The sequence below is a fragment of the Actinosynnema sp. NPDC037264 genome (assembly GCF_055603705.1).
On sequence record NZ_JBVJVK010000005.1, the window covers coordinates 204,003 to 318,114 of the forward strand.

At 72.6% G+C, this 114,112-nt stretch carries 96 protein-coding genes and 1 other RNA gene (2 of these 97 only partly in view); 59 read left to right on the forward strand and 38 right to left on the reverse strand.

The window, feature by feature from the left end:
• From ACZ7GX_RS08935 to ACZ7GX_RS08965, 7 genes are all read left to right on the forward strand, one after another.
• Positions 1–354, forward strand: the end of a protein-coding gene (locus ACZ7GX_RS08935) for an MFS transporter (protein ID WP_498774456.1). Its footprint begins 999 nt before the window's first position; 354 of the gene's 1,353 nt are visible here — the last part of the coding sequence; its start codon lies off the left edge, out of view; its stop codon occupies positions 352–354.
• Positions 355–473: 119 nt separating this feature from the next.
• Complete coding sequence (gene nirB, locus ACZ7GX_RS08940) at positions 474–2,978, forward strand: nitrite reductase large subunit NirB (RefSeq protein ID WP_498774458.1); 2,505 nt, start codon at positions 474–476, stop codon at positions 2,976–2,978.
• Positions 2,975–3,295 (forward strand): nitrite reductase small subunit NirD, encoded by a 321-nt coding sequence (gene nirD, locus ACZ7GX_RS08945; RefSeq protein WP_498774460.1) that lies wholly within the window; start codon positions 2,975–2,977, stop codon positions 3,293–3,295. The genes nirB and nirD overlap by 4 nt, the downstream gene beginning before the upstream one ends.
• Positions 3,292–4,407 (forward strand): uroporphyrinogen-III synthase, encoded by a 1,116-nt coding sequence (locus ACZ7GX_RS08950; protein ID WP_498774462.1) that lies wholly within the window; start codon positions 3,292–3,294, stop codon positions 4,405–4,407. Before nirD ends, ACZ7GX_RS08950 begins: the two co-directional genes overlap by 4 nt.
• Positions 4,404–5,069 carry a sirohydrochlorin chelatase gene (locus ACZ7GX_RS08955; protein ID WP_498774464.1) on the forward strand — a complete coding sequence of 222 codons (666 nt, stop codon included), beginning with the start codon at positions 4,404–4,406 and terminating at the stop codon, positions 5,067–5,069. Before ACZ7GX_RS08950 ends, ACZ7GX_RS08955 begins: the two co-directional genes overlap by 4 nt.
• 147 nt (positions 5,070–5,216) lie before the next feature.
• Positions 5,217–6,179 carry a pirin family protein gene (locus ACZ7GX_RS08960; protein ID WP_498774466.1) on the forward strand — a complete coding sequence of 321 codons (963 nt, stop codon included), beginning with the start codon at positions 5,217–5,219 and terminating at the stop codon, positions 6,177–6,179.
• Positions 6,176–6,565, forward strand: a complete 390-nt coding sequence (locus tag ACZ7GX_RS08965; RefSeq protein WP_498774468.1) for a tetratricopeptide repeat protein — start codon at positions 6,176–6,178, stop codon at positions 6,563–6,565. The genes ACZ7GX_RS08960 and ACZ7GX_RS08965 overlap by 4 nt, the downstream gene beginning before the upstream one ends.
• Here ACZ7GX_RS08965 and ACZ7GX_RS08970 read toward each other — a convergent pair.
• Positions 6,528–6,854 carry an MGMT family protein gene (locus ACZ7GX_RS08970; protein WP_498774470.1) on the reverse strand — a complete coding sequence of 109 codons (327 nt, stop codon included), beginning with the start codon at positions 6,852–6,854 and terminating at the stop codon, positions 6,528–6,530. The genes ACZ7GX_RS08965 and ACZ7GX_RS08970 overlap by 38 nt on opposite strands.
• Before the next feature lie 273 nt (positions 6,855–7,127).
• On the opposite strand from ACZ7GX_RS08970, the gene ACZ7GX_RS08975 reads away from it, so the two are divergent.
• Both ACZ7GX_RS08975 and ACZ7GX_RS08980 read left to right on the forward strand, forming a co-directional pair.
• A complete protein-coding gene (locus tag ACZ7GX_RS08975) occupies positions 7,128–10,301 on the forward strand; it encodes an ATP-dependent helicase (RefSeq protein ID WP_498774471.1) in 3,174 nt (1,057 codons plus the stop codon).
• A gap of 70 nt (positions 10,302–10,371) precedes the next feature.
• Positions 10,372–13,929, forward strand: a complete 3,558-nt coding sequence (locus ACZ7GX_RS08980; protein ID WP_498774473.1) for an ATP-dependent helicase — start codon at positions 10,372–10,374, stop codon at positions 13,927–13,929.
• Here ACZ7GX_RS08980 and ACZ7GX_RS08985 read toward each other — a convergent pair.
• Both ACZ7GX_RS08985 and ACZ7GX_RS08990 read right to left on the reverse strand, forming a co-directional pair.
• Entirely contained in the window at positions 13,926–14,462 is a 537-nt protein-coding gene (locus tag ACZ7GX_RS08985; RefSeq protein ID WP_498774475.1) for a hypothetical protein, read from the reverse strand. The genes ACZ7GX_RS08980 and ACZ7GX_RS08985 overlap by 4 nt on opposite strands.
• 79 nt (positions 14,463–14,541) lie before the next feature.
• The gene (locus tag ACZ7GX_RS08990; RefSeq protein ID WP_498774477.1) at positions 14,542–14,922 is read right to left on the reverse strand and encodes a DoxX family protein; all 381 of its coding nucleotides are present in this window, start codon (positions 14,920–14,922) and stop codon (positions 14,542–14,544) included.
• A 69-nt stretch (positions 14,923–14,991) separates the two neighbouring features.
• Between ACZ7GX_RS08990 and ACZ7GX_RS08995 the strand changes: the two genes are divergently transcribed.
• Both ACZ7GX_RS08995 and ACZ7GX_RS09000 read left to right on the forward strand, forming a co-directional pair.
• A complete protein-coding gene (locus ACZ7GX_RS08995; RefSeq protein ID WP_498774479.1) occupies positions 14,992–16,395 on the forward strand; it encodes a M20/M25/M40 family metallo-hydrolase in 1,404 nt (467 codons plus the stop codon).
• Positions 16,392–17,459 (forward strand): potassium channel family protein, encoded by a 1,068-nt coding sequence (locus tag ACZ7GX_RS09000; RefSeq protein ID WP_498774481.1) that lies wholly within the window; start codon positions 16,392–16,394, stop codon positions 17,457–17,459. Before ACZ7GX_RS08995 ends, ACZ7GX_RS09000 begins: the two co-directional genes overlap by 4 nt.
• Before the next feature lie 32 nt (positions 17,460–17,491).
• Here ACZ7GX_RS09000 and ACZ7GX_RS09005 read toward each other — a convergent pair whose 3' ends face one another.
• Positions 17,492–19,429, reverse strand: coding sequence for a sensor histidine kinase (locus tag ACZ7GX_RS09005; protein ID WP_498774483.1), 1,938 nt, complete (start codon positions 19,427–19,429; stop codon positions 17,492–17,494).
• A complete protein-coding gene (locus ACZ7GX_RS09010) occupies positions 19,426–20,103 on the reverse strand; it encodes a response regulator transcription factor (RefSeq protein ID WP_498774485.1) in 678 nt (225 codons plus the stop codon). The genes ACZ7GX_RS09005 and ACZ7GX_RS09010 overlap by 4 nt, the downstream gene beginning before the upstream one ends.
• 399 nt (positions 20,104–20,502) lie before the next feature.
• Here ACZ7GX_RS09010 and ACZ7GX_RS09015 point away from each other — a divergent pair, with 399 nt between their 5' ends.
• Both ACZ7GX_RS09015 and ACZ7GX_RS09020 read left to right on the forward strand, forming a co-directional pair.
• Positions 20,503–20,868 carry a hypothetical protein gene (locus ACZ7GX_RS09015; RefSeq protein ID WP_498774487.1) on the forward strand — a complete coding sequence of 122 codons (366 nt, stop codon included), beginning with the start codon at positions 20,503–20,505 and terminating at the stop codon, positions 20,866–20,868.
• 113 nt (positions 20,869–20,981) lie between these two features.
• Complete coding sequence (locus ACZ7GX_RS09020) at positions 20,982–21,419, forward strand: hypothetical protein (protein ID WP_498774489.1); 438 nt, start codon at positions 20,982–20,984, stop codon at positions 21,417–21,419.
• Here ACZ7GX_RS09020 and ACZ7GX_RS09025 read toward each other — a convergent pair.
• Positions 21,389–22,291: a neutral zinc metallopeptidase gene (locus ACZ7GX_RS09025; protein ID WP_498774491.1), complete on the reverse strand. Its 903-nt coding sequence runs from the start codon at positions 22,289–22,291 to the stop codon at positions 21,389–21,391. The genes ACZ7GX_RS09020 and ACZ7GX_RS09025 overlap by 31 nt on opposite strands.
• 15 nt (positions 22,292–22,306) lie before the next feature.
• Positions 22,307–23,494 carry a neutral zinc metallopeptidase gene (locus ACZ7GX_RS09030; protein WP_498774493.1) on the reverse strand — a complete coding sequence of 396 codons (1,188 nt, stop codon included), beginning with the start codon at positions 23,492–23,494 and terminating at the stop codon, positions 22,307–22,309.
• A 135-nt stretch (positions 23,495–23,629) separates the two neighbouring features.
• Between ACZ7GX_RS09030 and ACZ7GX_RS09035 the strand changes: the two genes are divergently transcribed.
• The 4 genes from ACZ7GX_RS09035 (at position 23,630) to nudC (ending at position 29,219) form a co-directional block, all read left to right on the forward strand.
• Entirely contained in the window at positions 23,630–25,270 is a 1,641-nt protein-coding gene (locus ACZ7GX_RS09035) for a DUF2207 domain-containing protein (RefSeq protein WP_498774495.1), read from the forward strand.
• Positions 25,271–25,600: 330 nt separating this feature from the next.
• A complete protein-coding gene (locus tag ACZ7GX_RS09040; RefSeq protein ID WP_498774497.1) occupies positions 25,601–26,887 on the forward strand; it encodes a M16 family metallopeptidase in 1,287 nt (428 codons plus the stop codon).
• Positions 26,884–28,272 (forward strand): M16 family metallopeptidase, encoded by a 1,389-nt coding sequence (locus tag ACZ7GX_RS09045; protein ID WP_498774499.1) that lies wholly within the window; start codon positions 26,884–26,886, stop codon positions 28,270–28,272. Before ACZ7GX_RS09040 ends, ACZ7GX_RS09045 begins: the two co-directional genes overlap by 4 nt.
• Positions 28,269–29,219, forward strand: coding sequence for an NAD(+) diphosphatase (gene nudC / locus ACZ7GX_RS09050; protein WP_498774501.1), 951 nt, complete (start codon positions 28,269–28,271; stop codon positions 29,217–29,219). The genes ACZ7GX_RS09045 and nudC overlap by 4 nt, the downstream gene beginning before the upstream one ends.
• A 265-nt stretch (positions 29,220–29,484) precedes the next feature.
• Here nudC and ACZ7GX_RS09055 read toward each other — a convergent pair whose 3' ends face one another.
• Complete coding sequence (locus ACZ7GX_RS09055; RefSeq protein WP_498774503.1) at positions 29,485–30,348, reverse strand: NmrA/HSCARG family protein; 864 nt, start codon at positions 30,346–30,348, stop codon at positions 29,485–29,487.
• A 58-nt stretch (positions 30,349–30,406) separates the two neighbouring features.
• Here ACZ7GX_RS09055 and ACZ7GX_RS09060 point away from each other — a divergent pair, with 58 nt between their 5' ends.
• Together ACZ7GX_RS09060 and ACZ7GX_RS09065 are read left to right on the forward strand one after the other, a co-directional pair.
• Entirely contained in the window at positions 30,407–30,880 is a 474-nt protein-coding gene (locus ACZ7GX_RS09060) for a MarR family winged helix-turn-helix transcriptional regulator (RefSeq protein WP_498774505.1), read from the forward strand.
• Positions 30,881–30,929: 49 nt separating this feature from the next.
• Entirely contained in the window at positions 30,930–32,132 is a 1,203-nt protein-coding gene (locus ACZ7GX_RS09065; RefSeq protein WP_498774507.1) for an ROK family transcriptional regulator, read from the forward strand.
• Positions 32,133–32,150: 18 nt separating this feature from the next.
• Here ACZ7GX_RS09065 and ACZ7GX_RS09070 read toward each other — a convergent pair whose 3' ends face one another.
• Positions 32,151–33,224, reverse strand: coding sequence for an alkene reductase (locus tag ACZ7GX_RS09070; RefSeq protein WP_498774509.1), 1,074 nt, complete (start codon positions 33,222–33,224; stop codon positions 32,151–32,153).
• 114 nt (positions 33,225–33,338) lie between these two features.
• Between ACZ7GX_RS09070 and ACZ7GX_RS09075 the strand changes: the two genes are divergently transcribed.
• Positions 33,339–33,710, forward strand: a complete 372-nt coding sequence (locus tag ACZ7GX_RS09075) for a MerR family transcriptional regulator (protein ID WP_498774511.1) — start codon at positions 33,339–33,341, stop codon at positions 33,708–33,710.
• A 4-nt stretch (positions 33,711–33,714) separates the two neighbouring features.
• Here the strand turns inward: ACZ7GX_RS09075 and ACZ7GX_RS09080 are convergent, their stop codons facing one another.
• Genes ACZ7GX_RS09080 through ACZ7GX_RS09090 form a run of 3 tightly spaced genes read right to left on the reverse strand, consistent with a single transcriptional unit; the run spans position 33,715 to position 40,708 of the window.
• On the reverse strand, positions 33,715–38,064 hold the full coding sequence (locus ACZ7GX_RS09080) for an SbcC/MukB-like Walker B domain-containing protein (RefSeq protein ID WP_498774513.1): 4,350 nt from the start codon (positions 38,062–38,064) through the stop codon (positions 33,715–33,717).
• A complete protein-coding gene (locus ACZ7GX_RS09085; RefSeq protein ID WP_498774515.1) occupies positions 38,061–39,227 on the reverse strand; it encodes a TIGR02678 family protein in 1,167 nt (388 codons plus the stop codon). The genes ACZ7GX_RS09080 and ACZ7GX_RS09085 overlap by 4 nt, the downstream gene beginning before the upstream one ends.
• Positions 39,227–40,708 (reverse strand): DUF2397 domain-containing protein, encoded by a 1,482-nt coding sequence (locus ACZ7GX_RS09090; RefSeq protein WP_498774517.1) that lies wholly within the window; start codon positions 40,706–40,708, stop codon positions 39,227–39,229. Before ACZ7GX_RS09090 ends, ACZ7GX_RS09085 begins: the two co-directional genes overlap by 1 nt.
• Before the next feature lie 51 nt (positions 40,709–40,759).
• Between ACZ7GX_RS09090 and ACZ7GX_RS09095 the strand changes: the two genes are divergently transcribed.
• Positions 40,760–41,728 carry a cobalamin biosynthesis protein gene (locus ACZ7GX_RS09095; protein ID WP_498774519.1) on the forward strand — a complete coding sequence of 323 codons (969 nt, stop codon included), beginning with the start codon at positions 40,760–40,762 and terminating at the stop codon, positions 41,726–41,728.
• Here ACZ7GX_RS09095 and ACZ7GX_RS09100 read toward each other — a convergent pair.
• The 4 genes from ACZ7GX_RS09100 to ACZ7GX_RS09115 are packed head-to-tail and all read right to left on the reverse strand — an operon-like array spanning position 41,670 to position 44,343.
• Entirely contained in the window at positions 41,670–42,473 is an 804-nt protein-coding gene (locus ACZ7GX_RS09100) for an SURF1 family cytochrome oxidase biogenesis protein (RefSeq protein WP_498774521.1), read from the reverse strand. The two genes, ACZ7GX_RS09095 and ACZ7GX_RS09100, sit on opposite strands and share 59 nt — an antisense overlap.
• 16 nt (positions 42,474–42,489) lie before the next feature.
• Positions 42,490–43,053: a DUF1349 domain-containing protein gene (locus tag ACZ7GX_RS09105; protein WP_498774523.1), complete on the reverse strand. Its 564-nt coding sequence runs from the start codon at positions 43,051–43,053 to the stop codon at positions 42,490–42,492.
• A gap of 4 nt (positions 43,054–43,057) precedes the next feature.
• On the reverse strand, positions 43,058–43,891 hold the full coding sequence (locus ACZ7GX_RS09110) for a fructosamine kinase family protein (protein WP_498774525.1): 834 nt from the start codon (positions 43,889–43,891) through the stop codon (positions 43,058–43,060).
• Positions 43,888–44,343, reverse strand: a complete 456-nt coding sequence (locus tag ACZ7GX_RS09115) for a low molecular weight protein-tyrosine-phosphatase (RefSeq protein WP_498774652.1) — start codon at positions 44,341–44,343, stop codon at positions 43,888–43,890. The genes ACZ7GX_RS09110 and ACZ7GX_RS09115 overlap by 4 nt, the downstream gene beginning before the upstream one ends.
• Before the next feature lie 64 nt (positions 44,344–44,407).
• On the opposite strand from ACZ7GX_RS09115, the gene ACZ7GX_RS09120 reads away from it, so the two are divergent.
• The 6 genes from ACZ7GX_RS09120 to ACZ7GX_RS09145 all read left to right on the forward strand — a co-directional run bounded on the left by ACZ7GX_RS09120 (position 44,408) and on the right by ACZ7GX_RS09145 (position 50,010).
• Positions 44,408–44,881: a hypothetical protein gene (locus ACZ7GX_RS09120; protein ID WP_498774527.1), complete on the forward strand. Its 474-nt coding sequence runs from the start codon at positions 44,408–44,410 to the stop codon at positions 44,879–44,881.
• A 362-nt stretch (positions 44,882–45,243) separates the two neighbouring features.
• Positions 45,244–46,248, forward strand: a complete 1,005-nt coding sequence (locus ACZ7GX_RS09125) for a polyprenyl synthetase family protein (RefSeq protein WP_498774529.1) — start codon at positions 45,244–45,246, stop codon at positions 46,246–46,248.
• 27 nt (positions 46,249–46,275) lie between these two features.
• The gene (gene cobC / locus ACZ7GX_RS09130) at positions 46,276–47,319 is read left to right on the forward strand and encodes an Rv2231c family histidinol phosphate aminotransferase CobC (RefSeq protein ID WP_498774531.1); all 1,044 of its coding nucleotides are present in this window, start codon (positions 46,276–46,278) and stop codon (positions 47,317–47,319) included.
• Positions 47,316–48,143: a Nif3-like dinuclear metal center hexameric protein gene (locus ACZ7GX_RS09135; RefSeq protein WP_498774533.1), complete on the forward strand. Its 828-nt coding sequence runs from the start codon at positions 47,316–47,318 to the stop codon at positions 48,141–48,143. The genes cobC and ACZ7GX_RS09135 overlap by 4 nt, the downstream gene beginning before the upstream one ends.
• Positions 48,140–48,877, forward strand: coding sequence for a zinc ribbon domain-containing protein (locus tag ACZ7GX_RS09140; protein WP_498774535.1), 738 nt, complete (start codon positions 48,140–48,142; stop codon positions 48,875–48,877). The genes ACZ7GX_RS09135 and ACZ7GX_RS09140 overlap by 4 nt, the downstream gene beginning before the upstream one ends.
• Positions 48,874–50,010 (forward strand): bifunctional RNase H/acid phosphatase, encoded by a 1,137-nt coding sequence (locus ACZ7GX_RS09145; RefSeq protein WP_498774537.1) that lies wholly within the window; start codon positions 48,874–48,876, stop codon positions 50,008–50,010. The genes ACZ7GX_RS09140 and ACZ7GX_RS09145 overlap by 4 nt, the downstream gene beginning before the upstream one ends.
• Here ACZ7GX_RS09145 and ACZ7GX_RS09150 read toward each other — a convergent pair.
• Complete coding sequence (locus ACZ7GX_RS09150) at positions 50,007–50,567, reverse strand: NAD(P)H-dependent oxidoreductase (RefSeq protein WP_498774539.1); 561 nt, start codon at positions 50,565–50,567, stop codon at positions 50,007–50,009. The two genes, ACZ7GX_RS09145 and ACZ7GX_RS09150, sit on opposite strands and share 4 nt — an antisense overlap.
• A 219-nt stretch (positions 50,568–50,786) precedes the next feature.
• On the opposite strand from ACZ7GX_RS09150, the gene rnpB reads away from it, so the two are divergent.
• Together rnpB and ACZ7GX_RS09160 are read left to right on the forward strand one after the other, a co-directional pair.
• Positions 50,787–51,187, forward strand: an RNA gene (gene rnpB, locus ACZ7GX_RS09155) — RNase P RNA component class A.
• 200 nt (positions 51,188–51,387) lie between these two features.
• Entirely contained in the window at positions 51,388–52,998 is a 1,611-nt protein-coding gene (locus ACZ7GX_RS09160) for a DUF6345 domain-containing protein (RefSeq protein ID WP_498774541.1), read from the forward strand.
• 79 nt (positions 52,999–53,077) lie between these two features.
• On the opposite strand, the gene ACZ7GX_RS09165 is transcribed toward ACZ7GX_RS09160, so the two are convergent.
• The gene (locus ACZ7GX_RS09165) at positions 53,078–53,302 is read right to left on the reverse strand and encodes a ParB family protein (protein ID WP_498774543.1); all 225 of its coding nucleotides are present in this window, start codon (positions 53,300–53,302) and stop codon (positions 53,078–53,080) included.
• A 503-nt stretch (positions 53,303–53,805) separates the two neighbouring features.
• On the opposite strand from ACZ7GX_RS09165, the gene ACZ7GX_RS09170 reads away from it, so the two are divergent.
• From ACZ7GX_RS09170 to ACZ7GX_RS09235, 14 genes are all read left to right on the forward strand, one after another.
• A complete protein-coding gene (locus tag ACZ7GX_RS09170; RefSeq protein ID WP_053721548.1) occupies positions 53,806–54,081 on the forward strand; it encodes a hypothetical protein in 276 nt (91 codons plus the stop codon).
• 3 nt (positions 54,082–54,084) lie between these two features.
• A complete protein-coding gene (locus ACZ7GX_RS09175) occupies positions 54,085–54,558 on the forward strand; it encodes a hypothetical protein (RefSeq protein WP_498774546.1) in 474 nt (157 codons plus the stop codon).
• Positions 54,559–54,583: 25 nt separating this feature from the next.
• Positions 54,584–57,400 carry an ATP-binding protein gene (locus ACZ7GX_RS09180; protein WP_498774548.1) on the forward strand — a complete coding sequence of 939 codons (2,817 nt, stop codon included), beginning with the start codon at positions 54,584–54,586 and terminating at the stop codon, positions 57,398–57,400.
• On the forward strand, positions 57,397–59,292 hold the full coding sequence (locus ACZ7GX_RS09185) for a hypothetical protein (protein WP_498774550.1): 1,896 nt from the start codon (positions 57,397–57,399) through the stop codon (positions 59,290–59,292). Before ACZ7GX_RS09180 ends, ACZ7GX_RS09185 begins: the two co-directional genes overlap by 4 nt.
• The gene (locus ACZ7GX_RS09190; RefSeq protein WP_498774552.1) at positions 59,292–59,900 is read left to right on the forward strand and encodes a hypothetical protein; all 609 of its coding nucleotides are present in this window, start codon (positions 59,292–59,294) and stop codon (positions 59,898–59,900) included. The genes ACZ7GX_RS09185 and ACZ7GX_RS09190 overlap by 1 nt, the downstream gene beginning before the upstream one ends.
• Positions 59,901–59,902: 2 nt before the next feature.
• On the forward strand, positions 59,903–60,904 hold the full coding sequence (locus ACZ7GX_RS09195; RefSeq protein WP_498774554.1) for a C40 family peptidase: 1,002 nt from the start codon (positions 59,903–59,905) through the stop codon (positions 60,902–60,904).
• A gap of 12 nt (positions 60,905–60,916) precedes the next feature.
• Entirely contained in the window at positions 60,917–61,447 is a 531-nt protein-coding gene (locus ACZ7GX_RS09200) for a hypothetical protein (protein WP_498774556.1), read from the forward strand.
• Positions 61,448–61,484: 37 nt separating this feature from the next.
• A complete protein-coding gene (locus ACZ7GX_RS09205; RefSeq protein WP_157621353.1) occupies positions 61,485–61,673 on the forward strand; it encodes a hypothetical protein in 189 nt (62 codons plus the stop codon).
• A gap of 21 nt (positions 61,674–61,694) precedes the next feature.
• Positions 61,695–63,104, forward strand: coding sequence for an RNB domain-containing ribonuclease (locus tag ACZ7GX_RS09210; protein ID WP_498774558.1), 1,410 nt, complete (start codon positions 61,695–61,697; stop codon positions 63,102–63,104).
• Between the two features lie 327 nt (positions 63,105–63,431).
• The gene (locus tag ACZ7GX_RS09215; RefSeq protein ID WP_498774560.1) at positions 63,432–65,024 is read left to right on the forward strand and encodes an FAD-binding oxidoreductase; all 1,593 of its coding nucleotides are present in this window, start codon (positions 63,432–63,434) and stop codon (positions 65,022–65,024) included.
• Positions 65,025–65,045: 21 nt separating this feature from the next.
• Positions 65,046–66,050 carry a glucose-6-phosphate dehydrogenase (coenzyme-F420) gene (gene fgd / locus ACZ7GX_RS09220; RefSeq protein ID WP_498774562.1) on the forward strand — a complete coding sequence of 335 codons (1,005 nt, stop codon included), beginning with the start codon at positions 65,046–65,048 and terminating at the stop codon, positions 66,048–66,050.
• A 150-nt stretch (positions 66,051–66,200) separates the two neighbouring features.
• Entirely contained in the window at positions 66,201–67,766 is a 1,566-nt protein-coding gene (locus tag ACZ7GX_RS09225) for a 4-hydroxyphenylacetate 3-hydroxylase family protein (RefSeq protein ID WP_498774564.1), read from the forward strand.
• Positions 67,767–67,850: 84 nt separating this feature from the next.
• Positions 67,851–69,851, forward strand: a complete 2,001-nt coding sequence (locus tag ACZ7GX_RS09230) for a carbamoyltransferase family protein (protein WP_498774566.1) — start codon at positions 67,851–67,853, stop codon at positions 69,849–69,851.
• A 2-nt stretch (positions 69,852–69,853) separates the two neighbouring features.
• Complete coding sequence (locus ACZ7GX_RS09235; protein WP_498774568.1) at positions 69,854–70,186, forward strand: hypothetical protein; 333 nt, start codon at positions 69,854–69,856, stop codon at positions 70,184–70,186.
• A gap of 57 nt (positions 70,187–70,243) precedes the next feature.
• Here ACZ7GX_RS09235 and ACZ7GX_RS09240 read toward each other — a convergent pair whose 3' ends face one another.
• The 3 genes from ACZ7GX_RS09240 to ACZ7GX_RS09250 all read right to left on the reverse strand — a co-directional run bounded on the left by ACZ7GX_RS09240 (position 70,244) and on the right by ACZ7GX_RS09250 (position 74,009).
• Positions 70,244–71,182 carry an LLM class F420-dependent oxidoreductase gene (locus ACZ7GX_RS09240; protein ID WP_498774570.1) on the reverse strand — a complete coding sequence of 313 codons (939 nt, stop codon included), beginning with the start codon at positions 71,180–71,182 and terminating at the stop codon, positions 70,244–70,246.
• A 127-nt stretch (positions 71,183–71,309) separates the two neighbouring features.
• Positions 71,310–72,296, reverse strand: coding sequence for a sigma-70 family RNA polymerase sigma factor (locus ACZ7GX_RS09245; protein WP_498774572.1), 987 nt, complete (start codon positions 72,294–72,296; stop codon positions 71,310–71,312).
• Positions 72,297–73,061: 765 nt separating this feature from the next.
• On the reverse strand, positions 73,062–74,009 hold the full coding sequence (locus ACZ7GX_RS09250) for an LLM class F420-dependent oxidoreductase (RefSeq protein ID WP_498774574.1): 948 nt from the start codon (positions 74,007–74,009) through the stop codon (positions 73,062–73,064).
• A gap of 317 nt (positions 74,010–74,326) precedes the next feature.
• Here ACZ7GX_RS09250 and ACZ7GX_RS09255 point away from each other — a divergent pair, with 317 nt between their 5' ends.
• The 5 genes from ACZ7GX_RS09255 to ACZ7GX_RS09275 all read left to right on the forward strand — a co-directional run bounded on the left by ACZ7GX_RS09255 (position 74,327) and on the right by ACZ7GX_RS09275 (position 79,270).
• Positions 74,327–75,967 (forward strand): amidase, encoded by a 1,641-nt coding sequence (locus ACZ7GX_RS09255; protein WP_498774576.1) that lies wholly within the window; start codon positions 74,327–74,329, stop codon positions 75,965–75,967.
• A gap of 160 nt (positions 75,968–76,127) precedes the next feature.
• Entirely contained in the window at positions 76,128–76,541 is a 414-nt protein-coding gene (locus tag ACZ7GX_RS09260; protein ID WP_498774578.1) for an SgcJ/EcaC family oxidoreductase, read from the forward strand.
• Positions 76,542–76,652: 111 nt separating this feature from the next.
• Positions 76,653–77,618 carry an LLM class flavin-dependent oxidoreductase gene (locus tag ACZ7GX_RS09265; protein ID WP_498774580.1) on the forward strand — a complete coding sequence of 322 codons (966 nt, stop codon included), beginning with the start codon at positions 76,653–76,655 and terminating at the stop codon, positions 77,616–77,618.
• A gap of 13 nt (positions 77,619–77,631) precedes the next feature.
• Positions 77,632–78,381 (forward strand): SDR family NAD(P)-dependent oxidoreductase, encoded by a 750-nt coding sequence (locus ACZ7GX_RS09270; protein ID WP_498774582.1) that lies wholly within the window; start codon positions 77,632–77,634, stop codon positions 78,379–78,381.
• Positions 78,382–78,400: 19 nt separating this feature from the next.
• Positions 78,401–79,270: an NAD(P)H-binding protein gene (locus tag ACZ7GX_RS09275; protein ID WP_498774584.1), complete on the forward strand. Its 870-nt coding sequence runs from the start codon at positions 78,401–78,403 to the stop codon at positions 79,268–79,270.
• A gap of 105 nt (positions 79,271–79,375) precedes the next feature.
• Here the strand turns inward: ACZ7GX_RS09275 and ACZ7GX_RS09280 are convergent, their stop codons facing one another.
• Together ACZ7GX_RS09280 and ACZ7GX_RS09285 are read right to left on the reverse strand one after the other, a co-directional pair.
• Complete coding sequence (locus ACZ7GX_RS09280) at positions 79,376–81,025, reverse strand: FAD-binding oxidoreductase (protein ID WP_498774586.1); 1,650 nt, start codon at positions 81,023–81,025, stop codon at positions 79,376–79,378.
• A 237-nt stretch (positions 81,026–81,262) separates the two neighbouring features.
• Positions 81,263–81,922 carry a peroxiredoxin-like family protein gene (locus ACZ7GX_RS09285; protein ID WP_498774588.1) on the reverse strand — a complete coding sequence of 220 codons (660 nt, stop codon included), beginning with the start codon at positions 81,920–81,922 and terminating at the stop codon, positions 81,263–81,265.
• Positions 81,923–82,136: 214 nt separating this feature from the next.
• Between ACZ7GX_RS09285 and ACZ7GX_RS09290 the strand changes: the two genes are divergently transcribed.
• The 4 genes from ACZ7GX_RS09290 to ACZ7GX_RS09305 all read left to right on the forward strand — a co-directional run bounded on the left by ACZ7GX_RS09290 (position 82,137) and on the right by ACZ7GX_RS09305 (position 86,807).
• Complete coding sequence (locus ACZ7GX_RS09290) at positions 82,137–84,710, forward strand: bifunctional FO biosynthesis protein CofGH (protein ID WP_498774590.1); 2,574 nt, start codon at positions 82,137–82,139, stop codon at positions 84,708–84,710.
• Positions 84,711–84,801: 91 nt separating this feature from the next.
• Positions 84,802–85,242, forward strand: coding sequence for an SgcJ/EcaC family oxidoreductase (locus tag ACZ7GX_RS09295; RefSeq protein ID WP_498774592.1), 441 nt, complete (start codon positions 84,802–84,804; stop codon positions 85,240–85,242).
• A 19-nt stretch (positions 85,243–85,261) separates the two neighbouring features.
• Positions 85,262–85,876: a 2-phospho-L-lactate guanylyltransferase gene (gene cofC, locus ACZ7GX_RS09300; RefSeq protein WP_498774594.1), complete on the forward strand. Its 615-nt coding sequence runs from the start codon at positions 85,262–85,264 to the stop codon at positions 85,874–85,876.
• Positions 85,877–86,051: 175 nt separating this feature from the next.
• Positions 86,052–86,807, forward strand: a complete 756-nt coding sequence (locus ACZ7GX_RS09305) for a helical backbone metal receptor (RefSeq protein ID WP_498774596.1) — start codon at positions 86,052–86,054, stop codon at positions 86,805–86,807.
• A gap of 18 nt (positions 86,808–86,825) precedes the next feature.
• Here ACZ7GX_RS09305 and ACZ7GX_RS09310 read toward each other — a convergent pair whose 3' ends face one another.
• The 5 genes from ACZ7GX_RS09310 to ACZ7GX_RS09330 form a co-directional block, all read right to left on the reverse strand.
• Positions 86,826–90,710 (reverse strand): nSTAND1 domain-containing NTPase, encoded by a 3,885-nt coding sequence (locus ACZ7GX_RS09310; RefSeq protein WP_498774598.1) that lies wholly within the window; start codon positions 90,708–90,710, stop codon positions 86,826–86,828.
• Positions 90,710–91,651, reverse strand: a complete 942-nt coding sequence (pip, locus tag ACZ7GX_RS09315; protein ID WP_498774600.1) for a prolyl aminopeptidase — start codon at positions 91,649–91,651, stop codon at positions 90,710–90,712. Before pip ends, ACZ7GX_RS09310 begins: the two co-directional genes overlap by 1 nt.
• Positions 91,652–91,686: 35 nt before the next feature.
• Entirely contained in the window at positions 91,687–91,905 is a 219-nt protein-coding gene (locus ACZ7GX_RS09320) for a hypothetical protein (RefSeq protein WP_498774602.1), read from the reverse strand.
• Between the two features lie 230 nt (positions 91,906–92,135).
• Entirely contained in the window at positions 92,136–92,990 is an 855-nt protein-coding gene (panB, locus tag ACZ7GX_RS09325) for a 3-methyl-2-oxobutanoate hydroxymethyltransferase (protein WP_498774604.1), read from the reverse strand.
• A 190-nt stretch (positions 92,991–93,180) separates the two neighbouring features.
• Positions 93,181–93,987 carry an alpha/beta fold hydrolase gene (locus ACZ7GX_RS09330; protein WP_498774654.1) on the reverse strand — a complete coding sequence of 269 codons (807 nt, stop codon included), beginning with the start codon at positions 93,985–93,987 and terminating at the stop codon, positions 93,181–93,183.
• A gap of 32 nt (positions 93,988–94,019) precedes the next feature.
• On the opposite strand from ACZ7GX_RS09330, the gene lysX reads away from it, so the two are divergent.
• Entirely contained in the window at positions 94,020–97,280 is a 3,261-nt protein-coding gene (gene lysX, locus ACZ7GX_RS09335) for a bifunctional lysylphosphatidylglycerol synthetase/lysine--tRNA ligase LysX (protein WP_498774606.1), read from the forward strand.
• Here the strand turns inward: lysX and ACZ7GX_RS09340 are convergent.
• On the reverse strand, positions 97,264–98,955 hold the full coding sequence (locus ACZ7GX_RS09340) for a right-handed parallel beta-helix repeat-containing protein (protein ID WP_498774608.1): 1,692 nt from the start codon (positions 98,953–98,955) through the stop codon (positions 97,264–97,266). The genes lysX and ACZ7GX_RS09340 overlap by 17 nt on opposite strands.
• Positions 98,956–99,012: 57 nt before the next feature.
• Here ACZ7GX_RS09340 and ACZ7GX_RS09345 point away from each other — a divergent pair, with 57 nt between their 5' ends.
• Entirely contained in the window at positions 99,013–99,825 is an 813-nt protein-coding gene (locus ACZ7GX_RS09345) for a TetR/AcrR family transcriptional regulator (RefSeq protein WP_498774656.1), read from the forward strand.
• Positions 99,826–99,863: 38 nt separating this feature from the next.
• Here ACZ7GX_RS09345 and ACZ7GX_RS09350 read toward each other — a convergent pair whose 3' ends face one another.
• Positions 99,864–100,613 (reverse strand): SDR family oxidoreductase, encoded by a 750-nt coding sequence (locus tag ACZ7GX_RS09350; RefSeq protein ID WP_498774610.1) that lies wholly within the window; start codon positions 100,611–100,613, stop codon positions 99,864–99,866.
• A gap of 120 nt (positions 100,614–100,733) precedes the next feature.
• Here ACZ7GX_RS09350 and ACZ7GX_RS09355 point away from each other — a divergent pair, with 120 nt between their 5' ends.
• Positions 100,734–101,579, forward strand: a complete 846-nt coding sequence (locus tag ACZ7GX_RS09355) for a helix-turn-helix transcriptional regulator (protein ID WP_498774612.1) — start codon at positions 100,734–100,736, stop codon at positions 101,577–101,579.
• Here ACZ7GX_RS09355 and ACZ7GX_RS09360 read toward each other — a convergent pair.
• Positions 101,518–101,694, reverse strand: a complete 177-nt coding sequence (locus ACZ7GX_RS09360; protein WP_498774614.1) for a DUF397 domain-containing protein — start codon at positions 101,692–101,694, stop codon at positions 101,518–101,520. The genes ACZ7GX_RS09355 and ACZ7GX_RS09360 overlap by 62 nt on opposite strands.
• Positions 101,691–102,521 carry a helix-turn-helix domain-containing protein gene (locus ACZ7GX_RS09365; protein WP_498774616.1) on the reverse strand — a complete coding sequence of 277 codons (831 nt, stop codon included), beginning with the start codon at positions 102,519–102,521 and terminating at the stop codon, positions 101,691–101,693. The genes ACZ7GX_RS09360 and ACZ7GX_RS09365 overlap by 4 nt, the downstream gene beginning before the upstream one ends.
• A 105-nt stretch (positions 102,522–102,626) precedes the next feature.
• Here ACZ7GX_RS09365 and ACZ7GX_RS09370 point away from each other — a divergent pair, with 105 nt between their 5' ends.
• Positions 102,627–102,839, forward strand: coding sequence for a hypothetical protein (locus ACZ7GX_RS09370; RefSeq protein ID WP_498774618.1), 213 nt, complete (start codon positions 102,627–102,629; stop codon positions 102,837–102,839).
• Between the two features lie 74 nt (positions 102,840–102,913).
• On the forward strand, positions 102,914–103,195 hold the full coding sequence (locus ACZ7GX_RS09375) for a DUF4287 domain-containing protein (RefSeq protein WP_498774620.1): 282 nt from the start codon (positions 102,914–102,916) through the stop codon (positions 103,193–103,195).
• 36 nt (positions 103,196–103,231) lie between these two features.
• Here ACZ7GX_RS09375 and ACZ7GX_RS09380 read toward each other — a convergent pair whose 3' ends face one another.
• The 3 genes from ACZ7GX_RS09380 to ACZ7GX_RS09390 form a co-directional block, all read right to left on the reverse strand.
• Positions 103,232–104,731: a class I SAM-dependent methyltransferase gene (locus ACZ7GX_RS09380; protein WP_498774622.1), complete on the reverse strand. Its 1,500-nt coding sequence runs from the start codon at positions 104,729–104,731 to the stop codon at positions 103,232–103,234.
• A 28-nt stretch (positions 104,732–104,759) separates the two neighbouring features.
• Positions 104,760–105,695, reverse strand: coding sequence for a hypothetical protein (locus ACZ7GX_RS09385; RefSeq protein ID WP_498774624.1), 936 nt, complete (start codon positions 105,693–105,695; stop codon positions 104,760–104,762).
• A gap of 122 nt (positions 105,696–105,817) precedes the next feature.
• The gene (locus tag ACZ7GX_RS09390) at positions 105,818–107,365 is read right to left on the reverse strand and encodes an alpha/beta hydrolase (RefSeq protein ID WP_498774658.1); all 1,548 of its coding nucleotides are present in this window, start codon (positions 107,363–107,365) and stop codon (positions 105,818–105,820) included.
• An 88-nt stretch (positions 107,366–107,453) separates the two neighbouring features.
• Here ACZ7GX_RS09390 and ACZ7GX_RS09395 point away from each other — a divergent pair, with 88 nt between their 5' ends.
• Positions 107,454–109,169, forward strand: a complete 1,716-nt coding sequence (locus ACZ7GX_RS09395) for an NAD+ synthase (RefSeq protein ID WP_498774626.1) — start codon at positions 107,454–107,456, stop codon at positions 109,167–109,169.
• 9 nt (positions 109,170–109,178) lie between these two features.
• On the opposite strand, the gene ACZ7GX_RS09400 is transcribed toward ACZ7GX_RS09395, so the two are convergent.
• Entirely contained in the window at positions 109,179–109,691 is a 513-nt protein-coding gene (locus ACZ7GX_RS09400; RefSeq protein ID WP_498774628.1) for an HdeD family acid-resistance protein, read from the reverse strand.
• Between the two features lie 770 nt (positions 109,692–110,461).
• On the opposite strand from ACZ7GX_RS09400, the gene ACZ7GX_RS09405 reads away from it, so the two are divergent.
• Positions 110,462–111,628 carry an MFS transporter gene (locus ACZ7GX_RS09405; protein WP_498774630.1) on the forward strand — a complete coding sequence of 389 codons (1,167 nt, stop codon included), beginning with the start codon at positions 110,462–110,464 and terminating at the stop codon, positions 111,626–111,628.
• Positions 111,629–112,046: 418 nt separating this feature from the next.
• Here the strand turns inward: ACZ7GX_RS09405 and ACZ7GX_RS09410 are convergent, their stop codons facing one another.
• Both ACZ7GX_RS09410 and ACZ7GX_RS09415 read right to left on the reverse strand, forming a co-directional pair.
• Positions 112,047–112,643, reverse strand: a complete 597-nt coding sequence (locus ACZ7GX_RS09410) for a TetR/AcrR family transcriptional regulator (protein WP_498774632.1) — start codon at positions 112,641–112,643, stop codon at positions 112,047–112,049.
• Between the two features lie 46 nt (positions 112,644–112,689).
• Positions 112,690–114,112, reverse strand: partial view of an MFS transporter gene (locus ACZ7GX_RS09415; RefSeq protein ID WP_498774634.1) — the 3' portion only. The gene runs 77 nt beyond the window's last position; only the last 1,423 of its 1,500 coding nucleotides appear in the window; the start codon falls outside the window, past its right edge — the gene reads right to left on this strand; the stop codon is at positions 112,690–112,692.

A 114,112-nucleotide genomic window follows, 5' to 3' on the forward strand; every position in this document is an offset into this window, starting at 1 on the left:
CGCAGCTTCGCGCTGTTCTTCGGCTCGTTCATCGCCCTGTTCGTGCTGGCCGGCGTGGGCAACGGCTCGACCTACCGGATGATCCCGGCGATCTTCGCCGCGCAGACGGAGGACATGCGCTCGGCCAAGCGGCAGGCCGCGGCCGTGGTCGGCATCGCGGGCGCGATCGGCGCGTTCGGCGGCGTGCTGGTCAACCTGGTGTTCAAGTTCTCGCTCGAGGGCAGCAAGACGCTGGCGCCCGCGCTCACCGCGTTCCTGGTGTTCTACGGCCTCTGCATGGCCACCACCTGGTGGTTCTACATGCGGCGACGGGTGTTCGCGCGCGTGCCGAGCCTCGCCTACGCCGGCGTGTGACGCACACAACCCTCTGAAGTGCGGCGTGAGGCTGCTTTAACGCCTGCGCAACATTCGCGACCTTGGCACGACACGGTGCCCGGTGAGCATTGACCTGGGCGGAAGAAGGGATTGGTCCCATGACGCGAACGCTGGTGGTGGTCGGTCACGGCATGGTCGGTCACCGGCTCGTGGAGGCCCTCCGCGAGAAGGACGTGACCGGTCAGTGGCGGATCGTCGTGTTCGCCGAGGAGACCCGTCCGGCCTACGACCGGGTCGCGCTGTCGTCCTACGTGGACAACTGGGACGCCGGGTCGCTGAGCCTCGCGCCGCACGACGACGACGCGGTCGAGCTGCACCTGGACGACAAGGTGGTGCACCTCGACCGCGACAACAAGGTCGTGCGCACCGCCAAGGGCCGGGTGCAGCCCTACGACGCGCTGGTCCTGGCCACCGGCTCGGTGCCGTTCGTGCCGCCGGTGCCCGGCCGCGACCTGCCGGGGTGCCACGTCTACCGCACCATCGACGACCTGGACGGCATCCGCGCCACGGTCGAGTCGGCGCGCGCGGCGGGCCGGCACGCGGGCATGGTGCTCGGCGGCGGCCTGCTCGGCCTGGAGGCGGCGAACGCGCTGCGCGGCATGGGCATCTCGCCGCACGTGGTCGAGCTCGGCCCGCGGCTGATGCCGCTGCAGGTGGACGAGGGTGGCGGCGGCCTGCTCAAGCGCCTGGTCGAGAAGCTGGACCTGACCGTGCACACCGGCACGTCCGCGTCCTCCATCGAGCAGGACCGCGGGCGGCTCATCGCCAAGCTGTCCAACGGCGTCGAGCTGGACCTGGACGTCGTGGTGTTCTCCGCGGGCATCCGGCCGCGCGACGAGCTGGCCCGCTCGTTCGGCCTCACCGTCGGCGAGCGCGGCGGCATCGTCGTGGACAAGGCGTGCCGCACCTCCGACGAGCACATCTACGCCATCGGCGAGTGCGCCAACCTCGACGGCATGGTCTACGGCCTGGTCGCGCCGGGCTACTCCATGGCCGAGGTGGTCGCCGACCGCCTGCTCGGCGGCGCCGCGGAGTTCCCGGGCGCCGACATGTCCACCAAGCTCAAGCTCCTCGGCGTGGACGTGGCCTCGTTCGGCGACGCGCACGCCAAGGAGGAGGGCGCGCTGGAGGTCGTCGTCAACGACGCCGTGGCCGGCACCTACGCCAAGGTCGTGGTGTCCGACGACGCGAAGACCCTGCTCGGCGGCATCCTCGTCGGCGACGCGTCCAAGTACATGTCGCTGCGGCCGCTGGTCGGCAGGCCCGTGCCCGGCGACCCGGTCGCGCTGATCGGGCCGGAGGGCGGCGTCGAGCTGACCCTGCCGCACGACGCGCAGGTGTGCTCGTGCCACGCGGTCACCAAGCAGCAGATCGTGGACGTGGTCAACTCCGGCGAGGCCGTCGACGTGCCGGGCATCAAGTCCTGCACCAAGGCCGGCACCGGCTGCGGCTCGTGCGTGCCGATGCTGAAGAAGCTGCTCTCCGAGTGCGGCGTCGAGCAGTCCAAGGCGCTGTGCGAGCACTTCGACCAGTCCCGCGCCGAGCTGTTCGAGATCGTCCGCTCCACCGGCGTCACCACCTTCTCCGAGCTGGTCTCCCGGCACGGTCGCGGCCACGGCTGCGACATCTGCAAGCCCGCCGTCGCCTCGATCCTCGCGTCGCTGGACAACGGGCACGTGCTGGAGGGCGAGCAGGCCACGCTGCAGGACACCAACGACCGCTTCCTGGCCAACATGCAGCGCAACGGCACCTACTCGGTCGTGCCGCGCATCCCCGGCGGCGAGATCACGCCGGAGAAGCTGATCGTCATCGGCGAGGTCGCCCGCGACTTCGGCCTCTACACCAAGATCACCGGCGGGCAGCGGATCGACCTGTTCGGCGCGACCGTCGACCAGCTCCCGCTGATCTGGAAGCGCCTGGTGGACGCCGGTTTCGAGTCCGGGCACGCCTACGGCAAGGCGCTGCGCACGGTGAAGTCGTGCGTCGGCACCACGTGGTGCCGCTACGGCGTGCAGGACTCCGTGTCGCTGGCCATCGCGCTGGAGCTGCGCTACCGCGGCCTGCGGTCGCCGCACAAGCTCAAGTCCGCCGTGTCCGGCTGCGCGCGCGAGTGCGCCGAGGCGCGCGGCAAGGACTTCGGCATCATCGCGACCGAGAACGGCTGGAACCTCTACGTCGGCGGCAACGGCGGCTTCACCCCGCGCCACGCCGACCTGATCGCGTCCGATGTGGACACCGAGACCCTGATCAAGCTGATCGACCGGTTCCTGATGTTCTACATCCGGACCGCGGACCGGTTGCAGCGCACCTCGACGTGGATCGAGTCGCTGGAAGGCGGGCTTGACCACCTGCGCGACGTCATCGTCGACGACAGCCTCGGCATCTGCGCCGACCTGGAAGCCGCGATGGCCAAGCACGTGGACAACTACGCCGACGAGTGGCGCGGTGTGCTGGAGGACCCGGAGAAGCTGTCCCGCTTCACCTCGTTCGTCAACGCGCCCGGCACGCCCGACCCGACGATCACGTTCCGCGAGGAGCGCGGCCAGAAGGTGCCGGTCCTGTTGGGCGTTCCCACTGTCGGCCAGGCGGAGGTTTCCCGATGACACCCGTGTGCGAGTTGAGCGCCCTGCGCCCCGACCAGGGGGTGGCGGCGCTGCTGCCCGACGGTTCCCAGGTGGCGGTGTTCCTCACCTCGGCCGGGACCGTGCACGCGCTGGGCAACATCGACCCGTTCAGCGGCGCGGCCGTGATGTCGCGCGGCATCGTGGGCGACCGCGGCGGCGTGCCCGTCGTGGTGTCGCCGGTGTACAAGCAGGCGTTCGAGCTCTCCACCGGCAAGTGCCTGGACGACCCCTCGACCGGCGTGCCGGTGCACCCCGTGGTCGTGGCCGACGGCGTCATCCAGGTCGGGTCACCGTGAACGCCGCCCCGCTGGCCGGGTACACGGTCGGTGTGACCGCCGCCCGGCGGGCCGACGAGCTCGGCGCCCTGCTGGAGCGCAAGGGCGCGACCGTGCTGCACGGTCCCGCCATCCGGATCGTGCCGCTGCCCGACGACGCGGAGCTGCTGGCCGCGACCAGGGCCGTGGTGGAGGAACCGGTGGACGTCGTGGTGGCGACCACCGGCATCGGCTTCCGCGGCTGGGTGGAGGCCGCGGAGGGCTGGGGGCTCGGCGCGCGCCTGCTCTCGCGGCTGTCCGGGGCGCGGGTGCTGGCTCGGGGGCCGAAGGCGCGGGGAGCGGTGCGTGCCGCCGGGTTGGTGGAGACGTGGTCGCCGGAGGGCGAGAGCAACGCCGAGCTGCTCGACCACCTGCTGCGGGCCGGCGTGGCCGGTCAGCGCATCGCCGTGCAGCTGCACGGCGAGCCGTTGCCGGAGTTCACGTCGACCTTGCGCGCGGCGGGCGCCGTGGTCGTCGAGGTGCCCGTCTACCGCTGGACCGGCCCGTCCGACCCGGCGCCGCTGGAACGGCTGCTGGAGGCCGTGCTCGCCGGTCAGGTGGACGCGCTCACGTTCACCAGCGCGCCCGCCGCGGCCTCCGTGCTGCGCGTGGCGGAGGTGATGGGCAAGCAGGCCGAGCTGATCTCGTTGCTGCGCCGGGAGGTGCTGGTGGTGGGCGTCGGCTCGATCACCGCCGGGCCGCTCGTCGGCGCCGGCGTCCCGGTCGTGCAGCCGGCCCGGGCCCGGATCGGCGCGCTGGCCCGTGAGCTGGCGCTGGAACTGCCCGCCAGGGCGACGCGGCTGCGGATCGCGGCCCGTGACATCGAACTGCGCGGCCAGGCCGTGGTGGTGGACGGCGAACTGCGCCCCGTGCCGCCGGCGCCGATGGCGGTGCTGCGGGTGCTGGCCGCCGCGCGTGGCCGGGTGGTGTCCCGGCGCGACCTGCTGGCGGCGCTGCCCAGCGGCGGCGAGGAGCACGCCGTGGAGACCGCCATCGGTCGCCTGCGCTCGGCGCTGGGCGAGCCGCGCATGGTCGCCACCGTCGTGAAGCGCGGCTACCGCCTGGCCATGGACCCCGCCGGAGTGGCCGTATGACCCTGGTCCTCGTCGCGCACGGCACCCGGGACCCCGCCGGGGCCGTTGTCGTGGAAGAGATCGCGTCCCTGGTGCGGGCACGGCTGGGTGGCGTGCCCGTGCGGGTCGCCTACGCCGACGTGCGGCAGCCCGACGTCACCTCCGTGCTGGAGTCCGTCTCCGGCCCGGCCGTCGTGGTCCCCGCGTTCCTGGCCGCCGGCTACCACGTCCGGGTGGACATCCCGGCGCAGGTCGAGGCGTCCGGCCACCCCGACGCGGTGATCACGGACCCGATCGGCCCGGCCCTGCTGCCCGCGCTGCTGGCGCGGCTGACCGAGGCCGGGTGGACGCCGGGCGACTCGGTGGTGCTGGCGGCCGCGGGTTCGTCCGATCCCCGTGCCCTGGCCGACGTGCGGGCCGTGGCCACCGCGCTGTCCAGCCGGGTCGGCCCGGTGACCATCGGCTACGCCGCCACCGCCGAACCCCGCATCGGTGACGTGGTCGCCGCCGCGGCCGGGCGGGTGGCCGTCGCCTCGTGGCTGCTGGCCCCCGGCCTCTTCCACCGCGTCGTCGCCGACTCGGGCGCGGCCGTCGTGGCGGCGCCGATCGGCGCGCACCTGCGGGTGGTGGAAGCCGTCCTGCTGCGCTACTACGAGGCCCGCTGCTTCCAGGACGTCGCCTGACCGCGCGTGTCCGACGTCGCGGGCACCCGAGTCGAACGCTCGGGTGCCCGCGGCGTGCGACGACGGGCGCGGAATAGTTGAGGGTTCAACCAGGTTGACGCGGGTGAGACCGCCGAACCCGGGCGGTCACCGTCCGAGGAGGCAGTCATGCCCGCCGTCACCGCCGACACCCTGACCCTGCCGCGCCTGCCCCGGTTGCCCGAGGCCGCGACCGAGTGGCGCGGCGTGCGCCGGGTCGTGCGGGCGCGGCGGTTCCTCGAAGGCGAGGGCTTCCAGGTCCGCCGCCCCTTCCCGGGCGTGGAGCTCGCCGACGCGGACCCGTTCCTGCTCCTCGACCACATGGGCGCCGTCGAGTACGGCCCCGGCGAGGCGAAGGGCGCGCCCTGGCACCCGCACCGCGGCTTCGAGACCGTCACCTACATGATCGACGGCGTCTTCGAGCACCGGGACTCCACCGGTGGCGGCGGGGTGATCACCAACGGTGGCACGCAGTGGATGACCGCCGGTTCCGGCGTGCTGCACTCCGAGCTGCCGTCGCAGGAGCTGGTGGCCAGGGGCGGGCTGTTCCACGGCGTGCAGCTGTGGGTCAACCTGCCGAAGGCCGCCAAGTGGACCCCGCCCCGCTACCAGGACATCAACCCGGCCGACACCGTGCTGCTGTCCAGCGACGACGGCGGCGCGCTGGTCCGCGTGATCGCCGGCGACGTGGCGGGGCACCAGGGCCCCGGCATGACGCACACGCCGATCACCTACCTGCACGCCACGCTCAGCCCGCACGCCCACCTGACCCTGCCGTGGCCGGAGGACTTCACCGCGATGGTCTACGTCCTGTCCGGTCGCGGCACGGTCGGCGCCGACCACCGCCCGCTCGACGAGGGGCAGCTGGCCGTGTTCGAGGACGACGGCGCCGCGCTCACCATGCGGGCCGACACGACGTGGGACGTCCTGGTGCTGGGCGGGCTGCCGCTGCGCGAGCCGGTCGCGCGCTACGGGCCGTTCGTGATGAACACGCGGGCCGAGATCCTGCAAGCCGTCGAAGACTTCCAAGCCGGGCGACTGGGCGTCACGCACGTGCCGCACGTCACCGCGGCGGACGAGGAGCTGTCATGACCGACGTTCGCGAACTGCTGCGCAAGGGACGGATGTTCCGCGCGTCCGGCGACCCGAGCGGCGCGGCGCGCTACCTGGCCGAGGCGGCCGAGCACGTGCCGACCGACCGGACCGTGCTGACCGAACTCGCGCTGGCGCACTTCCAGTCCGCCGCGCTGGGCAAGGCCGAGCGGGTGCTGACCGCGTTGGTCGACCTCGACCCGTCCGACGGCTACGCGCGCCTGCTGCTCGGCCGCACGCTCAGCCGCCAGAGCAGGCACGCCGAGGCGCTGCCGCAGCTGCGCCTGGCCGCCGCGATCACCCGGGACCCCGAGGTGGAGTCCGAGGTGGCCCGGGTCGAGGCGCGGGTCAGAACAGGGCCGGAGGCTCGTCCGCCTTCTCCTTGACCGCGTCCTCCCAGCGGTACGTGCGCAGGTCGACCTTGCCGCCGTCGACCACCACGCCCTCCTCGCGCAGCAGTTGCAGCTGCTCGTCGGCGATGTGGGGCGCGCACGTGCCGTTGGCGCGCAGCACCCGGTGCCACGGCAGGTCGTGCCCGTCCTGGTTGAGCACCTGCCCGACCAGGCGGGGCGACGGCGCGCGGGCGATGTCGGCGACGTCGCCGTACGTCGCCACCCGGCCGCGCGGGATCCTGCGCACGACCGCGCGGACCATCTCGTGCAACTCTTCGTCCACCCACACAGCTTTCCACGCACCCCCTCACACCCCACGCATCCCCTGGCACACCCCGCCCCCCCGCGCACACCCCGCCCCCCCGCGCACACCCGCGCACACCCCCCCACCCCTCGCACACACCCCCTCGCGCACACTGCGAGGTCGCGTCGATCGTTCGCGTCCTCATTCCCGGCGATCACGCTTTCGATCGTCGGGAATCAGGGCGCGAACGGTCGACTTCCAGGCGACCTCGACCGCGACGCCGGAGGCGGCGCAATCCAACACTGTGATTGCATGACCCCCGTGGCAGTGAACAGGGCGCCGTTGCTGGTGCGCCGGGTGCGGCAGGAGGAGCCCCGGCGCCACTGGGACGCGCCCGCACGCGCCGTGCTCGACCACTCCGGCGGGCCGTTGCGGGTGCTCGGCGGCCCCGGCACGGGCAAGACGACGTTGCTGGCCGAGGTGGTGGCGCACCGGGTGCTGCACGGCGGCGTGCACCCGGAGAACGTGCTCGTCCTCACCCCCAACCGGCGCGCGGCCGAGGCGATGCGCGCCCACATCACCCGCCTGCTGACCGGCGCCCGCGCCGACGGCGTCCTGCCGACCACGCAGGAACCGCTGGTGCGGACCGTGCACTCGTACGCCTTCGCGGTGCTGCGCGCGCAAGCCGTCCACCAAGGCGAACCCGCGCCCCGCCTGCTGTCCGGCCCCGAGCAGGACGCGGTGGTGCGCGAACTGCTCGCCGGCGACGTGAGCATGGGCGCCCCGAAGTGGCCGGAACGCCTCCGGCCCGCCCTCGCGCTGCCCGCGTTCGCGCACGAGCTGCGCGACCTGATGCTGCGCGCCACCGAACGCGGCTTCGCGCCGGAGGACCTCACCGAGCTCGGCCGCCGGCACTCCCGCGAGGAGTGGGTCGCGGCCGGCCTGTTCGCCACCCAGTACGAGCAGGTCAACCTGCTGGCCAGCAGCGGGCAGGGCCACGCGCCCTCGTTCGACGCGGCGGAGCTGGTCGGCAGCGCGCTGCTCGCCTTCCAGACCGAACCGGACGTGCTCGCGGGCGAGCAGCGGCGGGTGAGGCACCTGCTGGTCGACGACGCGCAGCACCTCGACCCGTTGCAGCACGAGTTCATCCGCGTGCTGGGCGCGGCCGCGCAGGAGTTCGTCCTCGCGGGCGACCCCGACCAGGCCGTGTTCTCCTTCCGCGGCGCCGATCCGACCCTGCTGTCGCAGGCGGGCGGCCCGGCGGTGGTGCTCACCACGGGTTACCGGATGGCGCCGGAGATCAGGGCCGCGGTGGGCAGGCTCGCCGGCCGCCTGCCCGGCGCGTCGCCGACCCGCGAGGTCTCGCCGGCCGACGGCACGGGCAACGTCCAGGTCCGCCTGTTCGCCTCCGCCGCGCAGGAGGCGGGCTGGGTGGCAGACCAGCTGCGCCGGGCCCACCTGATCGACGAGGTCCCGTGGTCGCACATGGCCGTGGTGGCCCGGTCGGCGACCAGATCGCTGCCGGTCCTGCAACGCGCCCTGCTCGCGGCCGGCGTCCCGGTGGCCGTGCCGCGCGACGAGCTGCCGCTGGCGCGCCAACCGGCGGTGATGCCGTTCCTGGCGCTGCTGCGCTGCGCGGCCGTGCCCGGCACCCTCGACGAGGACACCGCCGCGATGCTCCTGTCGTCACCGCTGGGCGGCGCGGACCCGTTGGCGCTGCGGCGGTTGCGGCGCGGCCTGCGCCGGCTGGAACTGGCCGCGGGCCGTGACCGGCCGAGCGGCGAGCTGCTGGTCGAGGTGATCGAGTCGGACGACCGCCTGGCCGCGCTGGAGGACGCCGAGGCGCAGCCGGCGCGCCGCATCGGCGGGCTGCTGCGCAAGGCGCGCAAGGGGATCGCGGACGGCCTGACCGTCGAGCAGGTGCTGTGGGAGCTGTGGCAGAGCACCGGCCTGGAGCTGCGCTGGGTGGCGCAGTCCGCGCGGCACGGCACCGTCGGCATGCAGGCCGACCGGGACCTGGACGCGATCGTGGCGCTGTTCGAGGCCGCGGCGAAGTACGTGGACCGGCTGCCCGGCTCGGGCGCCGAGGGCTTCGCGGACTACCTGGCCGCGCAGGAGATCGTCGGCGACACGCTGGCCGCCGCCGCGCCCACCGGCGAAGCGGTGTCGGTGCTGACCGCGCACGCCGCCGCCGGTCGCGAGTGGACGGTCGTGGCGGTGCCGGGCGTGCAGGAGGGCAGCTGGCCCGACCTGCGGCTGCGCGGGTCCCTGCTGGGCGTGGAACGCATGGTCGACGTGGTCGCGGGCGTGTCGGCGGAGACGGCGTCCGCGGTCGCGCCGATCCTGGCCGAGGAACGGCGGCTGCTGCTCGTCGCGGCGAGCCGGGCCCGGCGGACGTTGCTGGTCAGCGCGGTGCGCGGGGAGGACGAGCAGCCGTCGCGGTTCCTGGACGAGATCGAGGAGCTGTCCACCGAGGAGCCGGAGCGGCCGACGTTCACCCCCGAGCGCGGGCTGGTGCTGGCCGAGCTGGTCGGCGAGCTGCGGCGGGTCGTGTGCTCCGACGACGAGCCGGCCGACCGCCGGGAGCGCGCGGCCGTCCAGTTGGCCCGGTTGGCGGCGGAAGGCGTGCCGGGCGCGCACCCGGACTCCTGGTACGGCTTGGCGGACGTCACCACGGAGAGTCCTCTGTGGACCGAGGAGCACACGGTGAGCGTGTCGCCGTCCACGGTGGAGACGCTGGCGAAGTGCCCGCTGCGCTGGGTCGTCGAGCGGCACGGCGGCCAGGACCCGGCCGAGCTGGCGTCGATCACCGGCACGCTCGTGCACGCGCTGGCGCAGGCCGCCGCGACCGGCGCGGACGAGAAGGAGCTGCGGGTCAAGCTGGACGAGGCGTGGGCCGCGGTCGACGCGGGCGCGCCCTGGTTCTCCCGCCGCGAGCGGATCCGGGTGGAGCGGATGCTCGACACGTTCCTGGCGTGGCTCGCGTCCAGCCGCTCCCAGCTCACCCAGGTCGCGGTCGAGGAGGAGATCTCCGTCGAGATACCCCGACCCGACGACGGCCCGAAGCTGCGCGTGCGCGGCCGGGTGGACCGGCTGGAGACCGACCGGGACGGGCGGCCGGTCGTGGTGGACGTGAAGACCGGCAAGTCCCCGGTGAGCAAGGACAAGGCGCAGGAGCACCCGCAGCTCGCGGTCTACCAGCTGGCGACGGCGCTGGGCGGCTTCACGCACCTGGGCCTCGGCACCGACCCGGGCGGCGCGCGCCTGCTCTACGTGGCCAAGGAGGACCGCAAGACCGGCGCGGTCGAGCGCGAGCAGGTGCCGCTGGACGAGCAGGGCGTGCGGGTGTGGCTGGAGGCCGTGCAGTTGGCCGCCGGGTCCAGCGTCGGGCCGTCCTACCAGGCGACGGAGAACGCGGACTGTGATCGCTGCCCGGCCCGCACCACCTGCCCGGTGCACGCGTCCGGTCGTCAGGTGAGCCACTAGGGCGGTCCTGACCAGCCATTTCGGTCCCGCCCTGCGGGTCGCCGAAGCCGGCCGGGCCCGACCACGGAGAATGCGGGACGTGGTCGTGCCGAGCGGGGTCGAACGGGTGGCGGGTGAGCCGGTGTCGCTCGCGAGCCCGTTCGAGGTCGCCGAGGCGCTCGGCCTGCCCAGGCCGACGCCCGAGCAGGCCGCCGTCGTCGCCGCGCCCACCGCGCCCGCGCTGGTCGTGGCGGGTGCCGGCGCCGGCAAGACCGAGACGATGGCCGCCCGCGTGGTGTACCTGGTCGCCAACGGCTTCGTCACCCCCGACCGGGTCCTCGGCCTGACGTTCACCCGCAAGGCCGCGCGCCAGCTCTCCGACCGGGTGCGGCTGCGGCTGCGCCGGCTCGGCGGCTCGCCGCTGCTGGACCGGCTCGACCCCAGCGGCCAACGGCGGGCCGCGGTGCTGACCACCGAGCCGGTGATCCTGACCTACCACGCGTACGCGGGCCGGCTGGTGGGAGAGCACGGCCTGCGGCTGCCCGTGGAGCCGGGCGTGCGGCTGCTCACCGAGACCGCCGCGTGGCAGCTCGCGCACCGCGTCGTGTCGACGTGGAACGACGACCTGGACACCGACAAGGTGCCCGCGACCGTCACCGGCTACCTGCTCGCGCTGGCCGGCGAGCTGGGCGAGCACCTGGTCGACCCGGTCACGCTGTGGCGGCACGCCGAGCGGCTGTGCGCGGTGATCGAGAACGCGCCCAAGACGGCACGGCAGCGCGACGGCCTGCCGGAGTCGCTGAAGGCCGTGGTGAGCGCCCAGCGGCTGCGGGTCAACCTGATCCCGCTGCTGGAGGCCTACCAGGCGCGCAAGCGGCGTGAGGCGGCGATGGACTTCGCCGACCAGATGTCCCTGGCCGCCCGGCTCGCGTCCGAGCACCCGGAGGTCGTGCGGGGCGAGCGGGAGCGCTACGGCGCCGTGCTGCTGGACGAGTACCAGGACACCGGTCACGCGCAACGCGTGCTGCTGCGGTCGTTGTTCGGGCGGGGCGAGCCGATGCCCGTGACGTCGGTGGGCGACCCCGCGCAGGCGATCTACGGCTGGCGCGGCGCGTCGGCGGCGAACCTGCCCCGGTTCGTGCACGACTTCCCGCCCGCGCGGAAGTACGGCCTGCTCACCAGCTTCCGCAACCCGCCGGAGGTGCTGGCCCTGGCCAACGCCGTGTCCGCGCCGCTGCGCGCGATGGGCCTGGACGTGGACGAGCTGCGGGCCCGCGAGGGCGCCGGGCCGGGTGACGTGCGGGTGGCGTTGTTCGACGACGTGCGGCAGGAGCTGGACTGGGTGGCCGACACGGTCGCCGCGCAGTGGGAGCAGCACCTGGACAGCAGCGACGAGCCACCGACCGCCGCGGTGCTGGTGCGCCGCCGTTCGGACATGGCGAACATCGCGGCGGCGCTGCGGGAACGCGGCCTGCCGGTCGAGGTCGTCGGTCTGGGCGGGCTGCTGGACGAGCCGGAGGTGCGCGACCTGACCAGCGCCCTGCGCGTGCTGGTCGACCCCCTGGCCGGCACCGCCGCCGCCCGGCTGCTCACCGGCTCGCGCTGGCGGATCGCCGCGTACGACCTGGCGGCGCTGTGGGCGCGGGCCCGTGAGCTGGCGGGCGCGCCGAGCAGGCAGGCGGTGGCGAACGACCCGCTGGCCGTGATCGCGGACGCGTTGCCGGGCGAGCACTCCGAGCAGGCCGGCCTCGCGGACGCGCTGGACGACCCGGGCGACCCGACCGCGTACTCCGCCGAGGGGTACCGGCGGATCCGGCGGCTGGGCGCGGAGCTGTCGTCGTTGCGCCGCCGGTTGGTCCAGCCGCTGCCCGAGCTGGTCGCGGACGTCGAGCGCACCCTGCTGCTGGACATCGAGGCGATGGCGCGGCCGGGCGGTGTCGGTCGGGCGCACCTGGACGCGTTCGCCGACGTGGTCAACGACTTCGCCGCCGCCAGCCCGTCGGCCACCCTGCCCGCGCTGCTCGACTACCTCTACACCGCCGAGCAGGCCGAGGACGGTCTGGAACCCGGCGAGGTGGAGGTGGCCGAGAACCGGGTGCAGGTGCTGACCATGCACTCGGCCAAGGGCCTGGAGTGGCACATCGTCGCCGTGCCGCACGTGGTGAAGGACGTGTTCCCGGGCCGGAAGAAGTCGTCGAGCTGGCTGCGCTCGGTGGCGGAGCTGCCCGCCGAGCTGCGCGGTGACGCCGAGGACCTGCCGAAGCTGCGCATCGCGCCCGACGCCAACCGCAAGGAGGTGGAGGAGGCGCTGGCCGGGCACGAGGACGACTTCGACGCGCGGCGGCTGGTGGAGGAGCGGCGGCTGCTGTACGTGGCGCTGACGCGGTCCGAGCACAGCCTCCTGGTGTCGGGGCACTGGTGGGGCGAGACGGGCGACAAGCCGAAGGGGCCGTCGGCGTTCCTGACCGAGATCCGGGAGTCGGTGCTGGCCGCCGACCACCCGCCCGCCGACATCGCCCACTGGGCGGCGCGCCCGGCCGACGACGAGCCCAACCCCCTCGCTTCGCAGACGAAGACCGCCCAGTGGCCGACCGACCCGCTGGGCAAGCGCCGCGCCGCCGTGGCCGAGGGGGCCGAGTTGGTCCTGAACGCCCTGGACCGCCACCTGGCCGCACCGCCCGCCCCCGACCTGCCGCCCACCCCACCCGCGGAACCCGAGTACGACCTACCGCCCGAACCGCCCGCGGAACCCGACCACGACCTGCCGCCCGAACCGCCGGCCGACGACCTGCCCCCGGACCCTTTCGACCTGCCCGACCCCCCAGACCACGAGCCGGACCACGAGCCGGACCACGAACCTGTCCCCGAACCGGACTTCGAGCCACCGCTGCCCGACGAAGCCCCCGACGACGACGTCCTCCCCGACGAAGTCCCTGGCGAAGCCCGCGACGTCCTCCCCGACCACCCCGAAGACGACCCGGACGGCTGGGCCCGGGACGTCGACGTGCTCCTCGCCGAACGCGCCGCCGCGGCCGACCGCCGGGAACGCGTCGTCCTGCCCGAGCACCTCTCGGTCAGCCAGCTGGTCGAACTCGCGGCCGACCCGGACCTGCTCGCCCGCCGGCTGCGCCGTCCCCTGCCGTTCCCGCCCAACCCGCTGGCCCGCCGCGGCACGGCGTTCCACACCTGGCTGGAGCAGCGGTTCGGCGCGAGCCGCCTGTTCGACCTCGACGACCTGCCCGGCGCGGCCGACGAGGGCGCGGCGCCGGACAGCGACCTCACCCGCCTCCAGGAGGCGTTCCTGGCCAGTACGTGGGCCGACCGTGTGCCCCACGACGTCGAGGTGCCGTTCGAGGCGGAGATCGACGGCCTGTCCGTGCGCGGCCGGATGGACGCGGTGTTCGCCGACGACGACGGCGGCTGGACGGTGGTCGACTGGAAGACCGGCGCGGTGCCGGAGCCCGACCGCCTGCCCGCGCTGTCGGTGCAGCTCGCGGCCTACCGGCTGGCGTGGGCGGCGTTGACCGGGACGCCGGTGGAGAAGGTGCGCGCGGCGTTCCACTACGTCCGCCAGGACCACACGCTGCGCCCGGCCGACCTGCTGGACGCGGACGGCCTGCGCGCGCTGATCCGCTCGATCCCGGCCTAGGAGTTCACCCGCGCGTGCGCGGGCACTTCCTTCAACACCCGGTCGTAGAGCACTTCCAGCAGCCACCGCCCGAACAGCGACGGCCCGAACTCCGTCGACCGGTCCTCCGGCGGCACCAGCAGCTCGGCCGCGCCCGCCGAGTCGACCGCGACCACGCCGATGCCGTAGTAGTCCAGCTCGATCAGCGGCCACGACTGCTTGCCCAACGGCGCCGGGAGCACCACCGAGCAGGGCGCGAGGGTCATCAACGTGCCGCACGACTGCAGCGCGCGGTCCACCGTGGACTCACCCACCAGCACACCGACCAGCTCGACGGCGGGCACGGGGAGCCGGTCGTGCGCCGCCGGCTCGAACCACGAGCGGAACCACGAGGGGTCGGCCTGCGGCGGCCAGCCGTTCGCGCTGCGCCACTCGTGCACGTCGGCACGAACCCGCACGACGGCTGACACCTGATGGCCCAGCACGGCGACGTCGGGCACGACGATGCCGCGCCAACCCAACGCCGTCGCGGCATGGTGGAGGAGCGGTTGCACTCGGGCATCCTAGGACTGGTTGCGGTTTCAATGACAGTCCCCCGGCAGCGCTGGGTGTCGAACCCGCTGCCGAGAGTGATCAGGGAGTTGAGCGCCCTACGCGCAAGGCCCACAGGATGAGCGGCACCTGCAACGGCAACCGCCCGTACGCGACGGCCCTCACCCTGGGTGACTTCGTGCGGTAGTCGTAGGCCATCTTGACGTTGGCCGGGAAGACCGCCGCGAAGAACCCGGCCGCCAGCTTCGCGCCCACGCCCCGCGTGCGCGGCACGGCGACCGCCGCCGCCAACGCCACCTCGACGGCCCCGGACAGGTACGTCCAGGTCCGCGGCTTGCCCGGCAACGCGCGCGGCACGATCGCGTCGTACGGCTTCGGCTTGGCGAAGTGCGTGACACCCGCGGCGCCGAGCAACCCGGCCAGCGCGAGCGCCGACCGGGAACGGGAACGAGTGGGTTCCATGCGACCACCCTGTCACGTCGTCCGGCGAACGGCGCTCCCAGGGTTCTTCCGGGGTTATCCTCCCGCACCGTGAGCGGTGATCCCGAAAATCCCGAACGGGCGGCCGTGGCCGCGTTCGCCGACGACTTCCTGGCCGACCTGCGCGAGTGGCTGGCCATCCCGTCGATCGGCGCCGACCCGGCGCACCACGGCGACGTGGCCGCCTCCGCGCACTGGCTGGCCGACGCGTTGCGCCGCGACGGGTGGTCCGACGTGCGGGTCTGGGACGAGGGCCCGGCACTGCCCGCCGTGTACGCCTGCCGGCCCGCGGCGGACCCCGACGCGCCGACCGTGCTGGTCTACGGCCATCACGACGTGCAACCGGTCGACCCGGTCGAGCAGTGGCACCACCCACCGTTCGAGGCGACGGTGATCGGCGAGGAGCTGTTCGGTCGGGGCGCCAGCGACGACAAGGGCCAGGTCGCGATGCACCTGCTCGGGATGCGGGCGCACCTGGCGGCGACGGGCGCGACGCAGCCCGCGGTGACCGTGAAGCTGTTCGTGGAGGGCGAGGAGGAGTCCGGCTCCCCGCACCTGACCCGGCTGCTCGACGACCACCGCGACGACCTCGCGTGCGACCTCGTGGTGTTCACCGACACGCCGCTGTACGCGCGTGACGCGCCGACCGTGTGCACTGGTCAGCGCGGGGTCTACGGGGCGGAGGTCGTGTTCACCGGCGGGACGTCCGACGTGCACTCCGGGCGGGCCGGCGGCAGCGTGCCGAACCCCGCCACCGCGATCGCGCGGCTCGTCGCGGCGTTGCACGACGAGGACGGGCGCGTGCGGTTGCCCGGCTTCTACGCCGACGTGACCGAGCCCACGGCGGCCGAACGTGCCGACTACGCGGCGCTGCCGTTCGACGAGACGGTGTGGCTGGCGAACGCCGGCGGCGCCCAAGGGCTGGCCGGTGAACCCGGTTGGTCGACGCTCGAACGGGTCTGGGTGCGTCCCACCGCGGAGGTCAACGGCATCCACGGCGGCTACACCGGGCCGGGGCTGAAGACGATCGTGCCCGCGCGGGCGTCGGTGAAGCTGTCGTTCCGGCTCGTGCCCGACCAGCGGCCGGAACGGGTCGCCGACGCGTTGCGCGAGTTCGTCGCCCGGCACACCCCGGCCGGGCTGCACGCCGAGGTGATCCCGTCCGGTGACGGCGCGCCGCCCTACGCGGTGGACGTGTCCCACCCGGCCGTGGGAGCGGTGCGCGACGCCGTGCAGGCCGCGTTCGAACAGCCCGTGCGGTTCAGCCGGACGGGTGGCTCCGGTCCGGCGGCGCTGCTGCACGGGTGGCTCGGCGTGCCGGTGGTGTACCTCGGGGCGACGTTGCCGGATGATCGGATCCACGCGCCCAACGAGCGCGTCGTCGTGCCGCTGCTGCTCCGCGGCGCCGAGGCCGCCGCCCGGTTGTGGCGACTACTGCCGGAGAGGTTGTCATGATCCGCCGCACCAACCCGGGCGAACCGCTGGCCGACCGGCCCGGCCACTCGCTCGTCGGCGTGATCAGGATGCCGGACACGGTGCAGAGCCCGGTCCGCGCGATCCTGAAGCGGGTGATCGGCGCCCTCACCGCTCTCTTCGCGGCCGTGCTGATCGTCTACCTCGACCGCGACGGCTACCGTGACGTCAACAACGACGGACTGTCCTTCCTGGACGCGGTGTACTACGCGACGGTGTCGCTCTCCACCACCGGATACGGTGACATCGCCCCCGCCAGTTCGTCGGCGCGGCTGGTCAACGTCCTGGTGATCACCCCCTTGCGGGTGCTCTTCCTGATCGTCCTGGTCGGTACGACCCTCGAAGTGCTCACCGAGCGTTCGCGGCAGGCGCTGCGCATCCAGAAGTGGAGGACCAAGGTGCGGGACCACGTGGTCGTCATCGGGTACGGCACGAAGGGCCGGTCCGCCGTCAGCGCCCTGATGGGCGACGGCGCCGAGCCGGGCTCGATCGTCGTGGTCGACACCACCCAGGAGGCCCTGGACGCCGCGTCCTCGATCGGCCTCGTCACCGTCCACGGCTCCGGCACGAGCAACGACGTCCTGCGCGTGGCAGGGGTGCCCCGGGCACGTGCCGTGGTGGTCGCCGCGAACCGCGACGACACCGCCGTCCTGGTCACCCTCACCGCCCGCGAGCTGGCCCCGAAGGCCCAGATCGTCGCCTCGGTGCGGGAGCGCGAGAACGAACACCTGCTCCGCCAGTCCGGCGCGGACTCGGTGGTGGTCTCCAGCGAGACGGCGGGCCGGCTGCTGGGCATGGCCACCGCCACCCCGTCCGTGGTCGACATGGTGGAGGACCTGCTGACCCCCGACGCGGGCCTGGCCATCGCCGAACGCGACGTGGAGCCCTCGGAGATCGGCGGCTCGCCCCGCCACCTGCCGGACATAGTGCTGGGCGTGGTGCGCGACGGCACCCTGTACCGGGTGGACGCCCCGGAAGCCGACGCCGTAGAAGCCGGCGACCGCCTCCTCTACGTCAAGAAGGTCACCCCACCGAGGGACGCCTAGCCTCCGCCACCCCCACCCCTCGCCCGGCGCTCTTACTCAGCCAACGGAATCCGCACCACAAACGCGGCTCCAACCGAACCGACCGCCCCGCGCCGCGCGCTGTCCTGCGGGCCGGTGGTGAGGCTGCTCGCCCCGGCTACCTCCGCGACCGGAGCGGGCCGTGCGGCGCCCGCATCCCGCACGTCTGCGGCCTGCGGGCTGTCGACTCGGAGCGCGTCGCCGACCGGAGTCGGTCGCGCTGCGTCTCCACCACCGACCCCACCTCGCGCGTCGGCGGCCGGGTTGCGGTCGTCGGGCGCGTCGGAGATCCCGCCGTGGTGTTCGGCGCTCGCGGCTGGGTGGCCTCCGCGCGACCCTTCGGCACCGGCCCGGTCCACCTTGGGGCCCGCCCCGTGTTCCAAGGAACCTGCGCCCAAGGAACCTGCGGCCAGGGCATCGGCGGCCGGGGGATCGGCGGCCGGGGGATCGGCGGCCGGGACATCGGTGGTCATGGCGTGGGTGGCCGTGCGCGATCGCGCCGGGTCGCTGGGGCCGGCGGCGCGTGCGTCCGTGTTGTCTGTTGTGTCCGCGGCTGCGGAGGGCGGCTGTGTCGTCGGCGGCGGCGTCGTCGGCGTCGATGGAGTCGGCGCAGCGGGCACACCTGGCACCACTGGCGCGGTCGGTGGGCTTGGCGGGCCGCCGGGGCTCAGGGCTGGGTTGCCCGCCGACGGTGGTGGGCTGTGGGTTTCGGCCTCGTGCGAGTCGTCGCCGGGGGTGGTGCACGACAGCTCGCCGCCGTGCGCGCGCACGACACCGCGGGCGATCGGCAGCCCGAGGCCCGATCCGCCGGAACGCTGGTCCCTCGCCTCGTCCAGCCGCACCAGCCGGTCGAAGATGCGTTCCCTCTCCTCCGGCGGCACGCCCGGACCGTTGTCGGACACGACCAACCGCGCGAAGCTGCCCACCCTGGACACGCGCAGCCGCACCCTGCCCGACGGGCCGGTGGCCTGGCGGGCGTTGTCGGCCAGGTTCGCCAACACCTGCGCCAACCGTTGTGGGTCGCCCGAGACGAACGCCGACTCGCCCTCCGCGGCGATGTCGAAGTCCGGCGCGAGCAACTGCGTCCGTCCCACCTCGGCCTCGGCCAACGCGAGCAGGTCGACCCGCTCCCGGTGCAGTTCGAGCCCGGCCTCGATGCGCGCCAACGCCAGCAGGTCGTCGACCAGCCGCCCGGCCCGCCGCGACTCGCGCACGAGCAGAAGGTTCAACCGCTCCCGCTCCTCGGCGCCGGCGGTCTGCATCAACGCCTCCGCGACCGCCTGCACGCCCGCGATGGGTGTCCTCAGCTCGTGCGCCGCGTCGGCCACGAACCGTTTCGTGCGCTCCTCCGATCCCTCCAACGAGTCCAGCATGTCGTCGAACGCGGCCGCCGTCCGACCGAGTTCGTTGTCCGCCCGCGACGGGTTGAGCCGGTACCCGCGGTTGCCGCGCGCGATCGACCGGGCCAGCGTGGTCATCGCGTCCAGCGGCGCCAACGCCCGCCGGACCACCAGCACCATCGCCCCGGCCGTCACGGCCACCGCGCCGACCCCGGCCAGCAGCAACAACCGCCGCAGCCTGGTCTGCGCCGCCGTGATCACCGACGACTCGGCGTACACCGTGATCTTCGACCCGTCGATCAACTGCCGACTGACTTCGTTCGCCACCTCCTCGTCCGGCGCGTTCCCGAACACCGTCCCGTCCGGCATGACCAGCCGGACCTCCACGCCCCGGCCTTCCAGCCGGTCCACCAGTTCCGCCCCGCGCACCCGCTGCTTGACCAGCTGCTGCGCCACCCGCGCCTTCTCCAGCAGCGCGGTGTCGACGTCCCGCTTGGACTGCGCCGCGAACAGCGCGTCCACCAACAACACGACCCCGATCAGCACCACGCCGAGCAAGCCGATCGCGGACAAGGTGACCCGTCGGCGCAGGGAGACGGTCCGCAAGCTCACGCCTCGTCCGCCCTGAGCACGTAGCCCAGCCCTCGCACGGTGTGCAGCAACCGCGGCCCGTGCTCCTCCAACTTCCGGCGCAGCGCGCTGACGTGCACCTCGACCAGGTTGGGGTCGTAGTCCTCGTAACCCCACACCGCGGTGAGGATCTGCGTCTTGCCCACCACCCGCCCGCGCTGCGCGGCCAGGTACCGCAACAGGCGCAGTTCGGTGGCGGTCAGCTCGATCGACGCGTCGCCGCGCAGCACCACCGCCGACTCGGCGTCCACGACCAGATCGCCGATCTGCACGGTCGACGGCGTCCGCCCCAGCCGCCGCAGCACCGCGCTCACCCGGGCGACCAGCTCGGCCAGCACGAACGGCTTCACCACGTAGTCGTCCGCACCCCGGTCGAGCCCGCGCAGCCGGTCGGACACCCCGTCCCGGGCGGTCAACATCACCACCCCGGCCCCGCACGTCCGCCGGATGACCTCCAGGAGCATGAAGCCGTCCCGACCGGGCAGCATCACGTCGAGCACCACCAGGTCCGGCCGGAACCGGACCAGGTCGCCCTCCAGGTCACGACCGTCCGGCCGGACCTGCACCTGGTAACCCGCGTCCCGCAAGGCGGAACTCACCGCGGCGCCGATCGCCTCCGCGTCCTCGATCACCAGCACCCTGGCAGCAGTCGACACCTCCATATTCTGCGTCGCGTCGCCCACCACGGCCGCAAGGCCGTGACGAGCCTGGACAAAATGACGGTCACTCGTCGGCACCCGGCCGGTTACCTGCGGTCGCTCGTTGCCGGGCGGTCAGCGGTCGACAGCGGAGGGCGATGTGCCGGAGGTCGGGGCCGGCCTCTCCGTGGGCGCGGATGGGAGAGACCGGCCGTCTGCGGATCCCGGTGCCACCTCGGGTCGTCGCCGGTGCGGCGACCAGTGCGGCTCGGGATGCGAATGGCTGATCCGATGTGGACACGGACACAGGCGATACGGGACAAGAGCAATAGGGCCAGGGACAACAGGGGACAGGACGGGGGCGGCTCAGGGGCGGCTGGGTCGGCCTCGTCGTGGCTGGGGTGGTGACCCGGGCGGGTGGCTCGTCTGCTGACGGGGTTGAGCGCGGCCCCGGCGGTCGTGCCACCCGTGGAGCGCGAGACCGAACGCCGGGTGCTGGGCGGTGACGCGGTCCCGTGGGCGGGCGCGGGCGGTGCCGGGCACGGCTGGCCGAGGCGTCAGGAGTTGCTCAGGTCGGCGCACGCACCCGGCACGGTGACCGTGTCGGTCGGCGGGTGCCCGATGGTGGCCGAGTTCGAGAGCTCCACCAGGACCCTGGACCTCTCCGGCGCGGCACCCGGGTCCAGGGACGCAGATCCCGTCGCGGTGCGCGGTGCGGCATCCGGCGAAGTGCTCGTGGTCGAACGGGTTCCGGAAGTTTCGTCGAGTGAGGCATGGCTCTAGTGTCGAACAACAGTTCGAGGGTGTGCAAGATCACGATCAGGTGATGTTTGAACGGGCGGCGGAGCCACCGGCCCCCACGACAACCGGCCTCCCCGTCTGCGACCATCCACGCTGTGGCGGTTCCGCGAAGCCCGGTCAGGTGGGCGCTGGTGCTGCTGGTCGTGGGCCTGGTGGCCGTCGCGGCAGCGGTCGCGTTGTGGTGGCCGCGCACGTCCGCCGAGGTCCAGCGGACCGCCGCCACCGTCGTCGCACCGGCCTCGTGCGGCGACGCGGAGGCCTACGACCGGGTCGAACTGACGATCGGTGACCGGACGCACACCGCCAAGCTCGACGGCTGCGGCCATCAGCAGGACGAGGTCGTCGAAGTCGTCGTCCCCGCCGACACCAGCGGCGAGTTCACCGTCCAGGCGGCCGCCAGCACGCCCGTCGGCATGCCGTTCGACGTCAGGCTGACCACGTTGCTGGTGTGCCTGAGCGGCCTGGCCGGCGGCCTCTACGCCTACCTGCTGACCAGGCGTTCTCAGCCGACGGCCGCCGCCGGGGCCGCATAGGTGTTGCACGACGACGTCACGCCCGTCGTGTAGCCCTGCGACGCCCATTCGGACTGGTTGTCAGGGCTGCCGTGGGCGTTCTTCTCCGGCGGCTCCTCCACGGCGTACTGGAAGTCGTCCGCCGCCTCCTGCGCCAACCCGGACCCGATCGACCCGGACGCCGCCACCAGGAACATCCCGGCGAAGCAGTTGGCCTGCAGCTCGATCCGCCGCGACATCTCCAGCCCCGCCGGCGTCTCCTCGCCCGCGTCGACGATCTTGGTGTCCGCCGCGCGCAGCATCCCCGTCAACGCCTGCACGTGGTGCCCGTACTCGTGCGCCAACGTCGCCAGGTGCGACCCCGCGCGCTCGCCGCCGCCGTTGTCACGCAGCCGCCGCGTGGGCATGTAGATGGTCCTGTTGCGACCGCAGTAGTACGCGACCGCCTCGCTCTCCGCGGGCGCCGAGCCGCACGGCCCCTCGGTCAGGTCGGGCGACGTGTCCAGCGCGGGCGTGTCGAACGGCAGGTTCGCCTGCTCCAGCACCGGCCGCCACGCCTGGTCCAGGCACACCACACCGGCCTTGTAGTACGCCGACAGCTCCGCGTCCGACACCCCGAACCCCGGCAACGCGCACGTCACCGCGGGCAGCCGAACGGGCGCGGTGAGCAACGGGTGGTCGGCCAGCCGGTGCACGGCACGCGGCCGCGGGGCCTCCGTCTCCGTGGACTGCACGACCGTCACGCCCGGCGCGGCCACCGCACGGCCGTTGATCCGTCGGGACGTCTCGAGCTGCGTGATGCCGCCGAGGCCCAACACGCACAACACGATCAACGAGAACACGCCGATGAGGACGATCGGGTTGTTCTTGGGGGGCTCCTCGGGCGTGTGCACGGTCCTCCAGTCGGGTCAGCTGACGTCCGCCGCGCTCGCCACCCAAGTGTTGCACGCGCTCGTCTCGTTGTTTTTGAACCCGTGGTTGACCCACGCGGCGTTCCGCTCGGGCGCGCCGTGGTCCCGGTTGGGGTAGATCGGGTAGTCGCCCCGGTTGCCCGCGTCCGTCAGCGCCACCGAGATGACGTCGGCGGGCACCGCGCCGTGCGACAGCGGCGCGAGCGTCATCCCGCCGAAGCACGTGGCCTGCAGCTCCTTGCGCCGGTTCAGGTCGAGGCCCTCGGGGGTGTCCCAGCCGCCCTTCTCGTACTGGGCCTGGCCGGACGCCCGCAGGATGCCGGACAGCCACTGGACGTGGTGGCCGTACTCGTGCGCGAGCTGGCCCAGGTACTTGCCCGGGTGGTTGGGGTTCGCCGCACCCTGTTCGTTCGCGTAGTGGTTCGGCGTCCAGTAGATGGTGCCGTCGCAGTACATGGCCGTGCGGTCCGGGCCCATGGAGCCGCATGTGTTGGTGATCTGGGACGTCACCATGACCAGCTCTACCGGCTGGTAAGGCAGGTTCGCCCGCTCGAACGACGGCTTCCACATCGCCTCGATGCACGGCAGCGACGCCCTGAGGAAGCGGTCCTGGCCGGCGGGCGAGTAGTCCATCGCCGGCAGGGGGCAGCCGCCGATGTTGAACGCGCCGAGGCCCGCCGCGTGGATCGGGTTGTCACCCAGCGCGATGACGGCTTTCGGGCCGGCCTTCGGCGTGCTGGTCGACGTGGTCCGCTTGCTGCTCGAGGTCGTGGACGTCGTCGTCGTGGTCGTCGTGGTGGTGGTGGGTTCGGGCGTGTACGTGTAGCTGTCGTACCCGGCGTTGGCCGAGTCGCTCGTCTTCTTGGAGCCGCTGTTCGCGGCCACGAGGCCGATCGTGGCCACGCCCAGCACGAGGAAGCCGACGACCAGCGCGGCCACCAGGGGGCCCTTGCTCTTCTGCCGCGGCAGCGGCGGGTACGGCATCGGGGCCGGGCCCCAGCCCTGGGGCGGTCCGGGCGGCGGGCCCCAGTTGACCGGCGGCGGCTGCGGCGGGGCCATGGGCGGCATCTGCCGCGGGGTCATCGGCGGCGGCATGGCGGGCGCCTGCCCGGGCCAGGACGGCGGTGGCGGCGGCTGCTGGGCGGGCCACTGCTGGGGCTGTTGTGGGTGGAGGGGGGCGGGCATCGGCGGCGGCCCAACCGGTCGTGGCGGCGGCCAGCCACCCGGCGGCGGTGGTTGCGTCATCGCTGGTGGTCCCCCATATCGCGGATGCCCGAATCAGCACAAGAGCTTAGGGGAACTCCGCTATTCTCCGCGGCCGTGTTGAAAAACTGGGGAGCGGCGGCCATCTGCGCGGTCGCGCTGTGCGCGGGCCTGGGCACGGCGACGGCGCAGCCGAGCGACACGGCCGGACTGCCCGGGACGGTCGGCGCGGACGTGCGGCTCAAACTGGAGCGCGACGGCAGGCTGACCGTGACCGAGGTGGTCACCGTTCCCGAGGGCAGGACCGCGACGCGGGTCGTCCCGCTGCGCGTGCCGGTCTCCGCGGATCGCGAACGGGTGTTCCAGGTCGGCGACGCGGCGGTGGACGGCAACGGCACGGCCACGGCATCCGACGACGAGCTCACGATCGCACTCCAAGCGGGCACGTCCACCGTCAAGTACTCCGTGGTCGGCGCCGTCGCCAAGATCGGCGACACGCTGGAGCTGCGCTGGCAGCCCGCGAGCGGCTGGGACACCCCGCTCGACTCGGTGAAGGCCTCCGTGATCACGCCGGACGCGCCGCGGTCGGTGAACTGCCTGGCCGGCGAGCCGGGCACGTCCAAGCCGTGCACCAGCGCGGACCTGGGCGACGGGCGCGGCGTGCGGGTGACCGAGATCGGCCTGGCCGCCGGCGAGCGGGTCGACGTGACGGTCGGGTTGGAGGAGGGCGCGGCTCCCGCCAACGCGCGCGTGGAGGAGTCGTCCGGGCTGGCGGCGGCGTTCGCGTTGACCCCCCTCACCGGCGCCGGGCTCGGTGGGCTCGTCGTGCTGCTGCTGGGCGGCGGGTTGTTGTTGTGGTACCTCCGCGGCCGTGACGCGCGGGCGCTGGCCGGTGAGGTCGGGCCGGTGAACGTGCTGGTCAGCGACGGTTCCGGGCGGGTGGCGTTTGCCTCGCCGGACGGCGTGCTGCCCGGCCAGGTGGGGACCGTGGTGGACGAGCACGTGGACGTGGTCGACGTGACCGCGACGATCGTGGACCTCGCGGTGCGCAACTACGTCTGGATCGAAGAGGTCGACGGGCACGACTGGCGGTTCGTGCGGCGCAACCCGGCCGACCCGGCGCTGTCGGCGTACGAACGCGCGGTGTACGAGGCGTTGTTGCCCGACGGTGTGGACGCGGTGTCGCTGTCGGAGCTGCGCGGCAGGCGGATCGACCTGTCTCGCGTGCGGGACGCGCTGTACGCGGACGTGGTGGCGAAGAACTGGTTCGCGCGCAGACCGGACGCGGAGCGCAACCTGTGGTGGTGGGCCGGTGTCGGGGTCGCGGTGCTGGGCGCGGTGCTGACGGTGGTGTTGGCGCTGGTCGGCGGGGCGGCGTTGTTCGGGCTGGTGGTCGTGGTCGCGGGGGTGGCGTTGGCGGTGGGCGCGCGCACCATGCCCGCTCGGACCAAGCGCGGCAGCGTGTTGTTGGAGCACGTGCGCGGGTTGCGCGGGTACCTGCACACGGCGACGCCTCAGGACATCCCGGAGTCCGATCGGGAGATGGTGTTCTCGCGGTCGTTGCCGTACGCGGTGGTGCTGGGGGAGACCGAGCGGTGGCTGGCCACGTTCGCCGGCACGCGGCCGGGGCTGTACTGGTTCGGCGAGGCGGAGCAGGGCGGTGACCTGCGGCGGTTCGCGCAGCGGTTCCCGGCGTTCCTGGGCGCGGTGGACGGCGTGCTGGCGCAGGCGGGTCACCTGCGGTCGCTGCGGGGCTGACGTTCACCCGAAAGTGATCTTGCACATCTCGAACACAGGTTCGACACTGGAGTCATCCCCGAACCAGACTCGCGGGCGGCGGGCGAAGGTCCACGGGGGTAGAGGCCGCGGCCGACCCGGTGTCCACACGCGCCGGCTCCACCGGGTGGGCGGCCTGCTGAGACAGGTGGTGGTCCGGACCGGCGCGGGCGCGTGCCCGGCTCCGGATCGTCGGTCGAGTCGCTGGTGAGCCGGTCGGAACCCGGTCGGTTCGCGCTGGGCGTAGCGGGATGCTTCGGTGGGTGGGCGACCATCGAGCCCGGCGGTGGTGTGAACCCGTAGGCTGCGTTCATGGCGCTACCCGAACTGCACAGGTTCACGCTTCCCAACGGTCTGCGGGTGGTGCTCGCACCCGACCGCAGCGCCCCGGTCGTCGGGGTGAGCGTGCACTACGACGTGGGTTTCCGCTCCGAGCCCGAGGGGCGGACGGGGTTCGCCCACCTCTTCGAGCACCTCATGTTCCAGGGCAGCGAGAGCCTGGAGAAGCTGGCCCACTTCCGGCACGTGCAGTCCTCGGGCGGCACGTTCAACGGGTCGACCCACCCCGACTACACCGACTACTACGAAGTGCTGCCGTCGGCGGCGCTGGAGCGGGCTCTGTTCCTCGAGGCGGACCGCATGCGGGCGCCGAAGATCACCGAGGAGAACCTGCGCAACCAGATCGACGTCGTGAAGGAGGAGATCAGGCTCAACGTGCTCAACCGACCGTACGGCGGGTTCCCCTGGATCCTCCTGCCGCCGGTCCTGTTCCAGACCTTCCCCAACGCGCACAACGGCTACGGCGACTTCACCGATCTCGAGAACGCCACCGTGGACGATTGCGCCGCGTTCTTCGACACCTACTACGCGCCGGGCAACGCCGTGCTGACGGTGGCGGGCGACTTCGACCCCGAGGGGGCGAAGGCGCTCGTCGAGAAGCACTTCGGTGACGTGCCCGCCCGTCCGGTGCCGGCCCGGCCGTCGTTCGCCGAGGCCGCGCCGAAGGGCGAGCTGCGGGCCGAGCACACCGACAAGCACGCGCCGATGCCCGCCATCGCCGTGGGCTACCGCATCCCGGACCCGGTGAACGAGGTCGACGGCTACCTCGCGTACCTGGTCCTGGCCGGTGTGCTCACCGACGGCGACGGGTCGCGGCTGCAGCAGCGGCTGGTGCACCGCGACGCGATCGTGGTCGACGTCGGCGCCGGGTGCGGTCTGTTCGGGCCGCTGGAGGCGCGCGACCCCGACACGTTCAGCATCACCGCGATCCACCCGGCGGAGGTCACCTCCGAGCAGGTGCTCGCGGCGGTGGACGAGGAGCTGCTGCGGTTGGCCGAGGAAGGGCCGACGGAGCAGGAGCTGGCGAAGGTCACCGCCCGCTGGGTGTCGACCATGCACCGCGAGCACGACCGGCTCACCAGCCGGACCCTGGGGCTCGGGTCGGCCGAGCTGCTGTTCGGGCGGGCGGAGCTGCTGTACGAGCTGCCGGAGAAGCTGGCCGGCATCACCACCGACGAGGTCGCCGCGGCGGCCAAGGCGTTGCGGCCCGACTCGCGCGCCGTCCTGATCCTCAACCCCGCCGACGGAGGTACCGAGTGAGCGCCCCGACCAAGCACCGCAGCGCCGACGAGATCGGTCGTACGGAGCTAGGGCCTCGCCCGTTCCCGGAGCTGGGCGAGCAGCGGGCGGCGGCGGACCTGGACACGGTCGACACCACGCTGGCCAACGGCCTGCGGGTGCTGGCCGTGCGCCGGGACTCGGTGCCGCTGGTGGAGGTGCGGCTGCGGATCCCGTTCGGCGACCCGGCGGCGAGCAGCGTCGGCTCGACGCACGCGGCCCGGGCCGAGGTGCTGGCGAACACGATCCTGACCGGCACCGCCACCCGCAGCCGGGTGGACGTGGACACCGAGCTGGCCCTGGTCGGCGGCGAGCTGGACGCGGTGGTCGACCCGGAGCGGCTGGCGTTCTCGGGCAACGCGCTGGTGTCCGGTTTCGAGACCGTGCTGGACGTGCTGCGGGACGTGCTGACCGGCGCGACCTACCCGGCCGACGAGGTCGAGCGGGAACGCGCGCGGTTGGTGGAGCGGATCCGGTTGGCGCGGTCGCAGCCGAACGTGATCGCGCGGGAGGCGTTGCAGCGCCACCTGTACGGCGACCACCCGTTCGCCAAGGAGATGCCCGAGGCGGACGAGGTCGAGGCGGTGACGCGGGACGACGTGCTGGCGCTGCACTCGTCGGCCGTGCTGCCGCGCGGTTCGGTGATCGTCGTGGTGGGCGACGTGGCGCCGGACGCGGCGGTGCGCGCGGTCGAGGGCGCGCTGGGCGGGTGGACCGGCGAGGGCACTGCGGTGTCGTTGTCGCCGCTGCCGCCCGTGCGGGGTGGTGACGTGCTGTTCGTGCACCGTCCCGGCGCCGTGCAGTCCCAGATCCGGCTCGCCGGGCGCGGGCTGGAGCGCACCGACGACCGGTACCCGGCGTTGCAGCTGGCGAACCTGGTGTTCGGCGGGTTCTTCTCGTCCCGGCTGGTGGAGAACATCCGCGAGGACAAGGGCTACACCTACAGCGCGCGGTCGCACCCGGAGTTCACGCCGGGCGGCGCGACGCTGCTGGTGGACGCCGACACCGCGAGCGAGGTGACCGCGGCGGCGCTGCTCGAGACCCGGTACGAGCTGGGCCGGCTCGGTCTGGTGCCGCCGACGGAGTCCGAGGTGGACACCGCGCGCCGGTACGCGATCGGGTCGCTGCTGACCGCGACGTCGTCGCAGGGCGGGCTGGCGTCGTTCCTGGTGAACCTCGCCGGGCTCGGGCTGGACGTCGAGTGGTTCACCGGGCACCCCGGCCGGCTGGCGGCGGTCACCGTGGAGCAGGTCACCGAGGTGGCGTTGGAGTTCTTCGCGCCGACGTCGTTCACCGGCGTGCTGGTCGGTGACGCGGACACGTTGACCCCGCAGCTGCGGGCGTTGGGCGGCGTGACCCTGCCGTGAGCTTCGAGTTGGTGGAACTGCCCGCCCTGTCGCGGTTCACGGTGGATCGGCGCGAGCCGTTGCGCGGCGACGCGGAGCAGCTCGCGCTGCTGTGGCCGAAGGCGCGCGTCCTCACCGTGGACGCGCACGGCCGCACGTTGGTGGCCGACCAGGCCTCGCGCCTGGTCGACCGCCCCGCCACCGAGTTCGGCGACGGTCCGCCGGACACGGCGGTGCTGCTCGGCGAGCAGGACGGCGTGGCGTACTGGGCGGTTCCGCTGACCGAGGACGAGACGGACGTCCGCGCGCCCTCCGGCCGGGCGTGGGTCCGGCCGGAGCTGACGGACGAGCCGCAGTGGCTCGACCTGCGGGCGTGCGGCGCGTTGTTGGACGACACCGGCGCGGGCCTGTTCACGTCGGCGGTGGCGTTGTTCCACTGGCACCGGTCGGCGAAGTTCTGCGCGGTGTGCGGCGGGACGACCGAGTCGATCAAGGCCGGGTGGGCTCGGGTCTGCGAGCAGTGCGGGCGCGAGGAGTACCCGCGCACGGACGCGGCCGTGATCTGCCTGGTGCACGACGGCGCGGACCAGGTGCTGCTCGCCCGCGGCGAGGGGTGGCCCGAGGGGCGGTACTCGGTGCTGGCCGGGTTCGTCGAGGCGGGCGAGTCGCTGGAGGCGTGCGTGGCGCGGGAGATCGAGGAGGAGGTCGGCGTCGAGGTCGTCGGCATCCGCTACCTCGGCAGCCAGCCGTGGCCGTTCCCGCGGTCGTTGATGGTGGGGTTCGAGGCGGTGGCCGACCCGACCGAGCCGCTGCGGCTCGCGGACGGTGAGATCGCACAGGCCCGGTGGGTGAGCCGGGCCGACGTGCGGCAGGCGCTCGCCGAGCCGGGCAGCGTGCCCGACCTGCTGCTCGCGCCGGGCGCCTCCATCGCCTACCGGATGATCCAGTCCTGGGTGGCGGCTGGCTGACCCGGTCCCACCCCACCGCCACGCCGCCCGCCGGTCAGCCCGGCAAGCGCAGGTCAGGCAGATAGGCGCAGGCCAGGCAGGCAAGCGCAGGCCAGGCAGGCAAGCGCGGGTCAGGCGGGCGCGGGTCCGGCTGGCACCTGTTGGGCTGGCGTAGTCGGGCGAGCGGCAGAGGGCGGCTGGCGGGCGGGCGCAGGGCGGGCCGGTGGAGGTTGGGCCCGCGCAGGGTGGCCGGCGCGGGTCGGGCGGTTCGGTGCAGGTCGGTGGGTCAGGCGGGCTGGAGCAGGGCGGGCCAGGGCAGTAGGCGCACGAAGTCCGCGTACCGGGTCCAGGTGATCTCCGGCAGTTCGGCGTGCAGTCGGCGCAGGTCGATGTCGGTGCCCACCTCGGTGAAGTAGCCGAACATCGCCGCGAGGTCCGCGGAGTACCGGGCCACCACCTCCAACGGCGGGCAGTGGTGGTGGATCGGGTGACCGGTGGCCCTGGTCAGGGCCTCCGCCATGTCCGCCGGGGTGAGGGCCTCGCCGGCCAGGTCCAGGCGCCTGCCCGCGAACCGGTCGGGTTGCTCCAAGGCCAGCACGGCGACGGCGGCGATGTCCCGGACGGCGACCAGGTGCAGCGGGCGGTCGGAGGGCATGGGCAGGTAGAACGTGCCCTCGCGCAGGCCGCGCAACGTCCACTCGCCGAACTTGTCGTCGATGAACGCCGCCGGCCCGAGGATCGTCCACCGCGATCCGGCGGTGACCAGGTGCTCCTCGATGCGCTGCTTGCTGTCGAAGTGCGGGATGCCGGTGCGGCGGTCGGCGTTGGACGCCGAGGTGAACACGATGTGCTCCACGTCCCGCGCCGCGTCGACCACCGCGATGCCGTGACGGGTCTCGCCGCCCGGGTCGCTGCCGAACGGCGTCGTCACGACGAAGACCGCGCGGACGCCGCGCAGGGCCGCGCGAAGAGACGCGGGATCGTCGAAGTCACCGTGCGCGAGTTCGGCGCCGAGTCGGCGAAGTCCTTGCGCCGCAACGCTGTGCGGTGCGCGGGTGAGGGCGCGGACGCGGTGGCCGCGGGCCAGGAGAGCGCGGGTCACGGCTCCGCCCTGGGCCCCGGTCGCACCGGTGACGAGTGTGAGTTCCATGAGCAAAGGTTGACTCTGAAAGTGTTCGCCGGTCAAGCGAGTTTGCTAGAGTGCGACCGTGAGCCGACGCGAGCCGAGCGACGCCCTGCTGGCGTGGCTGTACGTCCAGCAGGGCGTGGACGCCGTGCGGGTCGCCGTGGAACGGCGGATCGAGGCCGTCGCCGGGTGCTCGCTGCTGGAGCACGAGGCGCTGTACCGGATCCACATGAACGGCCGGCTGCTCATGTCCGAGCTGTCCGACCTGCTCGCGGTCAGCCCGAGCGGCGTCACGCGACTGGTCGAACGGCTGGTGCGGCGCGGCTGGGTCGTGCGCGAGCAGCCGCCGGACAACCGCCGGGTCGTCCACGCCGTGCTGACCGACGCCGGGCGGCAGGTGCTGGCGGCCACGAGCGCCCCCGCGTACCGGGACGCGGTCGCCGAGGAATTCGCCGCGCCGCTGAGTGACCGCGACGTCGCCGATCTTCAGCGCATCGGGCGGAAACTACTGGAAGCGCACGGCAAATGGGACGCCAAGCGGTTCGCGACCGACTAACGTCGGGACGTCTGCGCGCCCGTGTGGCGGCCGTGGTCCAACTCGCCCGATGGGGGTCGCCGTGCACCGCAAGCTGACCGTGCGCGACCTGCGTGCCGGCAACCGGGCGCGGGTGTTGCGCGCGCTGTACTTCGACCAACCGCGCAGCCGGCAGGAACTCGCGGGCGCCACCGGGCTCAGCCAGGCGTCGGTCAGCAACGTCGTCGCCGAGCTCATGACCGACGGCGTCGTGGTGGAGGCCGGGCAGGTCGACTCGGACGGCGGGCGACCTCGCGTGCTGCTGCGCGTCGACCCGGCGCACGCGGCGGTGGTGGGTGTCGACGTCGGCGAGACGCACGTGCTGGTCGAGGTGTTCGACCTGACGCTGCAACGGCTGGCGGAGGCGACGTTCCCGATGGAGCCGGACGTCCACTCGGTCGACGACGTGGCGCGGCGGGTCCTCGAAGGGCTCGACCGGTGCCTCGCCGTCAGCGGGGTCGGCGACGTGCTCGGCGTCGGCATCGGCGTGCCGGGGCAGGTCGAGCACGGGCTGGTGTACGCGCAGACCGTCGGCTGGCGGGGCGTCGCGCTGGAACAGCTGCTGCGGACCGGGACCGACCTGCCGTTGTTCCTGGACAACGGCGCGAACACGTTGGGGCAGGCGGAGGTCTGGTTCGGCGCGGGCCGCGGCACGGGTGACGCGGTGGTCGCGTTGATCGGGTCGGGCGTCGGCGCGAGCGTCATCACCGGCGGCGTGCTGTACCGCGGTTCGTCGGGCGGCGCGGGGGAGTGGGGCCACACCACGGTCGCGCTGGACGGCCGCCCGTGCCGCTGCGGCGCGCACGGGTGCCTGGAGGCGTACATCGGCGCGTCGGCCGTGGTGCAGCGGTACCGCGCGGTGAAGGCGGACGTGCCCGCCGAGCAGGAGGCGGCGTTGGCGGCGCTGGTCGCGGACGGTTCGCGGGCGGCGCGCGACGTCCTCGCCGAGACCGCCCGGTACGCGGGCCTCGGCATCGCCAACCTGATCAACCTGTTCAACCCGTCCCAGGTGATCGTCGGCGGCTGGGCCGGGCTCCTGCTCGGCGAGCGGATCCTGGACGACGTCCGCGCCCAGGCCTCCCGCCACGCCCTGCACCGACCGTTCGAGCAGGCGTCGATCACCCTGTGCGAACTGGGCCCGGAGTCGGTCGCGCTCGGCGCGGCGACGCTACCGGTGGCCCAGTTCCTGGCCGCGGGTGGTGTGCGCCGCCGCACCCCCAGTCACGTGGTCTGACGACGGCGCTCGCACCGGTCAGGCGGCGTGCTGGTACGCCGGGTACGTGAGGTAACCCGCGTCGCCGCCCTGGTAGTACGTGTCGACGTCGACGGGCGCGATCGGCAGGTTGGCGCGGAGCCGTTCCACCAGGTCGGGGTTGGCGATGAAGGCGCGGCCGAAGCTGATCAGCTCCGCGCCCAGGCCGAGCCAGTGGTCGGCGGCGGCCCGGTCGGCCTGCTTCGGGCCCATCGGGACCACCGGGTTCATGATCAGGGTGCCCGGCCACGCGCGGCGCAGCCCGATCAGCACCTCCTCGTCGGCGGTCGCCTCCAGGTGCACGTAGGCGAGGTCGAAGCGGGCGAGCTCGGCGAGCAGGGCCGCGTACAGCTCCGGCACCTCGGTCTCCTCGACGCCCCAGAACGTGGCCCCGGGCGAGAGCCTGATCGCGGTGCGCTCCGCGCCGACGGCGTCCACCGTGGCCTCGACCGCCTCGACGGCGAACCGGATGCGGTGGGTGATCGGGCCGCCGTAGCGGTCGGTGCGCAGGTTGGCGTTGGACGACAGGAACTGCGAGATCAGGTAGCCGTTCGCGCCGTGCAGCTCGACGCCGTCGAACCCGGCGTCGACGGCGCGCCGCGCGGCCTCGGCGTACGAACGGGCGTGCTCGGGCACCTCGGCGGTCTCCAGGGCGCGGGGCACCGGCGCGGGTTGTGGCCCGTTCGGGGTGAACACGTCGCCCACGGCGGCGACGGCGGACGGTCCGACCGGCTGGAAACCGGTGGTATCGGGGTGCGAGACCCGGCCGCCGTGCATGAGCTGGGCGAAGATGCGTCCGCCGTTGACGTGCACGGCGTCGGTGACGGGCCGCCAGGCGGCCACCTGCTCGTCGGTGTGCAGGCCCGGCGTGCCCGGGTTGGACTGCCCGATCAGGCTGGGCTGCACGCCCTCGGAGACGATCAACCCGGCTGTGGCGCGCTGGGCGTAGTAGGTCGCCATGGACGGGGTCGCGAGACCGCCGGCCGCGGCCCGGACCCGGGTCATCGGCGCCATCACGACCCGGTTGGGCAGGTCCAGACCGCCGAGGCGGTAGCGGTCGAACAGCGTGATCATGCCGGAACTCCTTCGTACTGGTCGAGGGCCGCGACGGGCCCGACCGGTACGCTAAAACCTGACATCAACGTGAGAGGCAAGTCGTGCGGCCGGTGTCACAGTCGGGAGGGTCGGATGCGGATCGGTGATCTCGCGGCGCGGGCCGGGGTCAGTGTCCGTTCGCTGCGGTACTACGAGGAGCAGGGACTGCTCAGCAGCACGCGCAGCGCGGGCGGGCAGCGGCAGTACACGGAGGCCGACGTCGAGCGGGTCGCCTTCGTCCAGCGCCTGTACGCGGCCGGGCTGTCCAGCCGCACGATCATCGAGCTGCTGCCGTGCGTCGACTCGCCCAGCGACGAGAACTCCGACGCCGCGATGGAGCGCATGGCCGACGAACGCGACCGGCTCTCCGCGCACATCGACGAGCTCCTGCGCACCCGTGACGCGCTCGACGCCCTGATGGCCGCGGCCCAGGCCTACCGCGACGCCCGTCGGGTCCCCGCCTGACGTCCTAGGGGTCGACCCGGTCGAGCGCCGCGCCGTCCCACGTGGTCTGCGTGCACGCCACGCCGCGCCCGTTCTTGGGGCGCAGCACGTCGTAGATGTGCATGCGCGGGATCTTGTCGGACACGCCCCAGCCGCTGGGCCAGGTGATCACCCAGTCCATGTCGAGGTCGACGAGCAGGCCGAGCATGCGTGCGATCGTCGGGTCGTCGAGCCGCTCGAACGCCTCGTCCAGCAGCACCAGCCGCAACGGCGAGAACTCGCCGCTCACCGCGTCGTAGAACGACGCCGCCGCGGCGAACAGCGTCACGTACGAGATGAGCCGCGTCTCGCCGGACGACAGCTGCCGCAGCCTGCGTTCCCGCGGGTTGCCGTCCGGGCCGGTGTCGGCGACCGTGACGGTGAACTGGTGCCACGTCCGGTAGTCCAGGGCGCGGGACAGGATCTCGGCGTAGTTGCCGGTGTGCGCGTCGCGTTCGGCCTCGATGCGTTCGGTGAACACGCGGCGCAGCGTGGCGTCCTGCTCGGGATCGCGTTCCGCGTAGGGGAGGCGGACCAGCGCCAACGCGTCGCGCGTCTCCTCCTCCAGCGCCGACGACGGCTTCCACGCCAGCTTCACGTGCACGCCCTGGCTGGAGCGGGCCTTGCCGAGCACCTCGTTCATCCGCTTGCACAGGTCCTCGGCGACGGCGATCTGCCCGCGCAGCCACTCGGCCAGGTCGCGGATCAGGTAGTCGGCGAAGATGTTCTGGTACTGCTCGTCGAGGAAACCGCGCTGTTCGGCCAGTTTCGCGGTCACCTGCCGGGCGGCGACGGCGACCGGGCGGGCGCCCTCCTCGCCGGTGACGGTGACGGTGAGCAGGCCGACGTGCTGCTCGGCGGCGATGTCGTGGCTGCCGGCCAGCGACGTCTGGAGCGCCTGGAGCTTGGTGATCACCGTGGCCTCGCCCGCGCCGCGCCGGTCGGACGCCGCCAGGGCCGTGCGGACCGACGTGACGTCGTCCGGGGTGTCGGGCAGTGCGGCGACGAGGATGCCGGGCGCCTGCACGGTGGCCTTGAAGTGCTCGGTCGCGCGGGTCAGGGCGTCGCGGGCGGTGGCGAGCTGTTCGGCCGACGTCTCCAGTTGGGCGTTCAGCTTCGCGGCCTGCTCGCGTGCCGACGTGACTTGTTCGCGCACGCTCTTGAGCTCGTCGCGCATCTCGCGCCGTGAACGCTCCAAAGTGGACAGTTGGTCCGCGATTTCCCTTGCCTCGCCGCCGATCGCGTCGGTCAGCTCGGCCAACGTGGACGCCTGCGACGCGTAGTCGACGCACCGCGCCTCCGCGTCCGCCTCCGCCGCGGCCCGATCGTCGACGGCCGCGTGGTACCGGTGCGCCGCGTCGGTCAGGTCGGCCACCGTGCCGCGGCACTGGCGGCGCAGGACGTCGCCCAACCGGTCGGCCGTGCGCTGCGCCTCGGCCGCCGCCTGCTGGGCCTGGTGCAGGCCGTCGGTGGTGGCGGGCAGGCCCGCGTCGCCGGCCTGGCGCACGACTTCGGCGGCGGCGGCTTCGCCACGCGCCTGGGCGGTGGCGAGCTCGTCGCGCAGCTCCTCCGCGCGGCGGGCGGCGCGGTCGGCGGATTCCTGGGCGGCCTGGAGGCGGCCGTGGCGGGCGACCAGCTCGCGGTCGGCCGGGAAGCGGTCGAGGTGGGCCTCCCACTGCTCGACCAGGCCGTGCGCGGCGGCCAGGTCGGCTTCCGCCACGCCGAGATCGGCGCGCAGGGTGGCCAGCTCGTCCTCGAGTTCCGCGATCCGGCGCTGGCGGGCGGCTTCGCGGGCGCCCGCGCCGATGAACTCCGCCGCGTCCTTGTGCCACGCGCCGGTCAGCACGCCCGCCTGCCAGCGGCCGTCCGGGGACACCGCGAACGCGGCGCCGGCCGGGGCCAGGGTCCGCAGGGACACCGAGGCGAGCAGCTCCGCCACCACCGCGGCCGGGACCGGTGAGGCCGGCTCGACGGCCGGGATCAGCACCGTGGCCAGGGACGGGCCGTCGACCGGGGTGCCGGGGACGGCCAGCACGTCCGGTGCGGGTGCGGCCGGGGTGGCGGTGGGGTCTGCGGCAGGTGCGGTGGGTGCGGGGTCGGTCGGGGCGGCGGTCGCGTCGGGTTCGGCTGCGGGCTGGGGTGCGAGGTGGGCGGTGGCTGGGGGGTGGGTCGGGTTGGTGAGGTGGGCCGAGGCGGTGGGGTGGGCCGGGTCGGGGACGTCGGCTGGGTCGGGGAGGTCGGCTGGGGTGGTGGGGGCGGCTGGGTCGGGGCGGTCGGGGCGGTCGGGGGTGGTTTCGGCGGGTCCGCTGGTTTTCAACCGAGTGGTGGTAACAGTGTTTCCGTACATGTTCGGGGCAGGTTCACCCGTTTGTGTTACCCAGGCGTCCAGGAGGCCGGACGCTTCCAGGGCTGCTTCCAGGCCCGCTCGGGAGCGGTCGTCGATGGTGGGGTGGAAGTCGACCAGGCGGTAGAAGGGGGCGCCGGTGGTCTGGTCCCGGTCGGACGCGGTGAAGCGGCCTCGGGTCGGGGTTTGGGCCGTTCCGGAACGCAGGCGCGACAGTTCGGCGTCCCGGCCGTTGATCGACGTGACCAGGTCGGCCCGGCGTCCGGCGGACCGATGCGCGTCGTCCCTGGCGGCGGTGACCAGGGGACCCACCCACTCGCGGGCGGTGGTGGTCAGGGTGCGGGCGGTGGCCGGGTCGACGGAGGTCGGCAGTGGGAGGGGTGAGTCCGGGTGGCAGGTGGCCAGGGGGCCGGAGGTGCGCCACGACTCGACGTCGGCCAACCACCCCTGGGCGACCTCGGCCAGTTCCTGCGCCTCCTGGTTGCGCAACGCCGCCGCCTCGGTCGCCGCGTGCTGCGCGTCCCGCGCCGTCTGCCGCAGCGCCTCCACCTTCCGCTGCGCCGCATCCAGCTCGGCCGCCCGCGCCGCCAGCGCCAACGCCAACGCACCGCGCTGCCGCGCCGCCGAAGCGATCTCCGACGTCCGCGCCGCCACCTCCGCCAACGTCCCCTCGTCGACGGACGCCGAAGGCGGCACGCGGCGTTCGATCGGCAGCGGCTCGGCTTCCGGGTCCGGCTTGGCCCGCACCGACTCCGTGCGCACGACCGCGTCCGAACTCGACACCCGCGGCACGTCCGGCACGGTGTCCGCGGGGAGACCGGCCACGCGCAGGTGGTGGCGCAGCGGCTCGACCAGCTCCTGAGCCGAACCCAGGTCCTCGGCCAACCGCCGCAGCAGCCGCAGCACGCCGTCGACCGCGCCGTCCTCCTGCACCCGCTGCTTGTTCGCCATGTCCAGCGCCGCCACCGCCGACGAACGCTTCTCCGCCACCAGCTTCTCGCGCGTCTGCAAGTCCTGGAGGTCGCGGAACGCCGGCAGCTCCTTCAGCGCGCCGATGGTCTCCTCGGCCTGCTGCTCACCGGCCTCCAACGACGCCACCGAGTGCTCCGCCGCCGCACGCGCCGCCAGCGCCTCCTCCAACGACGCCGCCAGCCGGGCCGACGCGCGCTCCAGCTTCCGCACCCCGTCCTCGGCGCCGCCCAACCGCTCCGCCGCCGCGCGCAGCCCGCCGAACGCGTAGTCCGAGTAGGTCTTCAAGAACGTGCCCAGCGCCGCGTCCGCCGACGACAGCCGCGTGATGTTCTCCCGGATCGACTCCAGGTCGTCGAACGACGTCGCCAGCTGCTCGACCATCGCCTGGTCCAGCGGCGGCAGCGCGTCGGACAGGATCTGCTCCAGCTGCCCTTCCAGCACCTTCAACCCGACGTCCGGGTTGCGCAGCGTCCGCTGCAGGTGCAGCAGGTCGCCGTACCGGGGCGCGGGCACGCCGTACACGGTCTCGGCCACGCGCGCCCGGAACGCCGCCTCCTCCAGCACGCAGTCCGCGCCGATCAGGTCGCGCAACTGCGCGGGTCCCAGCGGCGTGCGGTCCGCGCCGACCAACGTCAGCCCGTGTCCCACCCGCGACGAGGTGATGAACCGCCACGAGTCGGTGATCGCCTGCGAGGTCTTGGACGCCTTCACGCCCAGCCCGCAGGTCAGGTACTCCCCGGCACCGCGCGTCAGCTCGACCCACGCGTACCCGATCCGGTTCGGCCCGCCGTCGTAATCATCGAGCATGAGCCGCCGCAGCGACACCGTGTCGAAGCCCTTGGAGCCGACCTGCCGCAGGTCGCCGTCCAGGCACAGCGGCAGCAGCAGCTCCAGCGTGCGCGACTTGCCGGACCCGTTGGTGCCCTGGAAGATCGCGCGCCCACCCGAGAAGTCGAACGTCTGCTCGGTGTACTGCCAGATGTTGACGATGCCGCCCCTGTGCAGCCGCCACCTGTTCACGCGGTCTCCTCATCGAACAACGACCAGCTGGGCACGTCCGGCACGACCACCGGCTCCACTTCACGTTCGGGGTCGCCGTCGGGCGAGGGCAGCCACCGGTGCGCGGCGGCGTTGAGCAGCCACCCGTCCTCCGAGGCGACCGCCAACCCCATGCGGCGCAACAGCTCCAGCACCTCGTCGACCAGGCGGTCCAGGTCTTCGGTGAACTGCTTGGACCACGTGGTCGGGTAGTCCTCCACCAGCCGCGAGCACACCGACCGCAGCTCGCCCCGGTCCACGGCGTGCCGCCCGTCGGAGCGCGGTTCGCCCTCCAGCAGCTCCGGCAGCGCCAGCAACGCGATCCGCGCCACCGTGGACGTGCCGGGGAAGTACAGGTCGGTCAGGTAGTCCTCGGGATCGGCCGCGAGCACGCCCTCGACCCGGCACTCGGTGCGCAGGCCGAAGCACGTCTCCAGCACCGCGGACTCCTTGCGCTGGTTGCGCCGCAACCACTCCGCCTGCTCCGGCGGCAGGTCCGCGTACAGCACCACGGGGTTCTCCACCAGCTTGCGCCGCACCGCGTGCTCGACGCCGCGCGGACCGGGCCGGGCCGCCAGCTCCACCAGCCGTGACGGCGACGACGCCTCCGCGACCGGCCCGGTCAGCAGCTGCCCGAGCAGGTCGGTGTCGATGGTGATCAACGCCTCGGCCTGCACGTCCACCGTGCCCTCGGTCTCGTGCAGCACGCCGAGCGACACCAGGTGCCGCAACGCCGCCGTCAGCGCCCGCCGGTCCGCCACGTCGTCCACCACGGTCAGCCCGGCCTCCACCGCCGCCGCACGGATGTCCGCCACCAGCCGCGACAGCAGCGCCTGCCGCCCGATCCCGGTCAGCACCGCCATGGTCAGCGCCACGTACGCGTACCCGCGCGGCGACATGCCGAGCACGCCGCGCGAGTCGTCGGCGCCCGGACCCGCCTTGTAGAGCCGCGCGAACCGCCGTTCCACCACGAGCCGGTAGCCCAGCTGCCGGGCGAACAGGTCCTGCAACGCCGCCCGGTGCCGGTAGACCAGCGTCAACAGCTCGCCGTCCGGCCCGTCGGCGCGCAGCAGCGGTCGCCGCAGCAGGGTGCGGGCGCAGCGCACGACGTTCGCCGCGTCGATCTCGGAGAGGTCGTCGAACATCAGTCGAGCACCAACGTCGAGTCGTGCAGCGTCAACGTGCCCGCCGCCGAACGGATCCGCGTGGAACGCCCGGCGGCGTGCGAGACGGTCACGCGCAGCCCGCGCACCGGGTCGGTCGCCGAACCCGAGTCGGCCGCGGTGTCGCGCTGCGCCATCGCCAGGGTCAGCAGCTCGCACAGCACCTCGAGCGCCTCACCGGACAACGTCGTGGACGACAGCCGGGGAGCCGCCGCCGCCAGCTCGGCCACGGACGCCGCCCGCCGCTCGTCGGCCTCCCGCGCCTCGGCCAGCAGCGACTGCTCGGTCATCGGGTCGTCCAGGATCCGCGACGTCCGCCCGCGCGCGCCTCGATCGCCGCGGCTGCGCACGCTCACCTGCACGTCGACCACCGGCCCGTCGCGCCACGGCGTGCGCTCGTTGTCCCGGTCGTGCTCGGGCGCCGGCGACACGTGCCGCGCCGCGTACAGCCCGAACGCCGCCGCGTACAGCTCGTGCGCCTGCTCACGCGTGCCCGAGTCGAACCACCCGGCCAGCTTCAGCAGCTCGGCCCGCCGGCTCGGCAGCAGCCCGCCGCCGGACGTCGCCCGCTTCACGCTCGCCAGCAGCGACCCGATCGCGCGCGCCGTGGCCTCCCGCAACGCCGTCACCTGGCTCGGCCGCCCCGGCCGGTCGACGAACCAGTCGGTCAGGTCCTGCCAGTCCTCCGCGGACCGCCCGCGGGCCCGTTCGACCTGGTCGCCGAGGTCGGCGCGGCCCAGCAGGCGCAGCAGCTCGGACCGCGCGGAGGTGACCCGGGCCAGGGCGTCCGCGATGGCCGGCGTGTGCCGCAGCACGTCCTCCACGACCATCTGGATGTACTCGACCAGCAGGTTGCGGAACCCGGAGATCTCCTCCGGCGCGAGGTGGTGCCGCGTCACGACCTGACCCAGGTAGGCGTAGAAGTCGCGCACGGTCGCGGCCAGCTCGGCGTGCTGGAGGAACAGCGTGGTGACCTGCTCGGCCAGCACCTCGCGCGAGCGGGGCGCGCCGCTGATCAACGCCTCCGACATCGACTGCCCGAGCCGGTCCAGGCCGCGTTCCACGGCCGGCAGCAGCTCCCGCGACACCTCCCGCGCGCCCTCGGGCACGCGCAGCAGCTCGTCCACGTCGCGCTGCACCCGGACCGCGAGCTTGCTGACCTGGTAGCGGACGCTGCCGTGCTGGAACTCGGCGATGCTGGAGGCCACCACCTCGCGCCTGCCCTGCACCAGGTTGCCCCACTCGACCAGCTGCCGGAGCCGGTTGATCACGTTCTCGATGCGCGACTCGCCCGCCTCGACCCGGCCCTCCCGCTCGGCGCCCGCCAACGCGCCCGCGACCTCGCCCGCCGACAGGTCGGCCAGCAGCGTGGACGTGAACAACCGCATGATCGCCAGGTACGTGCGCTGGTGATCACGGGCGTCCAGGTACGCGTAGAGCTTGAGGCGGCCGGCTGGTTCCACGGTGCGCCACCCTAATGCGGCGGTCCGACACGTGCGGGCTACCGTGCCCGTGTGAGTCTGGGGCGCGCGGTGGGGTTGGTGCTGGGCGTGGCCGCTGACGCGGTGTTCGGCGACCCCGAGAGGTATCACCCGGTAGCGGGATTCGGTCGGGCGGCGGCGGCGCTGGAGCGCAAGCTGTACCGCGACCACCGGGCGGGCGGGGTGGCGCACACGGCGGTGCTCGTCGGCGGCACGGTCCTCGCCGGCCTCGCGGTCGAGCGGCTCGGCAGGCGCAGCCAGGTCTTCGAGGCCCTGAGCACGGCCGCCGCCACCTGGATCGTGCTCGGCGGGTCGTCGTTGGCCGACGAGGGCACCGCGATGGGCCGCGAGCTGGACGGCGGCGACCTCGAAGCGGCGCGCAATCGTTTGCCCAACCTGTGCGGGCGCGAGCCGCGCAAGCTCGACACGATGGGCCTGGCGAAGGCGACCGTCGAGTCCGTGGCGGAGAACACGTCCGACGCCGTGGTGGCCCCGCTGTTCTGGGGCGCGGTCGCGGGCGTGCCCGGCCTGCTCGGCTACCGCGCGGCGAACACGCTCGACGCCATGGTCGGCCACCGCAACGAGCGCTACCGCCGGTTCGGCTGGGCCGCCGCACGGCTGGACGACGTGGCGAACCTGCTGCCCTCGCGGCTGGCCGCGCTGCTCACGGCGGCGGGCGCGCCGGTCGTCGGCGGGTCCGCGGGCGAGGCGTGGCGGACCTGGCGGCGGGACGCGGCGGCGCACCCGAGCCCCAACGCGGGGCAGGTCGAGGCGGCGTTCGCGGGCGCGTTGGAGGTCCGGCTCGGCGGGCGCACGGTGTACGCGCACGGCGCGGAGGACCGGCCGGTGCTCGGGCACGGCCGCAACCCCGACGCGGGTCACGTGACGCGGGCGGTGGAGCTGTCGCGGGTGGTCGGCGCGTCGGCGGCGGCCGTGACCGCGCTCATCGCGCTGGCGCGGCCTCGTCTTCGGCGAGCTGTTCGGCGACGGACTTGCGCCTGACCTTCGCCTTGCCCGGCTCCTCGCCCAGCGCGCCGCCGGGCCGGATCTCGCGGACGGTGAAGTACAGCCAGCCGCCCAGCGCCATCGCACCGAACGCGATCCACTGCAACGCGTAGGAGAAGAACGGTCCCGCGTCGAGCTTCGGCAGCGGCAGGGACTCCTCGACACCGGGCTGGCCCTCGGTGAGCTGGAAGTAGCCCGGCCGCAGCTCGAGCCCCGCGGCCCGGCCGACCACGGCGGAGTTCACCGAGTACACCTGCCGGTGCGCGTCCTCCTGGAACGCCTCCCGGGTGTCCGACTCGTCCCGGCGGACCAGCGCCACCAGCGTCACCTCACCGGTCGGCACGGGCTTGAGGTCGGGCACCTTGATGCCGTTGACCGGCCGCACGTAACCCCGGTCGACCAGCACCGTCGGCCCGTCGGCCAGCCGGAACGGCGTCAGCACCTCGAACGCCGCCTCACCCTGCACGGTCCGCAGCCGGGCCACCGCCTGCCCCTCGGGCAGGTAGCGGCCGGTCAGCGTCACGCGCCGCCACTCCACCTCGGCGGCGGGCCGGTCGAGCAGCGTGGCGACCGGCACCGGGTCGGTGCGCAGGGACGACGTGACCGCGTTGTTCTGGGCGTCGCGCTCGGTGTCGCGGTCGAACTGCCACGGTGCCAGCAGCGTGAAGCACGCGCCCGCGAACACCCAGACCGCCAGCGTCAACGCCAGCCATCCGGGCTGCAACAGGAACCTCAACCGCACGTGACCACGGTAAGCCCTAGGCCGTTGTGACCTGCACCCGGTCGAAGCGGACGGTGGAGCCAGGGCCCGTCGGCGCCGCGACCATCACCCCGACCAGCACCTCGACCTCGGGCGGGAAGTACGCGAGCCGCAGCAGGGTCGTCGGCTCGGCGTCGCCGACGCCGTAGCGGACGGTCACCGCGTCGCCCTCGCGCACCGCCGCGATCGTCACCCGGTCGACGCGCCCGGCCGGCACCACCGACCAGTCGGAGAAGTCCCTGGTCACGACCGTGCTCACCTGGAACTCGTCGTCCACGAGCTCCACGCCCGCCTTGATCCAGTTGCGGTCGTCGAGCCACAGCGCGACGCCGGCCTGGTCGTACTGGGCGGCGTAGTCCGCGGTGAACGAGGCGGTGACGGTGAAGTCGCCGGTCAGCGGCGCGCCGAGGACGTGGCCGCTGTCGCGGTCGTAACCGTAGTGGGTGGTTCGCCAGAAGTCGGTCTCCGGGTCGCTGGTGACGGTGAGCCCGTCCCGGTCGCTCCACGTGCGCGGTTCGTTGAGCCAGCGCCAGTCGTCGCGGTCGAACGCCTTGATCCCCATCCGGTCATCCTGGCAGCGATCGCGCGGCCGACAAGGCCTGTTGGGCGTAGCCGCGGCCGAACAGCACGGCGTGCACGAGCACCGGGAACAGCTGGTGCAGCGGCACCCGTTCGCGCCACCCGTCGGCCAGCGGCGCGGCCTCGTCGTAGGCGGCGAGCACGCGGTCCAGGTGGGGGCAGCCGAACAGGGCGAGCATGGCCAGGTCGCTCTCCCGGTGGCCGCCGTGGGCGGCCGGGTCGATCAGCCAGGCGCGGCCGTCGGCGGCCCAGTGCACGTTGCCGTTCCACAGGTCGCCGTGCAGGCGGGCGGGCGGTTCGTCCGGAGCCTCGACCCGCACGCCCTCGATGGTCCGGGCCTCGGCGGCGGTCAACGCGCCCGCGTCCACCGCGAGCCGGGCGTAGCGGGCGATCCGGTGCTCGGCGAACCACTCGGCCCAGTCGTCGGACGGGACGTTGCGCATCGGCGCGAGGCCGATCGACGCCTCGGTCGGCCCGCCGGGCGGCGGCGCCCCGAACGCCGGGGCTCCGGTCGCGTGCAGCGCGGCGAGACGGCGGCCGAACTCCTCGGCGGCCGCGGGCGACGGCAGGCCGCGTTCCACCTGGTCCATCACCAGCCACTGCCCGCCGTGGCCGCGCACCCGCGGCACCGGCGGGCCCTCGGGCTCGGCCAGCCACTCCAGTGAAGCGGCCTCCGCCAGCAGGGCGTCCGGCTCGTCGTGCCGCTTCACGACCACCAGGTCGCCGTCGGCGAGGTCGACCTCCCACACGGTCCCGCCGAGCCGCCGGACCCCGGTGGCCGGCACCCCGGTCAGCTCCGCCGCCGCCTCCGCCGGTGTCACAGGCGTTCGCGCACCCACGTCAGCAGGCCCGGGACCGCGGCCTCCACCATCTCCACCACGCGGTCGAAGCCCGCCTTGTCGCCGTAGTACGGGTCGGGCACGTCCACGCCGTCCGCGTCGGGGTCGAACGAGCGCAGCAGCCGGACCCGCTCCGGGTCGCCGACCAGCCGCCGCAGCGCCCGCGCGTGCCCGCTGTCCAACGCCACCAGCAGGTCCGCGTCGAGGTGGTTGTCGTCGACCTGGGCGGCGCTGTGCTCGGTCGGGTAGCCGTTGTCGGCCAACGACTTCGCCGCCCGGGGGTCGGCCGGGTCGCCGACGTGCCACCCGCCGGTGCCCGCGCTGGTCACCTCCACAAGATCACCCAGGCCGGCCCGGCGCAGGTGCTCGCGGAATATGATCGCGGCCACGGGGGAACGGCAGATGTTGCCGGTGCAGATGAACGAGACGGTCAGCGTCACGGCAGGGGAGTCTGCCAGGTGGAGCGCTCCGCGACCGCTCGCTTTGGGGGTCTTGGGCATGTCCGGGGTCGTGGTCGGTGTCGTCGTGGTGCTCGTGGTCCTGGCGACCGCCGGGGCGGTGGTGGCGGTGCGCCGCCGGTCGTGGCCGGAGACGCCCGCGTTCGCCCGACCACGGCCCGTGACCTCGCCCGGCGGACCGGCGCCCGACCCGAACGCCGGATTCTTCACCCACCGCCGATTCGGGTTCCGGAAAAGGCATTTCTTCGTCGGCACGGGATGTCCTCCGGTGCTGGTCGCCGATTTTTCGTCACTCGACGTGTTGCGTCGGGAACAGCCCGTGCGCATTGCCCGGTACGGCATTCGGGTGTGGTGGTGGTTCGAGGAGGATTTCTACCGGGAAGCGGTCGGCCTGGGTGCCGACGACGTGCGAGCATGGGTGCGTGAGCGGGAACGGAGGCGGCTGGCCCGGCAGGACCGGGCCCGGCTGCTGTCAGCGGTGGAAGAGAGTCTGCGAAAGCGTGATAACGAGTAACGGGTCGACCCGCGATTCCGACGCCAAAGGCGTGGGGAATGTGTCGGGAAGGAAAGTCGATGACTCGCACATGCGTGCTGCGGCGGGTTCGTCCGTCCTATTCGGAACGGGCGTCGCACTCGAGGACCGCGTCGTCCGGCCGGTGGCCGCGGCCGACGCCGCGAGAGGCAGGCTCCCGGTGGTGAGCGAGCCGGTGCGGTGCCCCGGCGGCCGGCCCGAGGTGCCCTCGCTCGTCCACCTGGTGCTCAGCCTCGCCGTGCTCTGCTTCGCGGTCGCCATCTCGGTGCTCTGAGCGCGGCGTTCGGCGGCGGTCGAGCGGCGGTCTCAGCGGGCTCTCAGGCGCCGCGAGCGACGATCACCGTGTGTCCACAGTGCAGTCGAACGAAGCGCAGTCGACCATGCCGACCATGCCGGCGCTCGCCCGGGCGCTGCCGAGGGTCGAGGACGAGATCCGGGCCTTGGCGACGTCGTCGTCCCTGCCGATCGTCAACACCTTCTCCGGCCGGATCACCGCGGCCGGCGGCAAGCGGTTGCGCTCGGTGCTGGTCCTGGCCGGGTCGCTGGCCGTGTCCGGTCGCATCACCGACAAGGCGGTCACCGCCGCCGCCTGCGTCGAGCTGCTGCACGCCGGCTCGCTGGTGCACGACGACCTGATGGACAACGCCGAGGAACGGCGCGGCGTGCGCACGGTCAACGCGGACTGGGGCACGGGCCCCGCCGTGCTGGTCGGCGACTTCATGCTGGCCCGCGCCAGCCAGGCCGCGCTCGACCGGATCTCGCCGTTCGCCGCGAGCAGGCTCGCCCAGGCCGTGACGGACCTGGTCGAGGGCCAGGTGCTGGAGGTCGTCGACCTCTACGACGCGCACCGCAGCCCGGAGAACGCCCTGCGGTCCATCGAGCTGAAGACGGGCGCGTTGTTCGAGGTCGGCTGCGTGCTGGCCGCGCACTGCGCCGACGCCGACGAGGCGACCACCGACGCGATGGCCCGCTTCGGCGCGCTGTTCGGGCTGATGTTCCAGGTCCTCGACGACCTGCTGGACCTGGCGTCCACCTCGCAGCGGCTCGGCAAGCCGGTCGGCAACGACCTCCGCCAGGGCGTCTACACGTTCCCGCTGCTGCGCGCGTTGACCGAGGACCAGCGCGCCCTGCTCGCGCGCCGCGGCCGTGAGCTGACCGACGCGGAGCTGACCGGGCTGCTGGCGCAGCTGCGGCAGACGAGCCTGGTCGCCGACACCCTCGCGCACTGCACGTCGCTGGCCGGGCAGGCGGTGCGCGCGCTGCCGGACCTGCCCGAGTCCGAGGCCCTCGGCATCCTGCGCGAGCTGCCGGGCGCCTACCTGGACTGGGCCGCCTCCCAGATCGGGTGACGGCGCTGATCGCCTAGACTCGCGGCGATGACCAGCCAGGATTCCGGCCGGGCGCTGCTGCGCCACCACGGGGACGTCGACGCCGCACCCGGGCTCGCGGACTTCGCGGTGAACGTGCGGACGCCCGCGCCGCCCGCGTGGCTGCGCGACCGGCTGGTCGCCGCGCTCGACGGCCTCGGCGCCTACCCGGCCGCCGCCGCCGACGAACGCGCCCGCGCCGCCGTCGCCGCGCGGCACGGGCGCACACCGGACGAGGTGCTGATCCTCAACGGCGCCGCCGAGGGCTTCGCGCTGCTGCCGAACCTGCACCCGGGCCTGGCCGCCGTGGTCCACCCGTCGTTCACCGAGCCCGAGGTGGCGTTGCGCGACGCGGGCGTGCCCGTGCAGCGGGTGCAGCTGTGGCCCGAGGACGGCTACGGGCTGCGCGCCGACCTTGTGCCCGACGAGGCCGACCTGGTGGTGCTGGGCAACCCGACCAACCCGACGTCCGTGCTGCACCCGGCGGAGGTCGTGGCGTCGCTGAGCAGGCCCGGCCGGGTGCTGGTGGTGGACGAGGCGTTCGCCGACGCCGTGCCCGGCGAGCCCGAGTCGCTGGCCGGTCGCGCCGACGTGCCCGGGCTGCTGGTGCTGCGCAGCCTGACGAAGACCTGGGGCCTGGCGGGCCTGCGCGCGGGCTACCTGCTCGGCGCGCCGGACCTGCTGGCCCGGCTCGCGCTGCCCCGACCGCAGTGGCCGGTGGGCAGCCTGGTGCTGGAGGCCGTCACGGCGTGCTGCGAGCCGTCGGCCGTGGCGGAGGCCGAGGCGCTGGCGCGGGAGGCCCGGGAGCACACCGCGCACGCCGTCGCGCTGCTCGGCGACCTGGTGGTCGTGCCGCCGGACGCGCCGTTCGTGCTGCTGCGCGTGCCGCACGGGCCGCGGGTGCGGGAGGGGTTGCGGGACAAGGGGATCGCGGTGCGGCGCGGCGACACGTTCCCCGGCCTGACCGCCGACCACCTCCGGGTGGCGGTCCGCGCGCCCGAGGAGTTCGCCCTGCTGGCGGACGCGCTGCGAGTCGTGCTGGAGGAGCTGTGACCACGCTCGGGGACGTGCTGGACGTCCTGGAGGCCGCCTACCCGCCCGCGACCGCCGAGTCGTGGGACGCCGTCGGCCTCGTCTGCGGCGACCGCGCCGAACCCGTGTCGAGGGCGCTGTTCTGCGTCGACCCGGTCGAGTCCACTGTGGACGAGGCGCTGGCCGCGGGCGCGCAGCTGATCGTGGCGCACCACCCGCTGATGCTGCGCGGCGTCACCGGCGTGCCGGCCGACGACCCGAAGGGCGGGCTGGTCCACCGGCTCATCCGCGCCGGCGTCGCCCTCTACACCGCGCACACGAACGCCGACGTGGCCAACCCCGGCGTCTCCGACGCCCTCGCCGAGGCCCTCGGGCTGCGCGTCACCGGCCCGCTGGAGCCGGCAGACGCCGACCCCGCCACCGGCATCGGCCGGATCGGCGAGCTCGACCGGCCCGAACCGCTGCGCGACTTCGCCCGGCGCGTCGCCGAAGCCCTGCCCGCGACGGCGTGGGGCGTGCGCGCGGCCGGCGACCCGGACCGGCCGATCCGGCGGGTCGCGGTGTGCGGCGGCGCGGGCGACAGCTACCTGGCCGCGGCGGCGCGCGCGGGCGTGGACGCCTACGTGACCGCGGACCTGCGCCACCACCCGGCGGGCGAGCACCTGGCCGCGGGCGGGCCCGCGCTGGTCGACGTGGCGCACTGGGCCAGTGAGCAGCCGTGGTGCGGACAGGCGGCGCACATCGTGCGCGCCGCGTTCGGCGGTACGGTCGAGGTCCTCGTCTCGACCCGCCGGACCGACCCGTGGACCGTGGGCGTGACGAGCCGAACAGGAGGATCTCAGTGAAAGCCGATCCCGCCGTGCAGCGCAGGCTGCTCGACCTCGCGCAGGTCGACGCCGAACTGTCGCGCGTCACCCATCGGCGCCGCACGCTGCCCGAGATCGCGGAGATCGCCGAGGCGGAGAAGCAGTTCCGCGCCAAGCAGGACGCGCTGACCACGATCGAGACGACCCTGGGCGACCTCAACCGCGAGGTCAAGCGGCAGGAGACCGAGATCGACCAGGTCCGGGCCCGCGAGGAGCGCGACCGCAAGCTGCTCCAAGGCGGCTCCGTCGGCGCCAAGCAGCTCACCGACCTGGAGCACGAGCTGGCCACCCTCGGCCGCCGTCGCGGCGCGCTGGAGGACGACCTGCTGGAGCTGATGGAACGCCGCGAGGCCGTCGAGGCCGACATCCAGCACGCCCGCGTCTCGCTGGACAAGGCGCAGGAGGCCCTGTCCGACGCGGCACGTCGTCGCGACAGCGCGCTGGCCGACCTGGAGTCGACCGAGACCAAGCGCACCGCCGACCGCGGGCTGATGACCGGCCAGTTCCCCGAGCCGCTGCTGGCGCTCTACGACCGGGTGCGCGCGCACAAGGGCATCGGCGCGGCGCTGCTGCAGTCGCGGCGCTGCGGCGCGTGCCGCATCGAACTGGACCGCAACGCGTTCGCCAAGGTCAAGGAGTCGGCGGCGGACGAGGTCATCCAGTGCGACGAGTGCGGCGCGATCATGGTGCGCACCGGGGAATCGGGTCTGTGAGGGTCGTCGTCGAGGCCGACGGCGGCTCGCGCGGCAACCCCGGGCCCGCCGGGTACGGGGCCGTCGTGCTCGACGAGTCGGGCGCGGTGCTGGCCGAGCGGTCGGCGGGCCTCGGCGTCGTCACCAACAACGTGGCCGAGTACCAGGGGCTCATCGCGGGCCTGCGGGCGGCGGCCGAGCTCGGCGCGTCCGAGGTGGCCGTGCGGATGGACTCCAAGCTCGTGGTCGAGCAGATGTCCGGCCGCTGGAAGGTCAAGCACCCGTCGATGCAGCCGCTGGTCGCGCAGGCCCGCGAGGTGGCGCGGGCGTTCGACCGGGTGAGCTACGAGTGGATCCCGCGCGAGCGCAACCAGCGCGCCGACCGGCTGGCGAACCGGGCGATGGACGAGCAGTCGGGGGTGGCCCGGAAGGCGCGGCCGGAGGAACCCGAGCCCCAGCAGCCCGAGCCCCAGCAGCCCGAGCCGCGGCGGCCGGACGCGGCGGCGACCCAGTCACCGGTGTCGTGGACCGGCGCGGTCGGCGAGCCGACCCGGCTGTACCTGCTGCGGCACGGGCAGACCGAGCTGTCGGTGGCCCGCCGCTACTCCGGGCGCGGCAACCCGCCGCTGACCGAGGTCGGGCGCGGGCAGGCCGAGGCCGCCGCGCGCCGGCTGGCCAAGGTCGAGGGCCTGACCGCGATCGTGTCGTCGCCGTTGGGGCGGGCGCGGGAGACGGCGCTGGCCGTGGCGACGGCCACCGGCGCCGAGCTGTCGTGGGACGACGACCTGATCGAGACCGACTTCGGCGCGTGGGAGGGGCTGACCTTCACCGAGGCCGCCGAACGCGACCCCGACGTGCACCGGCGCTGGCTCGGCGACCCGTCCGTGCCCGCGCCCGGCGGCGAGAGCTTCGACCAGGTGCACCACCGGGTCCGGCGGGCGCGCAACGCCGTCGTGTCCCGCTTCGGCGGCGCGAACGTCGTCGTGGTCAGCCACGTCACGCCGATCAAGTCGCTGCTGCGGATGGCGCTGGACGTCGGCCCGTCGCTGCTGTTCCGGCTGCACCTGGACCTCGCGTCGCTGTCGGTGGTCGAGTTCTACCCCGACGGCCACGCCTCCGTGCGGCTGGTCAACGACACGTCGCACCTCGGCTAGCCGGCGGGGCGCAGCCGGGCGCGTCCGTCGCGCCGGGACCGGGCGTCCTCGACGGCCGAGGTGAACCGGTCCACCGCGTCGCGAATCGCTTCGGCGGCTTTCGGCGCGATGGTCCCGTCGGCGATGTCCGGGTCGAGCACGAATTCGCCGCGCAGCACCGAATCGGCGCCTTTGCCGGCGAGCAGCGGGTTCAGCGCGTAGTCCATCGCGACCAGGAATCCCTGGCTGCCGCCGGTCGCCAGGGGCAGGATCACCCGTCCCCGCAACGCTTTCTTCGGCAACAGGTCGACCAGCGCTTTCACGAGTCCGCTGTAAGCCGCTCGGTAGACCGGGCTGGCCACCACGATGCCGTCCGCGCGCAGCACCGCGGCGACCGCGTCACCGATCTCCGGGTCCCTCAGGTCCTCGGTGAGCAGCGGCAACGTCGGCAGTTGGCGCACGTGCAGGGTGCGCACCGCGTACCCGGCCGCGCGCAGGAGCCCTTCGACGTGCGTGACGACGACGCCGGTCCGGGACGTCGGCGACGGGCCACCGGAAATCATCAGAATGGAGGACATGGATCGCTGACACCTTTCTGGAAAAAGGCTCGGAGTGCGAGGTAAAAGGTCAGCGACAACAGATCGCGGCGGCGGTGCGGCCGAAGTCGACGTGCCGGCGGCGGGTGAGGGCCCCGATTCCTGCCATGGTTGCGAGTAGAGCAGCACGCCCACATCCCGACAAGGTTTCCCGCCCTGGTTCCACAGCCTGGGAAGCCGCCGGTATCCTGGTGGCGCGGATGAGTCGGCAGGGCGGCCGCGTCGACGGGTCCCCGGATCCGTCGCCGAGGAAAGTCCGGACTCCACAGGGCAGGGTGGTTGTCAACGGCAACCAGGGGCGACCCTCGGGACAGTGCCACAGAGAACAGACCGCCCCGGCGCGAGTCGGGGTAAGGGTGAAACGGTGGTGTAAGAGACCACCAGCGCTCCCGGTGACGGGAGCGGCTAGGTAAACCCCACCCGGAGCAAGGCCAAGAGGGTGCCCCAGGGCACCTGCGCAGGCGTTCGAGGGCTGCCCGCCCGATGCCTGCGGGTAGGCCGCACGAGCCTGTCGGCAACGGCAGGCCGAGATGGATGGCCGCCGAACGGGACCGCCGCGAGGCGCCCGGGAACAGAATCCGGCTTACATGCCGGCTCATCCGCCCCTTTCCGCCCGTTCGGGCGCACCGATTGGTCCTCACCGGACCGCAAATCCCATGCGCCCGCCTATACATCCCTTGCGTGCCACGGGCGTTACACAAATGACGCCGTTCGAGTGGTTGTCGGTATCAACGCCGGCCGGCGCGCTTCCTCCCCGCAGACCACGGGCCCTGCCCCGCGGTACCACGAGGAGGGAAAGCACATGTCCACCAACGCGAGGCGAGCCGGCACCTGGCTCGCGCTCACCGGGCTGATGGGCGCGGCGGCGATCACGGGGAGCACCGCCACCGCCACCGCGGCCGCCGCCGAACTGCCGGTGTACGCCGTCCGGTCCACCGGGCTCACCCAGGATCAGGCCGCCGCCCTGCAGCGCGCGTTCGGCCTCAAGGACGTCCAGCTCGCCGGGGACGGCTCGGTGGCATTCGCCGACGAGTCGACCTACCTGCGCGTGCCCGGTCTCGACCTGGGCGCGGGCAAGCCGGACGAGGAAGGCGGCGAGACCACCCGGACGGCGCTCGACGTCGAGTCCCTGAGACGCCTGCGCGCCATCCCCGTCGAGGACGCCACCAAGCGCGCCCTCGAATCCCTGCGCGGGGCGGGGCTGCTGCCCGCCAACGGCACCCCGACCGCCGGCCAGACGACGTTCGAGGTCGTCGACGCCAACCAGAAGGCCGTCGTCACCGCGCCGCTGGACACCGCGGTGTCGTTCGCCTTCACCCTCGACGGCGTGCCGCTGGAGGGTCCGGGCGCGAAGCTGCGGATCGCGTTCGACGGCCAGGGGGCCGTCGCGGGCCTCACCCACGCCACCCGCGAGGTGGTGAAGGTCGGCAGCGTGCCGGTGCTGACCCTGGACGAGGGGCGCGAGCGGTGCGCCAAGGTGTTCGGCCAGAGCGTGCGGCCGACCGGCGTGTCCTACGTGTACGAGGCGCCGCCGCTGGCCGAGAAGGTCGAGAAGCTGGAGCCCGGGTTGCGGTGCGACGGCGTGAACTCCGACGGCGCGGCCGTGCAGTCGGTGATCGTCGGCGCGGCCGTGGACGCGCGGCTGCCGGAGCCCGGCCCGGTGGACCCGCCACGCGAGGAGGGCGCGTTCACCCCGCAGTGGACGTGGCGGGTCGACGTCGGCAGCGAGGGCACCGGCCCGTGCTCCGGCCTGCCGTGGACGGCGAACAACCTCACCGCGTTCAACAACCGGTTCACCGCCGCCGGCGTGCCGGTGCAGTTCAGCTGGGTCAACCACAACGCGTGGGAGCGGGACTTCAAGGACCCGGTGTTCCCCGGCGGCCAGGACCACCTCTACGCCGACGACGTCGACCTGACCTACTGGCAGGGCCACGGCTCGCCCAACGGCTTCTCCTTCGCCGGGTGCAGCAGCAACACCGACACGTTCCTGTCCAAGGACGAGGCGCGCTGGGGCAACAAGGACGTCGAGTGGATGAGCCTGTTCACCTGCTCGATCCTGCAGAGCTCGGCCGGCGGGCAGAGCTGGGCGGCGCGCTGGGGCCAGGCGTTCCGGGGGCTGCACCAGATCAACAGCTTCGACACCGTCTCCTACCACAGCGCCGTGCACGGCGGGAAGTTCGCGAACTACCTGGTGCGGACGCCGTTCCTGTGGTGGAACCGGCCGATGAAGGTCCGCGACGCGTGGGCGCAGGCGTCGATCGACACCCAGCCCGCGTCGGTGCGGTGGGCGACCATGGGCGCGATCGGCGGCGGCGCGGTGGCCAACTTCAACGACTACTTCTGGAACAGGGGGCCGGTCGGCCCGGACACCCTGCCGACGTCCGGCTACTGGCGCATCTCCGGCATGAGCTGACGGATGGGCGGACGGGGTCCCTTCCTCACCTGGGGGTGGGAAGGGGCCCCGTCCCGCGTCGGCGTTCCCGTCGGCCGGGTCAGGCGCGGCGGGCCGGGCGGCCGGGCGGCATGCGGAACACCGGGCGGAACGCCGCGCCGCCGTTGTAGCGGCGCTCCAGCTCGGCCACGTACGCCTCGACGGCCGGGTTCACGATGTCGGCCAGGCTGCGCACGCCGGCCTCGGCCTCGTACGCCGCCAGGTAGGTCGCCGCCGCCCGCGCCCGCTCCAGCACGTCCTGGTCGAAGTTGACCGTCCGCTGCACCCGCCGCCCGGTTTGCCGGTCCCCACCGGTAACCTGATCATCGTCCGAGACGGCCACGGAGACGGTGATTTCGTTCACTCCGCCGGCTGGTTCGGGCGCGGCCTCGGGCGGCTGGGTCATCGGCGAGCCTCCTCGGCGTCGTCACTCCGGCCTGCGGACCGTTCGGGTGCCCGCCGCTGCGCCGGACGGGGGATTCGTCGTGGCCGGCGGGAAGTGGGCTGATGGTCTTGCACACTGTGCGTGACCAGGGGCTTCGCAGGCGGGTGAACTATCTCAGCAATCGGGAGAATCCCGGGACGTCGGTTCTCCACCGGCTCCCCCCGATCCATGATGTCCGTGGTCAGATTAGACGTAATCGACTACCAGGGGAACGGTTATTGATCTACGCACCGCTGATCGCCAGATACACCTGGTGACGAAGACGTGTTCTACTCGATAGCGCACCAACCGGACGGGCACCCCTCGGCCCGCCCGGCGAAGTCCTGCGTACTCAGGAGTACGAGATGACCGCCATGACCCTGGTAACACTCGCCCAGCAGCCGCCCGCTTTGGGCACAGGCGGGGTGCGCCAGTGGATCCTCGACAACCTGGTCCCCCTCCTCTTGCTGACCGTCGCGGTCCTGCTGCTCTGGCTCGGCGGCGGCAAGGGTGACAACGCCGGGGTCATGCGCCGCCTTGGCGGCGTCATCATCGCGTTGGCGATCATCGGCCTGGCCGTCACCACGAACGCGGGCGCCAACATCGGCCAGTGGATCGCCGGCCTGTTCACCGGCGGGTGACCCTTGCGGGTACGCACTGACGACGAGGTCTACCGGGTCGACGCCGTCTGGCTCGGCCCGCCCAAAGCAACCTTCCCGTGGCGTGCGCGGTACGTCGCGTGGGGTGTCGGCATCGTGGTCTTCCTGCTGGTGACGGCTGTCCAGCGGCAGGTCGGCTTCGGTTTCGACGTCATCAACACCGGCTGGGGCTTCGTGATCACGGTCGCCCTGACCAGGTTCATCTGCGCGCGGATCAGCCACGAGCGCCCGCTGTCGTCAGTGGTGGCGATGTGGGTGCGCGAGCTGACCGCGCCGCGGGAGACCACGGCGGGCCGGGGCGGCGCGGCCAGCGCCGCGCGGATCCGGGTCAACGCGCACCGCCCGCGCAAACGTCCCAAGAAGGGTGCGAAACGCGCGAGCGCCGCCACCCGATCCCAGCACCGCACGCAGCAAGACCGCCGTCAGAAGGAGGTGCGCGGTGTTCGGACGCCGGCGTGACCGTGACCGACGATCCGCTGCGCACGTGGCCCAGCACGCGGCTGCGGCGCGCGACGACCGCAAGGTCTACAGCAAGCGCGGTCGCCGCCTGCCGGGCGAGCAGGCCGTGCCGAGCTACACCCCGTCCATCGCGGCCCGCAGCATCGACGGCCACCTGCTGCGCACCGGCCAGGAGGTCTACGCCTGGTACCGGCTCGCGCCGCAGCGCTGGTCGTTCCGGTCGGACTCGCAGCGCCAGGACCTGATCGCGGCGATCGCGGGCCAGTACGCCGAGCTGCAGGGCCGCTGGATGCACCTGCGCGTGACGAACCGGCCGTACCCGATCCGGATGTGGGCCGAGGCGCACGTGCACAACGCCGTGCGCCGGCTGCCGGACACGCCCGGCACGCTGAGCTTCGACGACTACATGGTCGGCGAGCAGCAGCAGCTGATGGGCCGGTCGATGGCCGAGAAGGAGGTCTACCTCGGCGTCCAGGTGCAGACCCGCAACATGATGGACCGCGCGGTCGAGCGCGCCGCGCCCGTGCTGCGCAAGGTCTTCCCGGACGCGGTGGACGCCGAGCTGGTCGCGATCGAGTCCGAGATCGACCACCTCGACCAGGTGATCGGCTCCGCCGGCCTGGAGGGCAGGCCGGCCACGGCCGAGGAGATGGCCTGGCTGATGCACCGGTCGTGCTCGCTGGGCCTGCCCGCGCCGCGCAACCTGCCCGCCGTGCCCGGCGCGCCGTGGGAGCCGGAGGACCTGGCGTCGTTCACCGACGCGGCGGACTTCCACCAGGAGCCGTACTCGCCGACGGTCACCGTGCGCGGTCGCACGGGGTCGAACGCGGGCATCAAGCGGCACGTCGCCGTGCTCACCGTCGGCCTGATGCACGGTCTGCAGATCCCCGAGCAGGACGACCCGTGGGTGCAGCGCTCGGACCGGCTGCCCGCGGCCGTCGAGTGGTCGGCGCGGATCTACGTGCGGCGGCCCGAAGAGGTCTCCGGCGAGTTGCAGCGGCAGATGAGCAAGGTGCGCTCGCAGGTGCGCCACTACACCGACGAGCACGAGCTGGACCCGCCGCAGTCGCTGGCCCGCCAGGCGTCCCGGGTGCTGGAGATCGACGACGAGATGACGTCGGGCTTCACCGCGCTGGGCACGCGGGTGCGCAGCTGGTGGCGGCTCGCGGTGTCCGGGCCGACCGAGCGCGAGGCGCTGCGGCTGGCGCAGGGCCTGCTCGACCTCTACAAGCCGAAGGTGGCCATCGAGCACCCCGAGGCTCAGTACGCGATCGCGCGGGAGTTCATCCCGGGCGAGCCGCTGTCCTCGTCGGCCTACCTGCGCCGCGGCTCGGTGCTGTGGGCGGCCTCCGCCGTCCCGACCGCCACGGCCGAGGTGGGCGACCGCCGCGGCATCCTCCTGGGCGAGACGGTGACCGCGACCCGCCGCCCGGTGGCGTGGGACCCGTGGATGGCGCAGGAGCTGCGGGACTCGTCCGGCCTGACCGCGATGGTCGCCGGGCTGGGCGCGGGCAAGTCGTTCCTCGGCGGCGGCATCGTCTACAAGACGTTGCGCGCCGGGGCGCACTGGACGCTGCTGGACCCGTCCGGGCCGCTGGCGGCGCTGTGCGAGCTGCCCGAGCTCAAGCCGTACGCCCGGCCGATCAACCTGCTCAACGCGCAGGCGGGCATCCTCAACCCGTACCGGGTGGTGGCCGAGCCGCAGCTCGACCACTTCCTGGACGAGGAGGACCCGGAACGGGCGTGGCGGCGTGAACGCGCGCTGGCCGCGGCCACCCGCCGTCGGCTGGTGCTGGACGTGCTGTCCGGCCTGCTGCCGTACGAGGTGTCGCGGCTGCCGCAGACCCGGATCGTGCTGCTGCGCGCGGTCCGCACGGTCGGCGGCCGGCCCGACGCGCACCCCGGCATGGTGTTCGAGGCGCTGCGGCGTGACGCGAGCGAGCACCACGAGCACGCGGTCGTCGTCGCCGACTTCCTCGACGAGATGCGGGAGCGCATGTCGCTGCTCATCCCCGAGCAGGACCTGGACCCGTACAACGAGGCGCGTGACGACCGGCTGACCGTGCTGACCATGGCGGGGTTGAACCTGCCGAAGGACGGCGTCGGCCGCGAGCACTGGACGGACGCGGAAGCGCTCGGCGTGGAGATGCTGAACCTCGCCGCGTGGCTGACCCAGCGCTCGATCTACGAGCGGCCGAAGGACCTGCGCAAGGGCGTCTGGATCGACGAGGCGTTCTTCCTGTCCGAGGTGCCGACGGGTCGCGTGCTGATGAACCGGTTCGCGCGCGACTCCCGCAAGTGGAACGTTCGCGTGCTGCTGTCGTCGCAGATCCCGGCGGACTTCCTGAAGATCCAGGGCTTCGTGACGCTGCTCGACTCGGTGTTCGTCGGCCGGTTGGACGACGACCAGGCCCAGTCCGACGCGTTGCGGCTGCTCAAGGTGCCGATCGGGGCGGGCTACGAGCAGGTGGTGGCGTCACTGGGCCGTCGTCCCGGCGGCGTGCGCACCAACCTCGAACGCGACCGCGCGCCGCGGCAGTTCATCTTCGGCGACGGCGCGGGCGGCGTGGAGCGGATCCGCATCGACTTCTCCGGGCCGCACCTGGAGCACCTGCGCAACTCCCTCGACACCACCCCGGACGCCATGCGCGAGGGCTCGGAGTCGACCGAGGTGGAGGTCTCCTCCCCGCCGCAGGACCCGTTCGCGTACGCGGAGCAGTACACCGACGAGTACGACGACGAGCTGGCCGCCGACCTGGAGGTCGGCCTGACCGACGAGCTGGTCGACTCGGCGCACGGCGAGGGAGGAAACCGCCGACCGGGCCGGGAAGGCGTCGCATGAGCACTCTTCTGCTGGTGGCGCTGGTCGCCGTCGCGCTCTACGCGCGACGGCGTTTCAGACACGCTCAAGAGCACGCCGAGGCGCACGGCCGACCGGCGCGCGCCCGGTGGCGTGCGATGGCCGTGGTGGTCGCGATCGTCGGCCTCCAGGTGGTCATCGGCGCCACGCCCGCCAGCGCCGCGCCCTGCGGCGAGGCGCCCAACCCCGAGCGGCCCGGCTCGGGCATGGTCGGCGCGATCGACCCGCCGATCGGCAACGGCCTGCCGGAGACGCCGTACCTGAACCACGGGTACGCCGGCATGGTCTGGCACACCTACCAGGAGAAGTGCCTGGTGCCCAACGCCAGCCCGGTGCTGGACACCTGGATGGGCAACGAGCTGTTCAACATCGGCAAGAACATCGTCGGCGCGACGAACGCCCTGCACTACACGGTCGTCGGCCAGGGCCTGCTGCAACCGCTGGACGAGGCGGTGAAGACGGGCGTCCAGAAGGTCTACGACAACGTCTACCTGCGCTGGTTCGGCCTGGTCGCGCTGATCCTGGCGGTGTTGATGTTCCGCCAGATCTGGCAGGGCGACCTGGCCTCGATCAGCAAGCGCGGGCTGTGGGCGCTGGCCGCGATGTGGCTGGCGACCTCGACCCTGGCGCTGCCGCAGTTCTACAACCTGCTCGACAGCACCCTGGTCACCAAGACCTCGGAGATCCAAGCCGGGTTCATCGACGTGGACGCGGATCAGGTCGACCTCGATGTGTTGCCCTCGAGGCTGCACGACTCCGTGGTCTACCAGAGCTGGCTGCGTGGCGAGTTCGGCGCGCCGGAGGCGCCGCAGGCGGTCGAGTTCGGCCCGAAGCTGCTGGCCGCGCAGGCGTGGACCCGGGAAGAACTGCTGGCCCACAAGGACGGCGACCAGGCCGCGCTCGACGCCAAGAAGGCCGAGTACAAGAACATCTACGCGCAGCTCGGCCCCACGAAGGGCTACTTCAGCGGCGAGGACGGTGGCCGCACGGGCGCCGGGTTCCTGTCGTTGCTGCAAGCCGTCGCGTTCTCGTTGTTCCAGCTGTTCGCGAAGGCCGCGGTGCTGCTGGCGCAGCTGCTGCTGCGGGTGCTCACGCTGGCGGGCCCGCTCATCGGCCTCGTCGCGCTGATCCACCACGACCTGCTGCGCAAGGTCGCCCGCGCGGCCGCCGTGACCGTGTTCAACGTGCTGGTGCTGGCGGTGCTGGCGGGCACGCACGCGCTGCTGCTCCAGGCGATCTTCAACGCCACCGGGCTGACGCTGCTGACCAAGGCGCTGCTGGGCCTGATGCTGACCCTGGTCTGCTTCATGGTCGGCAAACCGCTGCGCCGGATGTGGCAGATGGTGGAGATGTCGGTCGGCTCGGCCAGCAACGCGCTGCCGATGCGCGGCGGCGTGCTGTCGCGGCTGCGCAAGAAGAAGGAAGGCCCCTCCCCGCAGGAGGAGTTCTGGGACACCGTGCGCGACGCGGACCCGGACGGGCCCGAGGTGCCGCAGCGCGACCGGCGGCGGGTGCGGCCCGAGGCGGCCAACCCCGTGGCCGCCACCGCGCAGCGGTTGGACCGGGCCGGGAACAGCGTCGGCGAGCTCGGCAGCGGCGGGAACGGCGCGCCGGCGTTGCCCGGTGGCGGGTACGCCGGTCCGGCGGCGCTGCCGTCCGGGCGCTCCAGGGTGGTCGACGCGGCGCCCATCGCCGACCGGAACTACGACCGCGTGGACGACGCCGTGCTGGTGCCCTCGCGCGTCAACGGCCGGGTCCTCGACGCGCCGACCGCCGTGCCGGGGCCGCGCCGCGCCGAGACGGAAGTGGTGGCGGGACGGCAGGTCCACGTGATCTACCGGCCGTCACGCGGGCTCGAGGTCAGGGACAGCTGATGCCGATCCGAACCAATCGCGGCCGGGCGGCCGTGTACCGACGCCTGTGGGGCTGGCCCCTGCGCTCGCCGCGCCACCTCGTGGCCTCGATCGTCGGCGTGACGGTCCTGGTCACGGCGATCAGCGTGGTCATCCCGAACGCGATCAAGCCGCGCCAGGGCAGCGGCACGGCGGGCACCACGTCCACCGTCGTGACCGGTGGCAGCGGCGGCAACCAGGTCGGCGTGCTGCCGACCGCCACCTCCACCGCGCTGCCGACCAAGGCGCCGAGCCCCACCGCCGCGCCCACCTCGGCCCCGGTGAACCCCAACGCGCAACTGGTCGCCGACATGTGGGTCGACGCGTTCAGCGCGTACCAGCCGGGCAAGACGACCAAGGAGCAGTGGCTGGCCGGCCTCAAGCCGCACACCTCGAACGAGAAGTTCCCCGCGCTGGAGTCGGTCGACCCGGTGAACGTGCCCGCGGTGATCGACGAACCGGTCAAGGCCATCAAGTCGTTCACCGAATCGGCGGAGTTCGAGGCCAAGTTGGAGGACGGCAAGCTGATCGTCACGGTGGCGAAGCTCCCCGAGGGCTGGGTCGTGACCGAGTGGACCAAGGTGGGGTGACCATGCTCAAGATCGGGCTCGTGGTCGTCGCGGTGGTGGCCGTGGTCGCCGTGACCGTGACCAACGGCGTGTCCACCGTGCTCAGCGAGAACACCCCCTCGGAGGAAGCCGCCGGCATCCGCATGGCGAGCTGCAACGCCTCGATCGGCCCGTGGGGCGGCGGCGGCGAGGAGAAGGGCCGCCGGGAGGCGGAACGGCTCACCGACGAGCAGCGCACCACCGTCGCCAACATCATCTCCATCGGCCGCGACCGCAAGCTGCCGCCGCTGGCCTGGCAGATCGCGATCCAGGCGGGCATGACCGAGTCGGGGCTGCGCAGCCTGGACTACGGCGACCGCGACTCGCTCGGCATCTTCCAGATGCGCCCGTCGATGGGCTGGGGCACGCCCCAGCAGGTCACCGACCCCCACTACGCGATCAACAAGTTCTACGACGTGCTGCTCAAGCTGCCGGACTGGGAGGAGCAGCGGCCCGGCGACTCGGCCCAGGACGTGGAGCGGTCGGCGTTCCCCGACCGGTACCACAACTGGGAGGCCATGGCCGCCTTCCTGATCAGCAAGGAAGGCGACGTCAGCGACCCGGCCGGGTGCGGTGAGAACGTCGGCGACTTCCTGCTCGCGTCGAACGCGGCCGGCACCGCCATCGAGTTCACGAAGCAGCAGCTCGGCGAGCCGTACCTGTGGGGCGGCAACGGCCCGGACGCCTGGGACTGCTCCGGCATCCTGGTCAAGGCGTTCGCGGCGGCGGGCGTGAAGATCCCGCGGGTGGCGAACGACCAGTACATGGCAGGCGGTGCCTACCTGCCCGTGCGGGAGGCCAAGGCGGGCGACCTGATCTTCTGGGCGACCAACCCCGCGAACCCGGTCACCGTCCACCACGTGGCGATGTACCTGGGCAACGACGAGTACATCCACGCGCCGCAGACCGGTGACGTGGTCAAGATCAGCAAGGTGAACTGGGACTACCACGAGTTGATGCCACTGGCCGTCCGGCCGGGCGTGTAGGGAGGCACGACGGTGTTCAACCACGAACCCATCCAGCGCCACGCCGGGCCGCCCGCGTCGAGCACGCCGACGCGGGACTACCTCAACACCCGGCCGCCGGGCACCGACCAGTCCTACGCGGTGCTGCCCCGGTCGCTGGTCGAGGCCATGCCGCTGCCGTGGCAGCAGCAGATGGCGCACCTGCTCGCCGACTTCCACCGCACGTACGGGCACCTGAACTGGCCGGTCTACCGGGTGGTGCCGTCCCGGGTGGAACGGCTGGTCGACCTGGACGAGGACCAGCTGGCCGAGGTCGGCGCGATCGTGGAGATCGACTCGGACGGCGAGCTGGTCTACCGGGACCGCAGCGGCGCGCTGATCGCCGACCCGGAGCACAAGACGGTGCTCGTGTCGGTGCTCGACCCCATCCCGGGCGAGTTCGCCAACGCCAACCAGAACACGCCGCCGCGCGGCTTCCCCCAGCCGCCGCCGGTCGTGCCGCAGCCGACGTTCCCGCAATCGGGCCCGGTGCCCGTGCAGGCGCCCCGACCGCCCCAGTGGTGAACATGACATGCGCTCCGGCGCATGGAAGCCTGGTGGCATGGCTTCTGACCCGAACGCTTGGTACTACTGCCTGACCCACCAGACGGTCGAGCACGGTGTTGGCTGCCGGGGCGGTGACCGCATGGGCCCCTACCCCGACGAGGCCACGGCGCAGCGCGCGCTGGAGCTGGCGCGGGAGCGGACGAAAGCCGAGGACAAGGCCGATAAGGACTGGGGCAAGCGCTGAGGCCGGCTTAGGGTGCACCCCATGGTGGTGATCCGCACCGGCCGAGCGGACCTGGACTTCGGCGGCATCCGGACCGAGTTCGGCCTGCCCGAGGAGTTCCCGGCCGACGCGCTGGCCGAGGCGCAGGCCGCGGTGTCGCGCGACGTCGGCCCGGCCGGCCGCGAGGACGCGACCGACCTGCCGTTCGTGACCATCGACCCGCCCGGCGCGAAGGACCTGGACCAGGCGCTGCTGGTGCAGCGGGTCGGGTCCGGCTTCCGGGTGCACTACGCGATCGCCGACCTGGGCGCGTTCGTGGTGCCCGGCGGCGCGCTGGACGCCGAGGTGCGCAAGCGCGGCCAGACGCTGTACCTGCCCGACGGCAACGTGCCGCTGCACCCGCCCGTGCTGTCGGAGGGCGCGGCGAGCCTGCTGCCCGGCCAGACGCGGCCGTCGGTGCTGTGGACCTTCGAGTGCGGCCCGGACGGCGAGCCGGTCGAGGTGCGGGTGCGCCGGGCGGTGGTGCGCTCGACCGCGCAGTTCGACTACGAGGGCGTGCAGGCGCAGTTCGACGCGGGCACGCCGCACCCGTCGATCGAGGCGCTGCCCGACTTCGGCCGGTTGCGGCGGGAACGCGCGGCCGAGCGCGGGGCGGTGGAGCTGCAACTGCCCGAGCAGGAGATCGTGCCCAACGGTGACGGCGACTGGAAGCTCGCGGTCCGGCCGCGCGCCGACGTCGACTCCTGGAACGCGGAGATCTCGCTGCTCACCGGCATGTCGGCGGCGCGGATCATGATCGAGGCGAAGGTGGGTGTGCTCCGCACGCTGCCCGACGCGGACGACGGCGCGGTGGACGCGCTGCGGCGGTCCGCGCACGCGCTGGGCGTGCCGTGGCCGGACGGTGTGACCCCGTCGCGGCTGCTCGCGGGCCTGGACCCGAGCCGGCCCGAGGCGTTGGCGCTGTTCGTGGACGCGACCCGGCTGCTGCGCGGCGCGGGCTACACGGCGTTCAACGGCGAGGTGCCCGCCGTCTCCACGCACGCCGGCCTGGCCGCGCCGTACGCGCACGTGACCGCGCCGCTGCGCCGGCTGGTGGACCGCTTCGCCACCGAGGTGTGCCTGGCCGTCACGGCGGGTGAGGCCGTGCCCGAGTGGCTCACCAAGGCGCTGCCCCTGCTGCCCGGCCTGATGGGCGGCTCGGACGCGCTGGCGAGCAAGGTCGACCGGGCGTGCCTGGACCAGGTCGAGGCGTGGGTGCTGGCCGACCGGGTGGGCCAGGACTTCGAGGCGGTGGTGCTGAGGGCGGACGGGGGAGGCGCGGACGTCTTCGTCGCCCAACCGCCCGTGATGGGCCGCTGCACGGGCGAGGACCTGCCGGAAGGCGAGCGGATCGCGGTGCGCCTGGTGGAGGCCGACCCCGAGCGCCGGAAGGTCGTCTTCGAACGCCGCTGAACCCGCCCGCCGAACCGACCGCCCGCCGCGGCCGGACCGGCCGTAGTCACGCGCGCCACCGGCGGGCCCGGTCCGATCACCTGTGGTGTGATGACCCGATGACGGGGTCCTCGCGTGCCCGTTCAGCGCGCTCAGCAGCGCCGATGAGCCCGGCGGTGCGCGGCCGCGTTGCCCGAACGTGCCAAGTCGACCGAAGGCATGGGGGGAGTTGACCGAAGCCGATTCTTTTGCCGTCCCGCTGTGGTCACATACGGCAGTCGGAACAAATGGGGTCGGGGGACCTGGCGGTGGCCGCCATCGCCGGGGCGACCAGGGATGGGGATTGCCATGATCGAGGACGTGGCACAAGGGGCGGTCGCCGTGGCGCCGCCCGCCGACGACATCGCGATCGGTGTCGTGGACCGTCAGTACGAGGACCTCGTCCGCGGGGTGAACCAGCGGTGGGTGGCCGCGCCCGAGCGGGTGGTGGTCGTGACCTCCGCGGAGGACGTCCGGCGGACCGTGCGCGACGCGGTCCGGGACGGCAAGCGGATCACCGTGCGGTCCGGGGGGCACTGCTTCGAGGACTTCGTCTACAACTCCGAGACGCAGGTCGTGATCGACCTGACCGAGCTGGACGAGGTCTACTACGACCGCAGGCACCGGGCCGTCGCCGTCGAGGCCGGGGCCACGATCCTGCGCATGTACGAGACGATGTACAAGAAGTGGGGCGTCACGGTCCCGGCCGGGTTCTGCCCGACCGTCGGCATCGGCGGGTACGTCAGCGGCGGCGGCTGGGGCACGCTGGGCCGCCAGTTCGGCCTCGTCGTGGACCACCTCTACGGCGTCGAGGTCGTCGTGGTGGACGCCTCCGGCAAGGTGCGCATCGTGGTCGCCACCCGCGAGGAGCACGACCCGAACCGCGACCTGTGGTGGGCGCACACCGGCGGTGGCGGCGGCAGCTTCGGCGTCGTCACGCGCTACCTGTTCCGCACGCCGGGCGCGGAGGGCGACGACCCGCGCGCACTGCTGCCTCAGCCGCCGCGCGAGGTCATCCTCGCCGCCGTGGGCTGGTCGTGGGCGAGCATCGACCGGGCCGAGTTCGGCCGGCTGGCGCGCAACTACGCCCAGTGGCACCTGGAGAACTTCGCGCCGGACAACCCGAACCGCGACATCGCCGCGTTCATGGGCCTCAACCACCGCTCCGCCGGGCAGATCGGCCTGATCGCGCAGATCGACGCCGACCGGCCGGACGCCGAGGCGCGGCTGACCGAGTTCTTCCGGTACATGAACGAGGGCATCAACGTCGAGCCGGAGGCCCTCACCGCCTCCGTGGGCGACCTCGGCGCGCTGCCGCAGTTCTTCTTCCAGCGCAGGCTGCCCTGGCTGCAGGCCACCCGGTTCTTCGGCATGACCAACGTCCAGGTGACCGACCCGACGTTCCGGGCCGAGTACAAGTCGACGTTCATGGTCGGCAACTTCCCGGACAGCCAGCTCGACGCCCTGCACGCGCACCTGACCCGGGACGACATCAACAACCCGAACGTCACGGTGCAGCTCACCCCGTACGGCGGTGAGATCTCCGCGGTCGGCCCCGCCGACACCGCCGCGGTCCACCGCGGCGCGGCGTTCAAGATGCTCTACTCCGCGTACTGGACCGACCCGGCCGAGGACGACCGGTACGTCGGCTGGGCGCGGGACATCTACGGCGAGGTGTACGCCGCCACGGGTGGTGCGCCGGTGCCGAACGACGTCACCGACGGCTGCTACGTCAACTACGCCGACATCGACCTGAACGCCCCGGAGTTCAACCGGTCCGGCGTGCCGTGGCACGACCTGTACCACAAGGAGAACTACCCGAGGCTTCAGCAGATCAAGGAGAACTACGACCCGCTCGACGTCTTCCGCCACGGCCAGTCGGTCCGGCTGCCGGGGGTGTAGGGGCGAGCGGCAAGGAGCGTCATGGCATTGCAGATCGGCTACAAGGCGTCCGCCGAGCAGTTCGCACCGCGGGAGCTCATCGAGCTCGCGGTGCGCGCGGAGGAGGTGGGCCTGGACAGCGTGATGGTGTCCGACCACTTCCTGCCGTGGCGGCACAAGGGCGGGCACGCGCCGTTCGCCCTCGCGTGGCTGGCGGCGGTGGGTGAGCGCACGTCCCGGGTGCGGATGGGCACGAGCGTGCTCACCCCGACCTTCCGGTACAACCCGGCGGTGATCGCGCAGGCGTTCGCCACCCTGGGCCTGCTCTACCCGGACCGGGTGATCCTCGGCGTCGGCACGGGCGAGGCCCTCAACGAGATCGCCGTGTCCGGGCGGGAGTGGCCGGAGTTCAAGGAGCGGCTGGGCCGGTTGCGCGAGTCCATCGCGCTGATCCGCGAGCTGTGGACCGAGGACCAGGTGAACTACAAGGGCGAGTACTACACCCTCGTCGACGCGAGCATCTACGACCGGCCCGAGCGACCCGTCCCGATCTACGTGGCGGCGGGCGGTCCGCAGATGGCGAAGTTCACCGGCCGGGTGGCGGACGGCTTCATCTGCACGTCGGGCAAGGGGATGGAGCTGTACTCGGAGAAGCTCCTGCCCTCGCTGGCCGACGGGGCGGAGGCGGCCGGCCGTGATCCGGCGCAGATCGACCGGATGATCGAGATCAAGCTGTCCTACGACCGCGACCCGGCGGCGGCGCTGGAGAACGTCCGCTTCTGGGCGCCGTTGTCCCTCACCGCCGAGCAGAAGCACACCGTGCACAGCGCCGAGGAGATGGAACGGCTCGCCGACGAGCTGCCCATCGAACAGGTGGCGCAGCGGTGGATCGTCGCCTCGAACCCGGACGAGGCGCTGGCCGGCATCAAGCCCTATGTGGACGCGGGCCTCAACCACCTGGTGTTCCACGGCCCGGGCCACGACCAGGAGCGCTTCCTCACGCAGTTCGCCGAGGACGTCGTGCCGCGGTTGCGCGAGCTCGGCTGACGCCCTTCCCGCCGGGCACTTCGGTGCCCGGCGGGAAAGGCAGTTTGGAAGTAGCCCCACGCCTCCGACCAGCGACAGGATGATTCCAACCGAGAGGGCACCCGCGTCGTGCCCGCCGGCTCGGAGCCCCACCTCTGCTGGAGGCCAGCGATGACGATGACCGAAGGGGCAGCCGAGACCGTCGCGGCGCCCAACGACATCAGGCCGATGACCGGTCAGGAATACCTGGACTCGTTGCGCGACGGCCGGGAGGTCTACGCGTACGGGGAACGGGTCACCGACGTCACCACCCACCCCGCGTTCCGCAACAGCGCCCGCTCGATCGCCCAGCTCTACGACGCCATGCACGCGCCGGGAGCCGAAGGCGTCCTGAGCGTCCCGACGGACACGGGCAACGGCGGCTTCACCCACCCGTTCTTCAAGACCCCGTACTCCGTGGACGACCTGGTCCGGTCGCGCGACGCCATCGCCGGCTGGCAGCGGCTGGTCTACGGCTGGATGGGTCGGACCCCCGACTACCAGGCGGCCTACTTCGGCACGTTGGTGGCCAACGCCGACTACTACGGCCCGTTCAAGGACAACGCCCTGCGGTGGTACCGCGACGCCCAGGAACGGGTGCTGTACTTCAACCACGCCCTCGTGCACCCGCCGATCGACCGGAGCAAGCCGGCCGACGAGGTCGCCGACGTGTGCGTGCACGTGGAGAAGGAGACCGACTCCGGGCTGGTCGTGTCCGGCGCGAAGGTCGTGGCGACCGGCTCGGCGCTGACCAACGCCAACTTCGTCGCCCACTACGGGCTTCCGGTCAAGGACAAGAGGTTCGGCCTCGTGTTCACCGTCCCGATGGACGCGCCGGGGCTCAAGCTGATCAGCCGCACGTCCTACGAGATGGCCGCCGGGGCGCTGGGCAGCCCGTTCGACTACCCGCTGTCGAGCCGGTTGGACGAGAACGACGCGATCATGGTGATGGACAAGGTCCTGGTGCCGTGGGAGAACGTCTTCGTCTACGACGCGGAAGCCGCCAACGGCTTCATGAACGTCTCCGGCTTCGCCGAGCGGTTCACCTTCCACGGCTGCACGCGACTCGCGGTCAAGCTCGACTTCATCGCCGGCTGCGCGATGAAGGCCGTCGAGCTGACCGGCACCTCCGGCTTCCGCGGCGTGCAGGCGCAGATCGGCGAGATCCTGAGCTGGCGCGACCTGTTCTGGGGCATGTCCGACGCGATGGCGAAGTCGCCGGACACCTGGCTCAACGGCATGGTGCAGCCCAACGTCAACTACGGCTTCGCGTACCGGATCTTCATGGGCATGGGCTACCCCAGGGTCAAGGAGATCCTGCAGCAGACCCTCGGCAGCGGCCTCATCTACCTCAACTCCCACGCGAGCGACTGGCGCAACCCCGACGTGCGGCCGTACCTGGACCGGTACCTGCGCGGCTCGGACGGCGTCGAGGCGGTCGACCGGGTGAAGCTGATGAAGCTGCTGTGGGACGCCGTCGGCACCGAGTTCGGCGGGCGGCACGAGCTCTACGAGCGCAACTACTCCGGCGACAACGAGTCGATCCGGGTCCAGACGCTGATGATGTACCAGGCGACCGGCCGCGCCGACCCGCTGAGGGCGTTCGCGGATCGCTGCATGGCCGAGTACGACCTGGACGGCTGGACCCGGCCGGACCTGTTCGACGGCAGCGACCTGCGCCTGACGGGTGGCCTCTGAGGTCGATCGGACGGGCGGTTCTTTTCACCGCCCGCGACGGTCTCTACTGCGACGGTGCGAGTTCCGGATTGGATCGGTGACGCGATGCTGGCATTGGGATTGAGCGGTCATTTCGGCGGAGAGGACTCCGACCTCGTACCCGGACTGCCCGAGTCGTACTCGCACGACGCCGCGGCGTGCCTCGTCGCGGACGGCAAGCTCGTGGCCGCGGTGGAGGAAGAACGCTTCAACCGCATCAAGAAGACCACCAAGTTCCCCGTGAACGCGGTGCGGGCCTGCTTGGAGATCGCGGGCGTCGGGCTCGACGAGGTCGACGTCGTGGGCTACTACTTCGACGAGACGTTCAGCGACAACGCGCTCAACACCTGGTACGCGGCCATCCCGCAGATCCCGGTGCGGTCCGCGCGCCGGCTGATCCAGGACAAGCTCGCCGAGGGCCTCGGGGTGGAGGTGCCCGACGAGCGCGTCCTGTTCACCGGGCACCACTACGCGCACGCGTGGTCGTCCTTCCTGCGGTCCGGGATGGACGAAGCGCTCGTGGCGGTGCTCGACGGCCGCGGCGAGGAGGAGTCGGGCACGCTCTTCCGCGCCGACGCCGACGGCATGCACCCGTTGACCACGCACCCCGTGCACGCCTCGCTGGGCCTGTTCTACCAAGAGGCGATCAGCATGGTGCGGTACGGCTTCGGCGACGAGTACAAGGTGATGGGCCTCGCGCCCTACGGGGACGCCAAGAAGTACCGCGAGGTCTTCGACAGCCTCTACACGCTGCACGACGGCGGGCACTACGAGCTGACGCCGGGCACCCCGTGGCTCAACACGGTGGCGTCGCGGTTCCTCGCGGAGGGCTTCGCGCCGCGGCGGGCCGGCGAGCCGGTCACCCAGCAGCACAAGGACTTCGCGGCCGGCGTGCAGCAGATGCTGGAGGACGTCGTCCTCCACGTGCTGCGGCACTGGGCGGAGGTGACCGGGCTGCGCACGTTCTGCTTCGGCGGCGGTGTCGCGCACAACAGCAGCCTCAACGGCCTGCTCCTGCGCTCCGGCCTGTTCGACGAGGTCTTCGTGCACCCGGCGTCGCACGACGGCGGCGCGTCGGAGGGCGCGGCGCTCGCCGTGGCCCTGCAGGCCGGCTGGAACCGCCCCAAGCTGTCCCGCATGCGCACCGCGAGCCTCGGCCCGGACCTCGGTGACCGCGACGTGATCGGCAAGCGCCTGCACGCCTGGCGCGACCAGGTGGAGGTCGAGCACCACGAGGACATCGTGGAGGTCGCGGCGAACCTGATGGCCGAGGGCAACGTGCTGGGCTGGGCGCACGGCCGGTCCGAGTTCGGGCCCCGCGCGCTGGGCAACCGCAGCATCCTCGCCGACGCCCGCCCGGCGGACAACCGCACCCGGATCAACGCGATGGTGAAGAAGCGGGAGGGCTTCCGCCCCTTCGCGCCCGCCGTCACCGCGGAGGCCGCCGACACCTACTTCGACCTCACCGACACCAAGGCGGACCACGACTTCATGTCGTTCGTGGTCTACGTCCACGAGGACCGCCGCGAGGAGCTGGGCGCGGTGACCCACGTCGACGGGAGCGCGCGGGTGCAGGTGGTCGACCCGGAGCACAGCCCGCGGTTCCACCGGCTGATCCAGCGGTTCGGCGAGATCACCGGAACGCCGGTGCTGCTCAACACCTCGTTCAACAACAACGCCGAGCCGATCGTGCAGTCGGTGGACGACGTGGTGACCAGCTACCTGACCACCGACCTGGACTACCTGGTGGTGGAGGACTTCCTGGTGCGCCGCCGCCCCGAGGCCGTGGTGGACGACCTGGTCGTGCGGTTCCGGCCGGTCACCCGGCTGCGCAAGTCGTGGAACCACGTGGTCGGCCCGGACGCCGAGCACGAGATCTACCTCGACTACACCAACGGTCCGCGTTCGACGGTGTCGGCGGAGGTCTTCGCCCTGCTGGGGGCGGTGGACGGTCGCAAGACGCTGGCGGAGCTCGTCGGGGGCGAGGTGCCCGACGAGGTGCGGAAGGTGTTCTACGACCTCTGGCACAGCAGGCTGTTCGAGCTGCTGCCGCGGGAGGACGGCTGACGATGACCGCGTCCGACCTGGATCCCGACCTCCCGCCACCGGTCCACCTGGGCGTGCAGCGGCTGCTCGACACCGTGCGCCAGCAGGCGGAGCTGCCGTGGATCGACGCCGCGGGCCAGTGGGACGACCCGCTGTTCGACGCCTGGGTCAACTGCCTGGAAGCCGCGACGACGGTGGGCCGGGCGTTCTCCGCGCGCAACGCCAGGGACGGCGCGGACGAGCCGGACGCGAAGCTGGTGGACGAGCTGCGCGGCGCGCTGTCGGCGGCCCGGGCGGCGACCGCGTCGATCAGCTTCTCCCTGGTGGACACCACGGACCGGCAACGCCGGGGCTGAGGCCCTCGCGACACCGCCCGCGTCACCGGCACGACCGGTGACGCGGGCGGTTCGCCGTCAGGCGAAGGCCGTGGCGAGCTCGCGGATGACGTCGAGCCGGGTCGGGTCCTCGAAGCTGATGGACAGCTCCTGGATCCCGACCGCCTCGTACGCGGCGATGCGCTCCCGGATCGTGTCGATCGTGCCGATCAGGCCGTACTCGCCGAGGTCGCCGGGGTAGTTGTCGGGCGCCCACACCGGGATCGCGGCGCGGGCCTCGGCGTCGGTGTCGCGGATGATGCAGTGGGTCGTGGTGGTCTTCCAGATGTGGTCGTAGTCGCGGCCCAGGTCCTCGCAGTGCTTGCGGAGGATGTCGAGCTTGCGCCGGATGCCGTCCGGTGACTCGATGACGTTGCAGGCGTCGGCGAACTCGGCGACGATCTTGAGCGTCACCTTCTCGCCGGAACCCGCGATCAGCATCGGGATGTGCGGCGACTGCACGCCCTTCGGCTGGTTGATCGCGCCGTTGACCTGGTAGTACTTGCCCTCGAAGGTCGCCTCGTCCTCCGTCCACATGCGGTGGATCACCTGGACCGCCTCGCGGAGCTGGCGCAGGCGCTCGCCGGGGGTGCCGTACTCGTAGCCGTAGCCGACGTAGTCCGCCTCGTACCACCCGGCGCCGATGCCGAACGTGAGCCGCCCGCCGGAGATGACGTCCACAGTGGACGCCATCTTGGCCTGCAGCGCGGGGTTGCGGTAGTTGTTGCCGGTCACCAGCGGTCCGAGCCGGACGTTCTCGGTCTCCCTGGCCAGTGCGGTGAGCGTGGACCAGACCTCGAAGAAGGTCTCCTGCGACGGCGGCACGGTGTGGAAGTGGTCCGGCGCCCACAGCGAGTGGTACCCGCTGTCGTCGGCGGCCTTCGCGATCCGGACGATCGTCTCGAAGGCCTCCGCCGGGTCCGGGATACCCGCCAGGTCGTGGCCGAAGCCGGTGGGAAGGAACAGGCTGTACTTCATGCTCACGGCCTCCTGTGGTCAACGCACGGCGTGCGGACATCCGACCGGGGGAAGAGCAAGCAGCCCCCGGGAGTTGAGACCGGCCAGGGGGCCGAAAAGAACCGCGCTCGCGGTGCGGGAAGACGAATCAGGCCGGCGCGGTGGCGGGCAGCCCGAACTTCGCCACCAGGCCCGGGTCGACGAACAGCACGATCCTCGCGATCCCGTCGGTGGCCAGCGTGAGCACGGCGATCCCGAACGCCCGTCGCACGCCGTCCTCGTCCCGCCGGTACACCGCGGTCCCGGGCTGGCCGTTCGCCTCGACCGGCAGCAGGCGCCACTCGCCGGGCGTGCCGATGGCGTGCCGGGCGATGAACGGCGCGCACGTGCGCTTGCCGGCGAACCACGTCGCGCTCGGCACGGTCTCCAGGCGGGCGTCGGCGCGCAGCAGCCGTTCGAGCGCGGCGGCGTCGGACTCCTCGAAGGCCTTGATGTACTGGTCCACCAAGGCCCGGATCTCCGGCTCGTCGGGCTCGGTGACCCGGTCCATGTCGGCCGAGACCTCCTCCAACCGCGCCCGCGCGCGTTGCAGCATGCTCTTGACCGCCGTCGTGGTCGTGTCGAGCATCTCGGCGACCTCGCTGGCCGGGAACGCGAGGACGTCCCGCAGCAGCAGCACGGCCCGCTGCCGACCCGGCAGGTACTGCAGGCTCGCCACCAGCGCCAACCGCAGGCTCTCCCGCTCGCTCACGATCACCGCCGGGTCACCGGCCTCGCGGGCGCCGTCGTGGCCCCAGGCGGCGGAGGTGGAGATCGGCTCGAGCCACAGCACCCCCGGAGCGGCCGGGACCTGCGGCGTGTCCGGGTCGCCCGCCGGCCCGCCCAGGCCGGACGGCAGCATCCGCCTGCTGCGCTGCTGCAACGCCGTCAGGCTCGCGTTCGTCGCGATCCGGTACAGCCAGGCGCGCACCGACGAACGGCCCTCGAACCCGCCGTAGGACCGCCACGCCCGCAGGTACGTCTCCTGGACCACGTCCTCGGCGTCGTCGACCGAGCCGAGCATCCGGTAGCAGTGCGCCAGCAGTTCGCCCCGGTAGCTCTCGGTGTCACTGGCGAACTGCGTGTTGTCGGGCATTCAGCCTCCCGTGCGTGGCCGCCGACGCCCTTGACCCCGGCGGCGGCGCTGCGGTCGGCGGTCATGTGGGACGCTTCTAGGTGCACACGGTACTCGCTGGGTGACGCTCGCGAGGGCGGCCCGACGATCGCGCCCGCTCACCTCGGGCGACGCCTGGGGCCGTGCCGGGACGGTCGCGGCGGGTGTCCGCACAAGGGCGGAGGCCGGGGCGAGGCCCGCTGTCGGCGCGTGGGACGGCTGCCGGCACGAGGCCTGTTATTCGCACGATTGCAGCTGCCTGCGCAAGGCCCCGCTTTCGGCAGGTGGGCAGTCTCTGGTGCAAGGCCTCTGCTGTCGGCGCGTGGGGCGGGTGCCGGCGCAAGGTCTGTCATCAGCGCAACTGGTGTCCGCCGCCAGGTCCCCTGTCAGCGCAACGGCGGGTGCCGCGGCCAGGTCCCGCTGGTGGCGCGAGGGTAGGTGCCGCCGTCAGGCTCAGCTGGCGGTGCGAGGGCGGGTGGCGGTGCGAGGCCAAACTGTCGGCGCAAGGGGCGGCTATCAGCCGCGAGGGCGGGTGTCTGTGAGAGGCGAACACCCGCGTGCCCGGACCTGCGGTCTCGCCGTGGCCGGCCCCGCCGTGGCCCGGCCTGTCGCCGTGAGCCGGTGTCGCCGTGGGGTCGGTCTCGCCGGCCGATCCGCGGCCCGCCTGCGGAGCGCAACGGCGCCGCAGGCGGTGCGGCCGGGCGTCGGGGCGCCCTGAGCCGACTGCCGCTGATCAGCGAGCTGCGATCACTTGATGAACTCCGACGCGTAGCTGCGCAGCAGGTCGTGGTCGAACGGGTTCAGGAACGACACGGCCAGCTCCTGCACGCCGGCCTCCTCGTAGGCGGCGATCCGCTGGTGGATGGTCTCCACCGTGCCGACCAGGCCGTACTCGGCGACGTTGCCGGGGTAGATGGCGCCCATGAACGGCGGGGTGGCGGCAACGGCCTCCTCGTCGGTGTCGGCGATGATGCACAGCGTGGAGGTCGTCTTCGTGATCGCGTCGTAGTCGCGACCGACGGTCTCGCAGTGCTCCTTGAGGATGCCGAACTTGCGCTTGAGGCCCTCGGGGCTCTCGATGACGTTGCAGGCGTCCGCGAACTCGGCGACGATCTTGAGCGTCACCTTCTCGCCGCCACCGGCCACCATCATCGGGATGTGCGGCGACTGCAGGCCCTTGGGCTGGTTGATCGCGCCCTTGATCTGGTAGTACTTGCCCTCGAAGGTCGCCTCGTCCTCGGTCCACATGGCGCGGATGACCTGCACGGCCTCGCGCAGCCGGCGCAGGCGCTCACCGGCGTCGTGGAAGTCGTAGCCGTACCCGACGTAGTCCGGCTCGTACCAGCCCGAGCCGATGCCCATGGTGAACCGGCCGCCGGAGATGACGTCCGCGGTCGAGGCCATCTTGGCCTGCAACGCCGGGTTGCGGTAGCTGTTGCCGGTCACCATGTGGCCGAGCCGCACCCGCTGCGTCTCCCGGGCCAACGCCGTCAGCACCGACCACGACTCGAACAGGAACGCCTGCGAGGCCGGGACGGGGACGAAGTGGTCCGGCACCCAGGCCGCCTCGTAGCCGGCCTCGTCGATGGTCTTGGCGACACCGACCAGCGCCTCGAACGCCTCGGCCGGGTCGGTGAAACCCGCCAGGTCGTTGGTGAACCCGGTGGGCAGGAACGTGCTGTGTTTGATGGCCATCCTAGCTCTTTCCTCGTGGTGCGATCGGGCCGCGTCGGCCTGGCGGCGCGCGACGTCGAGCGGTGTTCTGGAGTAGAGACCGCGCGGTGGGCCGAAAGGAATCGCGCATCCCGTACGCCCCTCGGTATTCGCCCACGACGTGGAATATCGGCCCGCCGATCGGGTGCCCCGCAGGCCGGCGCTTGACAGCCGTCCCCCGGACGGGGGAAATGTGATGCGCGCCCACGCGGAATTCCCGGCTCGGCGCGGGTTCCCGCGTCCACCCGCTCGGCTCGCGCCCACCTTCACCCAGCACCGGACGAGGAAGCAGGCCCGTGATGCCCGAACTGCCCCTGACCCTGACCGACGCCGCGGCTGCACTGCGCTCCGGCGAGGTCACCAGCCTGGAGCTGACCGAGGCGGCCATCGCGGCCGCCGAGAGAGCCGACGACGCGCTCGGCGTGTTCCTGTCCCGCTTCGACGACGAGGCCCGCCGGGCCGCCCGACGCGCGGACGACGAACTGGCCGCCGGCACCGACCGCGGGCCGCTGCACGGGATCCCCATGGGCATCAAGGACATCATGCCCACGGTCGAGGGCCCGACCACGTCGCAGAGCCTGGTGTTCGACCGCGACTGGGGCGACGGCCACGAGGGGCCGGTCATCGCGCGGCTGCGCGCGGCGGGCGCGGTGATCACCGGCAAGACGACCACGATGGAGTTCGCGCTCGGCCTGCCCGACCAGGACAAGCCGTTCCCGCTGCCCCGCAACCCCTGGGACCTCTCGACCTGGGCCGGCGGGTCGAGCTCGGGCAGCGCGAGCGGGGTCGCCGCGGGCATGTTCTACGCGGGCATGGGCACCGACACCGCGGGCGGCATCCGCATGGCGGCGGCGTTCAACGGGGTCAGCGGGCTGATGCCGACCTTCGGCCGGGTGCCGAAGTCCGGCTGCCTGCCGCTCGGCTACAGCCTCGACCACATCGGCATGATCGGCCGCTCGGCGCGGGACTGCGCGGTGGTGCTCGCCGCCGTGGCGGGCCGGGACGAGAGCGACCCGGACTCGGTGGACGCGCCCTTCGCCGTGCCCGAGCAGCTCGACCACGACCTGTCGGGGCTGCGCATCGGCGTCGTCCGGGACGGGCATTTCCCCGACCACGGCGATCCCGCCACGGCCACCGCGTTCGAGGCGGCGCTGGCCCGGTTCGAGGAGGCCGGGGCGGAGCTGGTGGAGGTGTCGCTGCCGTACCGGGCCGAGGTGATGACGGTCCACCAGATCACGATGACCAGCGAAGGCCTCGCCTACCACCGGCCGGACCTGCACAAGCGGTGGGACGACTACTTCGCCGCCACCCGGTGGATGCTCGCGCAGGGCGCGCTGGTGTCGGGCGCGGACTACGTGCAGGCGCAGCGGGTGCGTCGGGTCGCCCAGCACGCGGTGGCCGAGCTGTTCGGCACGGTGGACCTGGTCGTGTGCCCCACGGCGTCGATGGGCGCGCCCTCCTACGCCGACCTGTCCGGCGACATCACCGCGCTCGGCGCGCTGATCCACACCGGCTACTGGGACTGCATCGGCAACCCGGTGCTGGCCGTGCCGATGGGTTTCACCGCCTCGGGGCTGCCGCTGTCGCTCCAGATCGCCGCGCCGGCGTTCGGCGAGGCGACGGCCGTGCGGGCGGGCGAGGCGTTCCAGGCGATCACCGACTGGCACCTGCGGGTGCCGGGGCTCGACCCGGGTACCGAGGTCGAGCCGCCGGCGCCGGGCGCCATGCCCGCCGCCGATCCCGCCGAGCTCGCCGCGGTGCGCGTGCTGTTCTCGGGCGCGACGCTGGCGCCGGCCGAGGGTGAGCTCCAGGCCTTCGCCCTCGGCTACCCGGACGTGCGGACTGCCGTAGCGGCCCTGTACGCGGTGCCGGAGGCCCGTTACGCCGATCCCGCGCTGCGCTTCGTGGCGGGTGGCAGGATCGTCGACTGGCGGAGGTGACGTCGGCCGGGAGTCGCGACCACGGTAATTCCGCGCAACCGGGAATTACTTCGGTGCGGCAATTTAGAAGTAGGCCGCGCGATGCCGAAGTCAAGACTATGGAGTCACGGGTCCGGCCACCAGGCCGGGCAGCTCAGCCGGATTCCAGGGGGTTCCCCAAATGACTGTCCAGGAAACTACGGGTGTGCGGGAAGTGATCGACGGTATCGCGAAGGCGTGGGCGAACAACGACCCCGACGCGTTCGCGGACCTGTACTCGGCGGACGCCAGCATGATCCTCTCGGGCGACCGCTACCTCAGCGGGCGCGAGGTCATCCGCGAGGTCGTGACGCAGCAGTTCAAGTCGGCCCACTCCGGGACGACCCTCCTGCAGAACATCGTGGACGTGCGGTCGATCGGCGAGGACGTGGCCGTGGCGATCACCGAGGGCGGCGTGCTGGCCCCCGGCGAGAACGTCCCGTCCGACGAGCGCTCCATCCGCGCGACGTGGGTGCTGCGCAAGGACAGCGACGGCTGGCTGATCGCGGCCTACCAGAACACCCGCACCTCCGAAGCCGCGCTGCCCGGCCTGTAGCCGACAGCCTCACCATCCCCCTGGCCGGCGTGCCGGGTGGTCCACGTCGTCGCACGACATCGGAAGCCTCGTGAGCCGTAGCGGTCGGAGGCGTTGAGGAGGATCAGGGTCATGGCCGCTGTGCAAGTCGGCATCGCGTTGCCGGTCCGGGAGACGGCGATATTGGGCTACCCCGACGCCGGCCCGCTGATGAAAATGGCCCAGCAGGTTGAGGAACTCGGTTTCGACTCGGTCTGGGTCGGCGATTCGTTCGTCGCCCGGCACCGGCTCGAGCCGCTCACCCTGCTGGCCGCCATCGCGATGCTCACCAACCGGGTCACGATCGGCACGGCGGCGCTGACCGCGGTGCTGCGCGACCCGCTCTACCTGTCCCACATCCTGGTGACGCTCGACCAGCTCGCCGGGGATCGGCTGCGGATCGCGCTCGGCACCGGGTTCCCGTTGCCCGCCAAGGAGGAGCTGGACGCGGTCACCACGACCTACGGCCAGCGGGCGGGTCGGATGGACGAGGCGGTCGAGTTCTGGAAGCGCCACTGGAGCGGCCGGGACGGCGACTTCGTCGGCAAGTACGTCGACCTGTCCGAGCTGGTCAACCAGTCGCCGCCGACCACGCCCGGTGGGCCGCGGATCTGGTTGGCCAGCAACGGGAAGCCGCGCGCGGTCGCCCGTGCCGGTGCGCAGTACGACGGGTGGCTGCCGGTCCGGATCGAGCCCGACGAGTACCGGAAGTCGCTGCGCGCGATCCGGGACACGGCGGAGGCCGCCGGCCGCGACCCCGGCGACATCGAGCCGGCGCTGTACGTCACCGTCAACATCAGCGACGACCCGGCCGAGGCGCTCGCGGGTCTCGAGGACTACACCGACCGGTACAACAACATGCCCATCGAACCCCTGCGGGCCTACCAGCTCTACTACGGGGGTTCCGCCGCGGACTTCACCGACTGGCTGGCGGAGTACGTCGAGGCGGGTGCGCGGCACATCGTGCTGCGGATGGGTTCCTTCGACCACTACGAGCGCAACGTCCGGGCGATCGCGGACGGCGTGATGCCGGGCCTGCACGCCATGAAGGTCGACTGAGATCGGGAGAGCGATGCGTTTCGCGGGCAGAGTGGCGCTGGTGACCGGTGGCGGCACCGGCATCGGCAGGGCGACGGCGGAGGCCTTCGCCGCGGAGGGCGCGACGGTGGTCGTGGCGGGCCTCGACGAGGAACCGCTGCGGCAGACCGCGAAGGCGATCGAGGCGGCCGGCGGCGAGGCCAGCTGGATCGTCCTCGACGTCACCGACGAGGCGGCCGTCGCGGAGATGGTCGCGACGACCGCGCAGCGGCACGGCGGGCTGGACGTCGCGTTCAACAACGCCGGCGTCATGGTGGGCGGCCGGGTCGCCGACCTGGACGCGGGTGACTGGGCGAGGGCCCTGTCGGTGGCGACCGGCACCTGGCTGTCGATGAAGCACGAGATCGGCTTCATGCGGGAGCACGGCGGCGGCGCCATCGTCAACATCTCCTCGATCATCGGCCCGCACAAGAGCATTCCCGGCACCGGCGGTTACGCGGCGGCCAAGGCCGCGATCACCGCCCTGACCAAGACCGCCGCGCTGGAGCACATCCGCGACGGCATCCGGATCAACGCGGTCAGCCCCGGCCCGATCGCCACACCGCTGTCGCTGATCCGCGGCGAGACCGAGGCCCAGCAGGCCGAGCGGATGAAGACGACCCTGCCGATCGGCCGGATCGGGGCCGTCGAGGAGGTCGCGCGCGCCGTGCTGTGGCTGGCGTCGCCGGACTCCTCGTTCACCGTCGGCGCCGACCTCGTCCTCGACGGCGGCGCGACCGCTTGAGCTCAACGACAGGAGAGACATGATTCTGGTGGTGGGAGCGACGGGCGTCGTCGGGCGCGAGGTCGTCGCGCAGTTGGTCGAGGCCGGGCAGGAGGTGCGGGCGCTGGTCCGCGACCCCGGTCGCGACCACGGGTTCGGCGGCGAGGTGAAGGTCGTCACCGGCGACCTCGGCTCGGTGGCGACCCTGACCGACGCCCTGACCGGCGTGGACAGCGCGTTCCTGCTCAGCGGCGGCGGGCCGGAGACGCCCCTGCACGACGCGAACTTCGCCGCCGCGGCGGCCCAGGCCGGTGTCCGCCACGTGGTCAAGCTGTCGATCATCGGCGCCGAGTACGGGTTCACCGACCTGGTCAGCACCTGGCACCTGGCCGGTGAACGGGCCGTCCGCCAGATCGGGCTGTGGCCCAACGGTCCGCAGTGGACGTTCCTGAGGCCGGGCGAGTTCAGCTCCAACGCGCGGCTGTGGGCCGTGCCGGTCCGGGAGCGCGGCGCGGTGTTCTGGTCGCAAGTGGACGTCAAGGTGGCCGTCATCGACCCGCGCGACGTGGCTGCCGCGGCCGTCACGGCGCTCACCACGCCGGGTCACGAGGGCAAGACCTACCGGATCGGCGGTCCGCGGGCGCTCGACGTCCGCGAACGGGTCGACATCCTCGCCGCGGCGCTGGGCAAGCCCCTCAAGCTGATCGAGGTGCCGATCGCCGACGTGGCGGACGCGGCGGCCAGGGCGGGGCGGCAGAAGCTCGTCGTGGAGACCACGATGGGCAACCTGGGCCGGCCGGAGTTCCAGGAGAAGGCGTCCCAGGTGCTCCCGACGTTCCAGGAGCTGGTGGGCCGCCCGCCGCGCACCTTCGAGGAGTGGGTGAACGACCACGTGGGTCTGTTCCGCTGAGTTCCGGCGTGCGCGGCGCTGCACCGCGCACGCCCCGACCCGAGCGGAAGCGGTGTGCCTGTCCTCGGGCACACCGCTTCCGCGTTCGTCGGCCGGAGCCTCTCCTCAGCTCGGCAGCCGGATCGACTGCTGGTGGTTGAAGACGTTGCGCGGGTCCCAGGTCTTCTTGGCCCTCTGGAGCCGCGGGTAGTTCCCCTTGTAGTACAGGTCGTGCCACGGGACGGACGACCTGTTCCACGTCGGGTCGCCGAGATCGGTGTCGGGGTAGTTGATGTAGCAGCCGTCACTGCGGCCGTTGGGCACCGGAACGCCGCCGGTGTCGGCGAAGACCGCGCCGTAGAAGTTGCGCAGCCACGTCCGGAACTTGGTGTCGTCGGCCGGGTTCGGCCAGTGGGTGATCCACAGCAGCTGGTAGGCGGAGTCGCGGTGGGAGTGCGCGGTCGTGTCGGGCGCGATGGCGTTGACCGCGCCGCCGTAGGAGGACAGCCCGACGCTGATCGCGGTGGTGTCCATGCCCGGCGCGGTCAGGTAGGTGTAGAACGCGTCGATCTGGGCATCGGTGAACGTGGTCCGCATGTACGCCGACTTGTAGTCCGCGCGCAAGGTGGGGTCGTTGAACGAGATGACGGCCTTGCCGACGTACTTCGTCGCCTGCAACCACGGCAGGGTGCGGGTTCCGCCACCCGAGGGCCCGACGCCGTTGAGCACGGTCTTCAGGTAGTCGTCCAGGATGGCCTGCGCGTTCGGCGCGGCGGCGTCCACCTGGGTCAGCAGCCCGAGGAAACCCTTCGACTGGTGGTTGAGGGTGATCTCGGCGTGCAGCACGCTGCCGGGGCTGTTGGGCGCGCTGTTGGCCACGTGCCACGTGCCGAAGTTCCGCAGCAGGTTGGCCAGCCCCGTCTTGGTCAGGCTCGCCCACGGGATGCCGATCTCGCTGAGCAGCACCTTCGCGGGCGGTCGGGGCAGGATCTTCGCGGGTTCGGTCGCCGTGACGCCGGGGGAGCGGAACAGGTAGCGCGTGACGACGCCGAAGTTCCCGCCTCCGCCGCCGGTGTGCGCCCACCACAGCTCGCGGTTGGGGTCGGTCGGCTCCCGGGTCGCGGTGACCGTGGTCGCCTTGCCGTCCGCGCCGACCACGACCACTTCCACCCCGTAGAGGTGGTCCACGATCAGGCCGTGGCGCCGGCACAGCATCCCCCAGCCGCCGCCGACGATGTGCCCGCCCATCCCCACCGAGTGGCAGATGCCGCCGGGCACCGTCACCCCCCAGGCGTGGTAGAGCTTCTCGTAGGCGTCGAGCAGGGTCGCGCCGGACTCGATGGCGACGGCGTTGTACCGGGAGTCGTAGTACACGGCGTCGAGGTTGGAGACGTCGAGCACGACCTTCACCGTGGGCTCGAACGGGAATCCCTCGAGGCAGTGGCCGCCGCTGATGACGCTGATCCGCTTGCCGGCGTCCACCGCCGCCTGCACGGCGGGCGCGACCTGGGAGGCCGCGCCGACGACCCGCACCATCTCGGGTTGTCCGATGAACCGCTGGTTGAGCTGCCTGCGGACAAGGTCGGCGTAGTGGGGATCGCCCGGCAGGACGGTGGCCGCGTCGATCGTCGTGCGGGAGCCCAACTCGGTCTCCGCCGTCGCGGTGGCGGTGCCGAGCACCGGCGCAGCGGTGATCGCGACGGCCGCCGAGCCCTTGAAGAGGCGACGGCGGGAGAGTCTGTTGGACGGTAACTCAGCGTTACGTTCGTGGGGCATCCAGTAGTCCTTTCTCACTGCTTCATAACCCGATAGGAGCATCGGATCGAGAAAAGGAGCACGGATAGCGAACTTTACGCCTCGGGAGTAATAAATGTTACCCGCGAGTATGTGGTCGGAATCACACCCTCAACGGTGCGGTATTTCGTATTCGTCGAAATCTTTTCCGGTAATTCGGGCATGCCGAATCCACGCCCTCCCGGAAATCGGAAGGCGTGGATTCGGTGTGAGTTCTCGTCAGTCGAGGGTGCCGAGCGCCGCCAGGATGTCGGTGGTCTCGGTGCGGGTGGTGTAGTCGGGCTGGATGTCGATCCACCGCAGCACGTGGTCGCGGTCGACCAGGAGCACCGCGGGCATCGGCAGGTTGGTGGAGCCGTCGCTGTTCAGCTTCGTCACGTCGTTGCCGAGCCGGACCAGGGTCGCCAGCGCGTCGGCGGTCGGCGTGGTGGCGAAGCCCAGCTCGGTGGCCAGCTTGTTGCCCGGGTCGGACAGCACGGGGAACGTCAGCGAGTTCTTGTCCCGCGTCGCGGCGGTGCCCTCGGGCTTCTGCGGGCTGAGGCCGATCAGGGCGATCCCCCGCTCGGCGAGCACCGGCAGCAACTCGGCCTCGTAGGCGTTCAGCGCCATGTTGCAGTACGGGCCCCAGGCGCCGCGGAACGTGACGATCACGGCGGGGCGGCCGTCGGCCACCTCGTACAGCGACGTCGCTTCCCCGTCCGCGTCCAGCAGTGCCACGTCGGGCACCTTCGCGCCCGGCTTCGCGGCCCCTGCCGGCACGCCCGCGGCCCTGAGCTGGGCCTGTTCGGCTTCGAACGGGGTGAGCAGGCCTTCCGGCGCCTGGCTGGTCATGGAGGCCGTCAGCGCTGCGCTCCGGGCGACGAGCGACTGGGTGTTCATGTGGTTCTCCTCGGTTCGGGTCCATCGGAGGCCCTGGCGGCACGGCCCGAGTCGGTCCGGGCACCGCCGGGGCGCTCCGATCTAGAGACCCGGTGCCGGGCGCAAAGGGATCGCTTGTGGCGAGCACGACGTGGACACGCCGATTCCTGTCCGGCCTCGCCGGGGTCATAGGTGACGACGGAGCGACCGTCCGAGACCGACGAGGGGTGCCTGTATGACCGTGGACATCTCGATCGCCCCGCCGGATCCGACGCCGAGTGGGTCGTCGATGCGACGCGCGTTGCGCCGTGCCGCCGATGGTGCGGTGTTGGACGTGACCGAGGCCGCGGTGCTGTTGCACGCGCGTGGTGAGGACCTGGAGGCGTTGCTGCGGGCCGCGGGTCGGGTGCGCGACGCGCATCTGGTGGCGGAGGGTCGGGCGGGGGTGGTGACCTACAGCCGCAACGCGTTCATCCCGTTGACGCGGTTGTGTCGGGACCGGTGTCATTACTGCACGTTCGCCACGGTGCCGCACAAGCTGCCGGCGGCGTTCCTGGAGCGCGACGAGGTGTTGGAGATCGCGCGTGCGGCGGCGGCGCAGGGCTGCAAGGAGGCCCTGTTCACGTTGGGCGACCGGCCGGAGGAGCGGTGGCCGCAGGCCAAGGAGTGGCTGGAGGCCCGCGGCTACTCCTCCACCCTGGACTATGTGCGGGCGTGTGCGATCGCGGTGTTGGAGGAGACCGGGCTGCTGCCGCACCTGAACCCCGGCGTGCTGAGCTGGGAGGAGTTGCAGCGGCTGCGTCCGGTGGCGGCGAGCATGGGCATGATGCTGGAGACCACGGCGGAGCGGTTGTGGTCGGAGAAGGGCGGCCCGCACTACGGCAGCCCCGACAAGGAGCCCGCGGTCCGGTTGCGGGTGCTCACGGACGCGGGCCGGGTGAACGTCCCGTTCACGACCGGGATTCTGATCGGGATCGGTGAGACGATCACCGAGCGCGCGGAGTCGTTGTTGGCGATGCGGGGGATCGCGCGGCAGTACGGGCACATCCAGGAAGTGATCATCCAGAACTTCCGGGCGAAGCCGGACACCGCGATGCGCGGCATGCCGGATGCGGACCTGCACGAACTGGCCGCCACGATCGCGGTCGCCCGACTGGTCATGCCGTCGTCGACGAGTGTGCAGGCCCCGCCGAACCTGGTCGGCGAGGAGTTCGCGTTGATGTTGCGGGCGGGGATCGATGACTGGGGTGGTGTGTCGCCGGTGACCCCGGATCACGTCAACCCCGAACGCCCGTGGCCCCACGTGGACGTCCTCGCCGAGCACACTCGCGCAGCGGGCTTCGACCTCCAGGAACGGCTCGCGGTCTATCCCCGCTATGTGACGGCTACCGCCGGGCAGTGGATCGACACCCGCCTCACCGCCCACGTCTCCGCCCTGTCCCGCGCAGACGGCCTGGCCGACCCCGACGCCCCGGTGGTGGGTCGCGAGTGGCAGGAACCCGACGGCGGTCTGGACACCTACGGCCGCGCGGACCTCAACACCGCCATCGACACCGAGGGCCGTACCGAGGACCGGCGTGGCGACTTCGACAGCGTCTACGGCGACTGGGCGTCGTTGACGGTCCCCAAGGCGATCGAACGGTTGCCCGAGGACACCGCCCGCGCCCTCCGTCTCGCCGCCGACAACCCGGCCGGGATCCTGGAGGACACCGACGCGGCGATGGCGCTGCTGACGGCCGACGGTCCGGCGTTGGAGACGATGACCCGGCTTGCGGACGAGTTGCGTGCCGAGGTGGTCGGCGACGATGTCACCTATGTGGTGAACCGGAACATCAATTTCTCGAATGTCTGTTATGTCGGGTGTCGGTTCTGTGCGTTCGCGCAGCGTGAGCGGGACGCGGACGCGTTCCGGCTCTCGATCGCCGAGGTGGCCGACCGGGCGCAGGAGGCGTGGGACGCGGGCGCGACCGAGGTCTGCATGCAGGGCGGCATCGACCCGAAACTCCCGGTCACCTACTACGCCGACGTCGTCCGCGCGATCAAGACCCGCGTGCCCGGCATGCACGTGCACGCGTTCAGCCCGATGGAGATCGTCGCCGCCGCCACCAAAGCCGGGGTGAGTGTGCGCGAATGGCTCACCGAGTTGCGGGAGGCGGGTCTGGACACCATCCCGGGCACGGCCGCCGAGATCCTCGACGACGACGTGCGCTGGGTGCTGACCAAGGGCAAACTGCCCGCCGCCACCTGGCTGGAGGTCGTCGCGACCGCGCACGAGGTCGGGATCCGGTCCTCCTCGACGATGATGTACGGCCACGTGGACCATCCCGGGCACTGGCTCGGCCATTTCCGGGCGTTGGCGGCGTTGCAGGACCGCACCGGCGGCCTGACCGAGTTCGTCGGGCTGCCGTTCGTGCACCGCAACGCCCCCATCTACCTCGCCGGCGTCGCCCGTCCGGGGCCGACGCGGCGGGACAACCGGGCCGTGCACGCCTTCGCCCGCCTGGCCCTGCACGGCCGCGTCGACAACGTCCAGTGCTCCTGGGTCAAGCTCGGCGACGACGGCACCGCCGAAGTCCTCCGGGGCGGCGCCAACGACCTCGGCGGCACCCTCATGGAAGAGACCATCAGCCGCATGGCCGGCTCCGAACACGGCTCCGCCCGCACCGCCACCCAGCTCCACGCCACCGCGGCCCTCGCCGGCCGTCCGGCCCGCCAGCGCACCACGACCTACGGCCGAGTGGATCACCCGGCGCCGGCGATCGGCGGCGCGCCGACCGGCAACACCGCAACTCGGAAGATGCCGGTGTGACCGCCACCGAACACGATCGGCGGAGGCCGAAAGCGGAACGGTTCCGGGCGGCCCCCTCGTCGGGGGCGCCGAGGGGAACGCGGGGGAGACCATGACCAGTACGACCACACCGGACACGGGTCGGGCGCGCAACGAGGAAGTCAGGGTGCGGGAGGTGCTCGACGGCATCGTGCGCGCGTGGGCGGGCAAGGACGCGGACGCGTTCGCCGACGCCTACACCAAGAACGCCAGGATGATCCTGTCGGACAACCGGTTCCTGCGGGGCCGCGAGGTGATCCGGAACGCGGTGACCGAGCAGTTCGCCGCCGCGGACCGGGGGACCACGCTGGTGCAGGACGTGGTGGACCTGCGGTTCCTGCAACCGGGCGTCGCGTTGGTGATCACCGAGGGCGGCGACCTCTCGCCCGACGACGCCGAGTCGGCGACCGGGTCCGTCCGCGCCACCTGGGTGCTGGCCAACGGCCTGGACGGCTGGCGGATCGCCGCCTACCAGAACACGCCGATCCCCGACGAGACACGGCCCGGTGGCTGACCGGGGGAGGCGCGGCGCGGTGGACCTCGTGGTCCCGGTGAAGGGGTTGGCGCGGGCGAAGACCAGGCTGGCCGACGTGGCCGCGGACCCGGTCGCGCGCGCGGCCCTGGCGCTCGCGTTCGCCCTGGACACCCTGACCGCGGTCACGGCCGCGGCGGGAGTGCGCCGGGTGCTGGTGGTCACGTCCGACCCGGCCGTGGTGGAGGAGGTGGCCGCGCTGGGCGTCGAGTCGTCCCCCGACCCCGGCGCCGGGTTGAACGCGGCGGTCCGCGCGGGCGCCGGGGTGCTGCGGCGTCGGGACCCGAGCGCGGCGGTCGGCGTGCTGCACGCCGACCTCCCGGCGCTGCGACCGGCCGAGCTGTCCTCGGCCATCGCGAGCGCGGACGGGCGCCGCGCCTTCTGCGCCGACCGCCCGGGCACCGGGACGACGCTGCTGCTCGCCGCGCCCGGCACGGACCTGAACCCCCGGCTGGGCGTCGGATCGGCCCACGCGCACGAGGTCGGCGGCGCGGTGGCGTTGACCGGTGACTGGCCCTCGCTGCGGTGCGACGTCGACACGGGGGAAGACCTGAGCATCGCGACCGCCCTCGGCCTGGGCCCGCACAGCGCGACCCTGGTCGCGGCCGAACGCTGAGGTCGCGCACGCCGGGTGCGGGGGGCTCGCGACCGGTGTGGTGGCGGGGTACGGTCGGCGTCCCGATCGCGGACGTGGAGGGCTGGGCGATGCTTGCGCAGGTTCGAACCGGGGCGTTCACCGCGATCGACCGCCGCGACGGGGCGCACGCGGGCCCGGAGAGCGACGACGTCTGATGCTGCCGGTCGACGACCTCGGCGAACCGGTCCCGCTGCCCGGCCCGCCCACCCGCGTGGTGAGCCTGGTGCCTTCGCTGACGGAGGCCCTCGTCACCGACGCGGTCGACCCCGCTGTCCTCATCGGTGCCACGGACTACTGCACGCACCCGCCCGACCTCGACGTCACCCGGGTGGGCGGCTCGAAGTACCCGGTGGTGGACCGGGTGCTCGCGCTGCGGCCGGACCTGGTGCTGGCCAACAGCGAGGAGAACCGCCCCGAGGACGTGGAACGGCTGCGTGCCGACGGCATCCCGGTGTGGGTCACCGCCGCACCCGCCACCGTCCCCGCCGCGCTGGGCTCGCTGCGCCGCCTGCTCGGCACGGCGTGGGACGTGGAGCCGGACTGGCTGGTCGAGGCGGAGCGGCTGTGGCGCGAGGTGACGCCGCCGTGGACGCGGGCCGTGGTCCCGGTGTGGCGCAAGCCGTGGGTGGTGCTCGGCCGCGACACGTTCGCCGGCGACGTCCTGCTGCGCCTGGGCGTGGTCAACGCCTTCGCCGACCACCCCGAGCGCTACCCGCGCCCCGAGCTGCGCGAACTGCAGGACGCCGACCTCGTCGTGCTGCCCGACGAGCCGTACCTGTTCACCCCGGACGACGGCCCGCAGTTCTTCCCGGGCCTGCGCCCCGTCCACGTCTCGGGCCGCCACCTGACCTGGTACGGCCCGTCACTGGTGGACGCGCGCGCGTCGTTGGAGGCGGCGCTGCGCCCCTGACGGGCCGAGTGTCCGGGGCTACGGGCACACGGGCCCGTGCCAGGCCGCCTCCGGCAGCGCGCCGGGCTCCACCTCGGCCGGTCCGTTGCGCGCCAACCGGCACAGCTGGGCCACCCACGGCGGCTCCTCGGCCACCACCTCGACCGACGACGCGTCCTGGCCGAACCACGCGGGCACGCCCCAGAACCGGTTGCGCTGCCACCGCCGGGTGAGCAGCCCGGGTCCGGTGAAGTCGGGTGACAGCTCGACCAGCACCTCGTCGGCGTCGGCGCCGAACCGAAGGCCGACGACGTTGAACCGCTGGTCCGTCAAGGGCAGCCGGTCCACCCGTGCCCGCGTGTCCAGGTCCCACACCTCGACGCCCTGCCCCCAGTAGAGCGCCAGGTACCGGCCGCCGGGGTCGATCGCGGGCCGCGCGAAGCTCCCGTCCGCGAAGTCCAGGCTGCCGGGCGCGATGTCGGCGTCGGACAGGTAGGCGCCGTCCGCGAGCCGGTACCGCCGCCAGCGCTCCTCGGAACCGGGCACCTCGACCATCAGCTCGTCGCGCACGGGGTTGTGCACCAGGCTGAAGTCCGACCCGTCGAACACGTTCCCGTCGAGCCGGTAGGGCCCGGCTACCTGTCGGCGGTCCGGCAGGTCCCAGACGCTCACCGTGTCGTTGTGCACGACCAGCGCGCGCCGGTGGTCCAGGAACCGCACGGCGGTCACCCCGGTGGAGGACGAGGCGGACAGGTGCGGCGCGGTGAACTCGCCCAGCGGCGCCAGGTCCGGCAGCCGCCACACCCGCACGGTCGGGTCGCCGGCCACCGACGTGGTCAGCACCCGGTGGTCCGGTGAGGCGGCCAGCCAGACCCCCGAGCCCGTCCGGTCCGCCGACCGCGCGGGCACGACGGCAGGCCGTGCCGCGACGAGCTCACCCGTGCCGGTGTCCCACACCTCAACCTCGTCGGAGTTGGACACCTGCACCCGGTGCCCCGGGATCGGCAGCACGGGGCCCGAGGAGTACGGGTAGTGGTCGTAGTACCGCGACCGCTCCCACCCGGTCATCGGCGGCAGCCGCAGCACCAGCGCCGAACCGGAGGCGATGAGCACCACCCGGTGCCCACCGTCCTCGTCGGACAGCAGCCGGACGGGCCGGAAGCCCGCGGGCACCTCGGCGTGCCGCGTCGGCTCGCCGTCGCGGAGCACCGTGACGCTCTGCTCACCGGACACCGCGAGCCACCGCCGGTCACCGCCGAACACCACCTCGTGCTCGCAGTCCGGCGTGGTCTGCGCGGCGTGCAGCGCGCCGGTGAGCACGCCACGCGCGCGCCACTGCCCGTCGCACTCCAGGTACACCGGCTCGGACACACCCACGTCGGCCACCCGCGCGCCGGCGGGCACGGCGAGCGGACGTGACCCGGCCGGCGACAACGCCGTGGTCACCGCACCGGTCACGACCACCAGCTCGCCGGTGTCCAGCACGGCGACGGGTCGCGGGTGGTCGCTGAGCCCGGCGAACCCCGGGTCGCCCGGCGAGCCGGCGAACCGCCCGTCGACGGACACCGGGTCGGCGCCGGCGAGGTCGACCACCCGGTAGTCGGAGCTCGGCGGGTCGGCCAGGATGAACGCGGCCAGCCACCGCCCGGTCGGGTCGGCCACCAACCGGTTGCCGAACCCCTCGATCCGCCGGGTGACCTCACCGGTCCGCGCGTCCCACACGACCGTCCGCGGACCGGCGCGTGCGACCACGAAGTCGTCGCCGAGCCAGGTCGGCTCGTACGCGCCCAGCTCGTCGGACTCGCGCAGCCCGACCGGAACGGCGGGCACGCGGGTGACGTCCCAGGAGGTCAGCCGCCGGTCCTCGGCGATCGTGACGATGCGCGTGCCGGAGCGGTTGACGTGCTTGGCGTCGGACACGCCGTCCAGCAGCAGTTCGGCGTGCCGCAACCCGGTGTACGCGGTGTGCAAGGCGGTCCGCGTCGCCATCGAGTCGTGCGTGCGGTAGGCGCGCAAGGCCAGCAGCAACCCGTTGCGGTCACCGCTGTAGGCGCCGCGCCGCAACAACGTGTCGGCCGCGCCGACCGCGCGGTTCTCGGCGTCGACGGCACGGGTGCGGACCACGATCACGCCCACCGCGACGAGCATCAGCACCACCAGCTCGACCACCGCGACCCGCCAGAAGGCCCGCCGGACCGAGGCCCGCCGCCCGGCGGCGACGAACTCCCGTTGCGCCGGCTGGAAGTCCGGCTCGCGGTCGCGCAGCTCGTGCCGTGCCCGCCGCAGCGCGCTGCCCCTGGGCAGCAACGCCCGTTCCCGCGTCCGCGACCACCTGGTGACGTCGCGGTCCAGCTCGTCCTGCCACGCCCGGAAGTCGCGGTCCTCCTCGGCCCACGTCCGCAGCCGGTCCCACCGCCGGATCAGCGTCTCGTGCGCCAGCTCCACGGTCCGGCCGTCGCTGGTGGCCAACCGGGTGGCCGCGAGCGCCTTGGCCGACGACGGGTCGTCCAGGTCGTCCAGCCGCAGCACGCGCCGCACGAACCGGTCCGGCTCGACCGGGCTCACGAGCTGCACCAGCAGCCGCCGCACGTCCTCCTCGGGGCCGATCGTGCGCCAGACGCGTTCGGCGTAGTCCGCGACCGCGCCCGGCACGCCACCCAGCGCCTGGTACGCGTCGTGGGTGAGCACGCCGCGTTCCTGCTGCTCCCACAACAAGGTGAGGGTGAACTGGAGCAGCGGCAGCGGGTTGCGCTCGTGCGCCACGTCGTCCAGCAGCACCCGCACCAGCCCTTCCTGGTACACGGGCATCCCGACGCGGTCCAGCGGCCGTTCGACCATCTCGCGCAGGTTGTCGTCGGAGGTGGTGACCAGGACCAGGTGCTCGGCGAGCACGCCGAGCCGACGGTCGGACAGCAAGGCGTCCAACGCCCGCGTGCCGACGGTGAGCACCACGTGCCGCCGAGGCCCGCGCAGGGCGAGCAGCGCGGCGAGCAGGTCCGGGGTCTCGGCCGGGAACCGCGCCAGCGCCTCGTCCACCTGGTCGGCGACCAGCAGCACCCGCTCGTGGCCGTGGCGGCCGGACCACCGGTCGACCGCGTCGGCCAAGCCCTCGGCGGTCAGCTCCTCGACGTCGAGCGCGGCCGCTGCCGCCTGCCAGGGCGTGCTGCCGGAAGCGGGCCGGAACACGACCGAGCCCGGCCGCCGGGGCACCACACCGGCCAGCACCAGCGACGACTTGCCCGCGCCCGACTGGCCGGTGACGACCGCGAGCCCGGCGCCGTCCAGCCGCGCCAGCACGTCGTCCACCAGTCGGTCGCGGCCGAAGAACCACTCCGCGTCGCCCGGCTGGAACGCGTCCAGGCCCCGGAACGGCGACGGTTGTGGCCGGGCCAGTTCCGGCAGGCTCTCGTGCAACGCGGCGGCGCCGAGGGCGTAGGCGGTGCGGCGTTCCGGGCGGCTCTCCACCTCGACGGTCATGCCGATCACCGCGCCGGTGTCGACGTCGATGACCGGGCCGCCGCTGAAGCCCCGGCTCATCGGCAGGCCGTGCGCCCGGTCGTCCTCCACCTGGAGCTTGCCCTGGGCGCTGCGGCCGACGACCGTGCCGGTCGACCACACGCCGTCGAGCCTCCGGTGGGGCACGCCGAACGCCCGCACCCGCCGTCCCCGCACGTCCGGCAGGTCGACCAGGCTCACCGGCCGCACGTCCGGCGGCGCCGCGGCCGGCCGGAGCCCCGCCACGTCCCGCTCGACGTCGAGGTGCACCACCTCCGCCACCACCCGGTCGGGCCCGACCAGCGGGAAGTCGACCTCCATCCCGGGGCCGACGACGTGCGCGCAGGTGAGCACGAGGTCCGGCGCGACCAGGAACCCCGCGCCGACAGGCGTGCCGTCGCGGAGGACGCGGGCGGTGAAGCGGTCCATCAACCGCGGAACCGGTCGGTCGCCGCGAGCAGCGCGCGCAGGATGCCCGGCTCGTCGAACGCGTGCCCGGCGTCCGGCACCACCACCAGCTCCGACCCCGGCCACGCCCGGTGCAGGTCCCAGGCCGTCACGGCCGGCGTGGCCAGGTCGTAGCGGCCCTGCACGATCACGCCCGGGATGCCCGCGAGCTTCCCCGCGTCACGCAACAGCTGCCCCTCCGCCAACCACCCGCCGTGCCGGAAGTAGTGGTTCTCGATCCGCGCGAACGCCAGCGCGTACCGGGGCTGCGCGAACGTCTCCACCAACTCCGGGCGGGGCAGCAGCGTGACCGTCGACCCCTCCCACACGCTCCACGCCACCGCCGCCGGTTCGCGCACGGCCGGGTCCGGGTCGTTCAGCAGCCGCCCGTAGGTCTCGATCACGTCCGCGCCCTCGGGCACGCGTGACACGACGTCCTCCCACGGCTCCGGGAACAGGAACCCCGCGCCGCCGCCGTAGTACCAGTCGAGTTCCTTGCGCCGCAACGTGAAGATGCCCCGAAGCACCAGCTCGGTCACCCGCTCCGGGTGCGTCTGGGCGTACGCCAGCGCCAGGGTCGACCCCCACGACCCGCCGAACACCTGCCACCGGTCGACGCCGAGGTGCTCGCGGACCTGCTCCAGGTCGGACACGAGGTGCCAGGTGGTGTTGTCCGACAGGTCCGTGCCGTGCTCGGACGCGTGCGGCAGGGACCGGCCGCAGCCCCGCTGGTCGATCAGCACGATCCGGTACGCGGCCGGGTCGAACAGCCTGCGGTGCACGGGCGCGCAACCGCCGCCAGGCCCGCCGTGCAGGAACACCACGGGCTTGCCGTACGGGTTGCCGCACACCTCCCAGTAGACGCGGTTGCCGTCGCCGACGTCGAGCAGGCCCTGGTCGTAGGGTTCGATCTCGGGGTACATGGGGCCCACTCTGCCCGAGAGCGCCGTCGAGTGGATCACCCGGTGATGTCCACGTCGCCGGTCAGCGAGCCGGTCTGCAGCACGTGCCCGGCCAGCGTGCCGCCCTCGGTGACGGTGACCGTGTTGACGGTGTTGTTGACGATCTCCCGCGCCTGCGCGGAGTGCGCGTGGCGGGCGAACGCCGACGTGATCATGCCGATGGTGCGCCGCCACGGGCTGTGAGCGCCGGCCGGCGGCCCCGCGTCGCTGGACACCATGGCGGACCGCCCCGTGCCGAACCCGAGTGGTGCATTCCGCCGTGATCGTGGCACAGGCGTTCCGGTCGCGGCCCGCACAAATCGTGGCCCGCACCGCTTCGGGAATCGCCGGGCGAGGTAGTCCGCAGCCGAGCTGTTCCGCCTCACCGCGCATTCGCCGGCGCTGCGTGGAAATGCACGTGGTCGCCGTGCCGGCCGGAGCCCGCACGGCGACCACGGTCACGAGATCAGTGGAAGGTGTGCTCGGGGCCGGGGAACTGGTGGCCCTTCACCTCGGCCGCGAACTGCTCCGCCGCCGACTTCATCACGCCCGCCACGTCGGCGTACCGCTTCACGAACCGCGGCGCGCGCCCGCGGCGCAAGCCCATCATGTCCTGCCAGACGAGCACCTGCGCGTCGGTGTCCGGTCCCGCGCCGATGCCGACGGTCGGGATCACCAGGTCGTGCGTGATCTGCTTGGCGACCTCGCTGGTCACCATCTCCAAGACCACCGCGAACGCGCCCGCGGCCTCGACGGCGTGCGCGTCCTCGACCACCGAGTCGAACGCGTCGTTGCGGCCCTGCACCCGGTAGCCACCGAGCTGGTGCTCGCTCTGCGGGGTGAACCCGATGTGCGCCATGACCGGGATGCCCGCCCGCACGATGGCCTCGATGTGCGGTGCGAAGTGCTTCCCGCCTTCGAGCTTCACCGCGTGCGCGCGGCCTTCCTTCATGAACCGCACGGCCGTCGCCACGGCCTGCTCGACCGACACCTGGTAGGAGCCGAACGGCAGGTCGGCCACGACCAGCGACCGCTTCACCGACCGGGTCACGCCCCGGACCAGCGGGATCAGCTCGTCCACGGTCACCGGCAGCGACGTGTCGTAGCCGTAGACGTTGTTGGACGCGGAGTCGCCGACCAGCAGCACCGGGATGCCCGCCTCGTCGAAGAGCTCCGCGGTGTACATGTCGTAGGCGGTGAGCATGGGCCACGGCTCGCCGCGTTCCTTCAGCTCCCGCAGGTGGTGGATGCGCACCTTCTTGCCGGAGGGGGCGCTGCCCGCCCCGTTGCCGTAAGGCGCGGTTACCTCTGTCGAGGTCATCGTCGACCGTCCTCCCTCGGGGCCGGCTTCGTCGCTGGTCCCCGGGACCTTGTTGCACGGTTACGCGACCAGCGTGACACCGACGCCGGGGTAATTGCGCGTAGTGCGAGACGCTTCACATGGTCCGTCCGCCACATCGCGCACGACGCCGGACGGGAGTACCGTGCCCCCTCCGCCGCGCCCCTCCCGCTCACCCGCCGCGCAACGCCGCGAGCACCGCCAACGCCACCGCGTCCGGCCGGTCGACCGGCACCATGTGCCGACTGCCCGGCACCCGCACGGCACGCCCGGTCGGGGTCGACGCGGCCAGCGCCACGTGCGCCGCGCACTCCCGCCGACCCGCCGTGAGCACGGTGAACGGCACCGGCGGCAACGGCCGGAACGCCCGCAACCGCTCCACCGCGGCCACCTGCGCCGGGTAGGACGCCAACTCCTCCAGCACGGCCCGCGTCACCGACGGCCGCCCGTACACCGACCGCACCACCGCGGGCGAGGCCGGATCACGCCGGCCGAGCGTCGACCCGCGCACCACCCACCGCCGCAGCCGCAACCCCTGGGCGGCCACGAGCGGGTCCAGCCCGGCCCGCAGCACCCACCGCGCCACCAGCGCCGACAGGTCGAACGGCCGACCGCCGCCCGGCGCCTCCGGATCGGGGTCCACCAGGACCACCCCGCGCACCCGACCCGGCCGCAGCCGCGCCCACGCCTCCACGTGCAGCGCGGCCATCGAGTGCCCCACCAGCACCGCCGACGGCTCACCGGCCAGCACGGCGTCCAGCACGGCCACCTCACGGGCCAGCGTCGCGGGCGCGAGCGCGGGCCCGGACCACCCCGTGCCCGGCCGGTCGAACACCAGCACGCGCGCGTCGGGCAGCAACGCCACCACCGCGTCCCAGTCGAACCAGGCGCCACCCAGCGCCGAGCTGAGCACCACCGCCGGCCCGTCGACACGCCCGGATGACCGCAGGTGCACGCGACCCGCGAGGGAGGCGACCATGGTGGACAACCGGAACCTCCTTGGAGCGTGTCGTGGCGGTGGCCAGGTGGAAGTGGCGGACGGCGGGAGTGGTCGCGACCGTCGTCCAGGTGGCGGCCGCGGCGTCGCTCCTGCTGTTCCTGATCGACGAGGAGTCCGACCTCGCCAGGGGCATTCTCCGGGTCTCGTACCTGCTGGGCCTACCCGTCGAGGCGAACCTGTTCATCGCCCTGGTGCTGGTGGTGCTCGGCGCGGCCCTGCGCAGGCGCAAGAGAGCCGCGCTGTGGACGTTGCTGCTGTTCCAGGTGCTCAACGCGGGCGTCGTGCTGCTCCTCATCATCCGCTACTGGATCGACCCGGGACCGTTCCTCGGCCCCGACGAGCCGCCGGACCGGTTGGGGGTGACCGTCGACCTCGGCAGCTTCGTCGTCGTCACGGTCGCGGTCATCGTGCTGCTGCTGGCGGTCAGGGACGCGTTCCCGGCCGAGCTGGCCGCCGGCGCCTGGCAGCGGACGCTCGTCGTCCTCGTCGGCGGGATCCTGGTGCTGTCCCTGCTCGGCTGGGGCCTGACCGAGCTGTTCCCGGGGCACCTGCACGGCACGTGGCACAAGCTGGGCTGGGCGGCCAACCAGATCACCGGCGAGGTGCTGCCCCAACGCCGCGGCGGCGAGGGCCCGCCGTGGCTGGGCGTCCTGCTGGGGTTCGGCGGGATGCTCGTCGCGATCGCCGCGCTGCGGGTGTTCTTCCGCGGCGTGCGGTCGAGCCGGTCCCTGGACGACGCCGAGGAGCTGGCCGTGCGGCGGCTGCTGGCCGCGCACGGCGAGCCGGACTCGCTCGGCTACTTCGCCACCCGCCGCGACAAGAGCGTGGTGTTCGCCCCGAACGGCCGCGCCGCGCTCACCTACCGCGTCCTCGCCGGCACCACGCTGGCCGGCGGCGACCCCGTGGGTGACGAGGAGGCGTGGCCGCAGGCGGTGCAGGCGTGGCTGGCCGAGGCGCGGCGGTACGGCTGGCTGCCCGGCGTGCTCGGCGCGAGCGAACGCGGCGCGCACGTCTACGCGGCGGCGGGCCTCAAGGCGTTGGAGATCGGCGACGAGGCCGTGCTGGACGTGCGCGAGTTCACCCTGACCGGTCCCGAGCGCCGGGCCGTGCGGCAGGCCGTGAGCCGGGTGGCGCGCGCCGGGCACACCGCCCGCGTCCGGCGGCACGCCGACATACCGGCCGACGAGCTGGCCGCCATCCTCGACCTGGCCGAGCGGTGGCGCGGCGCGCAGACCGAGCGCGGGTTCTCCATGGCGCTGGGCAGGCTGGGCGACCCGACCGACGGCCGGTGCGTGATGGTCGAGGCCTACGACGCGCACGGCGAGCTGCGCGGCCTGCTGTCGTTCGTGCCGTGGGGCAGGCGGGGGCTGTCGCTGGACCTGATGCGCCGCGACCGCGCCGCCGAGAACGGCCTGAACGAGTTCATGGTGGCCGAGCTGGTGGCCGCCGCCGCCCGGCTCGGCGTCGAGCGGGTGTCGTTGAACTTCGCCATGTTCCGCGCGGTGTTCGAGGAAGGCGGGCGGATCGGCGCGGGACCGGTGCTGCGGACGTGGCGCGCGGTGCTGAGCCTCGCGTCCCGGTTCTTCCAGCTGGAATCGCTGTACCGGTCCAACGCCAAGTACGGCCCGGAGTGGCTGCCCCGCTACCTGTGCTTCACCCGTGCCCGCCACCTGCCCCGCGTGAGCGTCGCGGCCGGCGTCGCCGAGGGGTTCGTGCCGAGCCTGAGGTCGTTGGTCAAGCGGGGGTCCTCGCGCGCGCCGGCCCACGGAACCGTCGACACGGGCTTCGCCGCGGCCGTCGCCGAGATCGACGCGATCGAGGTCGAGCCGCCACCGCCGCGCCGCCCGGAGCAAGTCCGCGTCCGCCTCGCCAAGCTGGACCGGCTGCGTGCCGCCGGCATCGACCCGTACCCGGTGGACTACCCGCGTGAGCACTCCCTGGCCCAGGCGCGGCAGCTCCTCGGCGAGACCGTCTCGGTGACCGGCCGGGTCGTGGCGCTGCGCGAGCTCGGCGGCCTGTGCTTCGCCCGCGTCCGCGACTTCACCGGCGAGCTCCAGCTCATGCTCGACGCCCGGCGCGTGGACCTGGTGGCGTGGAAGGCGGGCGTCGACCTCGGCGACCACGTCGGCGTGCGCGGCGAGGTGGTTTACTCGCGGCGGGGCGAGCTGTCCGTGCTGGCCGACGAGTGGACCGTGACCGCGAAGTGCCTGCACCCGTTGCCGGACAAGCGGAAGGGCCTGTCCGACCCGGAGGCGCGCGTCCGCAGGCGATACCTGGACCTGGTGGTGAACGAGGACTCGGCGCGGATGCTGCGGCTGCGCAGCGACGTCGTGCGCGGCATCCGCGACTTCCTGCACGACCGCGACTACCTCGAAGTCGAGACGCCGATGCTCCAGACCGTGCACGGCGGCGCGAACGCCCGGCCGTTCGTCACCCACATCAACGCCTACGACATGCGCATGTACCTGCGCATCGCGCCCGAGCTGTACCTGAAGCGGCTGTGCGTGGCGGGCGTGGACCGGGTCTTCGAGCTGAACCGCAACTTCCGCAACGAGGGCGCGGACGCCTCGCACAACCCCGAGTTCACCATGCTGGAGGCCTACCAGTCCTACGCCGACTACACGACGATGCGGCACCTCGTGCGGGAACTCGTGCAGCGCGCCGCCGTCGCCGCGCACGGCCGCCCGATCGCCGTCCGCGACGGCGAGGAGGTGGACCTCTCGGGGGAGTGGCCCGTCATCCCGGTCTACACCGCCGTCTCCACGGCGCTGTCGACGACCGTCACCCCGGACACCCCGGTGCCCGAGCTGCGCTCGCTGCTGGCGGCCCACGGTTTCGAACCGGCCGACGAAGCCGACCACGGCGCGCTGGTGCAGCAGGCGTACGACGGGCTGGTGGAGCCGGACACCGTCGAGCCCACCTTCTACACCGACTTCCCGACCTCGGTCTCGCCCCTGACCCGGCCGCACCGCGCCGATCCCCGCCTGGCCGAACGCTGGGACCTGGTCGCGTTCGGCGCGGAGATCGGCACGGCCTACTCGGAGCTGACCGACCCGCTGGAGCAGCGCCGCAGGCTCCGGGCGCAGTCGTTGCGGGCGGCCAGCGGCGACGTCGAGGCGATGGAGCTGGACGAGGACTTCCTCGACGCCCTGGAGCACGGGATGCCGCCCACCGGCGGGCTCGGGATGGGCGTGGACCGGGTGCTGATGATGCTCACCGGCGCCTCGATCCGGCAGACCGTGCTGTTCCCGTTCGTCAGGCCCGTCTCGTGAGCAGGCCCGCCCGCGCCCGGACGTCCGCCGTGGCGGCGTCGAGCTCGGCCGGGTCGGCGATCGTGGTGTTGCCCTCGTAGGTGACGCCGTCCGGCACGGCGTCGCTGCCGACCGGGTCGGCGTCCCAGAAGTTGCCCCGGTAGACGACGTGCTCCAACGGCGGGTAGACGTGCAGGACCGACGTGTTGTCCGCGCGGGCGACCACGTTCCCCTCCACCGTCACCCACGTGGCGCCGTAGTCGGTGTAGAGGCCGAAGTTGTACGGCGTGCGCGTGTCCTCGATGACGTTCCCGCTGATCACGGCCCCGTTCTTGGGTGAGTCGCCCTGCCGCCCGGACAGGTAGACCCCGCCGCCGTCGGCCAGCACGCCCATGGCGCCGGTCACCAGGTTGCGCGTGATGCGGGTGCCGCCGCGCGCCGGGTTGGCCACGATGCCGTTGTGCGGCACGTCGCGCACGTGGTTGTGCGCGACCGTGCAGTCCTCGGTGTCGTGGAACGTGATGCCGGCCGACCCGGAGTGGTCCAGCCCCACGTGCGCGATGAGGTTGTCCTCCACCAACGCCTTCCTGGTGCCCGTGATCGAGATCGCGGACGCGGCGAGGGTGTCGAAGTCGCAGCCGCGCACGACGAGGTCCGCGCCGCCGGTCGCGCCCAGCCCGGTCGTGCCGAGCCTGGTGAACCGGCAGCCCTCGAACCGCACACCGGACGTGCCGTCGAGCCGCACGCAGGCGGGGATCTCCTCGTGCTCCTCGGGCACGGTCAGCCACGCGCCCTCGGCCGGCTCCACCTTCCCGATCCGGCCGCCGTCGTAGTAGCCGTTCGAGTGGTAGTGCAGGAAACCCCGGTCGCTGCCCGGCCGCAGCCACGTCGTGTCGGCGAACACCACGCCCCGGAACGCCACGTCCCGCACGCCGGTGGCGCGCACCAGCACCTCCAACGCGGGCGCGACCACGTGCGGCTCCTCGTCCGGGTGGGGGAGGTAGTGCAGGACGTGCTCGCCGGGCCGTGAGCGGTCCAGCGCGAACGTGCCCTCGGTCAGGAACGCCGGGTCGTTCTCCACCCGGGTCGGCGCCGGGGGACCGGACATCACCTGGCCGAACCACTCCGAGTTGTAGAGGTCCACGGCCCAGCCGAACCCGGGCTGCGCCATGGTGATCTCACCGTCGGCGGTGGCGGACGCGACCGCCGTGCGCGCCTCCGTCCACGGGTAGACGCCCCGGTGCACGAACTCGACGCCGGACGGGTTGCGCCAGGCCGGCGGGTGGTCGGTGACGTAGCCGGTCGCCGTGCGGCGGACCGTGCCGGGCAGCCCGTCCACGCCGGCGCGCTCGACCCGCCGCCCGTTCACCACCAGGTGGCGGGTGACCAGGTCGCCGACCTCGGCCACCCACACGCCGTCCGGCCCCCGTCGCCCGGCGACCTCCCGGCCGCCGCTCAGGACGGCCTCCTCCCGCGCGTCGGTGCCGAAGCCGAACGCCTGGTAGACGACGCCGGAGTCCTCCTCGGTCAGCTCGAACGGCTCGGTCAGCACGTGCGTGCCGGCCCTGAGGTGAACGGTCACGTCGCCTCCCGCCGCACGCGCGGCTCGTCGCGCGTGCTCCAGTGTGCGGAACGGGTCGGCGGCCGTGCCCGCGGCGGAGTCGTCCCCGGTGGGTGAGACGTGGAAATCGGTCATGAACAGCCCCCAAGGTGTTTATGGCGTAAACCATAAGTTGTATATCATGGAGGCGTGATGGCGAAAGCGGGCGATCCCGACCGCTCGGTCGAGCTGCTGTGGGACGGGCGGGGAGGGCTGAGCCTGGAGGCGATCGTGGGCGCGGCGGTCGAGGTGGCCGACGCCGACGGCTTGACCGGGCTGTCCATGCGCAAGGTCGCCGAACGGCTCGGCTTCACCACCATGTCCCTGTACCGCCACGTGCCCGGCCGTGACCACCTGGTCGACCTGATGCGCGACGCCGTGCACGGCGACCCGCTGCCGTCGGCGGACGGCGGCTGGCGGCCGGCTCTGGAGGCGTTCGCGCGGCACAGCTGGGAGCTGCGCGAACGGCACCCGTGGCTGGCCGAGCTCCCCGCTCGGTACGTGCCGGGGCCCAACGCGCTCGCCCACTACGAGCACGCGTTGAGCATCCTCGCGGACACCGGTCTCACGCCGGCCGAGGTGGTCGCGGCGGTCGGCCTGGTCGCCCGCTTCGTGGACGCCGAGGCGTCCGCCCTGGTCGAGGCCGCGCGGGCGGAGCGCGGCACCGGGGTGAGCGACGAGGAGTGGTGGGGTGCGCGGGACGCGTTGTTCGCCCGCTTCGACCGCTACCCGACGTTGACCCGGCTGTGGGAGACCGGCGGCTTCGACCAGCTGGACCCCTTTGGGTTCGGCTTGGCCCGGGTGCTCGACGGCATCGAGCTGCTGATCCGTCAGCGTGATGTAAAGCGTGATGAAACCTGTCGGGTTTGTGGTCAACCGGTGGTGCAACCGGCGTCCGGGCGGCCCCGCGCGTACTGCTCTCGGGCGTGCCAGCAACGCGCGTACCGGGGCCGCCGGTCGAGTTGAGCCGCCCACCGACTCCCGTCGACGGGCGGCTCGGACCATCAGGCCTGCACGGTCGGCAGCACCACCAGCTGCCGGAGGTTCACGTTCGCCGGTCGGCTGGTCGCGAACCCGACCACGTCGCCGATGTCGGCCGGGTTCAGCGGCGGCACGTCCTCCCGCCACTGCGCCAGGTGCGCCGCCACATCCGGGTTGTCGATGTGGTCGGCCAGCTCGCTGTGCACCAGGCCCGGCTCGATGTTCGTCACCCGCACGCCCAGCGGGCCCAGCTCCGTGCGCAGGTTCGCCGACAGGTGCGTGACGGCGGCCTTGGTGGCGGTGTAGACGGCGTAGTTGGGGAACGTGAGGTGCGCGCCGATCGACGAGATGTTCACCAGGTCGGCGGTGCCGGTCGCACCCGCCTCGACCAGGTCCGAGGTGAACGCCTTGGTCACGTTCAGCAGGCCCTTGACGTTCGTGTCGATCATCCGGTGCCACTCGTCGTCCCGGCCCTCGGTGAGGGGGTTCGCGAGCATCACACCCGCGTTGTTCACCACCAGGTCGACCCGGCCGAAGGCGGTGTGGATCGCCTCCACGGCGTCGGTGAGGTCACCGGTGACGTCGGCGGCCACGGCGAGCGCCTGCCCGCCCTCGGCGGCGATCTTGTCGGCCAGGTCGGTGAGCCGGTCCGCGCGGCGGGCCAGCAGCGCGACCTTCGCCCCGGACCGGGCGAGGACGAGCGCGATCTCGGCGCCGATGCCACTCGCGGCACCGGTGACAACGGCAGTGCGGTTGTTCAGGTCGTAGGTCATGGCGACAACATTGGACCTGGTCACCGCGGGTACCAGAGGCTCTGGTCAGCCTGTGGGACCGCGTTCCCTAGGTCTGGCAGTACCCAGGCTCGGCACGCGGCAGGCGGCCATACTGGGTGGGTGAACCACGACCTGGGCGAATTCCTCCGCAGCCGCCGGGCTCGCGTCCGCCCGGACGACGTCGGCCTGCCCGGTGGCGGTCGACGGCGCGTGCCGGGCCTGCGCCGCGAGGAGCTGGCGATGCTGGCCGGCGTGAGCGTGGACTACTACATGCGCCTCGAACAGGGCCGCACGCCCGCCGTCTCCGACTCGGTGCTGGACGCCGTCGCCCGCGTGCTGCGCCTGGACGAGACCGAACGCGCCCACCTGCGCAACCTCGTCCGCCCGGCGCCGGCCAAGCGGCCCGCGCCCCAACGCGTCCGACCGGGCCTGCGGCGGTTGCTGGAGATGGCCGTCGACGTGCCCGCGTTCGTGATGGGCCGCCGTTCGGACATCCTCGCCTGGAACCCCCTGGCCGACGCCCTCTACGGCTTCGGCGACCTGCCATTGGAGGACCGCAACTCGGCCAGGCACACGTTCCTGCGCCCGGAATCCCGCACGTTCTACCGCGACTGGCCCACCGTCGCCGCCGACATGGTGGCGTTCCTCAGGCTGGACGCGGGCCGCTACCCGGACGACGCCAGGGTCGCGGCGTTGGTGGGTGAGCTGTCGGTGAAGGACGAGACGTTCCGCAAGCTGTGGGCGCAGCACAAGGTGCTGGAGAAGACCCACGGCACCAAGCTCATCCACCACCCCGTGGTCGGCGACCTGGACCTCGACTACGAGACCCTGCAACCGACCGGCGACCCGGACATCGTGCTCGCGGTCTACACCGCTCGCGTGGGTTCACCGACCGAGGAGCGCCTCAAGCTCCTGGCGAGCTGGTCCGCAGCGCCTTCAGGAACGCCCTCAGAGCAGCAGGCCTGACCTCCAACACGGGCCCGTCCACGTTCTTCGAGTCCCGCACCGCGTCCAGCCCGGCCCGCACCTCGACGCACTCTCCGCCGCTGTTCCCGCTGTAGCTGCTCTTGCGCCAAGTCATGCCCCAACGCTATCAAGCAAGTCCGTCACCGAGACGGCCCACAACTCCTTGAAAACCGCCTCGTAGTGCGAGATCCGACTCTCCTCGTCCACCAACAGCCCGTCCGTCAACGTCTCCACGTACACGGTCTTGGCGCGGTCGCCGGGCGGCGTGAGGATCGAGAACGGGAAGTAGAGCGCGCTCGTCAGCCCCACGCGGTCCGGGATGATCCGCAGCGTGACGTGCGGCAGCTCCGACAGCCGTCGCAGGTGGGCGATCTGCTCGGTCCGGGTCTTCTTCGAGCCGACCGGTGCCCGCAACACCGCCTCCCGCACCACCATCGACAACTCGGGTGGGTTCGGACCGGTCAGTCGCGCCTGCCTGGCCAACCTCGCTTGAACCAGGCGCGTGACCTCGTCGGGTCGCAGCGCGCTGTTCGTCTCGATCACCGCCCGCGCGTAGTCCTCGGTCTGCACCAACCCGTGCAGGAGGTCCGGGCGGTAGGACTCGATCCTCCGCGCCGTCTCCTCGGTGTTGAAGAACTTGCGCAGCCGATCCGGGATGGCCGCGCCCCACGGCGTCTTCGGCCTGCGCCGCCGAGCTTCCTCACCCAGGTGCAGGAGATCCGCCCTCTCCTCGCCCTCGACCGCGAACAGGTCGAGGAGGGCGACCAGTTCCAGTGGCGGTACCGAGGTGTCGCCGCGCAGGATCGTGCCCACTTTCGACACCGAACAGCCCAGCGTGCGCATGATGTCCGCGCGGTCCTTCCCGCTGCGCCGCATCAGTTCCTTGAGCCGTTCAGCGAGCCGCGCGCGGTAGTCGGTCGGGCTCTGGCCGCTGGTGGTCATGGGTCTCCTCGTTTGATCACCGCCAGTTTGCCGGAGCCCACATAACCATCTCGTCACCTGATCAGGCGACTATCCAACCTGAGCGCTCACCTTTAGCGTCTGGGTATGACCAGTGATGAGCGTGAGTGGGTGGCGGAGGAGGCTCCGCGCCTGTTCGCCGTGGTGGAGCGCGAGCCGGAGTTCCAGGTGGCCGCCTGGGGGTTGGCGTTCGAGGAGAGCGCCCAAGTCGTGTCCGAGGACGGCAGCCTCCGCATGAGCCTGCAAGGTCCGGAGAGCTGCCTGCACCTGTTCAAGGGCGCCGAGCTGCTCTGGATCTAAGTCGGACAAATAATCTTGTCAAGACAGTCAAAGTTGTCTTAGGCTGGCCGCACACCGACGAACGGGAGCAGGCCATGTCCTTCCAGGCGTACCTCGACACCATCGAGCGCAAGACCGGCAAGACCCCCGCCGAACTGCTGGCCGAGGCGGGCGACCGCGGCTACGGCGCGACGACCAAGGCGGGCGTCGTCCTCGAATGGCTGAAGGACGACTACGACCTGGGCCGCGGTCACGGCATGGCGCTCTACCACGTGCTCAAGAACGGCACCGCGATCAGCGACAAGCACGTCGGTGGCACCGGCGCCCACCGGGACGCCTCCGCCACCCTGCGGATCGACGGCCTCGCCAACCGTTGATCCGCAGCGCGGCTCCGGTCAGGGACGTCCGGGGCGCTAGCCCAAGCGGCGCACCACGTGCATCTGGTGCTCGGTCTCGATGTCGTAGAGGTTGCGGATCTCCAACCCCTGCTTCCGGTGCGTCGCCGAGTTGATCAGCAACGGGGTGAGGCCGGAGTAGATGCCGTACCCGCCGGGCGCCAGCAGGTCCGCGTACATCCGGGCGAAGCGCCGAGGGGTCTCCGGGTCGTCGCCGATCTGGTTGTTGAGCAGGCCGCCCGAGTTGATGACGAAGTCGGCCGCCTTGAGGCCGATGTCGCCCAGCATGGCCCCGGCGTCGTGGCCGTACTCGAACATGTCCCGCACGAGGGCCGTCGTCCTGGCGAACGGGTGGGTGTCGGCGAGCGTCGCGAAGCGCTCCTCCGCCACGGCGATGTCGTCCTCGCTGTAGTCGACCACCACGTACCTCACCCGCAGGTCACCCTCGGGGCGTGCCCCGCCCAGCTCCCTGATGATCCGTTCGGCCAGGTCGCCGTTGCCGCCCGCGATGTCCAGGACGGTGATCGCGTCGCGGTCCGCGGGCACCAGGCTGATCAGGTACTGGGCGATCTTGGGGTGGACCTCGGCGTAGTAGGTCCGGCGGTTGCCGCCCTTGTCTATGCGCCAGTCGGCGGCCTTGCCCTGCCAGTGCGCGTCACCGGCGAGGGTCGGCGCCATGTGGCTGGTGTCGTACTCGACCTGGTCGCCCGCGTACAGGCGGCGCTGGCTGACGAGGTTGCCGACGAAGTTCCCGCCGACCTGCGCGTGCGAGGTCCCGTCGGCGAGCACGACCCGCCCGCCGGTCACCGTCTTCTGCGTGAGCTTCGGGTCGAGCACGCCCTCCACCAGCACGACCGGGACGCCGCCGAGGTCGAACTCGGAGCCCCTGGTGTCCACGCGCAGGATCTTGTGGTTCGGGCCGAGCGAGCCCGACCAGTCGGCCTCGGCCAGCGGCGCGAACGCGCTGCCTGCCAGGTTCTGCCGGAGCGAGGCCAGCGCCGCGGCCGCTTGGCCTCCGGGGAGCTGCGGGGGCACGCCGCGGCCGTCGACCACCCGGAACTTGAACAGCTCGGACACCTTCTTGTCGGTGCCGGCGAAGAGGGCGTCGGTGATGGACGGCACGTTGACCAGCAGCTTGGTGCGCTGGGCGATGACGTTCTCCATGGCCTGCTTGCGCAGCTCCATCAGGTGCGGCTCGCCGGGTGCCCCGGCACCGGTCGGCGCGGGGTTCTCGACCAGGAGCTCGGTGTACTCGCACGTGTAGGAGTAGGCGATCCAGGCCAGCGCGACGTCCGGGTCGTCCTTGGTGCTCCGCGCCTGCGCCTCGACGCCGTCGAACAGCCTGCCCAGGCGCGCGCGCTGCCCGACGTGCGAGACGTTCAGCAGTTCCATGGTCGCGCGGTGCTCGGTCAGCAGCTGGACGTGCACGCCGCGGCGGAGCACGGCCGAAATGCGGTCGAAAACCCCGACCAGGTTTCCGAGCTGCATGTCCTCGAGTTCGTGTCCTGGTCCGGTCATGATTCGATCCTCCCGGTTGTCGGCACGGTCAGACCAGCCCGTCGAACCACTTGGCGATCTCGTCGGCCAGGTGCGCCCTGATCCAGGCGAGCATTTCCGCGTCGTTCGACTCGTTCAGGTGCGGGATGCTCGCCGAGGTGATTTTCGCGGACCAGCCGGCAACGCCCTGCCAGGCGTTCACCGACTGCATCGGGAAGCACTGGAGCGGAACGCACAACGCGGCGTCCGGCGCCGGGCCGAGGCCGTCGGCGAGCACTTGCGCGGTCACGGTGCCGACCGGCGGGAAGAACGTCTGACCGTCATCGCTGCCGTGCCCGATGGTGATGACGATCAAGTACTTGGGCGTCGGTCGCGGAACGGGGACGGTAATCGACTTCGGCGCGGTCGAGAACTGATAGGGCCGCGCACCGTCCGGTAGCGGAACCTCGTCCGGCAGGTGGACGAGCGCGTCGTCCGGCGGCACGCAGAAGGTGATCCGGTCCTCGACGAACTCCGCCAGCACCCGCTGCACCTCGACCATGGCCTCGGGGTGGATCACCTCCTGGTCGAGGACCTGGTGCGGCACGCGGCTGGGGACGCCGTCGGCGACCAAACCGGCGAGTTCCTCCGTCTTGGCGTGGTTGGTCCGCAACTCCTTGTCGACCTCGACGTACTTCCGGCGAAATCGGGTGACGTAGTTCTGCGACACCTTGCCGCCGGCCCAGACGACGATTGCGTCCGTTTCGCCGATGATCTCCGTGCGCCTTCCGTCGTACTCCAGTTCGGCGTCGTTGAGGAGGGTGAACCTCCTGATCAAAGCCGGATCCGAGGTGCGGTGCGCCACGCGTTCGTTGACGAGTTCGACCAGCAGTAGATTCATGGGTGACCGCGGGAGGTTCGTTATGTAGACCTCCCGGTCCCGCAGTTTGTCGCGTAATCCGGCTAAATCCGCTTCGGTGGCGTCGGCCACGCCGTCGACCGTCATGCTTCCCCCTCGCAAGTGTGACGGCGAGCTTAGTCCTGAACGGCGGCACCCGACGTGAGATCACACGGTCGGCCTATGAGGAAACCGCAAAAAGTGGAAAGGCGCGGAAAAGTGTGGACCGCTCAGGAACAACGCGTCCCCTCGGGCGGCAGCTTCACCTCGATCAGGTACGCGTGCCCGGCGTCGTCCACGCACTCGTTGCCGTGGAAGTAGACGGTGTGCTGGTTGCCCTCGAACGTCAGCAGCCCGCCGCCCAACTCCTTCGCCAGGTTGGCACCCGCCTCGTACGGCGTCGCCGGGTCGCCCGTCGTCGAGATCACCAGCACTGGCGGCAGCCCGGACACCGGCTTGTGCTCCTGCACGCTCGGCGGCACGGGCCAGAACGCGCACGCGTCCAGCGCCGCGCCCGCCGGCTGGCCGTCGTCCAGGAACGGCGCGGCCTCCTTGTACCGCCGCGCCACGTCGTTGAGCACGTTCTTGTCCGTCACCCGGGGCTCGTCCACGCACTTCACCGCGACGAACGCGTCCGTGATCGTGGAGTAGCGCCCTTCCTTGTCGCGGTCGAAGTAGTTGTCCGCCAACAACATCAGCACGTCACCGCGGTTGTTCTTCAACTCCGTCAACCCGGAGTTCAGCGGCGCCCACAGCTCCTCCGAGTACATCGCCTGGATCGCGCCGGTGATCGCGTCGTTGTACGACAGCTTCCGCTCGCCCACCGCCACCGGCCGCTGCACCAGCGGCAGCGTCAGGTCCCGGAACGCCTGGTTCGCCTTCGCCGGATCCGTGCCCAGCGCGCAGTCCTGCCGCGTCGCGCACCACGCGGCGAACGCGTCGAACGCCTTCTGGAACCCGGCGCCCTGCGCGATCAGCGACTCGACCTGGTTCTGCGTCGGGTCGACCGCGCCGTCCAGCACGAGCGCCCGCACGTTGCCCGGGAACGCCTGCGCGTACGCCGCGCCGATGTGCGTGCCGTACGAGTAGCCCAGGTAGGTCAGCTTCTCGTCGCCGAGCGCGGACCGCATGACGTCCAGGTCGCGCACGACGTCCCGCGTGCCGACGTTGGCCAGCACGTCGGCGCCCGTCACCGCGGCGCACTTCTCCGCGTACGCCTTGTTCTCCGCCTCGGTCTGCGCCAGGCCCGCCGGTGACGTGTCGACGTCGTTGTCGAGCCGGTCGGCGTCCCGCTCGGCGTCGGTCAGGCACTTGACCTGCGGCTCGCTCGCCCCGATGCCACGCGGGTCGAACCCGATCAGGTCGAACCGCTCACCCACCGGCGACGACTTGACCTGCGAGCCCATGCCCGCCGCCGCGGCCATGCCGGACGCTCCCGGACCGCCCGGGTTCATCACGAGCGAGCCGATCCGGTCACCGGTCGCGGGCTGCCGCAGCAGGCCGATCTTGATCGTGCGGCCCTCGGGCTTGCCGTAGTCGAGCGGCACCTCCAAGCGGGCGCACTCGAGCGACTTCTTGTTCTTGAACAGCGACGTCGTCGTCCCGGTCGTCGCGTACGGCGCGCAGTCCTCCCAGCCCAACTGCTGGCCGTAGAACCGCTCGAGCCCCGCGGGCACGACCCCGGCCGGTCCTCTTTTCTCCAGCGCGGTCCCCGCCGTGGGCGACCCGGGCAGCACGCTCGTGCACGAGGCGAGGAGCGGGAGGGCGAGGAACAGCATCATCGGACGGCGCACGTCTTCGATCGTAGGTGTGACACGTCCGCCACAACGCGCGCCTTGGCTGCTCCGAGTGAGCGAGAATGCCCCCATGCCACAGCTCCGACTCGCCCTCGCCCAGGTCAACGCCTGTGTCGGCGACCTGGCGGGCAACACCGAACTTGTCGTCGAGTGGTCCCGCAAGGCCGTGGAGGCGGGCGCCCACCTCGCGGTCTTCCCCGAGATGGCGCTGACCGGGTACCCGGTCGAGGACCTGGCGCTGCGCGTGTCGTTCGCCGAGGCGTCCAAGGAGGCCCTGACCGCGCTCGCGGCCAGGCTGGACGACGCGGGGTGCGGTGAGCTGGCGGTGTTCGTCGGCTACCTCGACCGCGACGAGCGCGGCATGCGCAACGCCGCCGCCGTGCTGCACCGGGGCGAGGTGGTGGCCCGGCAGCACAAGCACCACCTGCCGAACTACGGCGTGTTCGACGAACGCCGGTACTTCACCCCCGGCGACACGCTCGACGTCGTGCGCGTGCACGGCGTGGAGGTCGGCATGGTGATCTGCGAGGACCTGTGGCAGGACGGCGGTCCGATCGCCGCCCTCGGGGAGGCGGGCGTGGACCTCGTGGTCTCGCCGAACGCCTCGCCGTACGAGCGGAAGAAGGACGACGCGCGGCTGCCGCTCGTGGCCCGGCGCGCGGTCGAGGCGGGCGCGCCCCTCGCGTACGTGAACCTGATCGGCGGGCAGGACGAGCTGGTGTTCGACGGTGACACGATGGTGGTGTCCGCGGACGGCTCGCTGATCACCCGTGCGCCCCAGTTCGTGGAGCACCTCGTCGTGCTGGACCTCGACCTCCCCGGCGGTGCGCCCCGCACGGAAGGTGGTTACGGCGGGTTTATGGTCCACCGCCGATCCTTGTCCCATGACCCCCTCCCGGCCTACGACCCGCTACCCGTGCCGCAGCCCGCCGAACCGCTGTCCGACGAGGCCGAGGTGTGGCACGCGCTCGTCACCGGCCTGCGCGACTACGTCCACAAGAACGGCTTCCGCTCGGTCGTCCTCGGGCTGTCGGGCGGCATCGACTCGGCGGTGGTGGCCGCGCTGTCGGTGGACGCCCTCGGCGCCGACCACGTCTACGGCGTGTCCATGCCGTCGGTGTACTCGTCGGACCACTCGAAGTCCGACGCCTACGACCTCGCCCAGCGCACCGGCTGCCACTACTCGGAGCAGCCGATCGCGGACATGGTCGGCGTCTTCGTCGACCAGCTCGGGCTGACCGGGCTGGCGGAGGAGAACGTCCAGGCGCGGTGCCGCGGCGTCACGTTGATGGGGTTGTCGAACCAGCACGGTCACCTGGTGCTGGCCACCGGCAACAAGACCGAGCTGGCCGTCGGCTACTCGACCATCTACGGCGACGCGGTCGGCGGGTTCGCGCCGATCAAGGACGTGCTCAAGACGCTGGTGTGGGACCTGGCGCGGTGGCGCAACGCGCAGGCGGAGAAGCTGGGCGAGCTGCCGCCGATCCCGGAGAACTCGATCAGCAAGCCGCCGTCGGCCGAGCTGCGTCCCGGCCAAGTCGACGCCGACTCGCTGCCGGACTACGAGCTGCTCGACTCGGTGCTGGACGACTACGTGGAGGGCGACAAGGGCTACCGCGACCTCATCGCCATGGGGTTCTCGCACGAACTGGTCGACAAGGTGCTGCGCATGGTCGACAAGGCGGAGTACAAGCGCCGCCAGTACCCGCCGGGCACCAAGATCACGTTCAAGGCCTTCGGGCGCGACCGCAGGCTGCCCATCACCAGCGGCTGGCGCGAGGGCTGACCGGACCGGTCACGCGGTGGCGGCCGTGCCGGTGGGCGCGGTCGCCTTCGCGGTCTTCGGCGTGCGATCGGCGCCGACCGCGCCCGCGATGGCCATCGCGCCGAGGACGATCAGCACGATGGCGAGCAGCCAGGCCAGCGCGATCAGGCTCGCCACCGGCCAGACGAGCACCACGATCCCGCCGATCGCGGTGACGGCCCCGGAGAACACCGCCCAGCCGCTCCGGCCGAACCCGTGGAAGATCTCGGCCACCCCGCCGACCACCCAGGTCGCGCCGAGCAGCAGCGCCAGCACCGCGAGGGTCTGGAACGGCGCGCGCAGGCACAGGATGCCCGCGACCAGCGCCAACAACCCGGCCACCGCCAACAGCCACCGCTGTCGTCCCGTCTCGTCCGCGGTGAAGGAGGCGGCGAGCCAGAAGATCCCGGTGACGAGCATCTCCACCCCGAACAACACCGCCGCCGTCAGCAGCGTGAGGCCGGGCCAGAGCAGGACGGCCAGCCCGATCAACAACGTGATCACCCCAAAGGCGATCCACAACCCCCGCCCACGCCCACCCTGCGCCTCAGCGCGCCGCCCCCGACCCTCGGCGTCCGCCTCAGCGCGCCGCCCCTGACCGCCGGTGTCCGCCTCAGCCCGTCGCCCCTGACCGCCGGTGTCCGCCTCAGCCCGTCGCCCCTGACCAGCGGTGTTCGCCTCGGGATGCGTCATGCGGCCATGGTCCGTCCCCCAACCCCAACCCGCACCCGCCACCGCCCCACACCGACCTTTCGAGTGACCCCACCAACCCTCCGGTGACGCACCGCACCCCCTAACCCACCGCACCTCCCTCCCCTCGCACACCTCTCGCCACCCTCCGCGCACATCTCTCGCCACACCTTCCAAGCGCACCCTCTCTTCACCCCTCCGGGCGCACTTGCCGCGCCCTCCGCCGTCCGCACCCTCCGCCCTCCGCCCCTCTGCGTGCGCCCACCCGCCTCGGCCATCCGCCTCCGCCCGCGCGCCGCTCCTCCGGCCGCTCCTCCGCCGGCCCCTCCGGCCGCACCTTCTCGCGCCCCACCGCATCCCCACCTCTCCGTGACGCGGCGCACATTCCATCTCCACCGTTGGAGTTAGCCGCAGAGTCGCCCTACCCTAATTCCAACGCCACAGTTGGATTCCTTTCGTCACCCCACGCGCCGAACCCGAACCTGGAGCTCGCGTTGGCCACCTCTCTCCCGAACCCCCACCCTCACCCCATGCGCCAGGGTCTCAAGCACCCCGACGGCCGCCCTCGCCGTCAAAACTGGTCCGTGACCCGATCACCCGTTGTGGTGACGGTCCTGGTGGCGGCCGTGATCCTGGCCGTGGGCCAGCTCTACCTGACCGTGCCGCTGCTGCCGGGCGTGGCCGAGCGCTACGGCATCACCCTCTCCACCGCGGCCTGGGTGGGCGGCGGCTTCGGCTTCGCGTTCGCCGCCGGCAACCTGCTCTTCGGCACCATCTCCGACCGCTACGACCGCCGCCACGTGATGGCTCTCGGCCTCGCCCTGAGCGCCGTGGCCAGCGCGATCGCAGGAGCCTCCACCGACTTCGCCCCGCTGCTCGCGGCTCGCGCCGTCCAGGGCTTCCTCGCCGCCGCGATCCCGTCCGTGTCGCTCGCCTACGTCGCCGAAGCCCTCCCACCGGCCCGCCGCGCGGTAGGCATCACCGCCGTCTCCGGCTCGTTCCTGCTGGCCGGCGTGATCGGCCAGGCCTACGCCCTCGGCGTCGACAAAGCGCTCGGCTGGCGCTGGGTCTTCTGGCTGCTGGCCCCGATGCTGCTGGCGGTAGCCGCCACCCTGACCCGCCTCCCGGAAATCCCCCGCCCAACCCCCACCGCCCTGGCCACCACGTTCACCCGCCTGGCCAACCTCCTCCGCCGCCCGGCGCTCCTGGTCGCCTACACCGGCGGAATCACCCTCCTGCTGACCTTCGTCGGCATGTACACGGCCCTGACCACCACCGTCGGCGACCGCTACGGCATCCACGACGCCGTCGACCTGCTCCTGCTCCGCCTCCCCGGCCTGCCGGGCATCGCACTGGGCCTCTTCGCCGGCCCATTGATCACGCGCTTCGGCGCCCACCGCGTCGCCCCGACCGCCTTCCTCACCGCCGCGGGCGGCCTGGCACTGGAAGCGGGCTCCACCACGCTCCCCGTGCTGCTCGTCGGCAGCGCGATCTTCGTCGCCGGCCTGGCCGTCACCATCCCGGCCCTGGTCACCCTGGTCGGCCGCGCCTCCGGCGAAGCGCGCGGCGCGGGCCTGGCGGGCTACGGCTTCCTGGTCGGCCTGGGCGGCGGCATCAGCCCGGTCCTCGTCACCGCCCTGGCCCCAGCCGGCTTCGCCGCCGTCTGCCTGACCCTCGCCGGCCTGCTCATCCTCGCGGCCACCGCGCTGGTCCTGGGCCCCCGCCCAACTCCCAACCCCGCCACCGTCTAACTCCCCGCCCCAACCCCGACTCCAACTCCCACCCTGATCCACATAACCCGGCCCGCCCACTACCCGCTTCCCTGATCGCCCGCCCCTTCCGGCCCTCCTGCTCCCGTTGCCGGCCGTGCCTTTCCGCTTGCGGGCCGTGCGTGGGGGCCGTGCTTGCGGGCCATGGGGGTGGTGCGTTGCCGCGGGGCCGGGTGGTGCGGCCGTCGTCTAGGGCTGGGCGGCGGTCGGGGCGGCGGAGTGGTCAGCCGCCGGGGTGGTCGAGCGTCGGGTAGCGGGTAGCGGGTAGCGGGTGGCGGGCGGTCGGGGGTGGTTTCGGCGGGTCCGCTGGTTTTCAACCGAGGTACGAGAACAGTGTTTCCGTACATTTTCGGGGCAGGTTCACCCGATCGTGTTTCTCGACCCCTCGGTCGAACCGAGCCTACCGCGAAGTCTTGACCTGCGCAGATGCCATTCGCCGAGCCGCCTCCACGACCGCTGCACGGCGGTGGGCCAGATCGACCTGCCCCGTCACCATCCGGGCCACCTGGGGCACCGCCAGCCACCACGACGACAGCGACATGATCAAGAACACCAGGTCGGCGGCCGCCGGCGACGCGAACATCACCCCGTCCGCCTGAGCCGACCGGAAAGCCTCGACCTTCCGCCGGTAGTGCGCCGCCCGCCCCTCCTCGTCGGGCACCGCCCCGTCCCCGTACGCCAACGCCTCCCACTGCAACAACCGCACCAGATGCGGATTCGCCACGTGGTAGTCGAAGCACCGCCCGGCGTACTCACCCACATCCCGCAACGACTCCGCGTCGAACGGCACGGCCGCCGCGATCTTCGCCAACTCGTCCGACAACACCGAGTGGAACAGCTGTTCCTTGTCGCCGAAGTAGTTGTACAACCGCTCCTTGTTCACCCCGGCCCGCGCCGCGATCCGCTCCACCCGAGTGCCCGCCAACCCGTGCGCGGCGAACTCGACGACCGCCGCCTCCTTCAGGCGCCGACGCGTCTCCTCGGTGTTCCAAGCCACCCCGCGATGGTATCCAACCGAACCGTTGAAGCCGGAAACCCGGAACTCAACGACCCGCACGGGGCAGCAGCAGCGACACCACCGCCCCGACACCGCAGATCACCGCCGTGATCCAGAAGATCTCGTGGTACTCCGTCAGCAACGCCGCCGTCAGCGCCTCCCGGTAAGCCGCCGCCTTCTCGGCGAACTCCTCCGGCGACATCCCGAACGGCAGCGGCGTGTCCAGGTCCGCCGTCAGCTCGCGGAACCGGTGCAGGCCCCACGCCGACAACCCGGCCACCCCGACCAGCATCCCGGTCATCCGCGCCACCACCACCGCGGCCGACGCCACACCGTGCTGCGCGGACGGCACGACCCGCAGCACCGCCGCCGACACCGGCGCGATCACCAAACCCAACCCGAACCCGGCCACCGCCAGGTCCCGCCCCACCACGAACGACGACACCGAAGCCGGCCACTGGGCGATCAGCACGTACGCGCCCGAAGCCACCGCCAACCCGACGAACGACACCCACCGGTCACCCAACGGGGTGCGCGCCGCCAACCACCCGCCGACCAACGCGCCCACCGGCAACGCGATCAGGAACCGCGCCAACATCCCCGCCGCCGCGGCCGAGTCACGCCCCAGGACGGTCTGCGCGAACAGCTCCACGTCCACCAACGTCACCATCAACGCCGCACCGGCCGCCAACGACACACCCAGCGACGCCAGGAACGGCCGCATGGCCACCCCCGCCGGATCCAGCAGCCGCACCGACGACCGCCGCTCCCACAGCACGAACCCGACGAACACCACCGCGGCCCCACCCAGCGCCGGCCATCCCCACGACGGCAGCACCGACCGCGACGGATCGGGGTTGTACAGCCCCACGACCAGCAACGACAACGCCAACGCCAACAAGCCGCCGCCGACGAAGTCGATCCGCACCGACGACCGGACCGACCGCGGCACGGTCACCTGCACGACCGCCATCGCGACCGCCGCCAACGGCAGGTTCACCCAGAACACCCACCGCCAGCTCTGCGGCTCCACCGACTCGAAGAACGACCACGCGTTGAACAACGACGCCAACCCGACGCCGTACAGCGTGCCGAGCACACTGCCCAACTCCTGCGCCGCGCCCACCACACCCAACGCCGACGCACGCCGTTCGGCCGCCCACAGGTCCGCGACCAGCGCCATCGTCACCGGCAGCAACGCCCCACCGGCCAGCCCCTGCACCACCCGCCCGGCCACCAGCAGCGGCAGGTCGCCCGCCAACGCGGTCACCGCCGAGCCGACCGCGAACCCGACCAGGCACAGGTGCAGCACCAACCGCCGCCCGAACCGGTCCGACAACTGCCCGAGCAACGGCATCCCGGCGACGTACCCGAGCAGGTACCCGGTCACCACGGGCGTCGCGCGTTCCAGGTGGTTCACCGGGATGCCCAGGTCACGCACCATGTCCACGAGCACGCCGACGACCACG

Bases quoted from the DNA above. Each gene is read 5' to 3' on its own strand.
- nirB (WP_498774458.1), top strand. From the start codon at position 474: ATGACGCGAACGCTGGTGGTGGTCGGTCACGGCATGGTCGGTCACCGG.
- nirD (WP_498774460.1), top strand. From the start codon at position 2,975: ATGACACCCGTGTGCGAGTTGAGCGCCCTGCGCCCCGACCAGGGGGTG.
- ACZ7GX_RS08955 (WP_498774464.1), top strand. From the start codon at position 4,404: ATGACCCTGGTCCTCGTCGCGCACGGCACCCGGGACCCCGCCGGGGCC.
- ACZ7GX_RS08960 (WP_498774466.1), top strand. From the start codon at position 5,217: ATGCCCGCCGTCACCGCCGACACCCTGACCCTGCCGCGCCTGCCCCGG.
- ACZ7GX_RS08965 (WP_498774468.1), top strand. From the start codon at position 6,176: ATGACCGACGTTCGCGAACTGCTGCGCAAGGGACGGATGTTCCGCGCG.
- ACZ7GX_RS08975 (WP_498774471.1), top strand. From the start codon at position 7,128: ATGACCCCCGTGGCAGTGAACAGGGCGCCGTTGCTGGTGCGCCGGGTG.
- ACZ7GX_RS08980 (WP_498774473.1), top strand. From the start codon at position 10,372: ATGCGGGACGTGGTCGTGCCGAGCGGGGTCGAACGGGTGGCGGGTGAG.
- ACZ7GX_RS08990 (WP_498774477.1), bottom strand. From the start codon at position 14,922: ATGGAACCCACTCGTTCCCGTTCCCGGTCGGCGCTCGCGCTGGCCGGG.
- ACZ7GX_RS09000 (WP_498774481.1), top strand. From the start codon at position 16,392: ATGATCCGCCGCACCAACCCGGGCGAACCGCTGGCCGACCGGCCCGGC.
- ACZ7GX_RS09030 (WP_498774493.1), bottom strand. From the start codon at position 23,494: ATGCCCGCCCCCCTCCACCCACAACAGCCCCAGCAGTGGCCCGCCCAG.
- ACZ7GX_RS09040 (WP_498774497.1), top strand. From the start codon at position 25,601: ATGGCGCTACCCGAACTGCACAGGTTCACGCTTCCCAACGGTCTGCGG.
- ACZ7GX_RS09055 (WP_498774503.1), bottom strand. From the start codon at position 30,348: ATGGAACTCACACTCGTCACCGGTGCGACCGGGGCCCAGGGCGGAGCC.
- ACZ7GX_RS09065 (WP_498774507.1), top strand. From the start codon at position 30,930: ATGGGGGTCGCCGTGCACCGCAAGCTGACCGTGCGCGACCTGCGTGCC.
- ACZ7GX_RS09070 (WP_498774509.1), bottom strand. From the start codon at position 33,224: ATGATCACGCTGTTCGACCGCTACCGCCTCGGCGGTCTGGACCTGCCC.
- ACZ7GX_RS09075 (WP_498774511.1), top strand. From the start codon at position 33,339: ATGCGGATCGGTGATCTCGCGGCGCGGGCCGGGGTCAGTGTCCGTTCG.
- ACZ7GX_RS09085 (WP_498774515.1), bottom strand. From the start codon at position 39,227: ATGTTCGACGACCTCTCCGAGATCGACGCGGCGAACGTCGTGCGCTGC.
- ACZ7GX_RS09105 (WP_498774523.1), bottom strand. From the start codon at position 43,053: ATGGGGATCAAGGCGTTCGACCGCGACGACTGGCGCTGGCTCAACGAA.
- ACZ7GX_RS09120 (WP_498774527.1), top strand. From the start codon at position 44,408: ATGTCCGGGGTCGTGGTCGGTGTCGTCGTGGTGCTCGTGGTCCTGGCG.
- cobC (WP_498774531.1), top strand. From the start codon at position 46,276: ATGACCAGCCAGGATTCCGGCCGGGCGCTGCTGCGCCACCACGGGGAC.
- ACZ7GX_RS09150 (WP_498774539.1), bottom strand. From the start codon at position 50,567: ATGTCCTCCATTCTGATGATTTCCGGTGGCCCGTCGCCGACGTCCCGG.
- ACZ7GX_RS09160 (WP_498774541.1), top strand. From the start codon at position 51,388: ATGTCCACCAACGCGAGGCGAGCCGGCACCTGGCTCGCGCTCACCGGG.
- ACZ7GX_RS09170 (WP_053721548.1), top strand. From the start codon at position 53,806: ATGACCGCCATGACCCTGGTAACACTCGCCCAGCAGCCGCCCGCTTTG.
- ACZ7GX_RS09185 (WP_498774550.1), top strand. From the start codon at position 57,397: ATGAGCACTCTTCTGCTGGTGGCGCTGGTCGCCGTCGCGCTCTACGCG.
- ACZ7GX_RS09190 (WP_498774552.1), top strand. From the start codon at position 59,292: ATGCCGATCCGAACCAATCGCGGCCGGGCGGCCGTGTACCGACGCCTG.
- ACZ7GX_RS09195 (WP_498774554.1), top strand. From the start codon at position 59,903: ATGCTCAAGATCGGGCTCGTGGTCGTCGCGGTGGTGGCCGTGGTCGCC.
- ACZ7GX_RS09205 (WP_157621353.1), top strand. From the start codon at position 61,485: ATGGCTTCTGACCCGAACGCTTGGTACTACTGCCTGACCCACCAGACG.
- ACZ7GX_RS09210 (WP_498774558.1), top strand. From the start codon at position 61,695: ATGGTGGTGATCCGCACCGGCCGAGCGGACCTGGACTTCGGCGGCATC.
- ACZ7GX_RS09215 (WP_498774560.1), top strand. From the start codon at position 63,432: ATGATCGAGGACGTGGCACAAGGGGCGGTCGCCGTGGCGCCGCCCGCC.
- fgd (WP_498774562.1), top strand. From the start codon at position 65,046: ATGGCATTGCAGATCGGCTACAAGGCGTCCGCCGAGCAGTTCGCACCG.
- ACZ7GX_RS09225 (WP_498774564.1), top strand. From the start codon at position 66,201: ATGACGATGACCGAAGGGGCAGCCGAGACCGTCGCGGCGCCCAACGAC.
- ACZ7GX_RS09230 (WP_498774566.1), top strand. From the start codon at position 67,851: ATGCTGGCATTGGGATTGAGCGGTCATTTCGGCGGAGAGGACTCCGAC.
- ACZ7GX_RS09235 (WP_498774568.1), top strand. From the start codon at position 69,854: ATGACCGCGTCCGACCTGGATCCCGACCTCCCGCCACCGGTCCACCTG.
- ACZ7GX_RS09240 (WP_498774570.1), bottom strand. From the start codon at position 71,182: ATGAAGTACAGCCTGTTCCTTCCCACCGGCTTCGGCCACGACCTGGCG.
- ACZ7GX_RS09245 (WP_498774572.1), bottom strand. From the start codon at position 72,296: ATGCCCGACAACACGCAGTTCGCCAGTGACACCGAGAGCTACCGGGGC.
- ACZ7GX_RS09250 (WP_498774574.1), bottom strand. From the start codon at position 74,009: ATGGCCATCAAACACAGCACGTTCCTGCCCACCGGGTTCACCAACGAC.
- ACZ7GX_RS09255 (WP_498774576.1), top strand. From the start codon at position 74,327: ATGCCCGAACTGCCCCTGACCCTGACCGACGCCGCGGCTGCACTGCGC.
- ACZ7GX_RS09260 (WP_498774578.1), top strand. From the start codon at position 76,128: ATGACTGTCCAGGAAACTACGGGTGTGCGGGAAGTGATCGACGGTATC.
- ACZ7GX_RS09265 (WP_498774580.1), top strand. From the start codon at position 76,653: ATGGCCGCTGTGCAAGTCGGCATCGCGTTGCCGGTCCGGGAGACGGCG.
- ACZ7GX_RS09270 (WP_498774582.1), top strand. From the start codon at position 77,632: ATGCGTTTCGCGGGCAGAGTGGCGCTGGTGACCGGTGGCGGCACCGGC.
- ACZ7GX_RS09275 (WP_498774584.1), top strand. From the start codon at position 78,401: ATGATTCTGGTGGTGGGAGCGACGGGCGTCGTCGGGCGCGAGGTCGTC.
- ACZ7GX_RS09280 (WP_498774586.1), bottom strand. From the start codon at position 81,025: ATGCCCCACGAACGTAACGCTGAGTTACCGTCCAACAGACTCTCCCGC.
- ACZ7GX_RS09285 (WP_498774588.1), bottom strand. From the start codon at position 81,922: ATGAACACCCAGTCGCTCGTCGCCCGGAGCGCAGCGCTGACGGCCTCC.
- ACZ7GX_RS09290 (WP_498774590.1), top strand. From the start codon at position 82,137: ATGACCGTGGACATCTCGATCGCCCCGCCGGATCCGACGCCGAGTGGG.
- ACZ7GX_RS09295 (WP_498774592.1), top strand. From the start codon at position 84,802: ATGACCAGTACGACCACACCGGACACGGGTCGGGCGCGCAACGAGGAA.
- ACZ7GX_RS09305 (WP_498774596.1), top strand. From the start codon at position 86,052: ATGCTGCCGGTCGACGACCTCGGCGAACCGGTCCCGCTGCCCGGCCCG.
- ACZ7GX_RS09310 (WP_498774598.1), bottom strand. From the start codon at position 90,710: ATGGACCGCTTCACCGCCCGCGTCCTCCGCGACGGCACGCCTGTCGGC.
- pip (WP_498774600.1), bottom strand. From the start codon at position 91,651: ATGTACCCCGAGATCGAACCCTACGACCAGGGCCTGCTCGACGTCGGC.
- panB (WP_498774604.1), bottom strand. From the start codon at position 92,990: ATGACCTCGACAGAGGTAACCGCGCCTTACGGCAACGGGGCGGGCAGC.
- ACZ7GX_RS09330 (WP_498774654.1), bottom strand. From the start codon at position 93,987: ATGGTCGCCTCCCTCGCGGGTCGCGTGCACCTGCGGTCATCCGGGCGT.
- ACZ7GX_RS09340 (WP_498774608.1), bottom strand. From the start codon at position 98,955: ATGACCGATTTCCACGTCTCACCCACCGGGGACGACTCCGCCGCGGGC.
- ACZ7GX_RS09345 (WP_498774656.1), top strand. From the start codon at position 99,013: ATGGCGAAAGCGGGCGATCCCGACCGCTCGGTCGAGCTGCTGTGGGAC.
- ACZ7GX_RS09350 (WP_498774610.1), bottom strand. From the start codon at position 100,613: ATGACCTACGACCTGAACAACCGCACTGCCGTTGTCACCGGTGCCGCG.
- ACZ7GX_RS09360 (WP_498774614.1), bottom strand. From the start codon at position 101,694: ATGACTTGGCGCAAGAGCAGCTACAGCGGGAACAGCGGCGGAGAGTGC.
- ACZ7GX_RS09365 (WP_498774616.1), bottom strand. From the start codon at position 102,521: ATGACCACCAGCGGCCAGAGCCCGACCGACTACCGCGCGCGGCTCGCT.
- ACZ7GX_RS09370 (WP_498774618.1), top strand. From the start codon at position 102,627: ATGACCAGTGATGAGCGTGAGTGGGTGGCGGAGGAGGCTCCGCGCCTG.
- ACZ7GX_RS09375 (WP_498774620.1), top strand. From the start codon at position 102,914: ATGTCCTTCCAGGCGTACCTCGACACCATCGAGCGCAAGACCGGCAAG.
- ACZ7GX_RS09380 (WP_498774622.1), bottom strand. From the start codon at position 104,731: ATGACCGGACCAGGACACGAACTCGAGGACATGCAGCTCGGAAACCTG.
- ACZ7GX_RS09385 (WP_498774624.1), bottom strand. From the start codon at position 105,695: ATGACGGTCGACGGCGTGGCCGACGCCACCGAAGCGGATTTAGCCGGA.
- ACZ7GX_RS09390 (WP_498774658.1), bottom strand. From the start codon at position 107,365: ATGCTGTTCCTCGCCCTCCCGCTCCTCGCCTCGTGCACGAGCGTGCTG.
- ACZ7GX_RS09395 (WP_498774626.1), top strand. From the start codon at position 107,454: ATGCCACAGCTCCGACTCGCCCTCGCCCAGGTCAACGCCTGTGTCGGC.